We start from the raw sequence: 84961 nt of genomic DNA on the forward strand, positions 1-84961 counted from the left end.
CGTCTATAAAGATAAACTTATAAATCAATTAAAAGAATTTAATAGTTTTAACAGGAATAGAAAGGTTTCAAATGAAATTAATACGGTTTTGAAAAGAATTTTGAACTGGGAGAAACCAGAGAAATATTTAGAACATGTGATAATGCCTAGACTAAATTGGATGTTAGATTTAAACTTAATCAAATTAGACAGGAAAAATAATGTAGAAATAACTAAGATAGGCGATAAACTATTCGAAAATATATCTATATGGAACGACATAAATACTAAAAAAGTAATATCACCCGATTCTTTTCTTGATAGATTTATGGTTCATATTTTTGATGATTGTTACAATAATTCAGAAACCAATAGCCCTATTGATGCTGAATTCATTTTGGATAAAATGTACGGATACATTAAACAGAGTTTTGGATTATTTAAAACCCTTGCACCGAATAGAGTTACTTTTTCACAAGCAGCGAATTACACTAAATATATGCTATATTTGAATGATGATATAAAAGTCGGATATCAGTTTATTTTAAACAAATTGTCAGAAAAAGATCAAGATATATTTATATTTAAGTATCAAGAGCAATATAGGGATGGTTATATCCAATTAAAGAAGTAATATGGCAGATTTTAAAGACACTTATAAATTAACAACTAATCCATTCAGATTAACACCATCTATTAATCCAGATGAATTGGTATGGGCAGGATTCAACGATGTTAAGACAAAATTTGAAAAAAGAATAGAAAGAAGTATTAGAATACCTAATTCTACTCTAGTATTAAATTGGGGAGAGTATGGTAGCGGTAAAACTCATGCCGCCAGATTTTTTAACAAAAAAGAAGAACTGAAAACTATAGGAGATAAGGCAGGAAGACCTATACCTTATTCAATGGTAATTTCTCTTCCAAAAGGTAAAGATCCTATTTATAGTATATACATGTCTGTTATTGACAAATTAAATATAGAAGAGGTAAGAACTAAATTTCATGATATATCAGGTGACATTAAATCCTATATTGATTCAATAGGATCTAATATTCATATTCAGAATGTATTAAAAGCATTGTTTAATACAGAAGTAGGTCATCTAAATATAAAGAAATATCTATATGGGAATATGAATGCTACGGATTTAAAAAGCCTAAATGAGTATGGGATTTTACGATCTTTGAAAGAAGATAATGATTATTCCGCAGTACTAGCAGGATTATTTTCATGTTTAACTTACGATAAAAAGAAATACTCATGTATTATAATTTGGATAGATGAATTTGAGGATATAATGGTTCTAAATAACTCTAGTATTGATAAAATTAATAGTTTCGTTAGAGAGCTATTGGATAATACTCCAAATAACTTATTGCTTTTTTTAAATTTAACATTATCGGCATTAATGACTGAAGAGGATTTAGGTTCTTATGTTTATGAAAGTGTTAAATCGAGAATAAAGGAAAAAATAAGTTTTGATCTTCCGAGTTCTAATGATTTTAAGGAGTATTTAAAGGAATTGTTAAAGCATTTTAGAGTAGGTTCTGCTGATAATTTATATTTTCCTTTTGATGAAAGTGTTATAGATACACTAATTAGCGATCAAGGTAATGTTTCGCTTAGAAGATTTAACGAGTCTTTATCTTTGTTATTAGAGCTTTCAGATATGGACGGAAAGTGTCCAATTAATATGGAAGTCTTTGAGGAATATAAATCTGAAATTTTATGGGATAAGAATTAACGAATGAATAGTATTTGTTGCTTATTAGATGCTTGTACTGTGATTAATCTTATTCACATTGATGATAATGACTTTTTATTAAAAAAAATCAAAAAGTTAGATGTTTATATAAATGATTCAGTTTTTACCGAGATACGGAACAATGTATATGTAAAGCCATGGAGAGAATTAGGCTCTAATCATATTGACAAAGCTAAACGAGAAGAAATTAAAAAAGAAATTGAACAAAAGCTAACCTTTTATCGGGGTAAGAAGAATAATAATCAGGATTTATTAGATGATTTAGGAGATGATTATTTTGATAGAATAAAGAGTCTAACTAATTACACGAAAAGAAAAAATGGTGAATTATATTCAACAGGACAGGCATTATTCTTAAGTAGAAATAATTTTAAAAATGTATCATTTTACACAGATGACTATCCTGCAAAAAATGATTTTGCTGATTTTTTTCATGATCAACAGATAGGACAAATCAGGGATTCAGTTGATTTTTCAGTTGATTTTATAATATTACTTTATTGGTTAGATGAAAATTTTACAGATGATCAATTAAAAAATAAATTGAATGAGCTTTATTCTCAATATGCAACTGAAGTAGTTTTATTAAAAAAGAAATTACAAAAATTCAGAAGTGAAAAAATTGATGCTCAATTTTTAAAATCTAAAAAAGAAATAGCATTAAAATTAAACGAATTAATTCGCCAACTTGATATTTATGAATTTAACGAAATAATGGAGTATTATAATTTTTTTGTTGGTAAAAAATCAAAATGCAATGATATTTTAAATATCCTTCAGGAATATTTTTCTGTTTTTGAGTTAGATAATAACCAAAAAGAAGATAGTCTACTAATAAAAATAAAAAAAGTAAGTGCAGATATTGGAAAGGTTAAAATTTTAAAACTTAATGATCTTATTAACTAAAATCATAGGTGGTTCTAGGTATTTATTCTCATTTTTAAATAATTAGATAACTCAATATCTTTAAATAGCTCCAATAAAACTTGATTAATTTTGATTTGAATTACTTTAGTTATTAACTCTGTTTTACTCCTAAAATCATTGATTTCTTCATTTATATCAATTTCTAAATACCCTCTATTCACAAATGCTTTTAAAGGCATTCCTATATTATTGTTTTTAGTTTTAAAACTATTTTGATGTTCTTTCCAGGTCACATTAAAAGCATCCATTAAATCGTCTGTTTCAATTACATTAGATTTATTTTCTAAATATAACTTATGTAAAGAAAGTAATAAAATAATTTGATGTGGAGCTAGTTCTCCTCGTGCTTTATCTCTTTTTAAGTTGTCTACAAACTCATCAATGTCCATTATTGTTTCGAATTATTGGATTTATTTGAAAATAAAAAATGGACCAACCTATTTTAAGGTTAGTCCATGACTATTAATGCTAGGCTTCACTCAATATGTTTTCTGTCTCCTGTTTAGACTGCAGAATAAGATCAAGCATGCTTGTTCCTATAGTTATATCTAAGTTTTCCTCTTGTATTTTTTTCTCCAAAAGAAGTAAGCCTCCGTTTGTATAGTTTTGCATAGTAACATGTAAACGTTTCTTAATAGCTTCGACTGTTTTTTTCCCTTTGTCGAGCTCTATCAAATCATCTTCAATGCCTTCAGTTTTTGCAATTACAGCCATGAAAAGATACTCTTGTATGTTGGTAAAATCATTTCTTAGAGCGCTCTTTGTGCTTCCCCAATACTGTATAGCATGACTGAAATCTTTTAATTCTGCAGTTTCTGGTAATTCTTCATATTTATTATTATATAACCCTAAGAAAAATGCATAGATGTACAACTCGTAATTGTTACTGAATATTTTTCCTTTATCTTCTCTATCGGTTTCCGCTCCTCCTCCTTTTCTGGTTAATGACTTAAAAAGGTGCTCTAGATTTTTATCATATTTTGGCGTGGATTTTTTCCACTCGTCGAATAATTTATCCATAATTTATAATTCTATTACAACAGAGTTAGTGGTTTCAATTTGGTTTTCAATAGAGTTTTCGTCAAGCTTAACCCATAATGATTTATCTTTTACAATATCGGCTTGATAAAAACTACTGTCAATACTGATTTTTTTATTTTCATCTTCTTTAATGAAGTCTTTAACAAGTATTATACATTGATCTGTGTTTTCTTTAAAGGAATTAAAGAAAGCTGGGTATTTGTTGCTGTCAAAGGTCGAAAGTGGGGCGTCCAAAATTAGAGGGTAACTTTCGTTAGCTTCATTCTTTACCATTTTGGAAATTGCTAATAGTAAAGAAGTGTGAGCAAGTACCTCTTGAGCACCATTTAGAGCAAAAGGGTTATTAAAATTGTCTAAAACTTTAAACTCAACTTGGTTTTGATTTCCCCTTTTTGATTTGTATAATTTTATTTTCCCTGTATATGCTCCTTCATTAGTCGATTGAAAAATTTCATTAGCTTGTTTTTCTAAATCAATTACTAAGTTGTTGAATTCTTTTTCTGTAGTTTCAACAGTAATTGTTAAAACATCATTTAAAAGTTCTTGAGTTTTCATCAAGTAACCTGCAACATTTGCTATATCTAAGTTGTTTTTTTGATTTTGAAAATCGGCTAGCTTTTCTTTTTTAGAATTTATAATGTTAGTTAAACTTCTCAAGCTTGTGTTTTCGTCTTTTATATTGGTGTTTAAGCCTTTGAAATCTCTCAAAATTGTAGCAGCACTTCCTACATCTATTTTTGAACCACCAATTACTTTAGCTCTTTCAGCTTCATCTTTTTCTCTCTCCTCTATTTTTTTATTAATATCTGCTTTTCTACTTTCTACAAATTCAAAATTTTCAGATATTTTAGACTCCATTTTAATAAGATTGGAAATATTTTCATCATTGGAGTCTGATATTTTGGTTAGAGAATTAATATAATTATGTTTGAAAAGTTGCTTTTTTTCAAACATATCTTTTTCCACAGCCTCAATATATTCTTGAAGTCTATTGTTCATGAATTCATAAGCTTCTGATCCCTTAGGAGCTTCTCTATTGCATACTTTACATAGTTCAGCTTCTATCATTTCTTCCATGTGAGATCGAGTAGGTGCTCCTATCGGTAAAGGTATGATCCCGTTTTTTAGATTTTCTATAGCTTTCTTTTCACCTATTTTTTGTTGAAACTCATTTTCTAACCTTCTTTTAGTTTTAGATACATTAGCAATTTTGGTTTTGTATTCTTCAAATACAGGTTTATAATTTACTAATATCCAGTTTTTGTCAAATAAATCCTGTGTGTAGTTTTCACATTCTCGAACGCGAACTTGTAGTTTGCTTATTTCTTCCTCTTTTATTCTAATTCTTTCAGAAAGTGTTTGGTATGACTCGGCATTCTCAATTATATTCTCATATTTTAGAATTGAGGATTGTATTTTATCAATATTTATCTCATGCTGATTTCTTTCTTTTTCCTTATCAGATATTTCTCTTCTAAGATTTATAATTTCCTCACTTAGAATAGCATATTGTTTTTCTTCTCTTGCATTTTTTTTTCCTGCTGCAGTTACCGCATTCTCTGCACGCCCTACGAAATATTCAGCTTTAGGTATGTAATTCTTTAGGTAAGTAGCATCAGAAAACATTTCTATAAGCGTAGAAAGCGCATCTTTGCTTTCAAATACTTTTAAATCCGTTTCTCCTTTAAACATACTATATCTCCTAATACGCTCATCAAATATTTCACTTCTCAGCTCTTTTGGAAAATCTACTTGATATCTTTCACCTGTTTCTTCTTCTCTTATTCCAATTAAACTAGGCCTAGAGATGCTTATACTTTCATTGTTTTTATGGGCTATAAATGATTTTTCAATAGTTTTTGTCTCATTGCCTTGACTTACAGTCATTCTCACAGAAACTTGAACATTTATACCTTCTTTAATTTCGTTATGTACTGCTTTTTGACTAATAAGTCCTTCTAAGTTAGATTCATAATCATCGAAGATCCATTCAATAGCTTCAAAAAATTTCGTTTTACCATGACCATTAGCTCCATGAATGATATTTACACCTTCAACAAAGTCAAATACATTTTTTCCGTAATAACTTTGATAATTTGTTATTACAACTTGTTTAATTCTCATGACTAAATGTTTTTGTTTAAGTAAATGCTAATTTTGTTGTACAGAGTAATGTCATTAATTCCTTGGTTATTTTCCAATTCATCAACTAATATGGCTATAGTTTTTATGATAGGGATTTCTGAAACTAATGCTCTTGTTACATTGTTAGGTATATCCCTTTCTTCTAGTTGATATTTATCTTTTATAAGTTCGTGACTTACAAATTTTTTAAAAATTTTATTTTTATTCATTTTAAAATTTTTTTAATTTTCATTATTTATATCATAAAGACTAATGTTGTAATGCATGCAGATTTCAGAGAGCTTTTCATATACTTCAGCTTTATTAATTGCCAGTGAAAAAAAGTTTTCTACTCTCTTCATTTCATTTACAATAAAGGATCTTTCAATATTGAAGGTTTCATCGTTTTTGTCCATTTCAAATTTTGGTATCACAACTAAATCATGGATATAGGCAAATTGTTTTCCTTCGGATTTTCTTAATACTCTTCCTCTTCGCTGTATAAATTGTCTAGGATTTCCTGTGCTAGCGCAGAAAATAGCTAATTCAGCTCGAGGTACATCAACACCTTCATCTAGACATTTCATAGATGTTAAAACATGTAAATCACTTTCTGAAAATTGTTTTATAACACTTTTTCTGTTTTTTGTTTTTGAAGTAAATTTCCTAGCCATTATTGAAAAATCAATATCTGTGATAGCCTTAGTGTATTGGTCTATTAAAAAAATATCTTCTTCATTTTCGATATAATTATCTTCCATAATAATATCATTATTTTCAAGTACCCCTTCTGGAGTATAAATTAAAGTGTATTTAAGATTGCCTCTTTTTTTGAACTCATTATTTACAATTGTCTTAAATTTAGGGAGCTTGTTCTCTGCTTTATGAATTATTCTTTTTCTTTTTAAAAGAAGAATTTCCACCTCTTTACATTTTTTAAATGATTTTGTTACGGGATCTATAAACTGTGCAAGTTTTTTGGATATTTCCCTATACTTCTCAAACTCTTGTTCTGTAAGCGATACAATATGTGGGTAATAATAGTACTTGCATAAATATTCCTTCTCAATCGCTTCTTGCATACTAAAACTATAAGTGTAAGGATCTTGATCGTTGAAAAAGGAATCGATGGAGATATTACCTGTCTCGTCATAAATCCTATTTGGCGTAGCTGATAGTCCAATTCTTTTTTCTAAATGAATTTTAGGTAATAATTTGGAGATATTAGGAGCTCCAATATTATGGACTTCATCTGCAATAAAAAGTGTTTGCTTTGGTAAGTCTTTAAAGAAATTTTGAAATTTATCCTTTACAAATGAAGCATAAGTTGCAATAACAATAAATGAGGGATTGTTAAGTCTTGATAACATATTATAGAAAGAAAGCTTGTCTTTCCATTTTTCTTTACTACTTACAGTAATAATATTAGTGTAATTAAATTTTCCACACTCTATTTTCCATTGATCTACTAGCTCTAATGTGGGAACTAATATAATAGCTTTATAAGTACCTTCTTCTTTGTATTCATTTAAGAGACAGTTTAAAGCGGTTAATGTTTTACCTGTCCCGGTAGCCATGGCAAAAAGGCCTTTTCTATTGTTGTCAATCCATTTTAAATATGCCTCTTGTTGATATTTTCGAGGACCTTCTTTGAATGGAAATTTAGGTAAACTTTCTTGTCTTACAAATTCATCTATTTTTCCAATAGCAGAATTGATTGCTTGTTGTGTTTTAAGGTTGTTAAAGTCCTTTTGATAATTCTTCAATAATACTTTCTCTTTAACTAAAAGTTCATCTATATCTTTATCACCAAACTCACTTTTAATTGCTGACTTAACTTCAGATATACTCAAGTATTCCACGTTTTGTGATTTTTCAGAAAATATTTCTTCAAAATATTTAATCTGTTTGTTTACAGATCTTTTAGATCTTTCATCGTCCCATGACATTCTGCATTCTAATTCTTCTAAATTTTCAATAAAACCATAATATGTAAAATTACAAGATGATTTATAGCTTACCGCATTTTTACCATCACTAAAAACGCCTGATTTGTAATGAGCTATTCCTCTTCCATCTTTCGGTTTAACAATTTTTATCTCAATTTTGTCATTAGCAATTAACCAAGCGAAACATTCAAAAAAGTGCTTACCATACTCATTTAATGATTGATGTAGTTGTTTTATATCATTAAGATTATACACACTAGTTAATGATTTCTTATTTTGACCATTTTCAATAGCTGCTTTATCCTCATCGGATAAAATATTGTTTATTACAGCCCTCATTTTACCTCCAGAGTATATAAAACTAGCAAAGCCTAAGGATAATAAATTTATAGCCGAAGAACTGAAATAACCTAACAACAAATCAAAGGATTTGCTATTACAGAGGGCATCCAAATAAAACTGTAAAGGTTCATCTTCACTACCTGTTTTATAATCTCGATCTTCAGCCCAATTAACTTTTTTTAACATATCTTAACTTGAAATTGTTTTTCTTAATGCTTGAATTAGAGCATCGACATCTGCTTTTGATGAACATTTATCAATAGACACTCTTATGTTATTATAGTTATTGTAATTAGTTATATTCATTGCCTTAAGTACATGTGAACCATCCATAACTCCAGAATTACAAGCAGACCCATTACTCAATGCTATTGATTTATTCATGCCTATAAATACATTAGAATCTAAATTTTCTATAATTATATTAACAATGTTTGATGATCGTAAATTCCGTTCCGAGATGATTTTACAATTTGTAATGTTCTTTAAAGAACTTATGAAATAATCTACTATTGATTCAATTTTAGAAATACTCTCATCCATTCCATCATAAATAACTTCACACGCTTTACCCAATCCTACAATTAAAGGGGTGTTATATGTGCCTCCTCTTAATCCTCCTTCTTGTCCGCCTCCATGAATTAGAGGAGTCAATTCTATTCCTTCTCTTTTATATAGCGCACCTATTCCTTTTGGTCCATTTAGTTTATGACCTGAGAAACAAAGCATATCAATTTGGTCTTCTTCAATATCTACATTAATCTTGCCGACAGCTTGTGTAGCATCACAGAAAAAAGCAATATTATTATCATTACAGAGTTTTCCGATGTCTCTAATTGGCTGAATCACACCTGTTTCATTGTTGATGTACATAATTACAACAATTAAAGTGTTTTTCTTTACGGATTCCCGTAATTGCTCTAAAGAAATTAAACCACTTTCATCCACATCTAAATAAGTAACTTCATAGCCCTTAGTTTCTAAGTATTCACATGTAGATAAAACAGCTTTATGCTCTGTTTGTACTGTAATAATATGGTTTCCTTTATCTTGGTTGGATTCAACATAACCTTTAATTGCGAGGTTGATTGATTCTGTTGATCCTGAAGTGAATATAATTTCATCTTTATCGCAATTAATAATATTTGCAACCTGTATTCTAGACCTATCAATTGCTTGTTTAGCTATTTCTCCAAACTTATGAGAACTAGAAGCATTGCCGTAAAATTCTGTAAAATAGGGAAGCATTTCATCTAAAACTCTTTGATCAATTTTAGTAGTAGATGCTGTGTCCAAATATGACACGTATATGTTTGTATTCATTAATTTTACCAGTTTTGAATAATGGTTTTTTTTAATTAGTTTGCTATAAGTAGAGGGAGGCTTAAAAATAATGATATTAAATTTTAAAATCAATTTTTAATATAAAAATCTATAATTATATAAATGTAGAAGTATATGATTATAGATTTAAATAAAGCTCTTTTTTGGCTTTAAATGAGGTTAATTTTACTGCCTAAAACTGAATAAGTATACATTACAGTTAGGTTTATAGAAACAAGTTTAAAAATAAGAGAGAAGAATAAATTAATGTTTAATCTCGCAATATTTACTTGTATAGAATTCTCAGGAAGGATTTTGCTGTTTTCCGTTTTAAAAATCAGTTGATTTTTATTAAGTCTTAGGAGAATTTTAAATCAACTGATTTTTAAAATGCGCCTCAGCGGCAGGCGTCACGGAAGGCTTGGTAGCAAATAAAAAGGAGGGGTTGTGCTCTTGCAATATTCAATACCCCAAAACGGATTATAATGTTTTGTTTTTGTTCTTAAGATAAATAGTTGGTTTACTTTTTCTAGTATAGAATCGAAGTATGTTTGGGTCCAAGCCTTTATCTAGGTTGTACGCTTTCAGTTCTAGACTATCTTTAAAACCAGAATATTCAAATAATGACATTGATTTTAAATGGCTCGAGCTATCAAAGTAATTTTTAAGCTCAGAAAAACTCTCAGTTTTCAGTAGCTCTTTTGAGTTTTTGTACTTCTTATTTTCGAATCTATGGCTTTCAAAATTCTTTATAATTATTGATTCTAAAGAACATTTAAGATTACTATCTATGTCTGTTTTTGTATTACTAGTAGGTATTATGAATGATTTTTCAAAGTCTATTATTTTACCTTCATACAATTCTAGCTCTTTATCTGATTTTGGAAAAATATAATTATATAACCTATATTCAATTTCTCTGAATGTTTGTCCTATTTTTAAAAAATCAGAATTTTTAAAAACAAGAACGTAGAAAATTTCAGTACGATTATTCTTTTTATTTTCCCATTTTTCTTTATTAATTTGACATCTCCTTAAATATAGCCCTTTTAAACTTAGTTTTTTATGCTTCCGTAAATAAGCATTATTTGTAAATGTACCATAAGCCAAATCTCTTGAATCTTTAAAAGTGGTGGTGAAATGTGACCAATCTGCTCCATGTAGGTCGTACATATCTTTTACAAAATTATTTATGAAATCCTGTTTGTTAATAGTGTAATACCTGGGGTTTGAAGGCTCCGATTTTAAAAACAATTCACAGTCAATAAGTGAGTTGTCTTCTGTTATACAATCAAAATCTACTTTTTTTAATTCTCTTGATTTTATAGAAAATATATATTTAGTGTTTTTCATTTTTCCATAGATATTTCCTGTGTCAGAATAATAGGCCGTAAAATAATCCCAATCATTATTGAAATCCGTGTATAATTCATTTAAAAATTTTGTTAATAAAAATGCTAATGTAATTTTACGTTTAATTTTTTCTCCATTTTTAAAAAAAATGTCGCAGTGCATTTCCAAGTTAAAATACTCTTCCTTAAAACTTTCCATGTTTTTCTTTTTTATTGCTAGCTTTCTAGTCCAAATAAGTTTAGGTTTTATTGAAATGAAAGGGCTAACGATTGATTATAAAATAGTTTGATTTGAATTGAGATGAATTCAAGATTAAGTTGTTATTCTTGTGGAGCTATAGACTCAAAAAAATCCTGAATTCCTTCTTGTAGTGAAATTGGGTGATTGGATAACGAAACTTGCTTAGGAGTTGGGGCAATATCCGCTGTGGATATCATGGTTAAATATAAATCTCTACCAGTTCTTTTCCATAGTGCAAAAGTGTATTCAGTATTAGCCTCTAAAACAATCTTATTTTTAAAAGTAACTCCACCAGCGTATTCTGGACTGTCAGGGTGATTACTAATGGGATTACTAATGGGATTACTGGTTAACCTAAACTGTAATTTATTTGTATCATTAACTTGAGTTGATTCCATAGCAGGTGCAGTAGGAGAAAAATATTTAAACTCTTCTTTTAGGCGAGGTAAATATTGATAATCCTCTATTCTATCACTCCAATCATTTCTAACAAGAAAAATTAAATTCAAGGCAGCTAAATCGTATAAGCCTCGAAATAACTTTTTAAAATTTGATTGACCTAATTTAGACCAATACTCCTTTTTAAGTGCTTTAAAATCCGTAGATAAACAGTTATGTAATAATTCACTCAAGAATGGAGATAGATCCATCCATCTGTGTTCATTTATTGCATCCTCATATTTCTGAACAAGTGCTTTTTGCTCCTCCTTTTTTTTCAATGCTAGAGCTTTTATTTCTTCCTCTTCACATGCATTACATTTATAGGAAAAATAACGATGTTTATAGCGTCCGATAGATTGTTTAAAATCAGATTGACTTGTCGCTTTGTTTCCAGATAATTTGTCACAAGTGCTACATACAATGTCGTAAGTAAGAATAGAATAAGTCTGTATGATTTTGGTGAGTTCAGACTGTTCTAAATTAAATTGGTTTTTAACCTGCAAAGGCTTTTGTTGAAACTCCAATGAGTTATCTATTTTCCAATAGGTATCAACAATGTCTTTTTGAATGCTAGTACATTCATTTAAATAGGCGATTTCGATGTTTTTTATTTCCATAATTACGTTAAATAAAAAAGCGTGGAACTGTAACTTATTGGTCTTAGTGGTCTCGCCAGAAACCTTCCCTCCAAATAAGAACAGCCCACGCATAACGTGGGCGTCTTAGTTTTGATATTGGAGGGATTATAAACCTGGCGAGTTTCTAAAACCAAATCAAAAGCTAAACGCTTTATATGTTAATATTTTTTACATCTGTAAATCTTTTGCAAGATACACAGATAAATTTTTATAGTTAATAGTTTATTAGGTTTTAAGATATTGCTCTAAGGCTTTATTCATAATGTTTTTTAGGCTAGTGTCTTCTTTAATAGCCTTTAGTTTTACCTTTTTTAAAAGTTGCTTTGATAAATAGAAAGAGAATTGAATTTCTTCACCCTTTCTTGTGTTTACAGGTGTCACTTTCTGCATCGTTTTAGAATTCTCATTTGCTTTTACTTTATTTAGCAAATCACTAATATTATCTTTTTCCATAAATCCATATTTATATAATTATACAAGTCGCTGTAACATATCTTGTGTTAAACCATCTAACTGTTGTTGTGCATTTTTATCCTTCTTTACTCCACCAACCAAAACAGAACGCGTAAATGAAACGAGATCTGAAATATGAGTTCTTGCAATTGGAACATTATACTCAGATAACTCAATTTGAATGTCTAGAGTGAGCGTTGTGTTAGCCTTAATCATGTTAAACACAATAAGTGCATGATCCTTTTTATTTTCATTTTCTATCAACTCTATAGTACTTTTAATAGCTAATAAATCTAAAACTCCAGCTTTAGTCGGAATTAGAATTAAATCGGCCATATTAATTAATTTAGGTAATTGATCAGATAAATACGGTGGTGTATCTATAAATACAAAATCATATTCAAATTGAACAACCTTATCAATATTATCAATAGAGGATAAAATATCAAAACTTGAAACGATATCCTTCAACTGAGACAAACTTCCTTGCAAGTCCATATCAATTAAAGCAACCTTAGCTCTGTTAGATATATTTTTAGCGAGATTAAAGGCGAGGGTACTTTTACCGACCCCTCCTTTTTGGTGTGTTATAAGTATTATTTTGGTCATGTTCTCTAGTTTTAATGACAGATTGTTTTGTCAGTTTTTCTATCGTTTTTTCTATTTTTTTCATAAGCGCTTCTTTCTCTTTTGGAGAACCATTTTTTAAAATGTATTGATTCTTGAATTTTTCTCGCTCGGGGCGCTTGTATTTGAAAAATTCATCAAAACTTTTTTCATTCATATTAATCCAATTCATTCTATCAAAACCAACATGATATGTATTACCTCCAATGGATCGCGTTGTTGAACGTTCTTTAGTTGTAGGTGTTAATTTTAAACGTTGTGTTTTATCTTTCCGTCCTACAATGATATGAGCGTGACTTTGTAGGCCTGGCTTGTAATCTCCGTTTTTAAACAAACCTTCTACAACTTCGGGATCTGTACCTTTAAATTTTCTGAAGTGCTCTATCTTAGCATAGTAAACAAGATCCTTTCCTGTTTTAAGACCTTTGTCTTCTCTATTAAAGTTTTTTGCATAATTAGTCATAACGATTCTGGCATATGCTTTAATTTTAGAATTGAAGAACTTGTATTCCTCTTGATTTAAATCCCATATATTTTTAATTTCTTTTTTATCTGTTATTCTTGACAGTATGTGTTTTAGTTCTTGCTGACTAAAATTTAATGTTGGAGCAAAATACTTAGCATCTTTTTTTCCTAATTTTTTAATATTACTATCGATAGCTGAAATGACTTCGTTCGTGCTAATATTGTCTTTTGAGTGAGTAAAAAAGAATTGTTTCCTTTTTTCAATAGCCATTCTTTCGAGGCTACTTATTGCTTTCTGTTGTAAACGATCTAGCTCATTGTTCTCTTTTTCTAGATACAATGCTAGATCCACACAGCTAGAAGTATTTGTGGCACCTAATGTGCTATGAGGTTTACTTATTGGCATTACTCAAAAAAGTTTTTAACCCTATTAACTATTCCCGATTTGTTTTTTTTATCTATCAATTTTGACATCTCGGTTAATGCTTTTTGTTGCTTAATAAAAGCAGCATAAATTTTACTGAGTTCGTTGGTAATGCGATTTGTTCTATTTTCATCTATTCGATCTATTTTTACAGAAGTCTCTTCGCTCCATCTAATCGAACTATTAATTCTTGTATTTATAATATTACTTTGAGATTTTTGTTCTTTAGAATACTCGAAAATATCAGTTCTTAATGGTTTTAAAATATCCCGTTCTTGTACTTTTAGAAAAGAAACTATTCGCTTATCTAAAGCCTTTACCATTGCGGCAGGGTTTTCGTTTATGGCTTCAACAGGGTTAATGCCCGTTCTTTTAAAATAGAGGATCATAGATTGAACTAAATCGCCATATGGAACACCAAAAACCTTAGAAATTTTAACTAATTCGTTATGGTGAAATTCTTTAATTAAGATGCTTTTTTTCTTCATTTTATTCTTTTTTACATTGTTAATCAAGCTGTTAGTGTGCTTTTTATAAAAGTGCTATAATATGTTATATTAGTTATGCATAATGTAACCTAAACAATATCAGTCTTTTAAACCCCGTAGGGCAAGTTGAAAATAGGGGTGCAGAGCAACGAAACCCCTGTTCAACTTGCTTAATTTCTTAACACCAAGCAGTGAGCGAACCCACCTTTGGTAAAACATATTTTTTTTAATAATTTATAGATGTCCATTATGTATTAGTTTTCATTAAATAATCGTTTAAATCATTGTAGTTCTTATAATGAATTCTATTGTCTATAACTTTGTTTTGAAAGTTTTCTGTTAAAATATTTGTTGCAATATTTCCAGCTTCATCATTATCTAAAAAGAGTTTTATTATAGAATAATCATTCAACAGGTCAATTACTTTTTTAACTAAAGAAGTGGAGTTCAGAATGATGAAATTTTCTTTGGGTATATGTTTTTTTAAAGTCAAATAAGAAAGAAAATCACTCCATGATTCGAATAGAGAAACCACATTAAAATCATTGCTTATTGTGGTTATTTCTTTTTTTCCTAAGCAGTATTTTTTCGGAAAGTTCACTTCAAAGCCTCCAGAATTATTCATAAACCCAAGACTATATAATTCTTTTCCTCTATTAAAAGAATAATGTACTTGACAACAAAATCGTTTTGCGAATTCTAAATTTATTCTTCTCTCCATTATAGAATTCAATATTGTTGGACTGCTTAATTCAGTCACTTTTTTTATAGAGTAGTTTGTTTGTTTAGATTTTTTAGGAATTGGCGGGTCAAAAGAAAAAATAAAATCTTCACCCCGAAGCCAATTGATAGCTTGTACAAAATCTACAGAAAAATATTTCATAATAAAATCTATTGTGTTACCTCCACAGCCTTCTCCAAAATCATAATACAGATTACCTTCACATTTAACAGAAGCTGTGCTCTCGTTTCTCCATTTGGCTTTAAACCAATATTGTTCTTTTTTCCTTTCAATGGCTTCAATATTTAATCTTTTTAAAATTTGAAACATTGGAATATTTCTTAAATTATCTATATCGTTCACTCTAATTTGATTTTAAGTCTACCTAGTTACCTAAACAACACAACATATTGCAAATAAGCTAATTAAAACTTAGGTAGTCTTTTTTTCAAGCTACCTAAGCTACCTATTTAGGTAAGTAAAACATTATTAAAAACAAGTTACCTACCTAAGCTAAACACTAACAATCAATCACTTAAATCATACTAGGTAACTAGGTAAGTATATTTATAGTTTATTCATTATCTGTAAAACCCCAAGGAGAGTTTTTAAATTTAGGCTGGGCTAAGTAGCCATAAACTTGGCGTTTTGCATGCTTAACTCTACTAAAACCGTGTTTCTTTAATGCGGAACCGATTTTTTGGATATTTAATTTCTGTCCCATCACCTGTAACTCTGTAACAATTTCGGTTGCAGTTCGAAAATCTCCAATGTCATCACTATTAGTATAGAATTTTAAAACATATTCACTCTCGACTGTTTGTATTGTAAACCGTTCATTTCTCATTTCATTAACTCTCACTTCTTCCGAGGTCAATTCAGATTTAAAATCTTTATCGTGCTTAAAAATATGATAAGCCTGTGACCAGAAATCATCTATGTTAAATTCTTTGCTATAAGAAAAATCAAGCTTTTCAAGAACAGTAAATATTATCCATCTCACAGATCCAGAGTCATCACATAAAAATTCTGCACGATTAGTTGAAGCTAAAAATGAACAAATCCTGTAAAGCAATGTAGATTTATCGCCATAAGGCAAACGCTCATTTATAGAAACCTGACTGATAAGTGCCTTAATAGCATTAATATCATACTTCCCCATTACATCTAATTCTTCTATATTTATAAGAAATGCTTTAGCAAGTTTAATTCGGTCATCTTTTCCTACCCCTAAATTTGTATATAAATACTTTTTGAGTTCTGGTGGACACAAATAGTTTAAATAATAAGATTTACCAAAACTTTGACCACCTTCTAAAACTAGAACATGTTTATTAATTGCTTCATTAAAATAAACTGTTTTTATAGCACGGACAGCCCATTTAAGAAGCTGCTTATAAAACAATTCATTATCATCTGTATTAACATACCCTGCATATCGCTTGATGTGATTTTTGCCATCCCAAGGCGGTAGATTTTCAAAATATTTTTTAATAGGATTAATATGTTTAACAAAATGTGACCTTAAATATGTCTTAAACATTTGAGGTGTAACATTTATTTTTTCCCTATTCAGATGAATCAATATGGACGACTCATTAAATTCAAGCTTTTCATTTGAGTTTTGATCATAAATCTCAAATTCTAATGCAATTTCATTAAACTTGATTTTGAAATGTTTATTTAATTCTTCGTGAATTTTATCATACACGGAATCCTTACGTGATGATACATCATATACGCTTATTTCTTCCATAAATAAATATTGAATGAGTATAATGCATATATTTGCATATACTCTTTGAGTTACATAAAAGATTATTTAAGCGTTCAAAAGTGGAGTTTTGAACGCTTTATTTTTTTAGCTGTTTTGAGAATTTCGACAAAACTTCTTCATCGGAATATACTTTATGTTCTCTAATCCATTCGACGATTTCTTCTCTGTCAAAAAACAAAGCACCATTAGTAGGTTTATAATGCGGGATTAAATTTTTGGAACTAAGTTTATGGATTGTACTTTCTGAAAAAGAAGTGTAATCCATAAGATTTTTTTTAGTAAAAATCTGTTTTTGGAAGTGATTCCCCCTCATAATCATCATTTTGAGATCTCTTATCTCTTGCATAATGTTTACCTTATTCATAATTTTTGTTTTAGAATTATGAGGCTAAACTAGCTAGATGAAAGTAAATGAAATGAGGGTTTGTCGGTCAACCGACTTTTATTTTCTATTAAATTTACCTAACTGACTTTTTTCAGCTCATCTAATAGAATTTCATACGTTATTCTTTGATATTGAGTTGATAACTGTCTAGGTTTTTTAGATATAGAATCAGCATTAATAGGTCTATAACTATTCTTTTTTCTGTATTTAAATAATTTAGAAGCTTGATTTAAAGTGAGCTCCTTATTTGTTAACAGCTGTACATAGGGAATAAAAAAGCTACGTAAAAAAACTGCGCAATGTTTTGACTCGAGTTCTAAATTTATATGTTCAAACTCTTTTAAGTCAGAATATTTAATCGCTTGGATAAAATCGTTTAAAGTGTTGTCATCACTAATTATTTTTTTTGATAAAGCGTTGAAAGCCTTCGTTATCATATTAGATTGTGCCTCGCTAAATGAAATTTTATCCACTTCTTTTTCTTCAATATTCACTTCAATGATTTCTTCTTTCAACTTGATCTCAAAAATTTTACCTCTAAAAAAGTGAGACACATCCTCACTATTAGTTCTATGTGCAATAGTAGGTAATCTTAAAAGTTCCAAAATATTTGATATAAGAAATATATTTTGACTATTTAAAAAATAATAAGAAGCACGACCCAATATAAATGTTAGAATTAATGGAATTATTAAAACAAATACCCAGTATGAATCAAACGCATAGTTTAAGCCAACAATAAGTGAACTAACTGGAAGTAATGGAGCGATAATGTATGAAAACTTCTTAGGGAGTTTAATATTTTTTAAATCTTGAATTTGTCGATGAATAAAGAAGAAAGAAGTATCAATTGTATTTTCCATAGTCGCTGTAATATTATTAAAAGTAAAAATACTAAAAAAGTAGCTAAATGAAACAGAATGAAAAGTTTACTATATTTGTGAGGTCAGCAATTTGTTGTACATATGTTGTACTGATGAAAACAAAAAAGCCTCTCGATTTCTCGAAAGGCTTGCCATTATTGAAGTGGTCCCACCTGGGCTCGAACCAGGGACCACCTGATTATGAGTCAGGTGCTCTAACCAACTGAGCTATAGGACCTCAAAATTGGAGTGCAATATTACTATTATTTTTAAAATACTGCAAGCGTTTTTATAATTACTTTTTTTAATATTTTAATCCTAAAACACACAAACTCACTATAAGGCTCGTATTAGGCTGTATATTAAATATGTTATACCTTTACACCCACTAATAAATTTTACTCCCAAAAAGTAAGATTATCTTTAAATATCAACTATTTTTGCAGCATGGAAAGTAATAGACAAAAAAAAATAGGCTCAGTTTTACAACGCGACTTAGTAGATGTACTTCAAAAAGCCGCAACTCAAGGTGGTATGCAGGGCATCCTGATTTCAGTTTCTAAAGTAAATGTTACTGTAGATTTGTCTATAGCTAAAGTATACCTTAGTATTTTTCCTAACGACAAAGCCAAAGAATTATTAGTTGGTATCCGCTCGAACACTCCATTAATTAGACATGAGTTAGCACAACGTACCAAACACCAATTACGTAGAATGCCTAACTTAGAATTCTTTGTAGATGACTCTTTAGAGTACATAGACCAAATTGAAAAATCTTTAAAAGGTCAAGACGACCCTATTAATGATCCTGAACTTTTAGGAAAACGTAAAAAGTCTTAGATTGAATTTTCCGCTGTACATTGCCAAACGTTACTTACGCTCCAAAAGCAGCAATAATGCCATTAATTTTATTACCATAATTGCAGCTGTAGGAGTGATTCTAGGTGCGGCATCGCTCTTTATTGTCCTTTCAGGATTTTCTGGTTTAAAAGATTTTACACTGAAGTTTTCAACCATTATTGATCCGGATTTAAAAGCTGTTCCTGCGTCTGGAAAATCGTTTATGCTTAGCAGCGCTCAATTAGAGGCTTTGCACGATTTAGACGGAATTGCCTCGTATTCTAAAACTATTGAAGAACGTGTTATTTTGGCTTACGACGGCAAAAATTATCCCGCATATATTAAAGGTGTAGATGCACAATACAATCAGGTAAACGCCATAGATTCTGTTATTGTTCAAGGTAGTTGGTTACGACCAAATACAGACCAAATGGTAGCGGGTTGGGGCGTATCTAGTCATTTATCGCTTGGTGTGTTAGATTACGGAAAAGCAGTTACCATTTACGTGCCTAAACCTGGAACAGGACAAATTACCTCGACTAAAAATGCTTTTAACGCCATACAATGCGTTAATGTGGGCTTATTTGATGTGAATGAAACATTAAATGAAACGTATGTGTATACCACATTTGAAAGCTCTAGCAAACTCTTAAACTATGAACCCAATCAGGTGTCAGCCATAGAATTTAAACTGAGTCCTAATTTTGAAGAGGCTACTATAACACCTCAACTACAATCTATTTTAGGAAACACTGTAATAATAAAAAATCGCATTCAGCTTAACGATGCACTTTATAAAATGCTAAATACAGAAAATTTAGCTGTGTATTTAATTTTTACTTTAGTCTTAATTATAGCACTATTTAATGTGATTGGCTCTATAATCATGATGATTTTAGACAAGAAAAAAACCTTAAGTACTTTATATAAACTTGGTGCTTCTGTAAAAGATATTAGACGTATATTCTTTTACCAAGGCAGTTTAATGGCTGTTTTTGGTGGTGTTTTAGGCTTAGTGCTAGGACTTATTATTGTTGGATTACAACAAGCCTTTTCTTTGGTTATGATAACACCTAGTTTGCCATATCCAGTTGCCATTAATATTCTTAATGTAATTGTGGTATTACTTACAATTTCAATATTAGGCATAATCGCTTCAAAAATCGCTTCGGTAAGGATTTCTAAATCTTTAATTGAAACGATTTAAGAGTTATTACTTTGTAAACTTATAATCAGAAAAATCATTAAGTACCATATCTAACGCATCAAAAACATCTTTTGAAGCATCGCTAGTTACTATACGCTGACGGTATTCTTTAAAATGCGGAATGCCTTTAAAGTAATTGGTATAATGACGGCGCGTTTCAAAAACCCCTAAAATTTCCCCTTTCCAATCAATTGCCATTTGTAAATGACGTTTTGCCGCTTCTACACGCTCATGAATGGTAATAGGATTCAAATGTTCTCCGGTTTCAAAAAAGTGTTTTACTTGTTTAAAAAACCACGGGTTTCCAATACTAGCACGCCCAATCATACAGCCATCTAAACCATACTCATCGCGCATTTTCATTGCTTTTTCTGGAGTGTCTACATCGCCATTTCCAAAAACTGGAATATGCATTCTTGGATTGTTTTTCACATTGGCAATTGGTCCCCAATCAGCATCGCCTTTATACATTTGTGCACGTGTACGTCCGTGTATAGAAATGGCTTTACAACCAACATCTTGTAAACGCTCGGCAACTTCTAAAATACGAATAGACTCGTGGTCCCAACCCAAACGGGTTTTTACAGTAATAGGTAAATGGGTGCGTTTCACCATGGCTTCGGTTAAACTTACCATTAAATCTATATCTTTTAAAATTCCTGCACCAGCACCTTTAGAGACAACTTTTTTAACCGGACAACCAAAATTAATATCGATTATATCGGGTTTAGATTCGGTAACAATATCTACGGTTTGAAGCATACTGTCTAAATTCGCACCAAAAATTTGAATACCAACCGGACGTTCTTTTTCATAAATATCTAATTTCATGGTGCTTTTAGCTGCATCACGTATTAGGCCTTCGCTAGAAATAAATTCGGTATACACTACATCGGCGCCTTGTTCTTTACAAAGTGCACGAAACGGTGGGTCGCTAACATCTTCCATAGGTGCTAAAAGCAACGGAAAATCGGGAAGTTCTATAGTATCTATTTTAACCAAAGTCTGTTTTTTTAAGTGAGCAAAAATACTGAAAATGATAGAATAAACACTATCTCCTTACTGTTTTGTATGTTAAGACTTTAAAAACAGAACATTGAAAAAACGTAAGTCTATATTTTAGAAAATGGCAATCTAATATCGCTTTACAACCAACTTGAAGATTTGGTTTTACTCATTGGGTTCATCTACAAAAACCTCTATAACTTTTAATTCTTCTTGAGAAGCTTCTTTTAATGCTACGGGTTCTAAATACAGCACTTTATCTATAACCAATTCTGAAGTATAACTAGAATAGCCTACAAAACTAACTTCTAAATTATAAGTTCCGGCTTGAATATTTTCTATTACAAAGTACCCACTTTCATTAGTAATTGTACCTAAAATTTTACTTGAATCTTGCTTATTTATTAAAATTATATTGGCATAAGAAATAGGTAAATCATTCTGATCTTGAACCTTGCCAGAAATTTTAATTTCTTGAGGAATAGATACAAAAGAAAACAATAAATAAAAGATAGTTAGTTTTAAAGACATAAAAAGTAAAATGGTTGTTCAAAAATAACATAAATAATTTAAATTAAATTGATAGATAACCATATTATAAATCAATTACATAGAAGTTGCTTAATTATTATCATCTTCAGAACGCAAACGATTTCTTTCATTTAATTCTTTTTGCTCTTTTTCATTGGTAGAAAGCTTTGTATTACCGAAGTTGTAACGCAAGCCTAAACGGAAATACTGATTATCATATTTATTATGATAAGTATTATCTTGATTCAAATATTTATTTTTTTCTGTAAAATTTGTGGTCTTAAAAATATCATTCAATTTTAATGAAGCCACCCATTTTCCGTTATTAAAACTTTTTTTAAGACCTAAGTCTATTTGTGCTCTAGATGAAATATCTGACGATCCGCTAATCATAGGAGACATATATAAAATTGAAATTTCTCCGCTTAAACTTCGATCCTCTGTAAAAGAAAAGAAATTCATAACGTTAGTATACATGGACCAAGTTTGATTGGTTTCTGTAGAATTCCCACTCTGGATTGCATTAAAGTAGGCTTTCTGATGAAAAATAGAATTAATAACATACACCGACCAAATGTCTGTAATAGTCTGATAGGTCATAAAATCGAAACCATAATCTACTGCTTTATCTAAATTGGTTGGCAAATAAATAACCTGATTAGTTGCGTTATCCTGAAACAATAATTCTGATGTCGGATCCATTTCATACCTGTAATACGCCTCAAACGTATACGATCCGTTTAAAGTGTAAGACAAGGTTGTTAAATGTGAAATTGTTGGATTTAAATTCGGATTTCCTTGTAAATAGGTATAATCGTTAAAATAGTATTTAAACGGATTTAAGTCTGAATACGTTGGACGCTCAATGCGCTTACCATAAGATAAACCTAAACTATGATGCTCGTTAAAATCGTGAGCGATATTTACGGTAGGAAATAATTTAAAATAGTCGAATTTATTAAGTTCGTATATAGAAGACACATCGCCTTCTGCATCTGTATATTCACCACGTAAGCCTGCAGAAAAACTCCACGATTCCCATGTTTTTGATGCATTTACATAAGCCGCATAATTGGTTTCTTTATAATTAAAAATTCCGCTGTTTAAATCGTCTATTATAAAGCGGTCGACATCAAAATAAAATTGATCGACATTACTCTTAGAATCTATTTGTGAGACTTTGGTTCCGAAACTAAAAACGATATTTTCTTTTAGTGTCATATTATAATCTGCTTGTGCAGAATAGATATATGTATCTTGAAGAGATGTAGAATTAAACATATTTTCTCGGGTAAACACATCGTCTACATCGTAATATTTAGAACTCATATCCTGATCGCGCTCATAGTCGTAGTTGGTATGATGCAAATTCACAGAAAAAGTGTTTCCGTTTTCAGACGTATTTACATAATCTAAATTAAAAGCCGCATTGGTTTTAGAATCGTTAATTATATTTTTTGATGTAAACGACGAATCTATAGCTTCCGTAGTCATATTGGCTAATCTATTCCAATATGGTGTTATACTTACATTTGAAGAGAATGAAAGTATATTCGCATCATTTATCGCATAATCAATATTGGCATTTACATCGTGCGAACGAGATTCTGTATTTCTATCAATTTTATCAATCCATTGACCTACGACCTCATCATCTTCTATAAAATTTATCTCACTTGTATTTATTCTATTCTTTTTGCGCTCCCCATAAGAATAGTTGGCAAAGAGACTTAATTTATCGGTTTTATAAAACTGACTGGTTCCCACTTTTACTCGAGGATACATCCCTTGCGTATAAGTTGTATAAACGCTACCATTATAGCCCACAATTAGATTTTTACTCATGGTAATATTAATTACAGCAGCACCTTCGGCATCGTATTTTGCTGGCGGATTTGTAATAACCTCTACAGATTGTATATAAGTGGCATTGGTACCAGAAAGTAATTGTTGTAAATCTAGCCCTGTTAAGTACACACGTTTATTATTTATTAAATAGATAATATTAGAGCTGTTTTTTACGGTAATTTGGTCGTTCATGATTAAAACACCAGGTGTACTTTGTAATACATCCATAACACTGCCTTCTGTAAGCGACGTGTCTTCTATATTAAAAACAATTCGATCGGACTGTTTTTTGTAAGTGGGACGTTTTGCAAAAATATTAACAGCATCTAAAGCTTCACTAAATTCTTCCAATAGAATAGGTTCTAAAATGGTAGATGCTTTTAAATCTATTTGGGTTGAATATTGAGAATACCCGATAAAACTAATTTCTAAATTATAAGTTCCAGAGTTTAAATATCCGATCTCGAATTTGCCTAAATCGTCTGTAATCGTTCCCTTAACAATAGATTCATCTTCAGTATGTACCAAAATAACATTGGCATAAGAAATTGGCATATTGTTTTGATCTAAAACTTGTCCAGAGATTTTAATATTTTGAGACATGCACACATAAGAACATAGAAAAAACAAAAAGGTAAGCTTAAAAGACATAAATAGCGAAAATGGTTACTCAAAAATAGGGTAAAAAACTGTAATTAAAACAGAAGATTACCACTTTACAAACTAAAGTTATATCTCTCAAAAACTACAGTTTAAAAAATATTAAATTGCTAATCTAATTCTGCTATATTTGCAGATTAAAGCAAGGTATAGTTTTCTTTATGAAGAACATCAGAAATTTTTGCATCATTGCACACATAGATCACGGTAAAAGCACTTTAGCCGATCGTTTATTAGATTATACGGGTTCGGTTACCGAACGTGAAAAACAAAACCAGTTACTAGACAGCATGGATTTGGAGCGCGAGCGTGGTATTACGATCAAATCGCACGCCATCCAAATGGACTATACTTATAAAGGTGAACAGTATATTTTAAACTTAATTGATACGCCTGGCCATGTCGATTTCTCTTACGAAGTATCCCGATCTATTGCTGCCTGCGAAGGGGCTCTGCTTATTGTAGATGCTGCACAAAGCATACAAGCACAAACCATTTCTAACTTATACTTAGCTTTAGAGAATGACTTAGAAATTATTCCTGTCTTAAATAAAGTAGATTTACCTAGCGCCAATCCAGAAGAAGTTACAGACGATATCGTAGAGCTTTTAGGTTGCGATCCAGAAGATGTGATTCACGCAAGTGGAAAAACAGGTTTTGGAGTAGATAAAATTTTAGAAGCCGTTATAGAACGTATTCCTGCACCAAAAGGAAATCCAGACGAACCGCTTCAAGCTTTAATTTTCGACTCTGTTTACAACACTTTTAGAGGTATTGAAACCTATTTTAGAGTATTTAACGGTGAAATTAAAAAAGGACAAAAAATTAAATTTGTCGCTACAGATAAAGAATATTACGCAGACGAGGTTGGGACTTTAAAACTAACCCAAATTGCTAAGAAAAGCGTAAAAACTGGAGATGTTGGATACCTTATTACTGGTATTAAAACAGCCAAAGAAGTAAAAGTTGGAGATACGATTACAGATTTCGATAATCCTACTACAAATATTATTGAAGGTTTTGAAGATGTTAAACCCATGGTATTTGCAGGAATTTATCCTGTAGACACAGAAGATTACGAAGAGTTAAGAAACTCTATGGAAAAGCTTCAACTTAACGATGCGTCTTTAGTATTCGCACCAGAAAGCTCTGCCGCTTTAGGTTTTGGTTTCCGTTGTGGGTTCTTAGGTATGCTTCACATGGAAATTATCCAAGAACGCTTAGAACGTGAGTTTGATATGACTGTAATTACTACAGTACCTAACGTATCCTACCATGCATACACGAATAAAAATCCTGACGAGGCTTTTATTGTAAATAACCCATCAGATTTACCAGATCCATCTACAGTTAACCGTGTGGAAGAACCGTATATTAAAGCGACTATAATTACAAAATCTGACTTTGTAGGAAACGTTATGTCGCTATGTATAGAGAAACGCGGAATGGTTTTAAACCAAACGTATTTAACACCAGAACGTGTAGAGTTAACTTTTGATATGCCGCTTGCAGAAATTGTATTCGATTTTTACGATCGCTTAAAAACAGTGTCTAAAGGATATGCGTCTTTCGATTATCATCCAATTGGAATGAAAACATCGAAATTAGTACGATTAGATATTTTATTAAATGCACAACCAGTAGATGCACTTTCGGCATTAATTCATGCAGATAATGCCCAAAATATTGGAAAGAAAATGTGTGAAAAACTGAAGGAATTAATTCCACGTCAGCAATTCGATATTCCTATCCAAGCCGCTATTGGAGCCAAAATTATTTCTAGAGAAACAATTAAAGCTTTACGTAAAGATGTAACCGCAAAATGTTACGGAGGAGATATCTCTAGAAAGCGTAAACTTTTAGAAAAACAGAAGAAAGGTAAAAAGCGTATGCGCCAAGTTGGTAATGTAGAAATACCTCAACAAGCCTTTATGGCCGTTTTAAAATTAAACGACTAAAACATATATCATTTTTATTAAAAAGGCCGTCTGAAAAGACGGTCTTTTTTTGTGTAATATATCTATATTTCAACAATGTAGGATTGTAAAATAAGAACTTCATTTATCATTACAAAAAAACGATTGCGCTTTAAATTATAGATAATTATTACAAATAGCATTTTTTTTAATAATTGTTATAGATTCATAATAAGGAATTCAAATAATCTTTATAAGTTTATAGGGAAATGCCATTTATAAGCTATGATAATCACACATCTAAGTGCCGAATGTTATCCAATCGCCAAAGTAGGCGGTTTGGCAGATGTTTTAGGAGCGCTACCAAAATACCAAAATGAACTAGGTGCTACTAGTCAAGTTGTAATGCCTTTTTATAAAAACAAATACACACAATCTCATTGTTTTGAAGCGGTGTATAACGATACTATTTTACTAGGTGAAACAGATTATGATTTCAGGATTTTAAAGTTAAAAGATCATGAAAACGATTTGGGATTCGATATCTTTTTTGTCGATGTTCCAGAGCTTTTATACACCGATTTTGTGTATACCACAGATGATACTGAACGCTTTTTAGCGTTTCAAATTGCTGCATTAGATTGGATTGCACAAGGGGATGTTATTCCAGACGTCATACATTGCCACGATCACCATACAGGATTAGTTCCTTTCATGATGCAAGAATCGTTTAGATATTCTATGCTAAGAAAAGTACCTGTAGCATTTACCATTCACAATGCGCAATACCAAGGTTGGTTTTCTCACGATTTGGTGTATCTCATACCTGAATTTAAATTTAGCCATGTTGGTTTATTAGATTGGAACCACAGTATAAATCCACTTGCAGCTGCCATAAAGTGTTCATGGATTGTAACCACGGTATCACCTAATTACATGGACGAATTAAAATTAAGTGCCAATGGCCTTGAGTCGTTACTAAGCGATGAACATGCTAAATGTATCGGAATTTTAAATGGTATAGACACAGAGGTTTGGAACACAGAAACAGACCCATTAATTATAGAAAATTTTACACAAGATACCATAGAATCAGGTAAGCTAAAAAATAAAGAATGGCTCTGCAAAGAATTTAATTTAGATATTAACAGACCTCTTTTTGCTTTTATTGGGCGTTTAGTTGAACAAAAAGGAGCCGATTTATTTCCTAAGATTTTTTCAGAATCGTTGTTTGGAAACGACATCTCGATATTACTATTAGGTTCTGGAGAGAAACACACCGAAAACGACCTGATTAACCTTAAAGAAAAATTTCCAGATAAATACAATGCCTACATTGGTTACGATGAAAAACTCTCGCATATTATTTATGCTGGAGCAGATTTTCTCTTAATGCCATCTCGTGTAGAGCCTTGCGGATTAAACCAAATGTATGCGTTAAGATACGGTACAATTCCAATAGTTAATAACGTTGGAGGTTTAAAAGATACTGTAGAAGATCTTTACGATGGCGGATTTGGAATTTGCCACAACGGGGTTACCGTGTCAGAAGTTTGTGAAGCCATTGAGCGTGCTTCAGAATTTTATGATTCAGATATATTTAAACAAACTAGAGCAGAAGTTATGTCAATAGATCACTCTTGGCATGCTTCGGCACAATCATATTTAAACGTGTATAACTCATTAAATCCATTTTTATGATTAACAACAAAGTACTATCTATTATTCTAGGTGGAGGTCAAGGCTCAAGACTTTACCCTTTAACCGAAGACAGATCTAAACCAGCTGTTCCAATTGCAGGAAAATATCGATTAGTAGATATTCCGATCTCAAACTGTATCAATTCAGACATTAAACGCATGTTTGTATTAACTCAGTTTAATTCAGCCTCATTAAACCGTCACATTAAAGATACTTATCACTTTAGCTTTTTTAGTTCTGCTTTTGTAAATGTATTAGCGGCCGAGCAAACCATTAGCAATAGCAATTGGTTTCAGGGTACCGCAGATGCCGTTAGACAAAGTATGCACCACTTTTTAAGAAACGATTTTGAGTACGCTTTAATTCTTTCTGGAGATCAGTTATACCAAATGGATTTTAATGAATTAATAGAAAAACATATAGCTAGCGGTGCAGAAATAAGTGTAGCAACATATCCTGTAAATGCAAAAGATGGTACAGCTTTCGGTATTTTAAAAACCGATGAAAATAGTATGATTTCTTCATTTATAGAAAAACCTAACAGCGAATTAATTAAAGGTTGGGAATCTGAAGTAAGTGATGAGATGAAGGCAGAAGGACGTCACTACCTAGCGTCTATGGGGATTTATGTTTTCAATAAGCAGTTGTTAGTCGATTTAATGAACGATCCAAGCACCAACGATTTTGGTAAAGAAATTATACCACAAGCTATTGGTAAACGCCCCGTGTATAGCTACCAATACGAGGGTTATTGGACAGATATAGGTACTATAGAATCGTTTTTTGAAGCAAACTTAGGATTAACAGACGATATTCCTAAATTCAATTTATACGATAAAAACCAGCGTATTTATACACATGCTAGAATGTTACCAACCACCAAACTAGCAGGAACAACATTAAATAAAGCTGTAATTGCTGAAGGCTGTATGATTCAGGCCTCTAAAATAGAACATTCTGTTATTGGTATTCGTGCACGTATTGGAAAAGATACTGTAATTACCAACTCATATATTATGGGATCAGACTATTACGAAACCCTTGAAGAAATAGATAAAAACCACATTCAAATTCTTACTGGAGTTGGTGAACGTTGTGTAATTAACAATGCTATTATTGATAAAAATAGTAGAGTTGGAGACGACGTAACCATTAACGGAGGTAAGCATTTAGAAGATACAGAAACCGATCTTTATGTAATTAGAGATGGTATTGTAGTTATTAAAAAAGGCGCTGTTGTACCATCAGGCTTTAAACTATAACACCAAAGTATCTTATTTTTTCACTTCAAAATAATTTGAAGCGATTTACAACAAACAACTATGGCACAAGTTATACCGTTTAGCTTATTCACAGATTTTGATATTAATTTATTTAAATCTGGGAAACATTATAATTTATTCGAAAAATTTGGATCTCATATAGTCACTTGCGAAGGTGAAAAAGGAACATATTTTGCTGTTTGGGCACCAAGCGCAAAATCGGTTTCTGTAATCGGAGATTTTAATTATTGGAACGCAGAAGAACACCCTCTTAACGTCCGCTGGGATTCCAGCGGAATTTGGGAAGGTTTTATTCCTAATATTGGCAAAGGTAGTTTATACAAATATGCTATTATTAGCCATAATAACAACATAAAAACAGAGAAAGCAGATCCGTATGGAACCCGTTGCGAGCAACCTCCAAAAACAGCTTCTATAATTTGGGATAATTCAGATTATAAATGGAAGGACAAAAGTTGGATGTCTTACCGGAACGAAAAAAACGGATTAGACAAACCGTATGCCGTTTACGAAGTGCATTTAGGCTCTTGGATGAAAAACGTTGAAGAAAATCGTTTTCTAACCTATACAGAACTTTCGGAAACCTTAGTGGCTTATGTAAAAGACATGAATTTTACTCACGTAGAATTTATGCCTATCATGGAATATCCTTACGATCCGTCTTGGGGTTATCAAATTACAGGATATTTTGCGCCGACTTCTAGGTTTGGAACTCCGCAAGAATTTATGGGATTGGTAGATGCTTTTCACAAAGCAGATATTGGTGTGATATTAGATTGGGTTCCCTCCCATTTTCCTTCAGACGCTCATGGTTTAGGCCAATTTGATGGCTCTTGTTTATACGAACATCCAGATGAAAAAAAAGGATACCACCCAGACTGGAAAAGCTTAATTTTTAATTACGAACGTCCAGAAGTTCGCTCTTTTTTAATTAGTAACGCAGTCTATTGGCTTCAAAATTATCATATAGACGTCTTACGTGTAGATGCAGTTGCCTCGATGATTTATTTAGATTATTCTAGAGAAGACGGCGAATGGGAACCAAATATTTACGGTGGAAATGAAAATTTAGCAGCCGTTTCATTTTTAAAAGAATGTAACCAAGCTGTTTATAGTATGTTTGATGGCATACAAACCATTGCAGAAGAATCTACAGCCTTTACAGGTGTTACCAATAAGGTTGAATTTGGTGGCTTAGGTTTTGGTATGAAATGGATGATGGGTTGGATGCACGATACCTTAAATTATTTCAAAAAAGATCCCATTTACAGAAGTTACCATCAAAATGATATTACGTTTAGTTTAGCTTATACATTTTCAGAACACTTTATGCTTCCTATTTCTCATGATGAGGTGGTGTATGGAAAAAATTCTGTACTCGGGCGTATGCCTGGAGACGAATGGCAACGTTTTGCAAATTTAAGACTAATGTTGGGTTATATGTACACTCACCCCGGAACCAAATTATTATTTATGGGTGCAGAGTTTGGACAATATAACGAATGGAATTTTCTAACCAGTTTAGATTGGAATTTACTAGAATTTGAACCGCATATACATACAAAAGCATACGTTAAAACCTTAAATAAACTCTATCAAAACACACCTGCTTTATACGAAAAAGGATTTAGTCAAGAGGGTTTTGAATGGATTAGCTACGACGATCATCAGAACGCGGTAATGTCTTACATTAGAAAAGGACACGACCAAGAAAACGATCTTATAGTAGTGTGTAACTTTACTCCAAATAGTCATAAAAACTACGATATCGGATTACCAAGAAAAGGGAGTTTAATAGAAGTATTTAGTAGTGATAATGAAGCTTTTGGTGGTAGTGGTATTATAAATTCTAAGGCGATTAAAGTAGAAAAGAAAACATGGAATAATAAACCATTTAAAGCATCTATAACTATTCCGCCATTAGCAATAACCATTTTCAAATATAAGTAAAGGCCTTATTTTGTATTATGTTTAGTTTTAGTACGTAAAGATTATTCTTTTAATTAAAAAGTGCATTTAATTTTAATAAAAAGAACGGATGGAACCCTATAAAAAACCTTAGGTTTATATACCATTCTAATTGAGATACTATGATTATAAATACAGAATTAGAACACAAGGGAAATCAATATCCCAACCACATTGTTTTTTACGAAAAAAATATTGATACGCTACTGTTTAAAACAGAAAACGGAGTAAGCTTACAACTCACTATTGTTCGCGATAGTGTGTTACGTTTTAGATATGCATCTTTTGTTAATTTTGAAAACGACTTTTCGTATGCCATTACTAAATACGCCCGAACAGGATATAATCATTTAGAAGTACAAGAAACAGATCAGTTTTATGTAGTCACCACATCTAAACTGATCTGTAATATTAATAAAAGTAATTTAAAGATATCTATTTACGATGCAGTCGATCATACATTAATGTGTGAAGATGAGATTGGTTACCATTGGGAAGAAAATTATGAGTTTGGTGGTAACATTGTAAAAATGAGTAAAATCTCTAACGACGGAGAAAGTTACTATGGTTTAGGAGATAAACCTGATCACTTAAACTTAAAAGGAAAACGTTTAGATAATTGGGTTTCAGATTCCTTTGCTTTCGGAAAATATACAGATCCCTTATACAAAGCCATTCCGTTTTATACAGGTTTACATCATGGTAAATCGTATGGCGTATTTTTCGATAATTCGTTTCAAACTTGTTTCGATTTTGCTCAAGAACGTAAAAACGTAACCAGTTTCTGGGCTTATGGAGGAGAAATGAATTACTATTTTATTCATGGTCCAAAAATGACAGATGTTGTGGCCAGTTATACAGATTTAACTGGAAAACCGCATCAGCTTCCAGCCCTATGGTCTTTAGGATATCACCAATGTAAATGGAGCTATTATCCAGAGACTAAAGTTAAAGAAATTACCTCTACATTTAGAGAACTTAACATTCCGTGCGATGCTATTTATTTAGATATCGATTATATGGAAGGGTTCCGTTGTTTTACCTGGAACAACGACTATTTTCCAGACCCAAAACGTATGGTTAAAGAACTGGCTGATGATGGATTTAAAACCATTGTAATTATAGATCCTGGGATTAAAATAGATCCTGAATACCACGTTTTTCAAGAAGCTTTAGAAAAAGATTATTTCTGCAAACGTGCAGATGGTCCGTATATGAAAGGAAAAGTTTGGCCAGGACAATGCTATTTTCCAGATTTTACGAAAGCAGAAGTTAGAGATTGGTGGTCCGATTTATTTAAAGAACTTGTTGAAGATATTGGCGTAAGAGGCGTATGGAATGATATGAACGAACCTGCGGTAATGGAAGTTCCAAATAAAACGTTTCCAGACGATGTACGTCATGATTACGAAGGAAACCCTTGCAGTCACAGAAAAGCACATAATGTTTATGGCATGCAAATGGCTAGAGCAACCTATCATGGATTAAAGAAATTTGCATACCCAAAACGCCCATTTGTAATTACAAGAGCCGCGTATTCTGGCACACAACGTTATAGCTCATCTTGGACCGGAGATAACATTGCGTCTTGGGAACATTTATGGATTGCCAACGTACAAGCACAACGCATGTCGCTTTCTGGATTTTCATTTGTAGGTAGTGATATTGGTGGCTTTGCAGAACAACCCAATGGCGAATTATACACCCGTTGGATTCAGTTAGGCGTATTTCATCCCTTTTGTAGAACACATTCATCTGGAGATCATGGCGAACAAGAACCTTGGATGTTTGGAGACGAGGTTACAGATATAGTTCGTAGTTTTATAGAATTACGTTATCAGCTTCTCCCCTATTTATACACCGCTTTTTGGCAGTATTTAGACGAAGGTATTCCCATTTTAAAATCACTTGTACTCTACGATCAAGAAGATATACAGACTCACTATCGTACAGACGAATTTTTATACGGAAACGACATTTTAGTGTGCCCCATTTTAGAACCTAATTCCAAAGGTCGACGCATGTATATACCACGCGGAAAATGGTATAACTTTTGGACGCAAGAACTTATTAAAGGCGGACGAGAAATTTGGGTAGATACAGAATTAGATACTATGCCTATTTTTATAAAAGCAGGAAGTATTATTCCTAAATATCCGGTACAACAATATGTGGGAGAAAAGGAAATTGAGGAAGTAACCTTAGATGTACATTATAAACTAGGTAAAGCACAATCTTTATTATTTGACGATATACATGATGGGTACGATTATACTAAAGGACGTTACAGTTTAAGCAAATTTAAACTGAATGGTAAGCCTAAAGAACTAATTATACAGCAACATACTACAGGAAAGTTTATAACGCCTTATACACGCTTTAAATTAAAATTTATAGGATTACCTTTTAATATTTCTAAAATTGAAATTGATAATGTAGAAATTAGTCTGGATGTTTTAAACACCGTTATACTTACAAATACATTAATTTTAGATAAATACTTTAATGAAATACATATTATGTAATTACATACAATTTAAACTCATAAAAAACGCTCATGAATAATCTTCACGAGCGTTTATATTTTTATCTATTTTTTCAACTTTAAAACCCAAAGCTTTTACATTTTCTCCACATCAAAAGGTTTACCTAAATACACTAAAATATAACCTGGTTCAATCTCGTGTTTATCTTTATTAGAAGACGAAATAATTTCTAAAATACCTTTATGATTTTTTACAAAAATTGGAATAATATCTTCGTCGGCATCACTAATATTTAATAAGTTTAAAAAGTGTGCTTTGTTTTTAATCTCTATCTCGTTTATCGCAGGATATTTGCGCGTCACTTCGCTTAGGGAATTAAAATCGTCTGTCTGAGAAAATAAACCTTCTCGCGGAATAATATCTGCATTATTCATTTCATCGGCAGTTAATAGTCTAAACGATCCGTTTTCACCAAACTGTTTGCTAAACTTATTTATCGCGTATTTATTAACATCAGAACTCGCTGTTAAAGCCATAAGGAATCCTACATCATTCAATTCAATATTATCCATTAAAGTATCCGAATAAATGTTCGTGTTTATAGCTTCTAATCCTAATTCTTCACTCTTTTTAATATTTAGTGGGTTACTATCAATCATAACCACATGGCGTCCGTTTTGCTCTAAATAATGACCAATTAATCGCGATAATTTAGAAGCGCCAACGATTAAAATACCTTCAGATTTTTTCAGAAATACGCCAATTACTTTGGCAAATACACGTGCTGTAGTCGCATTTAAAAGTACGGTTCCAAGCACTATCATAAACACTAAAGGTGTAATATATTCTGCATCTTGTATGCCGCTTTTTGCTAACTTTAATCCAAATAACGATGCAATACCAGCTGCAACAATACCACGAGGTCCCACCCAACTTATAAATAACTTTTCTTTTAGTTTTAAAGACGATTTATAAGTACTTAAAAACACCGCTATTGGTCGGATTATAAAAACTACTATGGCAAATAAAACAGCTGTATTCCAGTTATATATGAGTAATAAATCGCTCATATTAATATTAGCCGCCAGTAAAATAAACAGTATTGAAATTAATAAAACACTTAAAGATTCTTTAAAGTAAAGTAACTCTTTTAGGTAAGGCGATTTAGAATTTCCTAGAACCATTCCCATAACTACTACTGCTAAAAGGCCAGATTCGTGAGCAAAAGAATCGGACAATACAAAAACACCTAATACAGAAGCTAAAGCAAATACATTTAATAAATAATGCGGAATCCATTTTTTATTGATGATAGTGTTTAAAGCATGTGCAAATGTAAATCCGAATGTAAACCCAAATAACACAATTTTTCCAAACTCAATAAAAGCACGTTTAGTGAATTCGCCACCAGCATCTACACTAATAAATTCGAAAACCAAAACGGCAATTAATGCGCCTATTGGATCTATTAAAATACCTTCCCATTTTAAAACGGCAGAAACGTCTTTAGGAAGCGGAATATTTCTTAGAATTGGAGTAATTACAGTTGGTCCCGTAACAATGATTAGAGAAGAGAATAAAAACGAAATTTCCCAACTTAAGTAAAATGTATAGTGAGCCGCCATTGCAGCACCAAAAAAGGTTACTGCAGAGCCTAAGGTAATAAGTTTTGTAATGGCCGGAGCAACGTTTTTAATTTCGTTTAATTTTAACGTTAAACCACCTTCAAATAAAATAACACTAATGGCTAGAGATACAAAATAAAACAAACTTTCGCCTGGAAATAAACCTTCTCTCCCATTCCAAATGGGTTCAATCCATTTCGATCCATCTTCAGAAAAAAATTGTGCCGCAATTGGCCCAACCAATAATCCGATAAGTATTAAAGGTAAAATAGCTGGAATTTTAAACTTCCAAGCGACCCATTGCGCTAATATCCCTAATATAATTATCCCCGCGAGTTCTAACATGCATCATTTATTCTATTGTGAAAGATATAAAAGTTTTGGTTTATTTAAGCGACACAATTCTTTTTTATGTTAAAAAAGACCTAATAAAAAATAACAATTACTTAAAACTGCGCCACTATTTTTAACTTTACAGTATAAAATTAATAAACATGAATTTATATCCAATTGAAACTGGTAATTTTAAGCTAGATGGTGGTGCTATGTTTGGTGTTGTACCTAAAAGTATCTGGCAAAAAACCAATCCAGCAGATTCTAATAACTTAATTGATATTGCTGCAAGATCTCTTTTAATAGAAGATGGAAACAGGCTTATTTTGATAGACACAGGCATGGGAGATAAACAGTCTGATAAGTTTTTTGGATATTATGCCCTTTGGGGAAACCATTCTATAGATGCGTCTTTAAAAAAATATGGTTTTCATAGAGACGATATTACAGATGTGTTTTTAACACATTTACATTTTGATCACGTTGGTGGAAGTATTCAATGGAATAAAGACAGAACAGGGTATGAACCTGCATTTAAAAATGCTCATTTTTGGAGTAATAAAGACCATTGGTTTTGGGCAACCCAACCTAATGTGAGAGAAAAAGCATCTTTTTTTAAAGAAAATATCATTCCCATCGAAGATAGTGGGCAGTTAAAACTTACTGCACTTCCTGAAAACGATCTTCTAAAAAATAGCGAATTGGGTTTCGATATTTTATTTGTGAACGGGCATACAGACAAACAAATGATTCCTCAAATTAAATACAAGGATAAAACTATAGTATTTATGGCCGATTTATTACCTACCGCAGGACATATACCTCTGCCTTATGTTGTTGGATACGATACTAGACCTTTAATCACGCTTAGCGAAAAAGAAAAGTTTTTAAATCTAGCTGCCAACAATAATTATTATCTATTTTTGGAGCACGATGCTCACAACGAAATAATTACTCTTAAACATACAGAAAAAGGCGTACGTCTTAAAGACACGTACAGCTGTAACGATATTTTTAATTAACATATTAAATTACACATGAATATTATTAAACCAATTTTATTTTCTGCTATAGCAGCAACTGTTTTAACTAGCTGTGGTGGTGGTGCAAAAGTACTATCTACGCCTATCGAAAACATAGATAGTATACCTTTAAAAGTATCGCCTTTAACAGATACTCAAAAACATACTTGGGGACATTTAGATCTTATTCAAGATACCATTCCAGGAATGAGTGTAGATAAAGCCTACACAGAAATTATTAAAAATAACGAAGGAAAAACGGTAATTGTTGCAGTAATTGACTCTGGAATAGATATTGAACACGAAGATTTAGACGGTGTAATCTGGACTAACGAAAAAGAAGTTCCTGGTAATGGAATTGATGACGATAAAAACGGCTTTGTTGATGATGTTCATGGATGGAACTTCTTAGGAGATACGTACAACGAACAATTAGAATTTGTAAGAATCTTAGCCACTGGAGACGAAACTAATCCGGATTATGCAAGAGCTAAAACAGAATACGACGAAGAATATTCTAAGTTTTTTAACTACAAAACTCAGTACGACCAGTTATTACAACAACTAAAAGGAGCAGACGAATTAATCTCTGCTAAATTAAATAAGTCTGATTATAACTTAGCTGATATTGAAACTATTGAAGCTGGAGACGATGAAGCCTTATCTACTGCAGTTGCTATTGGAAAATATATTTTAGGTCTTGGTTTTGAAGATGTAAATGCTGCTAAAAAAGATTTAAACAATGGTCTTGAAAGTATTTCTGAACGTTTAAACTACAATTTAAATATTAAATTTCAAGGTAGAAAAACAGGAGACAATCCAGACGATTTAACAGATATTGGATACGGTAACGGTAACGTTATGCCTGTAAAAGATTCTGAAAGCCATGGAACACACGTTGCCGGAATTATTGCTGCAGAGCGTAATAATGGTTTAGGTGTTAATGGTGTTGCAAATAATGTAAAAATTATGAGCGTTAGAGCTGTACCTAATGGCGATGAGTACGATAAAGATATCGCTTTAGCTATTCGTTATGCTGTAGATAATGGAGCACAAATTATAAACGGAAGTTTTGGTAAATATTACTCACCACACAGTGACTGGGTAAGAGATGCTATTGCTTACGCTAGTGAAAACGATGTATTATTTGTAAATGCTGCAGGTAACGAAGGTCAAGATCTAGATGTTAAAAATTGTTTCCCTAACGACCAAATAGACAATGGTCCAGAAGTAGGAGATACATTTGTTACTGTTGGAGCTTTAGAACCTAAATACGGACCAGAAATGGTTGCAGGATTCTCTAACTACGGAAAAATTAATGTCGATGTATTTTCGCCTGGTGCTAAAATATACTCTACAGTTCCTGGAAGCGATAAATACGATACTAAAGGCGGAACTTCTATGGCAGCACCTGCTGTTGCTGGTGTAGCTGCTTTAATTCGCTCTCAATATCCAAAATTATCTGCGGCACAAGTGAAACAAGTCTTAATGGATTCTGGTTTACCTGTAACTGTAGATGTTATTGTTGGTGGAGACGCTACTAATAAAGCACCTTTTGCAGATTTATCTAAATCTAAAAAAATGGTGAATGCCTATAATGCATTAATATTAGCTTCAAAGTTAAAATAAATATTTCTTAATATATTTAACCTCATCAACCTCAACTTGATGAGGTTTTTTATTTAAACCCTCTTAATTATATGAAACAAATTTTTTACTCAATTTTTGGACTTCTATTCCTTCTTACTTCTTGTAAATCTACAATGAGTACAACTAACAATAGTAGTACCACAACAAATTCAGACCCTGCATATTGGCAACAACATGTAGATTATACTATGGATATCGATATGGATGTTAAATCTTATCAATATAAAGGTGTTCAAAAATTAGTGTATACTAACAATTCTCCAGATGTGTTAACAAGTGTGTATTATCACTTATTTTTAAACGCATTCCAACCTGATAGCGAAATGGATGTGCGTTTACAAAATATTGAAGATCCAGATGGTAGAATGGTAGAGAATGGTACAAGTAGAATTTCTACTTTAACACCAGACGAAATAGGATACATTAAAGTAAAATCTCTTAAACAAGATGGTAAAACTATTCCTTACGAAACTGTAGGAACTATCCTTGAAGTAAAATTAGAACATCCTATACAACCAGGCGAACAAGTAACATTCGATATGGATTTTGATGCACAATTGCCTATTCAAATCCGTCGTTCTGGAAGAAATAACAAAGAAGGTGTTGCTTTATCTATGACGCAATGGTATCCTAAATTAGCAGAATACGATTTTGAAGGTTGGCATGCAGATCCATACATTGGAAGAGAATTTCATGGTGTTTGGGGAAATTTTGATGTGACTATAAACATTGATAAAGACTACACAGTAGGAGGAACGGGTTACCTTCAAAATCCTAACGAGATAGGTCATGGTTACACCACTGAAACTGTAAACAATACCGATAAAGATAAATTATCTTGGCATTTTATAGCACCTAATGTACACGACTTTACATGGGCTGCAGATCCTGAATATGTACATGATACTATGCAAGTACCTAACGGACCAGTATTACATTTCTTCTATAAAAACAAATCAGAAATTGCTGAAAATTGGAAAAAGCTTCAACCTAAAGCTGTAGAGTTAATGCAATATTTTAGTAACGAAATAGGGAAGTACCCATACAAACAATACTCAATTATCCAAGGTGGAGATGGTGGTATGGAATATGCTATGTGTACACTTATTACTGGAGAACGTAAATTTGGTAGTTTAGTAGGCGTTACAGCTCATGAAATGGCACACACTTGGTTTCAATTCTTATTAGCTTCAAACGAGTCAAAACACGAATGGATGGACGAAGGTTTTACAAGTTATATTAGCGACCAAGCCATGAATGTTATCATGAATGAAAATAAAGCAAACCCTTCTGAAGGCGCTTACCGTGGCTATTATTATTTAGTAAAATCTGGAAAAGAACAACCACAAACTACACATTCAGACCGTTACCATAATAATATGGCATATAGTATTGCGGCTTACAGCAAAGGAGAAGTCTTTTTATCTCAATTAGGTTATGTTATCGGAGACACAAATTTAAAAAATACCCTTAAAAAGTATTTTACAGATTTCTCTTTTAAACATCCAAGACCTATTGACATTATACGTTCTGCAGAAAAAACATCTGGTTTAGAATTAGATTGGTATTTAACAGATTGGACACAAACTACAAATACAATAGACTACGGAATTAAATCTGTAGAAGATGTAGCAAACACCACTAAAGTTACTTTAGAACGCATTGGATTAATGCCTATGCCTTTAGATATTGAAGTTACGTATACCAATGGAACAAGAGAACAATTCTACATTCCGTTAACAATGATGCGTGGAGAAAAACCAGCAACAACGCCTAGAACACAATTAGCAGATTGGGCTTGGGCTTATCCAACGTACACGTTTACCATTAAAAAACCACAAGGTGCTATAAAAAATATACAAATAGATCCTAAAGGTTTAATGGCAGATATAAACAAAGAAAACAATACACATTAAGCTTAAATACACAAGCTAATCGTAATTAATAACGCATGTTTATACATTTGTAAAAAACATGCGTTATTTTTATATAAAATTATTTTAACATGAATTTAAATTCAGCATTATATACCGATTTATATCAGCTTGCCATGGGGCAGTCTTACTTCTTGAAAGAAAAACACAAAGTAAGCGCAACGTTCGATTACTTTTTTAGGAAAACACCTTTTGAAGGTGGTTATGTGCTTTTTTCTGGTTTAGAAGAAGTTTTAGATTGGTTGGAAACTGTAGCTTTTTCTGAAGATGATATCGCGTATTTAACTGCACAAGGATTTAATTCTGATTATATAGAGTATCTTAAAAATTTCAAATTCACCGGACATATTCAAAGTATGCAAGAAGGTGAAATTATCTTTCCTTTTAGTCCTATTTTAACCGTAACAGGTTCTATTATTGAATGTCAGATAATCGAAACATTTATTTTAAATGCCCTTAATTTTCAGTCGTTAATAGCAACCAAAGCCAGTCGAATTAGATACATCTCGGGAGAGGAAAAAAGTTTAGCCGAATTTGGACTAAGACGTGCACAAGGTTATGCTGGGCTACAGGCTTCGCGTGCCTCATTTATTGGCGGATTCGATTATACATCTAACGTACTTGCTGGTAAACTTTACTGTATTCCTGTTTCTGGAACCATGGCGCATGCCTACATACAAAGTTACGACGATGAACTTACGGCCTTTAGAGATTTTGCAGAAACACGACCTGTAAATTGCGTCTTGTTGGTCGATACTTACGATACCCTAAAAAGTGGTATTCCAAACGCTATTATTGTGGCTAAAGAAATGGAAGCTCGCGGAGAACGATTACTTGGTATTCGATTAGATAGCGGAGATTTAGCATATTTATCTAAAGCCGGTAGAAAACAACTTGATGAAGCCGGATTAGAGTATGTAAAAATAGCAGCTTCTAATCAGTTAGACGAGCATGTAATTAGAAGTTTAAAAGAACAACAAGCACAAATAGATATTTATGGCGTAGGCACAAATTTGGTTGTTGGAAAAGAAAATGGCGCCTTAGATGGTGTGTATAAATTATGTAGCTTTAACGATACACCGCGAATTAAAATTTCTGAAAATTTAAAAAAGATGAATTTTCCAGGAAAAAAACAAGTGTATCGCTATATGAATGAAAACGGACTATACATTGCAGATGCCATTACCTTAGATCATTTAGAAGCACCAAAAACAATGGCACATCCTTTTGAAACTCATAAGCGAATGGCTATTGAATACGCTACGGTAAAACCATTATTACACGATGTTATGATTGATGGTAAACGTGTACATGCAAAAAAATCGACTGCAGAATTGGTACAAATTACCAAAGACAATCTTTCTAAATTACCAACAGAACACAAACGTTTCGATAATCCGCATGTGTATAAAGTAGGATTAAGTCCAGAGTTAGAAGCTTTAAGAGATCAATTAAAAAAAGAAAAATTAATGTCGTAATGAAAGCACTTATTCTTGTAGATATTCAAAATGATTTTTTACCAGGCGGAGCACTTGCCGTTGCCAAAGGCCATGAAATTATTCCGTTGGTAAATTCACTACAATCTAAATTTGATGTTGTTGTAGCCTCTCAAGATTGGCACCCAGAACATCATGCTAGTTTTGCAAGTAATCATGATAATAAAACTGTTTTTGAAGTAATTAATTTACATGGTCAAGAGCAAGTATTATGGCCAAATCATTGTGTACAAGGTACAGCTGGAGCATCATTTTTTTCAGCCTTAAATACAAATGCTGTATCTGCCATTTTTAGAAAAGGCATGCATAAAGAAGTAGATAGTTATAGCGCATTTTTCGATAATAATAAAACACAACATACCGGTTTAGAAGCCTATTTAAAAAGTATGCAAGTTACAGATGTGTATGTTTGCGGATTAGCAGCCGACTATTGTGTATATTTTACAGCTAAAGACGCACAAAATTTAGGCTTTAAAACCTATTATATTACAGATGCAACCCGTTACATTTCTGAAGACATGTACAACACTGCTGTAACAGATTTAAAACAACTTGGAGTTACCATGTTAACCAGTGACGAGATTTAATTTATGAAGTATACTTACGGTAAAACCGAAAAACTTAAAAGTAAAATTACTATTGAAAAACTCTTTACAGAAGGGAAATCAGTATCTGCTTATCCGTTGCGTTTAGTATATTTAAAAACCAGTTTTGAAGATAATGTCACTATAAAAGCTGGCGTGTCTGTAAGTAAACGAAATTTTAAATTAGCTGTAGACAGAAATCGAATAAAACGATTGTTAAGAGAAGCTTACCGACTAAATAAAAATGAGCATTTTAGTACGATTTCGTCTCAATATGCGTTTATGATTTTATATTTTGGTAAAGACGTACCGAGTTACGAATTTGTTGAAAAGAAAGTAAAGACCTTATTTGAAAAATTTTTAAAAGCAGAAGCCGAAAATATATAACCTTTTTTCAATTTATAACATTAGATTAAAAACCGTTTTATACATGAAAACATTACTTAAAAAAAAGATCCTAATTCCTGTTTTTGCGGTTGCCATATTTTTTTCTACCACAGCATTCCAAAACGATTTTTTTGAAATCGCAAAGCAAATAGAAATCTTTACAACGCTGTATAAAGAGCTAAACATGAATTATGTGGATGAAACCAATCCGGCAGATTTAATGGACACGGCTATAAAAAGTATGTTGAAAGATTTAGATCCGTATACCACTTTTATGAACGAACAGGATGTGGAAGCGGCCAGGATTAATAATACTGGCGATTATACGGGTATAGGAGCGCGTGTAAAGACACTTAAAGATAAGTTAGTAATCGTAGAACCGTATAAAGATTATCCTGCAGATAAAGCCGGTTTAAAACCTGGAGACGAAATTATTAAAATAGGAACTATAGATTTAGAAACCTTTAAAGACGATAAAGGCGACTTATTAAAAGGATCTTCTGGAACAAGTATAGATGTTACATATAAAAGACAAGGTAAAATTTATACAGCAACTATAAATAGGGCAGAAGTAGAGATAAATGCTGTACCTTATTTTTCTATGATAAACGACCAAACCGGATATATTGTATTAAGTCAGTTTAATAATAAAGCATCTTTACAAACTGCTTATGCGGTTAAAGATTTAAAAGCCCAAGGTGCAGAAAAAATAATTTTAGATTTACGCGATAATCCTGGCGGATTATTGCATGAAGCTGTTAATGTAGTAAACATTTTTGTACCTAAAGCACAGTTAGTAGTTACCACAAAATCGAAAGTTAAAAAGTTTAATAAAACGTATTATACACAGAAAGAAGCTTTAGATGTAGAAATTCCTTTAGTGGTGTTAATAAATGGCCGCAGTGCTTCTGCTAGCGAAATTGTAGCAGGTACTTTACAAGATTTAGACCGTGCCGTTATTATTGGATCTCGTAGTTTTGGTAAAGGCTTAGTACAGCGCCCAAAACAACTCACTTACGGAACCCAGTTAAAATTAACTATTTCTAGATATTACACACCTTCTGGACGTTGTATTCAGGCTTTAGATTATTGGCATCGCGACGAAAAAGGTGCAGCAGTGCGTATTGCTCAAGAAAATTATCATGAGTTTAAAACTAAAAACGGAAGACCTGTTTTTGATGGTGGTGGCGTCTTGCCAGACGAAGCTTTAGAAATTACTAAAAACTCGGCCATAACAAATGCGATCTTAAATAAGGATCTTATTTTCGATTATGCGACAACATATTATTATGCGCATCCAAACCTAAAAGATGTAAATGCTTTTAAACTGACGGATTCCGATTTTAACGACTTTAAAAAATACTTAAAAACTAACGATTTTAACTTCGAAACAGATACTGAAACCGCATTAGCAAAAGCTTTTGAAAGTGCTAAAAAAGAAGGTTTGGATGATAACATACAAAAGGATTACAATACACTTATTAACAATCTAAACACCTCAAAAATAAAGGGTATAGACGAAAACAAAGCACAATTATCGAGTTTATTAACAGACGAAATTGTGAAACGCTACGCCTACAGAGAAGGTGTTTACGATTATTATAAAACACACAATCCGGAAATAAAACGTGCTACAGAAATTTTAAGCAACACCACCACTTATAGTAAGTTTTTAAACCATTAAGGTTTTAAAAGCATACCTACATGCGGAATACCATCTTCTAAATACGGTTCAGAAACTGTTTTAAAACCTAAATTGTTATAAAAAGACTCTAAGTGTTTTTGTGCCGAAATTTTTATAATACTTTCGTTAAACTCGTCGTTTATAGCGTGTATAGACGCCTTCATTAAATCGTAACCATATTTATGTTTACGCTCGGTTTCCTTTACTATAACACGGCCAATACTGGCCTGATCAAAATAATCGCCTGATCTAAAAATTCTAGTGTAGGCTACTAATTGGTTTTGTTTAAAACCTAAAACATGAAGTGCTTTATTATCTTTACCATCAATATCTTGGTATACACAATCTTGTTCTACTACAAAAACTTCACTACGTAATTGCAATAAAGCATATAATTCGTGAATGTTAAGTTCGTTAAAATATTTTATTGTTAAGCTTATCATGTTTTAATCTTGGACTATAATTTCTTTGGGATCTTTTTTATTAAATTCTGGTTGAATATTAACATGATTTATATTGAATTTATCACGTAAAAGAGTTTCAATCTGAAATAAGATATCGTTAAATTGAGTTAATGTAATGTTTTCTTTAAAATCTAAATGCGCTTCTAAATGCAATTCATCATCGTTTAAATTCCAAATGTGTACATGGTGTAAATTATTTACTTTAGGTATAACATTCACAGCTTCAACCACATCTATAACTTTAATATTGCTGGGTGTAAATAACATAATCATTTTGGTAGAGGTTATTAACAATTCGTAACCAACCCAAATTAAATAGAGTCCTATTAAAAAGGTAAGCACACTATCTACCCAAAACATTTGAAAATATTTCATGAGTAAACCACCTATTAATACAGCTACACTTGCCATCATATCTGTAAACAAATGTAAATAAGCGCTTCGCATATTAAGGTTAGTCTTAGAATCTCCTTTTAATAACAATACACTCACACCATTTGCTAAAATACCTAAAACAGATAACCAGATAACGAGGTTAGATTCTATAGGTTCTGGATGATTGAAACGTTTATAAGCCTCTCTTATTAATAATATAGCTATAATAATTAAGGTTGAAGCATTTATAAATGCTGCTAAAATTTCTGCACGTTTATAACCAAAGGTTCGGTATTCAGATGCTTTTTGCTTAGATAATCTGTTTGCGATGTAACTTACAATTAAAGAAATAACATCTGTAAAATTATGAAGCGCATCGCTCAATAAAGCTAAACTACCTGAAACCAATCCACCTATAACCTGACTTAATGTAATAAGTATGTTTAATAAAATAGAAATTATTAAGTTTCTACCTTTTAAACTATGGTGATCGTGGTTATGGTTATGTGAACTTGACATTTAGCAACTTACTGGAATTTTATTTACTCGATTTTGGTGTCTTCCACCTTCAAAAGCAGTGTCTAAAAAGGCATCTACCATTTCTATAGCTTGTTGTACAGCAGTATAACGAGCAGGAATACTTAAAATATTAGCATCATTATGCTGTCTTGCTAAAACAGTAATTTCTTTGGTCCAGCATAAAGCAGAACGTACAGCTTGATGTTTGTTCGCAGTCATATTTGCACCATTACCACTTCCGCAGATAATAATACCAAAATCGACACTCTTATTAGTAACATCTGTAGCTACTGGATGTATAAAATCTGGATAATCTACGCTATCTGCAGTATCGGTTCCATAATTGTTAACAACGTATCCCTTTGCTTCTAAATGCTTTACGATTGCAAATTTGTATTCTGTTCCTGCGTGATCATTTCCGATTGAAATTTTCATAATGTTTCTGGCTATTTTTTATTAAATTATATTGTAAAAATGGTTCTTATTTTAAAGAGTATAAAAGTACGAAATGATGGTTAATAAACTACCTAAATGCCTAATAATTACATACCTTAACTCATTTTAATTTTATTAAATCTTACGTTAAGTATACCATTTTTAAACGTTTACATAACAATTGTTCATAAAAAGTATTTAAGTATTAATTAATTGTTAATATCTGTTCATTTCTTTTTTAAACTTTAATTTTCAAATGTCAATTATTTTTCCAACCAAAGATTAACTAATACACTCCAAAAATTTAACTCCTTTTCTTTAGAAAAGTTTTTAGACCAAAATGAACGCATATAAACATCAAAATTCAATCTTTTTATCAAAGATTTTATGTAAATTACAGTTATTAACAACTGTTAACAACCTAATAAAAACAATTAAAAATTAACACTTTAAACTTCTAATAAGATGTTCATTCAGTATCAATAGAATGTAATCTAAATAGAATCAAAATAAAACTCAAAAAAGTTATACCAGTTATTAACAGACTATAATAAACACCATTTTATTTTAAATTTTAAAAAAGAAAAAAGGATTATTATATATATTGTTTATAACTGTTTTTGAAGACTAATTTTAAATGAATCGTTAAACTTCTTAATAAAGAAACATTGATTTAGTTTTTAAAATGTAGCTTTGTTACAATACAAATGTAGATTATGACAAGAAAGCGAAAAAAGAAAGCTTCTAAAGGAATTGCTAATCTCTCCGATACGATTATAAAAATTCTAAGAAAGGAACGTAATAAAACCTTCAATTATAAACAAATAGCTGCGATTTTAAATGTAAATGATGCCAGCAGCAGAAATCAAATTATAAAAAAACTTCAATTATTACTCTCTAAAAAAGAAATTGAAGAAGTAGAACGCGGTAAATTTAAGGCCGTAGTAAACACAGAATACTATAAAGGAATTTTAGATTTAACAGCTAAAGGTTCTGGTTATGTAATTTGTGATGATTTTGAAGACGATATTTATATTGCTTCAAACAATGTTAATAAAGCTTTAAATGGTGATGAGGTAGAACTTTACGTATACAAACGTAGAAAACACGGTAAGTTAGAAGGCGAAATTACAACTATTATTAAACGTGCTAAAACAGAGTATGTTGGCGTTATTCAACTGAGTAAAAACTACGCTTTTGTAGTGGTTGATGGTAATAAAATGTATAAAGATATCTTTGTGCCTATTAATAAAACAGCTGGTGCGGAAGATGGAGATAAAGTTTTGGTAAGTCTAGAAGATTGGCCAGAAAAAGCAGATTCTCCTAACGGAAAAGTTTTAAAAGTTTTAGGAAAACCTGGAGAACATAATACAGAAATTCATGCCATTTTAGCCGATTACGGATTACCATATGAGTTTCCTCCTGAAGTTGAAGAGTTTGCAAATAATATAGATACTTCGATTACAGAAGACGAAATTAAAAAGCGTCGCGATATGCGTAAGGTATTAACTTTTACGATTGATCCGAAAGATGCTAAAGATTTTGATGATGCATTATCTTTTGAAGTGTTAGAGAATGGAAATTATGAAATCGGAATTCATATTGCCGATGTATCGCATTACGTGCAAGAAGGAACAATTTTAGATGAAGAAGCTTACGAGCGTGCTACATCTGTGTATTTAGTAGACCGTGTAGTCCCTATGCTTCCTGAAATTTTATCAAATAATGCGTGTTCTTTACGTCCGCACGAAGAAAAATTTACGTTTTCAGCAGTGTTCGAATTAAATAAAAAAGCACAAGTTGTTAACGAATGGTTTGGTAGAACTGTAACATATAGCGATGCGCGATTTGCTTATGAAGAAGCCCAAGCGATTATAGAAAGTAAAACAAATACCATTCCTGCTGAAGTCTCTCTAACCGGAGAAAGCTATTTAGCAGATCAAGCCGTTGCAGATGCCGTTTTAAAAATGGACGAATTAGCTAAAATTATGCGTGCAAAACGTATGAGTTCTGGAGCGATTTCGTTTGATAAAGTTGAAGTTAAATTTAATTTAGATCAAGAAAGTAACCCGATAGGTGTATTCTTTAAAACGTCTGCAGATGCCAATAAATTAATTGAAGAATTTATGTTGTTGGCTAACAGAAAAGTATCGGAATTTGTTGGTAAACAAAAACCAGAAAAAACGTTTGTGTATCGTGTACACGACGAACCAGACGAAAGTAAATTACAAGCCCTTCAAAATGTGGTGTCTAAGTTCGGTTATAAATTAAATTTTAAAGATCGTAAATCTATTTCGTCATCATTAAATGGTTTATTAAGTGATGTTTCTGGAAAAAAAGAACAAAATTTAGTCGATACTTTAGCGATTAGAACCATGAGTAAAGCGGAATATACCACGCACAATATTGGGCATTACGGTTTAGCTTTTGATTACTATAGTCATTTTACTTCACCAATTCGTCGTTATCCAGATGTTATGGCACACCGTTTGTTACAACAGTATTTGGATGGAGGAAAATCTGCTAACGAAGCGATTTACGAAGAGAAGTGTAAACATTCCAGTAGTATGGAATATTTAGCGACTAAAGCAGAACGCGATTCTATAAAATATATGCAAATTCGTTTTATGCAAGATCATGAAAATGAAGAGTTTGTAGGTGTAATTTCCGGAGTAACAGACTGGGGGATTTATGTAGAAATTATAGATAATAAGTGCGAAGGTATGGTAAGAACACGCGATATTAAAGACGATTATTATGAGTTTGATGAAAGTCAGTTTGCAATAATTGGACGCGAATCTAAAAAAATGTATCAGTTAGGAGACGAGGTTATTGTAAAAGTTAAGGATACAGATTTAGTTAAAAAACACCTTGATTTTAATTTAATAGGGAAGGCAAACGCTTAAAATTATTCCAAGATAGTATCAATTTTTAAATTGTTAATAAGTCTGAATATTGTAAAAAGTAAATTTTTTAATACGGTAGGTTTTTCATTAATTCTTACCGTTTTTAATTAGGATTATAGAGTTAATTTTTAATTTTATAAACTATCAAGTAGAGTAAAATATAATTATATTTCAATCAAAATGAAACAGTTAGTAATAGTATTTATAGCATGTTTATCTTTAGGATTACAGGCACAAAACGATGTAGAAAAAACAGTTGGAGATTTTAAAGAACTTAAAGTCTACGATCTTATTCACGTAAATTTAATTAAATCTGATGTTAACAAGATCACAGTTTCTGGTAACAATGCAGATAAGGTTGAAACGGTAAATAAAAACGGAACCTTAAAAGTTAGAATGAGTTTAGATAACATTTTTAACGGAGAAAATACTAAAGTGAATGTGTATTACACCGCTATAGATGTTATAGATGTTAATGAAGGTGCTTTAGTAAAATCTGATGATGCTGTAGAACAATTTGAAATTGAATTAAAAGCACAAGAAGGTGGAAAAATAGATATGCCTTTAAAAGTATCTTTTGTTGTTGTAAAATCTATCACTGGTGGTGAAATTACTACTAGTGGAACTGCTAAAAATGAACAAATTAACATTTTAACAGGCGGTATTTATAACGGACAATTATTAGAGTCTGAAACCTCTAAAGTTTCTATTCATGCTGCAGGTGAAGCTCATGTTAAAGCCTCTAAAACTGTTGATGCTACCATTCGTGCAGGTGGAGATGTTTACATTTATGGTAAACCAGAAACAGTGAACGAAAATAAAGTATTAGGAGGAAGAATTCTTAGAGTAGACTAATTCCCTTAAGTTTTTACTAAATTTGCGATAGAGATCGCGAACTATGTTAGAAGATGTTTTAAGAGCTATTCCGTTTGGAATATTATTATCCTTTACTATTGGACCCGTATTTTTTGTTTTACTAGAAACTAGTGCTACAAAGGGATTTAAAAGTGCTCTTATATTTGATTTAGGGGTTATTATTGCCGACATTTTTTTTATTGTTGTGGCTTTTTATAGCACCAGTCGTATATTAGATCATGTAAAAGACGATCCTAATTTCTTTGTGTTTGGTGGTGTTTTATTAGTGGCTTATGGTGTAATCTCATTTGTAAAAGCTCAAAAATCTTTCAGAACTATAGTTAGAGAATACCACAGTATTGAAGTTCAAAAAAATTACGGAAAACTCTTTATGAAAGGGTTTCTATTGAATTTTATTAACGTTGGTGTTTTATTAGGATGGATTAGTTTTATAGTAATTGGAAACTCTATGACAGATAATGAATATGGCGTTCATATTTTTCTCGGAACTATACTTGCTGTCTATTTTATAGTCGATTTATTTAAAATGTTGGCCGCTAAATCGTTAAGAAATAAATTGACACCACGTCTTATTTTTAAAACCAAAAAAATAGTATCTCTTGTTATTTTAGGTTTTGGTGTTTTACTGTTAGTACAAGGTTTCTTTCCAAAAGAAAAAGAACTTATTAAAGATAAGTTTGAGCAAATAAATCCGTTAGATTAAACATATAAAATCCAGAGTATTTTTATAAAATAACTCTGGATTTCTTTTTTTATTAAGCTTCAATTTTGAATTCTGCTCGTAATTTTTTAGCTGTATTTACCAAGTGTGTCAGCGCTTTTTTAGTTTCTGGCCAATCTCTTGTTTTTAGTCCGCAATCTGGATTTACCCAAATGTGTTCTATAGGCAATAAGTTGCAGGCTTTTTTTAATAACAGTTCAATTTCTTCAGAGCTTGGTATTCTTGGTGAATGAATATCATACACACCAGGACCAATTTCATTAGGATATTTATAATCTACAAAAGCATCTAACAATTCCATGTTAGAACGTGAGGTTTCAATAGTAATCACGTCGGCATCTAAGGCCGCAACGCTATCAATAATGTCATTAAATTCTGAATAACACATGTGGGTATGAATTTGTGTACTATCTGCTACGCCACAAGACGAAATTTTAAAAGATTCGATCGCCCAATTTAAGTATGCTTGCCAATCTGCTTTCCGTAATGGTAAACCTTCTCTAATGGCTGGTTCATCTATTTGAATCACTTTTACACCAGCAGATTCTAAATCTAACACTTCATCACGTATCGCTAGAGCAATTTGTTTACATGTTGTTGCCCTAGATTGATCGTTACGTACAAAAGACCACTGTAGAATAGTTACTGGACCCGTTAGCATACCTTTTACCGGAATATCTGTTAAAGATTGCGCATAAGCCGTCCAATTAACTGTCATAGGGTGTTCTCTAGATACATCTCCAAAAATAATGGGTGGTTTTACACAACGGCTTCCATAACTTTGTACCCAACCAAAATTAGTAAAAGCAAAGCCTTTTAGTTGTTCTCCAAAATATTCTACCATGTCGTTTCTTTCAAACTCGCCATGTACTAAAACATCTAATCCAATACTTTCTTGAAAACGAATGGTTTCTTCTATTTCATCCTGAATTAAATGATCGTATTCAGTTTGTGAAATTTCTCCTTTTTTAAATTTAGAACGCCAACTTCTAATTGATTTTGTTTGCGGAAAAGAACCAATTGTTGTCGTTGGAAATAAGGGTAAGTTTAAAATGCTTTTTTGCTGACTTTGTCTAAATTTAAATGCAGACTGTCTAGAACTATCTTGAGCAGTTAATTTTGATACTCTATGTTTTACAGCTTCATTATGAATTAATTCTGATGTACTCTTGTTTACAATAGACTGTTTATTTGCTTTTAATGCCGTTATATTTTCATCAGAATTCGGATCAATCACTAACGCTTTTAACCTTACTATTTCTTCAACTTTTTGTTTTGCAAAAGCTAACCATTGTTTTATATCTGTCGGTAATTTTTGTTCTAAATTTAAATCTATCGGACTATGTAATAGGGAACATGAAGATCCAATCCAGACGCTATCTTTTCCTAAAAGATTGACTGCTTTTTCAATGAGTTTTAAACTGTGTTCAAAATCATTTTTCCAAATATTTCTACCATCAATAACACCTAAGGATAAAATGGTTTTTTTGTTGCATTCATCTGCATTTAAAATATCATCTAATTGCAAAGTACATCTTACTAGATCCAGATGTAATGCGTGTACCGGAAGTTTTAAAACCGTTTTTAAATTTGTACCATAACAATCAAAATAATTAGCTAGTATAATCTTTAAATTTGGGAATGTTGATGCTAATGTGGTATAGGTTTTTGTAATGGCTTGTTGTTCTGTAATTGATAAATCTGTAACTAAACACGGTTCGTCAAATTGGATATATTCTGCTCCGGCGTTTATTAATTGTTCAACTAATTGAAAATATACAGGTAGTAATTTATCGAGTAACTCTATACGATGAAAATTATGTTCTGTTTCTTTTCCTAAGAGTAAAAACGTAACCGGTCCAATTAATACGGGTTTCGTTTTTATGCCCAACTCTAAAGCCTCTTTAAATTCGTTTACAGCTTTTAAATTTAGAAGTTCGAAAGTCTGATTTTTATGAAATTCTGGTACAATGTAATGGTAATTGGTATCGAACCATTTTGTCATTTCCATTGCTGTAACATCTAATCCGTCTTTTTGAATTCCACGAGCCATAGCGTAATATAAATCTAACGGATTTTCATTTAATTTTAAATTATTGTAGCGCTCTGGAATACACCCTAAAGTAAGCGTTAAATCTAAAACGTGATCGTATAATGAAAAGTCGTTAGACGGAATTAAATCGATACCTATTTCATCTTGAAATATCCAATTGTCTTGTCTAATTGCTTTAGCATTCTTTAAATGATTTTCTAACGTTATGTCATGTTTCCAATAGGCTTCAGAAGATTTTTTAAGTTCCCTTTTACTTCCAATTCTAGGATATCCTAAGAGGTTCGTTTTCATAATTTTTAAGTTTTTTAATTAGTTTTAAAATCTTTTCAAAATTATAAATACATTCTTATTATCTTTAATGTTTTAAAAAATAGGATTATAAACCTATTTTAAGGTAAAATAATATTTTTTTTATCTTTTTAAGTATCGATTAAATAACCTTAACAGAATAAAACACCATGCATCAATTAGACGCCACAGATATACAGCTACTAAAATTACTACAAGAGAACTCTAATGTGACCACAAAAGAGTTAGCAAAGCGTGTAAACTTATCTCCAACTCCCGTTTTTGAACGTATTAAAAAATTAGAAAATGAAGGTTATATTAAAAAATACGTTGCTGTTTTAGATGCCGATAAATTAAATAAATCTCTAATTGCTTTTTGTAGCATTCGGTTAAAGCAACACACTAATATTATAGGCAACAAATTTGTTCACGATATTAAATCTTTAAAAGAAGTGACAGAATGTTATAATACGTCTGGCGATTTCGATTTTTTATTGAAGGTTATTGTTGAAGATATGAAACATTACCAAGATTTTGTATTGAATAGTTTAGGGGCAATTAAAAATATAGGAAGTGCACATACAACCTTTGTTATGGGCGAGATTAAACACAGTTATGATATCCCAATAGATTAAAAATTAAGCATAAAAAAACCTTCAAGAAAACTTGAAGGTTTTGAAGAGGCGTCGAGCGGATTCGAACCGCTGTACAAGGTTTTGCAGACCTCTGCCTAGCCACTCGGCCACGACGCCGTAATTAACGGATTGCAAATGTATAAAAAATTACGATTGTAAGCTATATACTTTTACTTTTTTCTTTTCTCTGTCATTTTTATAGTCACCATTTCTACATCTCCACCAATAGGAGGATTTAGCTTACTAACACTTATAGTCGCCTTTTTAATGGCGTTATTTTCGTTTAATATTCTAACTAATATACGTTTAGCAACCGTTTCTAAAAGGTAAGAAGGTTTTTTCATTTCTTCTCTAACTATGCGGTTTAAAAATACATAATCAACTGTATCTACCAGATTATCTGATACTGCAGAGGTTTGTAAATTGGCTTTTATAACTAAATCTACGCGGTAATCACTTCCAATTTTAGTTTCTTCGGTTAAACAACCATGATTTGCGTAAATTCTTATGTTTTCAACTTTTATAACGCCCATAAGCTTGTAAATAAATAATATTTTAGGGATTAAAACTTTTTATAAAATTAATCATTATCTGTTATAATAATAGTAAGCCATGGTATATTTCATTAATTTTGCTGTTTATTTTTTATTTTAATAGGTATTCAAATTACGTATGTCTGAAGAAACAAAATCACTCAATTTTATTGAACATATTATAGAAAACGATTTAAAAACTGAAATCTCTAAGGAAGATCTTAGGTTTCGTTTTCCACCAGAACCTAATGGGTATTTACACATTGGTCACACTAAAGCTATCGGAATTAGTTTTGGTTTAGGTGAACGTTATAATGCGCCTGTAAACCTTCGTTTCGACGATACAAATCCAGCCAAAGAAGAGCAGGAATATGTAGACGCGATTAAAGAAGATGTCTCTTGGTTAGGCTACCAATGGGATAAGGAAGTGTATTCTTCAGATTATTTTCAGCAATTGTTCGATTGGGCTGTTCAACTTATTAAAGATGGAAAAGCATATGTCGATTCGCAATCGTCTGAAGCTATGGCCGAACAAAAAGGAACCCCAACACAACCTGGTGTAGATGGTCCGTTTAGAGATCGTACAGTTGAAGAAAACCTAGATTTATTCAACCGTATGAAAGCGGGAGAATTTGATGAAGGTGAACATATTTTACGTGCTAAAATAGACATGCAACATGTAAACATGTTAATGCGTGATCCTATTATTTACAGAATTTTAAAGAAATCGCATCACCGCACAGGCGATACTTGGTGTATTTACCCTATGTACGACTGGACGCATGGAGAAAGCGACTACATAGAACAAGTTTCACATAGTTTATGTTCGTTAGAATTTAAACCTCATAGAGAACTTTACGATTGGTTTTTAGACCAGTTGGTGGTAGAAGATAAGTTACGCCCTAAACAACGCGAATTTGCACGCTTAAACTTAAGTTATACTATTATGAGTAAACGTAAGTTGTTACAATTGGTAGAAGATGGTGTGGTTAATGGTTGGGACGATCCGCGTATGCCTACCATTTCAGGTTTACGTCGTCGTGGTTATACGCCAACAGCTATTAGAAAATTTGTTGAAACCGTAGGAGTAGCTAAACGTGAAAATATAATTGATGTTTCGCTTTTAGAATTTTGTATTCGAGAAGATTTAAACAAAACTGCTCCGCGTGTTATGGCCGTTTTAGATCCGGTAAAATTAGTGATTACTAATTATCCAGAAGATAAAGAAGAATGGTTAGAAGCAGAAAATAATCAGGAGGATGACAGCGCTGGATTTAGACAAGTGCCATTTTCTCGTGAATTATATATTGAACGCGACGATTTTAAAGAAAGCGCAAATAGTAAATATTTCCGTTTAACTTTAGGAAAAGAAGTGCGTTTAAAAAATGCTTACATCATCAAAGGTGAAAGCGTTGTAAAAGATGAACATGGTAAGATTACAGAAATTCATGTAAGTTACGATCCAGATACTTTAAGTGGAAGTGGGACAGAAGCCAGTTTACGAAAAGTAAAAGGAACCTTACATTGGGTGTCTATAAAACATGCGGTTACAGCTGTAGTTAGAGAATACGACAGATTATTTATGGATGAATCTCCAGATAGTCATGCCGATAAAAGTTTTATGGATTTTATAAATCCGGACTCTTTAAAATTAATCACAGCTTATGTAGAACCAAGTTTAACAGAAGCTAATGTAGGCGATCGTTTTCAGTTTCAACGTTTAGGGTATTTTAATGTGGATTACGATTCGACTCCAGAGAAATTAATTTTTAATAAAACAGTTGGTTTACGCGATTCTTGGGCGAAGGAAAAACCAAAACCTCAAGCGAATCAAAATCAAAATCAGAATCAGCCTAAATCTAATCAGCCTCAACGTAAAGCGATAGATGTGATACAGCAATTTGGTAAAAAATATACCAATTTACCAGACGCTAAACGTGAGAAAATTAAAGCTGATATTTTAGAATTAGCAGAAAAAGTATCTTACGACGAATTAGAGCCGTTATTTGGAACGGCGGTTAAAAAAGTAGGTACACGTATCGCTGCGATGTTAACGTTGCAGGTATTGCTTAAAAATGGTTTAGAACGTAACGATGCGGTTAACGAATTTATAGAAAAAGGATTAGCAGATGGTAACGCGCTTTTAGTTGCCGAAGCTTCCGTTTTATAATCAAAATATAACAGTATTTAAAGCCTTGAAATTGTTTTATTTCAAGGCTTTTTTGTTTCAAAAAATTAGAAATCAGTGTACCAAATTTTAAGCTATTTAATGGATTCTAAGTATTTTTGTATAACAACTTTTTTAATTTTACAGTATGGTTTTTATAGATAATGAAGGCGTTACAGATCCGCATTTAAATTTAGCATTAGAAGAATATGCTTTAAGACATTTCGATGCTAATACAGATTATTTATTGTTTTACATTAATGAACCTTCAATAATTATTGGTAGAAATCAGAACACTTTAGAAGAAATTAATCAAGAGTATATTTCAGAAAAAGGCATTCATGTGGTGCGCCGTATAAGTGGAGGAGGAGCTGTTTATCATGATTTAGGAAATCTAAATTTTAGTTTTATTACCAATCACGATAATGCGAGTATGCATAATTTTAAAAAGTTTACTGCACCAGTAATTGAAGTGTTGAAAAATTTTGGAGTTGAAGCCGAACTTATTGGTAGAAATGATATTCTAATCGATGGAAAAAAAGTATCTGGAACTGCCCAATTTACTACCGGTAAACGCATGTTTAGTCATGGAACGTTGTTGTTGAGTACCGACCTAAATGAAGTGGCTAATGCGTTACAAGTTAAGATGAGTAAAATTCAGTCTAAAGGTCATAAATCTGTGAGAAGTCGTGTGGCGAATATCAGTGATTTTTTAGGAGAACCCTTGACTATCAATGCGTTTAGAACGTTAATTATTGAAGGTTTATATGCTAATAATCCAGATTTTAAAACCTACGAATTTACTGATGAAGATCGCGAAGGTATCGCAAAATTAAAAGCAGAAAAGTATGACGATTGGAATTGGAATTACGGGCGCTCGCCTAAGTTTAATATTCAGCGCACGAAGCGTTTTCCAATTGGTGAAATAGATTTACGAATTTTTGTTGAAAAAGGGCACATTGCTGAGTTTACCGTATTTGGAGATTTCTTTGGAAAAAATGCGGTTGACGAACTCTCAGCTGTGTTAATAGGTTTGCCCTATGAAGAAACAGCGATTAAAAATGCTTTAGAAAATATTGATCTTACAGAATATTTTGGAGCTATTGATAAAAATGAATTTTTAGCCATGATTTATGGTAATGATGACATCGATTCTGAGGTTTCCGAATAATTAAAAACTCATTAAAAATTACAATTCAATTTATTTAATAAATAGCTAGTTATATATATAATAGTTTGTTTTTTTGTACCTTATAATATCTATTTTAAAGTATTATGAAAACACAAGAACAATTACTCAAAGACATTTCAGAAATCGTTTGGACTATAGAAAATGATTATCCTGAAGTCTATCAATATCTTGATGAAAATCCGATAACAATTCCAAATTTTGAACATCCAGAAGTTACAGTAATAGAACTTGAAGAATATTTGGATAGCTTGAATGTTATTATTGAAAATTATAAAAAAGAACAACGTATAAAATAACTATACAAAACAAAAAACTCCTGATTCTAATTTTAGAATCAGGAGTTTTTTTTATAATTAAAAAAATAACTTTTATTAGAATTTAACAGCGGTTCCAGAAGCAGTAACCATTAACATGCCACCATTAGGACCAACGGTTTCATAATCTAAATCTACAGCAACAATACCATGAGCTCCTAATTCTTGTGCACGTTCTGTCATTTCTTTTAAAGCACTGTCTTTAGCTTCTCTTAAAACAGATTCATAAGAACTAGAGCGTCCGCCAACAATATCACGAATTCCAGCAAAAAAGTCTTTTATAAAATTGGCACCAATTATAGTTTCTCCAGTAACAATACCTAAGTATTCAGTTATTTTTTTAGTTTCTAGAGTTGGTGTAGTTGTAACTATCATGTTTATAAATTTAAATTATTCTAATTCTTTGGGTTTATTTTTAGCTTCTTTCATAGCTTCACCTATCTGATTACTAGCTACAAAACTTGCCACCATATCATTTAACATATTACTTCCTGCTTGAGGCGAGTTTGGTAATAAAATTAAGTTACTATTCGTTTCTTCACCTAAAGATTGTAATGTATCGTAATGTTGTGTCACTACAATTAAGGCAGAGGCTTCTTGAGAATTAATACCTACACGATTTAATACTTCTACAGATTCCTCCAAACCACGAGCAATTTCTCGACGTTGGTCTGCAATACCTTGACCTTGTAAACGCTTACTTTCTGCTTCGGCTTTTGCTTTTTCAACAATTAAAATACGTTGTGCATCTCCTTCAAACTGTGCTGCTATTTTTTCACGTTCAGAAGCATTAATACGGTTCATTGCTGCTTTTACTTGAGCATCTGGATCGATATCTGTAACAAGAGTTTTTATAATATCGTAACCATAGTCAGACATTGCATCGTTAAGTTCCATTTTTACTGCGATTGCAATATCATCTTTTTTAACAAAGACATCATCTAACTTCATTTTCGGAACTTCTGCACGAACCACATCAAATACATAAGAGGTAATTTGGTCGTGAGCATAATCTAATTTATAAAAAGCATCATATACTTTTTCTTGAATGACTTTAAACTGTACAGATATTTTTAAACGAACAAATACATCATCTTTCGTTTTGGTTTCGACAATAACATCTAATTGCTGAATTTTTAAACTCATTCGGCCAGCAATACGATCTATAAATGGAATTTTCATTTGTAAACCAGAATGGCGAATACTTCTAAATTTTCCAAAGCGCTCTATAATGGCTGCTGTTTGTTGCTTTACTGTAAAAAAAGAAAGGAACAAAACCACCAGAATTAAGAATACAAATGGGATAAATAATACGGACATAGTTTTATTTTTAATAGTTAGTAAATTCTGATACTAAATTTAGTCTATTATTTTGATTCGGTTTAATAATACCAATCAAAACTAATTTAGTTTACAAATATGTATATAAAACCCTTTAAAATGTTACACAATTATTTAGGTTTTATAATTTTTTAAATATGAAATGCATATTTCTTAGACAAAATACATTCACAATTTTCATTCACCCTATAAAATTTTCAATTCAACGTTTTAAAACCTACTATCAAAAGTAATAGTTGGTAAAATAATATATTTGGTGTGCTATTACTCAAACCTACAATTATGATTCACAGATTATTACCTATTCTTGGTGTAGTAATTTTGTTCACCCAAATTACCTACTCACAAAATCAAAAAGAAGTTGTTGCCACGTCTTGGTTACATTCTAATTTTTCGACTTTAAGATCTCAAAATACTTTCGACTTAAAAAAAGATTTTGCTCAAGTTGGAACTTCTGGTGAAACATTTAGATTTGGACAATATGTAAACGATGTGCCTGTTTTAAATGCTACAGTCGCAGTGCATGTATCTCCTAATAATGAAGTGACTTATAATTCTGGCGAATTTGATACTGCTATTACTATAATAAATACCACTCCAAAAATAACTTCAGATCAGGCTGTGTATTTGGCAGCAAAATCTTTAGGTATAGATGGTACAATTACTCAAAAAGAATCTAAACTTTATATTTATAACAACAGTGGTGTTACACAATTAGTGTATCGTGTGACTACAAATTCTAAAACGCTTGACGGTTTCTGGGAAACTTTAATTAATGCTAAAACGTCTGAAATAATTAGTCAAACAGATATTGCACATTATTATCACGGTCACGATCATGGACATGAAACTATAAATGAAAAAACTGAAGAATCTACTGTAGAAGCAAAAGGAAAGATTTTTAATCCAGATCCTTTATCTGTAACAGGAGAAGTTTATGGTGGTTATTTTATGGATAACGACGATGTTACCAATGCTTATTTAAATAGTGCTAGAGCAGATGTTACTTTTAATGTGGTAAAAAGTGAGGCTGGGAAGTATCAATTGAAGAGTGAATATTTAGAAATTAAAGACATACAAGATCCTGAAACTGGTTTATTCGAACAAGATTCTCCAGTATTTAATTTTACTAGAGAAGAAGATGGTTTTGAAGCTGTAAATGCATATTATCATATAAATATGAACATGCGTTATATTAATGAAACTTTAGGTATCGCATTAAAATCTATGTATAACGACGGGGTGATTTATTATGATCCGCATGCGTTTAATGGTGCAGATAATTCTTCTTACGGTGGTGGTGTGTTAAAGTATGGTACCGGTGGTGTAGATGATGCCGAAGATGCAGATGTAATTGTACATGAATTAGGGCATGGTATTCACGAATGGTTAATACAAAGTAGTATTTCTCAGGTAGAAGGATTAAGCGAAGGTTTTGGTGATTATTGGGCACAATCCTACAGCAGAGGTTTAGAACGTTACAACAGTTCTAGATCGAGTTCTACTTATAACGATTTATTTAAATGGGACGGACATAATGAATTTTGGAGTGGCCGCGTTACAGATTATGATGTGCAATATCCGGAAGGATTAGTAAATAAAATTCATACAGACGGACAAATTTTTGCATCTACCTTAATGCAAGTTTGGGAATATTTAGGAAAAGAAACAACAGATAAAATAGTATTAGAAGGTATGTCTATGACAAGTTCTAAATCTAATCAAGCTGAAGCTATTGCAGCAATTCGTCAGGCAGCTGTAGATATGAGTTTAGGATGTGAAGATATAGCGTATATAACTACTATTTTTAATACTAGAGGTTATGGGGTAGAAGCTTATGATTGTTCTCGATTAAGTGTAGATGATACAGCTATTTCTAACATTAAAATTTATCCAAACCCAGCATCAAGTGTTATTAATTTTAAAAACATTACTAGCGATCATCAAATTACAATTTATAATATGATGGGTCAAAAAGTATTACATTCTACAATAACTCAAGCTAATAATTCTGTAAATGTTTCAGCTTTATCTAAAGGTATGTACATGATTTCGTTTAAAGATTATAAAACAAACTTTAAGTTTATTAAGCAATAGATATTTAAAATTTAGACTATAAAAAAAGCGCGTTATAAACGCGCTTTTTTTATTTGATATAATTAGTACTTCTAACCGCTTTAGAGGCATATTATATTTCAGAAGTTAGTTGTTCTATACGTTGTATAGATTCTTGTTTTCCTATCATAAACATAATTTCAAAAACATCTGGACCTTGTAAAGCACCAACTAAAGCTAATCGTAAAGGCATCATGACTTTTCCGAATCCGATTTCTTTAGAAGTAATCCAACCTTTAATATCGTTTTGAAGCGCTTCAGTAGTATAATCTTCAACATTGTTAATAAGGGTTACTAATTCACTTAAAAGCGCTTTAGTGTCGTCTTTAACTGCTTTTTTATAAGCTTTAGCATCATATGTTTTAGGCGATTGAAAAAAGAAATGACTCAAGTCCCATAAATCTGAAATAAATGTGGCACGTTCTTTAATTAAATTCACTGCCATACCAATGTAATTTACATCAATGTCTTTTAATTCGTCACGATCTGTTTTAAAAGCTTCAGCAAGTTCGTCGTTATTTTGTTCTTGCATATAATGGTGATTAAACCATTTAATTTTGTCCGGATCAAAACGTGCTCCAGCTTTATGTACGCGTTCAATATCAAAAGCTTCAACAAGAGCCTCTAAATTAAATAATTCTTGTTCAGTTCCAGGATTCCATCCTAAAAAGGCTAAGAAATTAATTACAGCTTCAGAGAAATATCCATCTTCTTTGTATCCACGTGAAACATCATTAGTTTTTGGATCAATCCATTCTAAAGGAAAAACAGGGAATCCTAATTTATCGCCATCACGTTTACTTAATTTTCCTTTACCTGTAGGTTTTAAAATTAGTGGTAAATGTGCAAATTCTGGCGCATCCCATCCAAAAGCTTTGTATAATTGATAGTGCAAGGCTAGGGAAGGTAACCATTCTTCACCACGAATAACATGTGTAATTTCCATTAAATGGTCGTCTACAATATTCGCTAGGTGATAGGTTGGCATGCCATCACTTTTAAATAACACTTTATCATCTAAAATATTCGTGTCTATTTTAATATGCCCACGAACCATGTCTTTTAAATGTAAAGTTTCATCCTGTGGCGATTTAAAACGTATAACGTAATCTTCTCCAGCTTCTATTCGTTTTTGAACGTCTTCAGGAGAAAGTGATAATGAGTTTGTAAGTTTTAAACGATTATGCCAATTGTAAATAAACGTTTTTCCGTTTTGTTCGTGCTCTGTTCTATGTGTATCTAAAGCTTCAGCTGTATCGAAAGCATAATAGGCATTATTAGTCGCTATTAATTCTTCGGCATATGCTTTATATAAATCTTTACGTTCACTTTGTCTGTACGGACCAAATTTTTCGTTTTTACCTGGACCTTCATCAAAAGGAATATTACACCAATTTAATGCATCAATTATATAATTTTCGGCACCTTCTACATATCTGTTTTGATCGGTATCTTCAATACGTAAAACAAAAGTTCCGTTATGTTTTTTAGCAAATAAATAGTTGAATAAAGCAGTACGAACACCACCTATGTGAAGCGGTCCTGTTGGGCTTGGTGCAAAACGCACACGAACATTTTTAGTCATGTTTTTTTATTTAAGAGTGCAAAGATACTGTGATATGTGTAAAGATGAAAGCTTTAACAAAAGAGATAATCATTTTATAAATTTCATTTTAACAGAATGTTACAGTATTAGGCTATTACAGCTAAAATTATTATTGTAGATTAGTAAGTTAAATACAGCATAGATTGGATAACTTTAAAATTATAATACAAAAGCTAGAAGGTTTTATAAGACGTTATTATACTAACGAACTTATAAAAGGTGGAATACTATTTTTTTCTATCGGTCTTTTATATTTTTTACTTACGCTTTTAGTAGAACATTTTCTGTGGTTAAACCAAATTGCTCGAGCTATTTTATTTTGGCTTTTTATTTTAGTCGAGGTTTTACTTTTTGTAAAGTTTATCCTGATTCCGATTTCTAAATTATTCAAACTTCAAAAAGGAATTAATTATGAAGAAGCCTCTAAACTTATCGGAAATCATTTTCCTGAAGTAAACGATAAATTACTGAATGTTCTACAACTTCATGAAGATGCTTCTCAATCCGAATTGTTATTAGCCAGTATTAATCAAAAAGCTTCAGAGTTAAGTCCGGTGCCTTTTAAACTAGCTATAAATCTTAATCAGAATGTTAAATATTTAAGGTTTGCGATTCTACCTATTTTACTCGTATTAATTTTTATTGCAATAGGTAAGGTGAATTGGTTTACGGATAGTTATAAACGTGTTGTAGATTATAAAACAGCTTACGAACCACCTGCACCATTTCAGTTTTTTGTGCTCAACGATAATTTAAATGGAATAGAAAATAAAGATTTTAAATTGATAGTAAATACTGCTGGAAGTATAATTCCTGAACACGCAGAAATTACTTTTAATAACGAAACTTACTTTTTACAAGACAAAGGTTCTGGACTGTTTGAGTATGTGTTTACCAATGTAAAAGATAATATTTCGTTTCAGTTACAAGCAAATGGTGTACAATCTAAACCTTACGAATTATCTATAATTGAAGTTCCTACTTTATTGGGTTTTGAAATGGTTTTAGAGTATCCCAAATATATAAAAAAACAGAATGAAATTTTAAAAAGTACGGGCAATGCAATTGTTCCAGAAGGTACTAATGTGACCTGGAAATTGAAAACCAAAGCTACAGATCGTGTACATCTATTTTCTACAGATACTATAAATTTTTCAAAAGATAAAGATCGTTTTCAAACTACTAAACAAATCATTTCTAATTTAAATTATAGTTTAAGTACAAGTAATACTAATCTTACAAATTATGAAAATTTAAGTTATACAATAGATGTTATAAAAGATCAATTTCCTGAGTTTAAAATTGAAATGGCTCAAGATTCAGTCGATCTCAAAACACTGTATTTTAATGGTCAAGTAAGTGACGATTATGGCTTGCGTGCTTTAAATTTGGTGTATTATGAAACAGATAATATTGAAACGCAAGTTAAGTTACCCATAACTATTTCTAAATCTAATGTCGATCAATTTGTAACTGCTTTTCCAAATCAGGTAAAGCTTAAAGAGGGGGTGTCTTATAGTTTGTATTTTGAAGTTTTTGACAATGATAATTTGCACAATTATAAACGTACAAAAAGTGAAGTTTTTACCTATCGTGAAAAAACTAAAAGTGAAGAAAAGAATGCACAATTAGCCCAACAACAAAATGCTATAAACGACTTTAATAAATCGCTAAATACATTTGATGAAAATGAGAAACTTTTAGAAGAAATTTCAGATACACAAAAGACTAAAAAGAATTTGAACTTTAATGATAAGAAACAAATTCAAGATGTTCTTAAACGACAAGAACAACAAGAAAAGTTGATGAAGAATTTTAATAAATCGTTTCAAGATAATTTAAATGAATTTGATAAAGAGAATGAAAATGATCCTTTAAAGAAAGAACTTCAAAAACGTTTAAAAGAGAACGAAGATCAACTTAAACAAGACGAACGTCTTTTAGATGAATTACAGAAATTAGAAGAAAAAATTAGTGAAGAAGAACTATCTAATAAATTCAAATATTTAAGTAAACAAAATAAAAAACAAAAGCGAAGTTTAGAACAATTAGTAGAATTAACTAAGCGCTTTTATGTTGCAAAAAAAATGGAAAAATTGCAGCAAGATTTAGAACGCTTGGCTGATGAACAATTAGAATTATCTGAAAAATCCAAAGCAGAAAACACTTCCGATAAACAAGATAAATTGAATGAAACGTTTAAAGATTTACAACAAGAGTTAGATGCTTTACAAAAAGAAAATGAAGTTTTAAAAAAGCCAATGGATCTTCCTAGAGAAGAACAGACAGAATCAGAAATTAATGAGTTACAAGAAGACGCCTCTGACCAATTAAAAAAGAGTGAATCTGATGAGAATAAGAATTCTGAAAATTCTGAAAAACAAGCCAAACAAAAACAAAAGCAGTCTGCTCAAAAAATGAAACAAATGAGCCAGTCTATGCAAGAATCCATGCAAACGGACGGCGGCGAACAAATGGAAGAAGATGCTGAAATGTTACGTCAGATTTTAGACAACCTACTTATATTTTCTTTTGATGAAGAATCACTAATGAATCAATTTAAAAGTATTGAAGTCAATCATAATAATTATGCCAAACATTTACGTAAACAACACGATTTACGTGAATACTTTGAGCATGTAGATGATAGTTTATTTTCTTTGTCATTAAGACAACCTATGTTATCTGAACAGGTAAATAATGAGATTACAAATATCTATCATTATATGGATTTATCTCTAGAAGAATATTCTGAGAATTTAATTTATCAAGGTATTTCTTCACAGCAATATGTCTTTTCATCTGCTAATGTTTTAGCAGATCTTTTAAGTAATATTTTAGATAATATGGAAGATCAACTTAATGCATCTTCCTCTTCATCTGGTCAGGGTAGTGGTAAACAATCTGGTCAATCAGAAGGACAACTTTCCGATATTATTATGAGCCAAGAAGAGCTTAATAAACAAATGCAAAATCAAATGAATGGTAAAGGTGAGAAAGAAGGAGAAGGCGATAAGCAAGATGGTGAATCTTCTAAACCTGGTGAATCTGGTTCTGATGGCAAAGAAGGTGAAGGTAATAATTCTGGAGAAGGTAATACAAGTGGTGAAGGAAAGCAACCCGGCAATGAAGAATTGAATGGCGAATTATTTGCTATTTATCAGCGTCAGCAAGAATTAAGAAATCAACTTCAAGAACGATTAGAACAAGAAGGTTTAACTCCAGATTCTAGACAACTATTAAAACAAATGGAAGATGTTGAAATGGAATTATTAAATGACGGATTTTCAAAAAAGACATTAGAAAAAATGTTGAATTTTGAACATCAATTATTAAAATTACAGGATGCCACCTTTCAACAAGAACAGGAAAATAAAAGAGAATCTAAATCTAATTCTAATTCATTTTCTAACACTAGTTCAGACAAAATAACACAAGCAAAACAATATTTTAATACTACTGAAATATTAAACAGACAAGTCCTACCTTTGCAGCAAAGTTTTAAAAATAAAGTGCAACAGTATTTTAATAAATTATAATGATATATTTTAATTACGAAACCGATTTTGAATTGGTTAATGAAGACGTGTTAGCTAATTGGATTAATGCGACTATTGTAGAAGAAGGATGTAAAGAAGGCGAGATTAATTATATCTTTTGTGATGATGAATATCTGCATAAGTTAAATGTAGAGTTCCTAGATCATGACACCTTAACAGATGTTATTAGTTTTGATTACTGTGTTGGTAAAGAAATTCATGGTGATATTTACATCTCTGTAGAGCGAGTTCGAGATAATGCATCAGACTTTAAAACGGTGTTTACAGATGAGATTCATAGAGTTATTATTCATGGTGTTTTACATTACTGTGGATTCAAAGATAAAACAGATTCTGATGCTCAATTAATGCGTTCTAAAGAAGAATATTACTTATCTAAACTTAATTAATTTCTTCTTAAATTTTTTGATTGTTCCACGTGGAACAATTTATTTATAATATTAAATTTAATAAAAACATGTTCGATAAAGTTTACGATGTCATTGTTGTTGGAGCAGGTCATGCAGGAAGTGAAGCTGCTGCATCGGCTGCAAATATGGGGAGTAGTACATTGTTAATTACAATGAATTTACAAAACATTGCACAGATGTCTTGTAACCCTGCTATGGGTGGAATTGCAAAAGGACAAATTGTTCGAGAGATTGATGCTCTTGGAGGTTATAGTGGTATTGTTAGTGATACCTCTGCGATTCAATTTAAAATGCTAAATAAGTCTAAAGGACCTGCAATGTGGAGTCCACGAGTGCAAAGTGATCGTATGCGTTTTGCGGAAGATTGGAGGCTAATGTTGGAGCAAACACCCAACTTAGATTTTTATCAAGATATGGTTTCTGGTCTTATAATTGAAGATAATAAAATAGCTGGAGTTAAAACCTCTTTAGGAATATCTGTTAGAGCTAAGTCTGTAGTCTTAACTAATGGAACTTTTTTAAATGGCTTAATTCATATTGGTGATAAGAATTTTGGTGGGGGTAGAGCCGGTGAAAGAGCTGCTACAGGAATTACAGAACAACTAGTAGATTTAGGTTTTCAATCTGGAAGAATGAAGACAGGAACACCTCCTCGTGTAGATGGGCGTTCGTTAGATTATTCTAAAATGATTGAACAACCTGGAGATATTTCTCCAGAGAAATTCTCCTATTCTGATGTTACCAAACCTTTAACAAAACAAAGGTCTTGCCATATGACCTATACTAGTAATTTAGTTCATGATTTACTTCGTGAAGGTTTTGATCGTTCACCAATGTTTAATGGTCGAATTAAAAGTTTAGGTCCGCGTTATTGTCCTTCAATAGAAGATAAAATTAACCGTTTTGCAGATAAAGATCGTCATCAATTATTCATAGAACCTGAAGGATGGAATACTTGTGAGGTGTATGTAAATGGTTTTTCTACTTCACTTCCAGAAGATGTTCAGTTTAAAGCTTTACGTTCTGTAGTTGGTTTTGAAAATGTAAAATTTTTCAGACCTGGTTATGCGATCGAATACGATTATTTTCCGCCTACACAATTAAAACATACCTTAGAAACTAAGTTGGTTGATGGGTTGTATTTTGCTGGTCAAATTAACGGAACTACCGGATATGAAGAAGCCGCATCTCAAGGATTAATGGCTGGAATAAATGCGAGTCTTAAAGTTCAGGAACGTGACGAGTTTATTCTTAAACGTAACGAAGCTTACATCGGTGTTTTAATAGATGATTTAATTACTAAAGGTACAGAAGAACCTTATAGAATGTTTACATCTCGTGCGGAGTATAGAACATTATTACGACAAGATAATGCAGATTTTAGATTAACTCCAAAAGGATTTGAAATTGGTTTAGCTTCAGAAAAACGTTTAAGACGTATGGAAGAGAAACAAAATAAAGCTGTAGAATTTGTTCAGTTTTTTAAAGATCTTAGTGTAAAACCAGATGTGATTAATCCTATTTTGGAAGCTAAGGAATCTGCAGTTGTAAATCAGTCAGGTAAATTATTTAAAGTTTTTGCGCGTCCAAATATTGAAATGGATGATGTTCGTAAAATTGAAGAAGTAGAACATTATATTTCTGAACATAATTTAGATCGTGAAATTATTGAACAAACAGAAATTCAAGTGAAGTATGCTGGATATATTGAAAAGGAAAAAAACAATGCTGACAAATTAACAAGACTAGAGGATATTAAAATTCCAGCTAATTACGATTATTCTCAAATCAAATCTATGAGTTTTGAAGCTAGAGAAAAATTGAAAAAGATTCAGCCAACAAGTATTTCTCAAGCCTCTAGAATAAGTGGTGTTTCACCTAACGATATTTCTGTATTATTAGTTTATATGGGACGGTAAAATTTATGTTCCACGTGGAACGTTTGTCTTTTTTATCATTCAAAACAACAGATAATTAACTTTAACTTGAAAAATATTGAGGTATAACCTTAGTATTTAAATTATATTTCATGAGTACCACATCACATAAAGTGTATTTAAAATGCAAAGATTACTCTGTGTCTTCAGAGCTATTTGAATTAATACACAATACAGATCTTGATATCTTAGAAACAAGTCCTCAGCCAAAAGCAGATCAACTTGGTAAATATTATAAAAGTGAAGACTATATTTCGCATACAGATGCTAAACGAAATGTGTTTGAAAAAGTATATCATGCAGTAAAAGGTATTGCTTTAAAACGTAAGTTGAATTTAATTAATAGTTTCAATACTCCTGAAAAATCACTTTTAGATGTGGGGTGTGGGACAGGAGATTTTCTTCAAATAGCAAAATCGAATTCATGGCAAGTTTGCGGGATTGAACCAGATTTAGATGCAAGAAAACTTGCAAAACATAAAGTAGGGGAGGTGGTTTACGATACAGTCAAAATTGATGAACTGAAAAATAATAGTTTTGATGTTATTACGCTATGGCATGTTTTAGAACATTTACCAAATCTAGATGTGCATTTAGCAAATTATAAAAGGCTTTTAAAAACAGATGGAGTGTTGGTAATAGCTGTTCCTAATTTTAAGAGTTACGATGCGAGTTATTATAAATCGTTTTGGGCTGCATTTGATGTGCCTAGACATTTATGGCATTTTTCTCAAATAGGAATTTCTAGATTGGTAGCTAAACATCAATTCCAAGTTGTAAAAACACTTCCAATGATTTTTGATGCTTTTTATGTGAGTTTGCTATCTGAAAAATATAAAACAGGGAAAATGAATTTTCTCAAGGCTACAAAAGTGGGCTTACAGTCCAATATTAAGGCAAAACGGTCCGGAGAGTATTCTTCTTTAATTTATGTCATTAAAAACAAGTAAATATTCATTTTAAAGCGATTTTAGAGTGTTTTGATGAGGTTAAGGTGAGTTACTATGTCTTTTTTTTAATAAACTCTTAGATGTTACTTAATAAGTTTATTTTTAATAGTTAAAAATTATACATAATTATATTTATATAATAATATTTTATAGTTAGTTAATAGCGTATTATTAGGTTAAATATCTACCTAACTTTTCTATTTTTGTTTCACAAAATAAATTTTAAGAACAATGAAAAAAATATCTTTATTAGTAGTTACATTAATTACTATGGCTTCTTGTCAGCAAACACAAAAAATTGGATTTGTTGATAATTCTAAATTGATAAATGAATATCAAGAAAAAATAGATGTAGAGGCAAAATATAAAACAATGATTGAGGCGTCTAATAAAACGACAGATAGTTTAGCTCAAGCATTTCAAGCAGAATATCAAGAATTCCAAGCGCAAGCTTCAAAAATGCCTCAAAATGAAGCGCAAGCTCGTTACCAACAATTAGGACAGAAGCAACAGATGTTGCAACAGCAAATTCAAATGGGTGAGCAACAAATTACAGTTGAAAGCCAAAAAGAAATAGATTCATTAATTTCTAAAGTAAGAAAATTCGTAAAAAATTACGGAGAAAATAATGCTTACGATTATATTCTTGGAAGCAATGATGCTGGAAGTGTAATGTATGGGAAAGATGCAGACGATTTAACAGAAACTTTAGTTAAAGCATTAAACGATTCTTATAAGAAATAGTGTAATCACTACAGTTTATATATTGAAAGTCAAACATAAATTTTATGTTTGACTTTTTTTATGTCTAACTATTACTAGACTTTGTTTATGGATTGTTAACCAAAGATTATGAATTAAATTTAAATCTCATAATCTCAGCCTTTAAGGTTATATTTAACTGTGTAATACAAAAGAATTTCTGTTGTTTTGTATTTTAATTAAACTGTATTTATATGATGAAAACAACACTTAGTGTGTGCTTTTTGTTTCTTAGTATGCTTATGTATTCTCAAGAAAATTTTTCGGTAAGCGGAACCATAAAAGATTTTTCTAATGGAGAATCTATTTTTGGTGCATCTGTTTATCTAGAAAATACCAATAATGGAACTATTACAAATGCTTACGGTTTTTACTCGATTTCTGCACCAAAAGGCATTTATAATCTTGTGGTATCTTATTTGGGTTATGTAACTATTACAAAAGAAATCCAGCTGACTAAAAATCAAAATGTATCCTTCGAGTTAGAAGAAGATACAACCACTTTAGATGAAGTGGTAATTATGGCTGAAGAATCTGAAAAAGCTAATATTCGAGATCCACAAATGAGTGTGTCGGTGATTAAGAGTGAAACCATAAAAAAAATACCTGCAGTTTTAGGGGAAGTAGATTTAGTCAAGTCTATTCAAATGCTACCAGGAGTTACAAATAACGGTGAAGGTTCTAACGGTTTTAATGTTAGAGGTGGAGCAACAGATCAGAATTTAGTGCTTTTAGATGAAGCAATAATTTATAACGAATCGCATTTGTTTGGATTTTTCTCTGTCTTTAATGCCGATGTGGTTAAAGATGTGAAACTCTACAAAGGAAATATCCCTTCTAATTACGGTGGTCGCGTATCGTCTGTGCTCGATATACGTCAGAAAGAAGGGAACAGTAAAGATTTTAATTTAACGGGCGGAATTGGGCTAATTTCAAGCCGACTTGCCGCAGAAGGACCATTATTTAAAAGTAAAGGTTCATTTATAGTTGCCGGACGTTCGTCTTATGCGCATTTATTTTTACAAGCAGCAGGACTAGATAACACTGCTTATTTTTACGATGTTAATGCAAAAGGAAACTATGAAATTAATCAAAATAACAAATTGTATTTATCAGGATATTTTGGCCGCGACATTTTAAATTTTTCAGATTCTTTCGAAAACTCGTATGGAAATAGCACCTTAAATTTACGTTGGAATCATGTGTTTAGCGATAAGTTATTTTCAAATTTGTCTGTAATTTATAGCATGTATAATTATGGTTTAACTTTAGATTTTATTGGTTTAGATTGGCAGTCTGATATTAAAAATTTCAATGTTAAATACGATTTAAAATACTACCTAAATAATAAAACAACAATCGATTTTGGAGTAAGCGGAATCAATTATAATTTCAATCCAGGAGAAGTTAGACCAACAGATGAAGACTCTTCGATTAACGAAGATATTTTAGATGAAAAACGTGCTTTTGAAAGTGGTATTTATGCAAACGTGGAACATAAATTTACAGACCGTTTAAACCTTCAATTAGGCTTGCGTTTTAGTATGTTTAATCGTTTGGGCGGACAAACACTTGCGACTTATGAAAATGATCAGCCAGTAGTTTATAACGAGACTTTTGGTATTTATGAAGAAGGTATCCAAAACGGAGAAATAGAATATGAAAAAGGGGAATCTATAAAAACCTTTTCTAATTTCGAACCGCGTCTAGGTTTAGCATATCAGTTAGACGAATCGTCTTCTGTAAAATTAGGATATTCAAGAATTGCACAATATTTACATTTACTATCTAATACAGCAAATGCAACACCTTTGGATGTGTGGGCACCAAGCGGAACATTTATAGAGCCGCAATTAGCTAATCAATATTCGGCTGGATATTTTAAAGAATTAGCTAACGGTTTATTTTCAATAGAAACCGAAGTGTATTATAAAACGGTAGATAATAGAATAGACTATATAGATGGTTCTAGTTTAATTGCTCAAAATAATATTGAAACTCAAATTCTATCTGGCGAATCTAGAGCTTATGGTTTAGAGCTTTTATTCAGAAAAAATAAAGGAAGATTTACAGGGTGGTTTGCATATACACTTTCCAAATCTGAACAAAGAACACCTGGTGGTTCTGCTGGCGGATTGGGAATAAATGATGGAGAATGGTATAATACTGCGTACGATAGAACTCACGATATTTCGGTTACAGGATCGTATGAATTATCTGAAAAATGGAGTTTTAGTAGCAATTTTGTTTTTCAAACAGGTAGACCAACAACTTATCCGGTTGGGCAGTACGAGTATGAAGGATTGTCTATTCCTGTATATGATAGTCGTAATGCAAACAGATTACCATCTTACAATAGATTAGATGTTGGAGCAACATATACACCAAATAAAAAACCAAATGCACGATGGAAAGGCGAGTGGGTGTTTAGTATTTATAACCTATATAATCGGAAAAATGCGGCATCTATTTCTTTTGGTCAAAACCTAGAAACGGGAGTTAATGAAGCGACGCGAACTGCGATTTTCGGTATAGTACCATCAGTTGCTTATAATTTCAAATTTTAATGCTCATGAAAAATACAATATATATATATTTAGTCATTCTTATTAGTACGTTATCATCGTGTACAGATGTTATAGATGTAGAGGTGCCAACTGCAGATGCAAGACTCGTAATAGAAGCATCTTTAGATTGGGAAAAAGGTACTTCTGGACAGACTCAGACCATAAAATTAAGCACTACAACACCATATTTTGATACTGATGAAACTAATAGTGTTACAGGGGCAGAAGTAACTGTAACTCGCGATAAAGATGGTGCGGTTTATGTTTTTGAAGATCAGTTAAACGGGGAGTATACAACAGATGCTTTTGGAGCTATTTTAGAAGAAAGTTACACCTTAAAGGTTATTTATAATAACGAAACATATACGGCAACAGAAACCTTATTACCAACAACAAGTATTACAAGCGTAACCCAATCTCGCGATGGCGGATTTTCTCAAGATGCATTAGAGTTAAATGTGTATTTTAATGATCCTGCAGATGAAACAAATTTTTATATTTTAAGATATCACGAAGTCGGCGATTTATATCCTACTTTATCTAGTGTTTCAGATGAGTTTTTAAACGGAAATGAAATCCATTTGTTTTTTGAAAAAGATGGCGATGATGATGGCGATGAATTTGAACCTGGAGATATTGTAGATATTAATTTATATAATGTTTCTGAGACATATTATAATTATATGGATATTCTAATTAGTCAATCTGGAAGTTCAGGAAATCCGTTTAGTCCTGCTCCTGTAGAATTAAAAGGAAATTGTATAAATATAACAGATGCAGATAACTATCCGTATGGTTATTTTAGAGTGACGCAAACAGATAGTGAAACTTATACTTTTATTGAAGACGAAGACGAGTAAATTTTATAAAAAACACATTAAAACATTAGAGCATAAAATTTTGAAATCACCATTTAAAATTTTATGCTTTTTTTGTGTCCTGTGTTCAAAATTGAAAAGGTTATAAAAGTTTGTATTACAATTAATTATGAGCTATATTATCCATATGTAATTATAAAATAACTCAGTTTTATAAACTACCAAAAAAATAAAATATCAATCTAAATTACCTTTACGTTTATTTTGAATATTTTGAAAAAATAAATAGTCTTTTTAAGCTGAAATAAATAATAAAAAGGCTTATTGAAATAGAAAAACGGCGAATACAGAAACGATAAAATATACGGTAATATTTCTGGCACCATCAAAATCTTTTGCAATACGTTGTCCTAATAAAAACACAAGTAAAATAACACAAGAAAAAACGGAACCAAGCAGTGAAAAATTACTATTTTTTTCTTCAATAATTTCAAAAATTCCAAGACTACAAAATAGTGTAGTTAGCACTTCTAAAATTAAAATAACAATTAAAGTAAATGGAATTAATGGCGGTACAAACGTATGAGCAAAATGCGATTTTAAAAACAAAATATTTCCTTTCCAATCACTCAATTTATCTATAACGCTCATTAAAAAAGTAATCACTAAAAAAATAAGAATAAGTAATTCTGCGCTATGGTTTAAAATAGTGTTCATAGCTGCTTAATTTTGTTTTGCGTGAAGTAATCGTGTGAGTTTTATAGACAAGTCTGTTAGTACAATTTTAGAGTTTCCGTTTCTTTCAATATGGTAAATTGCATCTTGTAGTGCTTCATAGATTTCCATAATATTTCCGTTATGAATAAATGGAGCAAATTTTTCTAATTTAAAAGCTGTTTTGGGCTCTAAATAAACCAGTTCATTGGCACCATAATTTAATAACATGGCTTGGCGGAAAAAATCCATACAAAAGAATAAAAATTGCTTTTGTGTTTCACGACCTGTTTTAGCAATTTCTTCACTCCAATTTATAATATCATGTATCGCAGCTTTGTTTCCTTTGGCTTTAAAAGCACTTCGTACCCAAAGCACAAACCAATCTTCAAATTGAGTGTCTTCAGAATCATGATAGACTAAATCACATGCTTTATTATAATTCCCATTAGATTGATGCGCAATTTTAGTTGCTACCGTTTCTTTTATTTCGTAAGCTTTAACTAAAGCTTCAACAATTACCTCTTCTGCAAGTGCTGGAAAATGTAACACCTGGCAACGAGAACGAATTGTATTTATAATGTTTTGCTCCTCTTCTGCAATTAAAATAAAAATGGTTTGGTTTGGTGGTTCTTCAATAAGCTTTAATAGTTTGTTAGAGGCCGCAGCATTCATTTTTTCGGCCATCCAAATAATCATTACTTTGTAACCACCTTCATAAGCTTTTAACGATAGTGCTTTCACTATATCTTGAGCTTCATCTACACCAATTTGTCCTTGTTTATTTTCTACACCCAACATTTTATACCAATCAAAAAGATTTCCGTAAGGTTGTTCTTTTAATAATTGTCGCCACTCGCTTAAAAAATGACTAGACACCGGGTGCGATTTAACACTTGGTGTTGTGGTAACAGGAAAAGCAAAATGTAAATCTGGATGCGAAATGTTATTAAATTTTAAGTTGCAAGATTCGTTTCCAGTATTGTTTTCTCCGTTAGTATTTTTACATAAAATGTATTGTGCATAAGCAATGGCTAGCGGTAAAGTTCCAGAACCTTCGGGACCTACAAATAATTGTGCATGTGGTATACGACCATTGTCTACACTTTGTGTTAAATGGTTTTTAATATGCTCCTGACCTAAAATATCTTTAAATAACATGTGGCAAAACTAAATATTTTTTAATTAAGGCAGCAGATTTTAAATGTGATACTTTTTATAAAGAAATCACGATTTATCTATAATTTAAGTATTGTAATCTTAAATTTTTAAAAATCTTTTAAAATAGAAAACGTTTTCGTAAAAAAACACGTTTTAAAGCTGTTTATTATTGTTTACATTTGTAGAATAACATCAAAACTTTTTAGGATGAAAACACTTAATGATTTTAATTTTAATAATAAAAAAGCATTAATTCGAGTAGATTTTAATGTGCCTTTAGACGAGGATTTTAACGTAACAGATAATACAAGAATAGTATCTGCAAAACCTACAATTATTAAAATTTTAGAAGATGGAGGAAGCTGTGTATTAATGTCTCACTTAGGAAGACCAAAAGGTGTTCAAGATCAATTTTCTTTAAAACATATTATAGAAGAAGTTTCTAATGTGTTAGGTGTAACAGTAAAATTTGCCTCTGATTGCGTTGGTGAAGTTGCAGAAACTGCAGTTGCCGCACTACAACCAGGAGAAGTTTTATTATTAGAAAACTTACGTTATTATTCTGAAGAGACTGCTGGTGATGAAAAATTCGCAGAGCAATTATCTAAATTAGGAGATATCTATGTAAACGATGCTTTTGGTACAGCGCATAGAGCACATGCATCTACAACTATTGTGGCTAAATTTTTCCCAGAAAAAAAATGTTTTGGTTATTTATTAGCTCAAGAAATTGAAAGTATCCAAAAAGTAATGGAAACTGGAGAGAAACCTGTTTTAGCTGTTTTAGGAGGTGCTAAAGTATCTTCTAAGATTACTATTATTGAAAATATTCTAGATAAAGTAGATCACTTAATTATTGGTGGAGGGATGACTTTTACTTTTGTTAAGGCTCAAGGCGGACAAGTTGGAGATTCTATTTGTGAAGATGATAAAATGGAATTAGCTCTAGAAATCTTAAAACTAGCTAAAGAAAAGAATGTTCAAATCCATATTCCTGTAGATGTAGTTGCAGCTAATGCTTTTAGCAACGATGCAGAAACTAAAATATTAGATGTTACAGAAATCCCAGAAGGATGGCAAGGTTTAGATGCTGGACCAAAATCTATAGAAAACTTTAACAAAGTGGTTTTAGAAAGTAAAACAATTTTATGGAACGGACCATTAGGTGTATTCGAGATGCCAACTTTTGCTAAAGGAACAATTGCTTTAGGAGATTCTATTGCAGAAGCAACTAAAAACGGAGCATTTTCTTTAGTTGGTGGTGGAGATTCTGTAGCCGCTGTTAAACAATTTGGTTTCGAAAACAAAGTAAGTTATGTAAGTACTGGTGGAGGAGCAATGTTAGAAAGTTTAGAAGGAAAAACTTTACCTGGTATTGCTGCTATTTTAGACTAGTAAGCCCCAATTTAATAATGATTGCTTAAGAGTTTTATAACTTTAACTTTCATTTTCAGTATAAAAATACGAATTTAGCCGCTTTCACGTTATACCCAACTAAAGGTTTTATTAATGAAGCAACGACTAAATTCGTATTTTTTTTATTTTGCATTTCTACAAATAACATGTTTTTATGCGCAAGATTTACAGACAGTTAAAGTAAATCCAGACTCCTTAGTTGTAAGCGAGAATAAAAACAAAACACAGCAAATAGCAGCAGAACGACTAACAGAAGACATGTTAGTTTCCGGACAGAAGTATGTTGTAGATACCATTATAAACGGTAAAACCTATTATAAGCAAGATCTTAAAATTACAGATTCTTTAAACATTAAGAATTTAAAAGATCACGCATATTCTGCTAAAGTAGACCAACTATGGTTGGACGAGTTGTATAACAATTCCCTTTACGATTCTATTTACCAATCTGTAACAGATCTTACTTTTGAAGAAGTAGATTATCCAGAATTGAATACAGATACCCTTAAAAAACGATTATTAGAACTCGATGCTAAAACGCCTTTTAATGTCGCTTACAATCCTGCTTTAGAAAGTGTAATTAAATCGTATTTAAAACGCAGACGTAATTCTCTTCAAAAATTAATGGTTTTAAGTGAGTATTATTTTCCGATGTTCGAGCGTGAATTAGATAATTACGACCTGCCTTTAGAAATTAAATATTTATCTATTGTAGAATCTGCTTTAAAACCTAGAGCAAAATCTAGAGTAGGAGCAACAGGTTTATGGCAATTTATGTACGCTACAGGCAAATATTACGGATTAGATGTAAGTAGTTATGTAGACGAGCGTAGCGATCCGTTAAAATCTACAGAAGCAGCTGCAAAATATTTATCTAAATTATATAGTATGTTTGGCGATTGGGATTTGGCCTTAGCAGCTTATAATTCAGGTCCTGGAAATGTTACTAAAGCCATTCGACGTTCTGGTGGTTATGAAAATTATTGGAATATTAGAAACTATCTACCACGTGAAACAGCTGGGTATTTGCCCGCTTTTTTAGCTACGATGTATATTTTTGAAAATGCAGAAGAATTAGGGTTTTCTAGAGCAAAACCTGAGATAGCATACATGGAAACCGATACGCTTCACGTGAAACAAATGATAACTCTAGATCAGGTTTCTGAAGTTACAGGTGTTAAGATTGAAGAACTTCAGTTTTTAAATCCAACGTATAAGTTGGATATTATTCCGTTTATTAAAAAAGAAACTTACACCTTACGTTTACCAGTTGAAGCTATTGGACCGTTTGTGGCTAACGAAGAATTAATTTACGCATTTGCGAAAGCCGAGTTTGATAAGCGAGAAAAACCATTACCTCAGTTAATAGAATCTGAAACTAAAACAAGATATACAGTTAGATCTGGAGATTATTTAGGACGAATTGCTAGAAAATTTAATGTGCGAGTTAGTCAGATAAAACAATGGAACGGTCTTAGAAGTAATAATTTAAGTATCGGGCAACGGTTAACAATTTACCCTAGAAACTCTACGGCAACAGCAACTAAAGTTACAACAAAACCTAAAACATCTACACCGCAAGTAGCCGGCGCAAACACGTATATTGTTAAGAAAGGAGACTCCTTATGGAGTATCGCTCAAAAACATTCTGGAATTTCTGTAGAAAATATTAAAGAATGGAACGATATTAGCGGTACAAGTTTAAAACCAGGAATGACTTTAAAAATGTATAAAGGCTAATCATTCTGTTAAAATGGAACATTATGTATAAAACTTTATTTTTTATATCAACATTTTTGTTGGTGCTTACAAGCTGTAAAGAAGGAAAAAAACAGCAACTTTTATCTGAATCTTCTGGAAATCTTAACAATGTCTCTGTTGTTGTAAATAACGACATGTGGCAAGGTAAAGTAGGAGAAGCTATTAGAAGCACTATGGCAGCTCCTGTAGATGGTTTACCGCAAGAAGAACCATTATTTAATTTAAGTCAGATTCCACCTCAAGTTTTTAGTGGTTTTGTAACTAAAAACAGAACAATTTTAAAAATTGAAATAGGAGCTAATTATGAGTCTGCTGTAAAGTTTGCAAAAAATGTATATGCCATACCTCAAAAAGTAGTGATTGTTTCTGGTAAAACAGAAGCTGAAGTTGTACAACTATTACAAGATAATGCAGCAAAAATCACCGAAGCTTTTAATAGTCAAGAAACAAAAGAAAAGCAACGCCGAATAAAATTATCGCTTCTTAAAATAGATACTATAGAAGAGGCTTTAGGGATTAAAATGGAATTACCTTCTGCTTATAGAATTGCAAAAAAGGAAAATAATTTTTTCTGGTTAAGAAAAGATATTACAACAGGAACACAAAACATAATGTTGTACGAATTACCATTAAACAGATTAAAACATAACGATAGTTTAGTAAACCAGATTATTAATATAAGAGATTCTATAGGTAAAGTTCATATTCCTGGACCAACAGAGGGATCGTTTATGATTACAGAAAAAGCATACGCGCCTTATTTGTTTGAGAAGACTATAGATGATAAACCAGCTATTGAAACTAAAGGTATTTGGGATGTTAAAAATGCTTTTATGTCTGGGCCATTTATTAATTATATGATTGAAGATAAGGCCAATAACAGATTGTTGGTTGTAGAAGGATTTACCTTTGCGCCATCTGTAGGAAAACGTGATTATGTGTTCGAATTAGAAGCCATTTTAAAATCTGTAAAAATAGAATAGACAATTAAAAACTGCATACAAAAAAAGCCAACATTTAAATGTTGGCTTTTTTTGTATGCTTAAATATAAAACTATTCTTTCTTATCTTTTTTGAATCCGTCTTCTTCTTCTTTAGAAGCATCTTTAAATTCTTTAATACCGCTTCCTAGTCCACGCATAAGTTCCGGTATTTTTTTACCTCCAAAAAGCAATAAAACAATAACCACGATTAAGATAATTTGTGGTGCACCAATAACTAAAAAAGTTCCTAAAGAGATCATATTATTTCCTGTTTAAAAAACAAAGGTAATAATTAAAGTTTAATATTGATGTTTTAGTAATAACTTTAGGAAAACATAAAGGTTTCATGAAATAAATTTATTTAATTTTGTTTTCAAGATGGGGCAAAAGAAAACTAAAAAGAAAAAAATAACAAAGAAGTTACTTCATAAGTACCGCCTTGTTATTTTAAATGAAGACACTTTTGAAGAGCGTCTATCATTTAAACTTACACGTTTAAATGTATTTGTAGTACTTTCATTATCTACTATTTTTCTAATAGCAGGAACTACTATTTTTATTGCATTTACACCTTTACGCGAATATATACCGGGATATTCCTCTTCCGCTTTAAAGAAATCTGCTACAGATTTACATTATAAAGTAGATTCGTTGCAACAAGTGTTACATGAAAATGAACAATTTTATGCTTCAATTAAACAAGTTTTAGAAGGCGATATTAGCACCACTAATATCAATAAAGATTCTATTATTGCAGCCACTAAGTTTGAAGCTAGTCAGGTCGATTTAAGCCCAACACGAGCAGATTCTATTTTAAGAGAAAAAGTAGATAAAGAGGATAAGTATAATTTATTCGATTCGGCAACCTCTGAAGTAAATTTTGTTCTATTCCCGCCTGCTAGCGGAGAGATAAGTGAACCTTATAATGCGAACGATAAACATTTTGCGGTAGATATTATTGTTGCTAAAAATTCGCCAATAAAAGCCACTGCAGATGGTCGTGTAATCTTTGCAGAATGGACCACACAAACCGGTTATGTTATTATTGTAGAACATAGCTACGGATTAATTTCTGTATATAAGCACAATGCATCCTTAACAAAAGATCAGGGTGATTTGGTTAAAGCAGGAGAAGTTATTGCAACGGCTGGAAATTCTGGAGAGTTTACAACAGGTCCTCATTTACATTTTGAATTGTGGAGCGATGGTTATCCTATTAATCCAATTAACTTTATCGATTTTAAACCATGATGTCTATTAAAGCACTCTTAGCAAAACCTTTTGCTAAATACATACATAACTCTGTCCAGAAATGGGCTAACAATCCAATAAAGACTCAAGATAAAGTCTTTAAACATTTAATTTCTGAAGCGGAATCGACTTTGTTCGGACAAGATCATAATTTTAAAAATATACATACTTTTGAAGATTTTGTAAATCAGGTTCCTGTACGTGATTATGAAGAGTTAAAACCTTATGTTTTAAAAGTAGTTGATGGCGAAGAAAATATTCTTTGGAAAGGTAAACCTCTGTATTTTGCTAAAACTTCTGGAACTACTTCTGGTGCTAAATATATCCCGATTACTAAAGAAAGTATGCCCACGCATATTGAGGCGGCTAGAAATGCTATTTTATTATATATAAACGAAACGGGTAACTCTAGTTTTGTTGATGGTAAAATGATTTTTCTTCAAGGAAGTCCAATCTTAGAAAAGAAAAACGGTATAAACCTTGGTCGCTTATCTGGAATAGTTGCGCATTTTGTTCCAAAATATCTTCAAAAAAACAGATTACCTAGTTGGGAAACTAATTGCATTGAAGATTGGGAAACAAAAGTAGATGCAGTTGTAGAAGAGACATTACCAGAAAATATGACTATTATTTCTGGAATTCCATCATGGGTGCAAATGTATTTTGAAAAAATTCAGGATAAAACAGGTAAAAGCGTAGGCGATGTATTTAAGAATTTTAACCTTTTTATTTTTGGAGGTGTAAATTACGAACCATATCGCGCAAAATTTGAACAATTAATAGGGAGAAAAGTAGATAGTATAGAATTGTATCCTGCAAGTGAAGGTTTTTTTGCCTATCAAGATAAGCAAAACGAACAAGGGATGTTACTTCAATTAAACTCTGGTATTTTTTATGAGTTTATTAAAGCCGATGAATTTTTTGAAGACGCTCCAAAACGTATCACAATTAAAGATGTAGAGTTGAACGTAAATTATGTTATGATTATTTCTACTACTGCTGGGTTATGGGCATACAATATTGGAGACACTGTCGCGTTTACATCTTTAAAACCATATCGTGTTATTGTTACAGGCCGTATAAAACATTTTATTTCTGCTTTTGGAGAACATGTAATTGGTAAAGAAGTTGAGCAAGCAATGAAAGAAGCTACAGCACAAACAGATATTCGTATTTCAGAATTTACCGTTGCTCCACAAATTAATCCTGAATCGGGATTGCCGTATCACGAATGGTTTGTAGAGTTTGAAAATGGACCAGATAATCTTCAAGAGTTAATTTCTAAATTAGATAAATCTCTTCAAAAACAAAATAGTTATTACTACGATTTAATAGTTGGAAAAGTACTTCAGCCATTAAAAATCACTTCAATTAAAAAAGACGGATTTCAAGATTACATGAAATCTATAGGCAAATTGGGTGGCCAAAATAAAATTCCAAGACTGGCTAACGATAGAAAAATAGCAGATAAGCTATATGCCTTGAAAGTAACTAAATAGTGTTATATTTACACGCAAAACATTTTTATGGGTAACAAAAAACATCATGAAAGAACTAGAGCCCAAGAGAGCTCAGGAGCTATAGAACGTATGTATATTACAATGCGTCATTTATTCAATCGGGGATTTTATAAGCCAATGGGAATCTCTGGAGAAACACTTAGAGAGGCTCTGTTACTTTTAAGACCAGAAATTTATGGTTCTGTTGGCGATGAAAAAGCAGAATTAGAAGGGCTTTTATATATAATTGATAGATTGCCTATTGGAATAGAAGAATGTCGTTATATCAATTTAACAAGTGATGAAGGTTATGCCGAATCTCACTTTAAACCCATTATTCCTCCAAAAAGGCGTCGTAATTGTTATCGTATTGATGACGATCAGATGAATATTGAAATCACTCGTGGAAGATCTGAAATTTACGATATACTTACACATCTTACATTTCTATTTATAGAATCTCATAAGATAAGTAAACGTGTTTTAATTGATGATGAAGGAAAGACAACTAGAGATTGGATTAAGCTTGAAAAAGTGGTTCTAGAAAACGAAGAGTTGTCTCAACCAGATCGCGAAACAGCTATTACATATACAGCCAATATTCTAGGACGAACATTTAATGAAATCACTGAAATTTACGATCAGTTTTCTACTCCAAGTCGTCCAGAACGTTTATTGCACATTGTATATTGGTTAGGAAAATTAGCGATAGAAGAAGTTATAAATAACGATAAAAGAACGGTAACCTTTAGTCCGATGTTACGCGAGCGTTTAGGACACCATATTCATGGCGAGGTTTGGGCTAATAATATAAAACACGCACTTTATAAGCACAATTTATTAAAACGCCCTATACATGTTATTAGTGCGAATATGCATAGTGTAATGAACACGCTTTTTGCACCTAATGCTTTAAAAGCTCTAGTATCTAAAAAAGATATTTTTGAAGTTTACGAAGCTATAAGTCATAAGGATAATGGTAGTTTACGTAATAAAGTGAAAAAAGAAGCTTTACAAAACGGTATGATCTTTATTGAAGATTCTTCAGGAACAAATATCGATGTACAGATTTTTGATACAGCTAAAATAGATTTCTCTAAAATAGATATAGATTCTAATGAAACGCTATTAAAAGAAGAAAAACCAGTAATCTTAGTTATGGATTATGCGTTTGGAGAACAAGCTTATGAAACTATAGACGAACTTTTAAAACCTTATAAAATTGAAGGTAAAAAAGTTCATTTAGATGTAGAGTCTTTATCTATAATGGGTAAAGCAGGTATACTTGAAGGCGGAAAAGGAGATATTATGATTCCTTCTGCTCATATTTTTGAAGGAACAGCAGATAATTATCCGTTTAAAAACGAATTAAATAAAGAAGATTTAGAAGGTCAAGGTATAGATGTCTTTGAAGGGACTATGATTACCGTTTTAGGAACTTCGCTTCAAAATAAAGATATTTTAAAATTCTTTTACAATTCATCTTGGAATGTTATCGGTTTAGAAATGGAAGGTGCGCATTATCAAAAAGCAATCCAATCGGCATCTAAAGTAAGAGGTAATATTGGTACAGATGTCAAAGTGCGTTATGCATATTATGCGAGTGATAATCCTTTAGAAACAGGGAGTACACTTGCTTCAGGAGGTTTAGGAACTACAGGAGTAAAACCTACTTATTTAATTACAAGAACCATACTACAACAAATATTTAATTAATTTAAATGAATACAAATTTACCAGAAAATTCAAATTCTAACGTTCCTCACAAGCAGCAAAATTCGACTGATGAAGTAGACTTAATCGTGTTGTTTAATTATTTAGGAAAAGGGTTTTCTAAATTATTTAAATTTATAGGGAGCATATTTGTTTACCTGTTTAAAGGAATCATTTATTTTTTAAAACCTATTGTTATCTATGCTAAGATAATTGCTTTAGTTATGATAATTTTTGCATTAATAGGCTATTTTATAGATAAAAATAAACCGGCTGTCTTTACGTCTAATATGTTAGTTAAACCCTATTACGATTCTAAATTTCAGTTAGTTAATAATGTAAATTATTATAATTCACTTTTAGATAATAATAATTTTAAAGATTTTGCAAACATCTTTCAAATAGATACTCTAACGGCACAAAGTATAGT

General features: G+C 31.5%; 69 protein-coding genes, 2 tRNA genes and 1 pseudogene. 39 read left to right on the forward strand and 33 right to left on the reverse strand.

The features are described 5' to 3' along the window. The 3 genes from AST99_RS18735 to AST99_RS09225 form a co-directional block, all read left to right on the forward strand. The coding region (locus tag AST99_RS18735; RefSeq protein WP_198151459.1) for a hypothetical protein at positions 1–613 on the forward strand (613 nt) is incomplete at its 5' end. Between the two features lies 1 nt (position 614). Beyond that, complete coding sequence (locus AST99_RS09220; protein ID WP_057781550.1) at positions 615–1727, forward strand: hypothetical protein; 1113 nt, start codon at positions 615–617, stop codon at positions 1725–1727. A 3-nt stretch (positions 1728–1730) separates the two neighbouring features. Continuing rightward, on the forward strand, positions 1731–2654 hold the full coding sequence (locus AST99_RS09225; RefSeq protein ID WP_057781551.1) for a hypothetical protein: 924 nt from the start codon (positions 1731–1733) through the stop codon (positions 2652–2654). 14 nt (positions 2655–2668) lie between these two features. Here AST99_RS09225 and AST99_RS09230 read toward each other — a convergent pair whose 3' ends face one another. The 17 genes from AST99_RS09230 to AST99_RS09310 form a co-directional block, all read right to left on the reverse strand. Beyond that, entirely contained in the window at positions 2669–3064 is a 396-nt protein-coding gene (locus AST99_RS09230) for a hypothetical protein (RefSeq protein WP_057781552.1), read from the reverse strand. A 79-nt stretch (positions 3065–3143) separates the two neighbouring features. Next, positions 3144–3695, reverse strand: coding sequence for a hypothetical protein (locus AST99_RS09235; protein WP_057781553.1), 552 nt, complete (start codon positions 3693–3695; stop codon positions 3144–3146). 3 nt (positions 3696–3698) lie between these two features. Then, on the reverse strand, positions 3699–5840 hold the full coding sequence (locus AST99_RS09240) for an AAA family ATPase (protein WP_057781554.1): 2142 nt from the start codon (positions 5838–5840) through the stop codon (positions 3699–3701). A gap of 2 nt (positions 5841–5842) precedes the next feature. After that, positions 5843–6070 carry a hypothetical protein gene (locus tag AST99_RS09245; RefSeq protein WP_057781555.1) on the reverse strand — a complete coding sequence of 76 codons (228 nt, stop codon included), beginning with the start codon at positions 6068–6070 and terminating at the stop codon, positions 5843–5845. 12 nt (positions 6071–6082) lie between these two features. Beyond that, positions 6083–8317 (reverse strand): DEAD/DEAH box helicase family protein, encoded by a 2235-nt coding sequence (locus tag AST99_RS09250; RefSeq protein ID WP_057781556.1) that lies wholly within the window; start codon positions 8315–8317, stop codon positions 6083–6085. Positions 8318–8320: 3 nt separating this feature from the next. Then, positions 8321–9436, reverse strand: a complete 1116-nt coding sequence (locus AST99_RS09255) for a cysteine desulfurase family protein (protein ID WP_232301605.1) — start codon at positions 9434–9436, stop codon at positions 8321–8323. 498 nt (positions 9437–9934) lie between these two features. After that, a complete protein-coding gene (locus tag AST99_RS09260; RefSeq protein WP_057781557.1) occupies positions 9935–11005 on the reverse strand; it encodes a hypothetical protein in 1071 nt (356 codons plus the stop codon). Between the two features lie 122 nt (positions 11006–11127). Continuing rightward, the gene (locus tag AST99_RS09265) at positions 11128–12105 is read right to left on the reverse strand and encodes a hypothetical protein (protein WP_157486346.1); all 978 of its coding nucleotides are present in this window, start codon (positions 12103–12105) and stop codon (positions 11128–11130) included. 246 nt (positions 12106–12351) lie between these two features. After that, on the reverse strand, positions 12352–12579 hold the full coding sequence (locus AST99_RS09270; protein WP_057781559.1) for a hypothetical protein: 228 nt from the start codon (positions 12577–12579) through the stop codon (positions 12352–12354). Positions 12580–12597: 18 nt separating this feature from the next. Continuing rightward, positions 12598–13188, reverse strand: coding sequence for a ParA family protein (locus AST99_RS09275; protein ID WP_057781560.1), 591 nt, complete (start codon positions 13186–13188; stop codon positions 12598–12600). Further along, positions 13142–14077, reverse strand: coding sequence for a DUF5712 family protein (locus tag AST99_RS09280; protein ID WP_057781561.1), 936 nt, complete (start codon positions 14075–14077; stop codon positions 13142–13144). Before AST99_RS09280 ends, AST99_RS09275 begins: the two co-directional genes overlap by 47 nt. Further along, positions 14077–14583: a BfmA/BtgA family mobilization protein gene (locus AST99_RS09285; protein WP_057781562.1), complete on the reverse strand. Its 507-nt coding sequence runs from the start codon at positions 14581–14583 to the stop codon at positions 14077–14079. Before AST99_RS09285 ends, AST99_RS09280 begins: the two co-directional genes overlap by 1 nt. Positions 14584–14830: 247 nt before the next feature. Then, positions 14831–15667 carry a toprim domain-containing protein gene (locus tag AST99_RS09290; protein WP_157486347.1) on the reverse strand — a complete coding sequence of 279 codons (837 nt, stop codon included), beginning with the start codon at positions 15665–15667 and terminating at the stop codon, positions 14831–14833. A 211-nt stretch (positions 15668–15878) separates the two neighbouring features. Beyond that, positions 15879–17060, reverse strand: coding sequence for a VapE domain-containing protein (locus tag AST99_RS09295; RefSeq protein ID WP_057781564.1), 1182 nt, complete (start codon positions 17058–17060; stop codon positions 15879–15881). A gap of 97 nt (positions 17061–17157) precedes the next feature. Beyond that, the gene (locus AST99_RS09300) at positions 17158–17445 is read right to left on the reverse strand and encodes a helix-turn-helix transcriptional regulator (RefSeq protein ID WP_057781565.1); all 288 of its coding nucleotides are present in this window, start codon (positions 17443–17445) and stop codon (positions 17158–17160) included. 98 nt (positions 17446–17543) lie between these two features. Then, positions 17544–18329, reverse strand: coding sequence for a hypothetical protein (locus tag AST99_RS09305; RefSeq protein WP_057781566.1), 786 nt, complete (start codon positions 18327–18329; stop codon positions 17544–17546). Positions 18330–18493: 164 nt separating this feature from the next. Then, a tRNA-Ile gene (locus AST99_RS09310) sits at positions 18494–18567 on the reverse strand. A gap of 209 nt (positions 18568–18776) precedes the next feature. On the opposite strand from AST99_RS09310, the gene rbfA reads away from it, so the two are divergent. Together rbfA and AST99_RS09320 are read left to right on the forward strand one after the other, a co-directional pair. Continuing rightward, positions 18777–19169 (forward strand): 30S ribosome-binding factor RbfA, encoded by a 393-nt coding sequence (gene rbfA / locus AST99_RS09315; protein ID WP_057781567.1) that lies wholly within the window; start codon positions 18777–18779, stop codon positions 19167–19169. Between the two features lies 1 nt (position 19170). Then, the gene (locus AST99_RS09320; protein ID WP_057781568.1) at positions 19171–20376 is read left to right on the forward strand and encodes an ABC transporter permease; all 1206 of its coding nucleotides are present in this window, start codon (positions 19171–19173) and stop codon (positions 20374–20376) included. A gap of 6 nt (positions 20377–20382) precedes the next feature. Here the strand turns inward: AST99_RS09320 and dusB are convergent, their stop codons facing one another. The 3 genes from dusB to AST99_RS09335 all read right to left on the reverse strand — a co-directional run bounded on the left by dusB (position 20383) and on the right by AST99_RS09335 (position 24411). Continuing rightward, entirely contained in the window at positions 20383–21378 is a 996-nt protein-coding gene (gene dusB / locus AST99_RS09325) for a tRNA dihydrouridine synthase DusB (protein WP_057781569.1), read from the reverse strand. Between the two features lie 168 nt (positions 21379–21546). Further along, on the reverse strand, positions 21547–21912 hold the full coding sequence (locus AST99_RS09330) for a carboxypeptidase-like regulatory domain-containing protein (protein WP_057781570.1): 366 nt from the start codon (positions 21910–21912) through the stop codon (positions 21547–21549). A gap of 90 nt (positions 21913–22002) precedes the next feature. Next, complete coding sequence (locus tag AST99_RS09335) at positions 22003–24411, reverse strand: outer membrane beta-barrel protein (protein WP_069727833.1); 2409 nt, start codon at positions 24409–24411, stop codon at positions 22003–22005. Between the two features lie 170 nt (positions 24412–24581). Between AST99_RS09335 and lepA the strand changes: the two genes are divergently transcribed. The 5 genes from lepA to AST99_RS09360 all read left to right on the forward strand — a co-directional run bounded on the left by lepA (position 24582) and on the right by AST99_RS09360 (position 33813). Then, positions 24582–26378, forward strand: a complete 1797-nt coding sequence (gene lepA / locus AST99_RS09340) for a translation elongation factor 4 (RefSeq protein ID WP_057781572.1) — start codon at positions 24582–24584, stop codon at positions 26376–26378. Between the two features lie 243 nt (positions 26379–26621). Next, entirely contained in the window at positions 26622–28037 is a 1416-nt protein-coding gene (locus AST99_RS09345) for a glycogen synthase (RefSeq protein WP_057781573.1), read from the forward strand. Beyond that, positions 28034–29299, forward strand: a complete 1266-nt coding sequence (locus tag AST99_RS09350) for a glucose-1-phosphate adenylyltransferase (protein ID WP_057781574.1) — start codon at positions 28034–28036, stop codon at positions 29297–29299. Before AST99_RS09345 ends, AST99_RS09350 begins: the two co-directional genes overlap by 4 nt. A 60-nt stretch (positions 29300–29359) precedes the next feature. Then, positions 29360–31270, forward strand: coding sequence for a 1,4-alpha-glucan branching protein GlgB (gene glgB, locus AST99_RS09355; protein ID WP_057781575.1), 1911 nt, complete (start codon positions 29360–29362; stop codon positions 31268–31270). 140 nt (positions 31271–31410) lie between these two features. Next, the gene (locus AST99_RS09360; RefSeq protein WP_057781576.1) at positions 31411–33813 is read left to right on the forward strand and encodes a glycoside hydrolase family 31 protein; all 2403 of its coding nucleotides are present in this window, start codon (positions 31411–31413) and stop codon (positions 33811–33813) included. A 95-nt stretch (positions 33814–33908) separates the two neighbouring features. On the opposite strand, the gene AST99_RS09365 is transcribed toward AST99_RS09360, so the two are convergent. Then, positions 33909–35744, reverse strand: coding sequence for a cation:proton antiporter (locus tag AST99_RS09365; RefSeq protein WP_057781577.1), 1836 nt, complete (start codon positions 35742–35744; stop codon positions 33909–33911). A gap of 149 nt (positions 35745–35893) precedes the next feature. Here AST99_RS09365 and AST99_RS09370 point away from each other — a divergent pair, with 149 nt between their 5' ends. The 7 genes from AST99_RS09370 (at position 35894) to AST99_RS09400 (ending at position 44489) form a co-directional block, all read left to right on the forward strand. Next, positions 35894–36754, forward strand: coding sequence for an MBL fold metallo-hydrolase (locus AST99_RS09370; protein ID WP_057781578.1), 861 nt, complete (start codon positions 35894–35896; stop codon positions 36752–36754). Between the two features lie 15 nt (positions 36755–36769). Then, positions 36770–38383 (forward strand): S8 family peptidase, encoded by a 1614-nt coding sequence (locus tag AST99_RS09375; RefSeq protein ID WP_057781579.1) that lies wholly within the window; start codon positions 36770–36772, stop codon positions 38381–38383. Positions 38384–38454: 71 nt separating this feature from the next. Then, positions 38455–40320, forward strand: coding sequence for a M1 family metallopeptidase (locus AST99_RS09380; RefSeq protein WP_057781580.1), 1866 nt, complete (start codon positions 38455–38457; stop codon positions 40318–40320). 89 nt (positions 40321–40409) lie between these two features. Next, positions 40410–41816, forward strand: coding sequence for a nicotinate phosphoribosyltransferase (locus AST99_RS09385; RefSeq protein ID WP_057781581.1), 1407 nt, complete (start codon positions 40410–40412; stop codon positions 41814–41816). Further along, positions 41816–42421 carry a bifunctional nicotinamidase/pyrazinamidase gene (gene pncA / locus AST99_RS09390; RefSeq protein ID WP_057781582.1) on the forward strand — a complete coding sequence of 202 codons (606 nt, stop codon included), beginning with the start codon at positions 41816–41818 and terminating at the stop codon, positions 42419–42421. The genes AST99_RS09385 and pncA overlap by 1 nt, the downstream gene beginning before the upstream one ends. A gap of 3 nt (positions 42422–42424) precedes the next feature. After that, positions 42425–42805, forward strand: coding sequence for a ribonuclease P protein component (rnpA, locus tag AST99_RS09395; RefSeq protein ID WP_057781583.1), 381 nt, complete (start codon positions 42425–42427; stop codon positions 42803–42805). Between the two features lie 43 nt (positions 42806–42848). Continuing rightward, entirely contained in the window at positions 42849–44489 is a 1641-nt protein-coding gene (locus AST99_RS09400) for a S41 family peptidase (RefSeq protein WP_057781584.1), read from the forward strand. Here the strand turns inward: AST99_RS09400 and AST99_RS09405 are convergent. Genes AST99_RS09405 through AST99_RS09415 form a run of 3 tightly spaced genes read right to left on the reverse strand, consistent with a single transcriptional unit; the run spans position 44486 to position 46282 of the window. After that, positions 44486–44932: a GNAT family N-acetyltransferase gene (locus AST99_RS09405; protein ID WP_057781585.1), complete on the reverse strand. Its 447-nt coding sequence runs from the start codon at positions 44930–44932 to the stop codon at positions 44486–44488. The two genes, AST99_RS09400 and AST99_RS09405, sit on opposite strands and share 4 nt — an antisense overlap. A 3-nt stretch (positions 44933–44935) precedes the next feature. Further along, a complete protein-coding gene (locus tag AST99_RS09410; protein ID WP_057781586.1) occupies positions 44936–45847 on the reverse strand; it encodes a cation diffusion facilitator family transporter in 912 nt (303 codons plus the stop codon). After that, entirely contained in the window at positions 45848–46282 is a 435-nt protein-coding gene (locus AST99_RS09415) for an RpiB/LacA/LacB family sugar-phosphate isomerase (protein ID WP_057781587.1), read from the reverse strand. Between the two features lie 716 nt (positions 46283–46998). On the opposite strand from AST99_RS09415, the gene rnr reads away from it, so the two are divergent. From rnr to AST99_RS09430, 3 genes are all read left to right on the forward strand, one after another. Continuing rightward, positions 46999–49188: a ribonuclease R gene (gene rnr / locus AST99_RS09420; protein ID WP_057781588.1), complete on the forward strand. Its 2190-nt coding sequence runs from the start codon at positions 46999–47001 to the stop codon at positions 49186–49188. 180 nt (positions 49189–49368) lie between these two features. Beyond that, positions 49369–50043, forward strand: a complete 675-nt coding sequence (locus AST99_RS09425; RefSeq protein ID WP_057781589.1) for a head GIN domain-containing protein — start codon at positions 49369–49371, stop codon at positions 50041–50043. A 43-nt stretch (positions 50044–50086) separates the two neighbouring features. Then, positions 50087–50767, forward strand: a complete 681-nt coding sequence (locus tag AST99_RS09430) for a LysE family translocator (protein ID WP_057781590.1) — start codon at positions 50087–50089, stop codon at positions 50765–50767. Positions 50768–50819: 52 nt separating this feature from the next. Here AST99_RS09430 and metE read toward each other — a convergent pair whose 3' ends face one another. Then, complete coding sequence (gene metE / locus AST99_RS09435; RefSeq protein WP_057781591.1) at positions 50820–53129, reverse strand: 5-methyltetrahydropteroyltriglutamate--homocysteine S-methyltransferase; 2310 nt, start codon at positions 53127–53129, stop codon at positions 50820–50822. 167 nt (positions 53130–53296) lie between these two features. Here metE and AST99_RS09440 point away from each other — a divergent pair, with 167 nt between their 5' ends. Next, on the forward strand, positions 53297–53761 hold the full coding sequence (locus AST99_RS09440) for an Lrp/AsnC family transcriptional regulator (RefSeq protein WP_057781592.1): 465 nt from the start codon (positions 53297–53299) through the stop codon (positions 53759–53761). A 46-nt stretch (positions 53762–53807) separates the two neighbouring features. On the opposite strand, the gene AST99_RS09445 is transcribed toward AST99_RS09440, so the two are convergent. Then, positions 53808–53878: transfer RNA gene (locus tag AST99_RS09445), tRNA-Cys, on the reverse strand. A 53-nt stretch (positions 53879–53931) separates the two neighbouring features. After that, positions 53932–54294, reverse strand: a complete 363-nt coding sequence (gene folB, locus AST99_RS09450; RefSeq protein WP_057781593.1) for a dihydroneopterin aldolase — start codon at positions 54292–54294, stop codon at positions 53932–53934. 139 nt (positions 54295–54433) lie between these two features. Between folB and AST99_RS09455 the strand changes: the two genes are divergently transcribed. From AST99_RS09455 to AST99_RS09465, 3 genes are all read left to right on the forward strand, one after another. After that, positions 54434–56464 (forward strand): glutamine--tRNA ligase/YqeY domain fusion protein, encoded by a 2031-nt coding sequence (locus AST99_RS09455; protein ID WP_057781594.1) that lies wholly within the window; start codon positions 54434–54436, stop codon positions 56462–56464. A gap of 145 nt (positions 56465–56609) precedes the next feature. Then, positions 56610–57632 (forward strand): lipoate--protein ligase, encoded by a 1023-nt coding sequence (locus AST99_RS09460; protein WP_057781595.1) that lies wholly within the window; start codon positions 56610–56612, stop codon positions 57630–57632. Between the two features lie 104 nt (positions 57633–57736). Beyond that, entirely contained in the window at positions 57737–57949 is a 213-nt protein-coding gene (locus AST99_RS09465; protein ID WP_057781596.1) for a hypothetical protein, read from the forward strand. 75 nt (positions 57950–58024) lie between these two features. Here AST99_RS09465 and AST99_RS09470 read toward each other — a convergent pair whose 3' ends face one another. Together AST99_RS09470 and AST99_RS09475 are read right to left on the reverse strand one after the other, a co-directional pair. Next, on the reverse strand, positions 58025–58342 hold the full coding sequence (locus AST99_RS09470; protein WP_057781597.1) for a heavy metal-binding domain-containing protein: 318 nt from the start codon (positions 58340–58342) through the stop codon (positions 58025–58027). A gap of 15 nt (positions 58343–58357) precedes the next feature. Next, entirely contained in the window at positions 58358–59287 is a 930-nt protein-coding gene (locus tag AST99_RS09475; RefSeq protein ID WP_057781598.1) for an SPFH domain-containing protein, read from the reverse strand. 303 nt (positions 59288–59590) lie between these two features. On the opposite strand from AST99_RS09475, the gene AST99_RS09480 reads away from it, so the two are divergent. Beyond that, positions 59591–61405: a T9SS type A sorting domain-containing protein gene (locus AST99_RS09480; RefSeq protein ID WP_057781599.1), complete on the forward strand. Its 1815-nt coding sequence runs from the start codon at positions 59591–59593 to the stop codon at positions 61403–61405. A gap of 91 nt (positions 61406–61496) precedes the next feature. Here the strand turns inward: AST99_RS09480 and gltX are convergent, their stop codons facing one another. Beyond that, positions 61497–63008 (reverse strand): glutamate--tRNA ligase, encoded by a 1512-nt coding sequence (gene gltX / locus AST99_RS09485; protein ID WP_057781600.1) that lies wholly within the window; start codon positions 63006–63008, stop codon positions 61497–61499. Between the two features lie 164 nt (positions 63009–63172). On the opposite strand from gltX, the gene AST99_RS09490 reads away from it, so the two are divergent. From AST99_RS09490 to AST99_RS09520, 7 genes are all read left to right on the forward strand, one after another. Then, positions 63173–66568: a hypothetical protein gene (locus AST99_RS09490; RefSeq protein ID WP_057781601.1), complete on the forward strand. Its 3396-nt coding sequence runs from the start codon at positions 63173–63175 to the stop codon at positions 66566–66568. Beyond that, positions 66568–66978 carry an rRNA maturation RNase YbeY gene (ybeY, locus tag AST99_RS09495; RefSeq protein WP_057781602.1) on the forward strand — a complete coding sequence of 137 codons (411 nt, stop codon included), beginning with the start codon at positions 66568–66570 and terminating at the stop codon, positions 66976–66978. Before AST99_RS09490 ends, ybeY begins: the two co-directional genes overlap by 1 nt. A gap of 68 nt (positions 66979–67046) precedes the next feature. Then, positions 67047–68918, forward strand: coding sequence for a tRNA uridine-5-carboxymethylaminomethyl(34) synthesis enzyme MnmG (gene mnmG / locus AST99_RS09500; protein ID WP_057781603.1), 1872 nt, complete (start codon positions 67047–67049; stop codon positions 68916–68918). Between the two features lie 110 nt (positions 68919–69028). Then, positions 69029–69886, forward strand: a complete 858-nt coding sequence (locus AST99_RS09505) for a class I SAM-dependent methyltransferase (RefSeq protein WP_057781604.1) — start codon at positions 69029–69031, stop codon at positions 69884–69886. 231 nt (positions 69887–70117) lie between these two features. Continuing rightward, the gene (locus tag AST99_RS09510; RefSeq protein ID WP_057781605.1) at positions 70118–70630 is read left to right on the forward strand and encodes an OmpH/Skp family outer membrane protein; all 513 of its coding nucleotides are present in this window, start codon (positions 70118–70120) and stop codon (positions 70628–70630) included. A gap of 212 nt (positions 70631–70842) precedes the next feature. Then, entirely contained in the window at positions 70843–73215 is a 2373-nt protein-coding gene (locus AST99_RS09515) for a TonB-dependent receptor (protein ID WP_057781606.1), read from the forward strand. A gap of 5 nt (positions 73216–73220) precedes the next feature. Continuing rightward, positions 73221–74075: a DUF4249 domain-containing protein gene (locus AST99_RS09520; protein ID WP_057781617.1), complete on the forward strand. Its 855-nt coding sequence runs from the start codon at positions 73221–73223 to the stop codon at positions 74073–74075. Between the two features lie 279 nt (positions 74076–74354). Here the strand turns inward: AST99_RS09520 and AST99_RS09525 are convergent, their stop codons facing one another. After that, positions 74355–74750, reverse strand: coding sequence for a hypothetical protein (locus AST99_RS09525; RefSeq protein WP_057781607.1), 396 nt, complete (start codon positions 74748–74750; stop codon positions 74355–74357). A gap of 6 nt (positions 74751–74756) precedes the next feature. Then, positions 74757–75908, reverse strand: a complete 1152-nt coding sequence (locus AST99_RS09530) for a DNA polymerase III subunit (protein ID WP_057781608.1) — start codon at positions 75906–75908, stop codon at positions 74757–74759. Between the two features lie 207 nt (positions 75909–76115). On the opposite strand from AST99_RS09530, the gene AST99_RS09535 reads away from it, so the two are divergent. The 3 genes from AST99_RS09535 (at position 76116) to AST99_RS09545 (ending at position 80068) form a co-directional block, all read left to right on the forward strand. Beyond that, positions 76116–77303 (forward strand): phosphoglycerate kinase, encoded by a 1188-nt coding sequence (locus AST99_RS09535; RefSeq protein ID WP_057781609.1) that lies wholly within the window; start codon positions 76116–76118, stop codon positions 77301–77303. A gap of 114 nt (positions 77304–77417) precedes the next feature. Continuing rightward, on the forward strand, positions 77418–79064 hold the full coding sequence (locus tag AST99_RS09540; RefSeq protein ID WP_057781610.1) for a LysM peptidoglycan-binding domain-containing protein: 1647 nt from the start codon (positions 77418–77420) through the stop codon (positions 79062–79064). 23 nt (positions 79065–79087) lie between these two features. Continuing rightward, positions 79088–80068, forward strand: coding sequence for a DUF4837 family protein (locus AST99_RS09545; protein ID WP_057781611.1), 981 nt, complete (start codon positions 79088–79090; stop codon positions 80066–80068). A gap of 71 nt (positions 80069–80139) precedes the next feature. On the opposite strand, the gene tatA is transcribed toward AST99_RS09545, so the two are convergent. Further along, positions 80140–80328, reverse strand: a complete 189-nt coding sequence (tatA, locus tag AST99_RS09550) for a twin-arginine translocase TatA/TatE family subunit (protein ID WP_057781612.1) — start codon at positions 80326–80328, stop codon at positions 80140–80142. 118 nt (positions 80329–80446) lie between these two features. On the opposite strand from tatA, the gene AST99_RS09555 reads away from it, so the two are divergent. The 4 genes and pseudogenes from AST99_RS09555 to AST99_RS09570 all read left to right on the forward strand — a co-directional run. Then, positions 80447–81319, forward strand: a complete 873-nt coding sequence (locus tag AST99_RS09555) for a M23 family metallopeptidase (protein WP_057781613.1) — start codon at positions 80447–80449, stop codon at positions 81317–81319. Next, a complete protein-coding gene (locus tag AST99_RS09560; protein ID WP_057781614.1) occupies positions 81316–82818 on the forward strand; it encodes a GH3 auxin-responsive promoter family protein in 1503 nt (500 codons plus the stop codon). Before AST99_RS09555 ends, AST99_RS09560 begins: the two co-directional genes overlap by 4 nt. Positions 82819–82845: 27 nt before the next feature. Then, entirely contained in the window at positions 82846–84534 is a 1689-nt protein-coding gene (locus AST99_RS09565; RefSeq protein WP_057781615.1) for a DUF6909 family protein, read from the forward strand. 5 nt (positions 84535–84539) lie between these two features. Beyond that, a pseudogene (locus AST99_RS09570) lies at positions 84540–84961 on the forward strand (hypothetical protein); the annotation flags it as partial.

Source organism: Formosa algae, from assembly GCF_001439665.1.
Lineage (GTDB): Bacteria > Bacteroidota > Bacteroidia > Flavobacteriales > Flavobacteriaceae > Formosa > Formosa algae.

Excerpts from the sequence above, each read along its gene's own strand:
- AST99_RS09515 (WP_057781606.1), top strand. The coding sequence starts at position 70,843 with ATGATGAAAACAACACTTAGTGTGTGCTTTTTGTTTCTTAGTATGCTT.
- AST99_RS09260 (WP_057781557.1), bottom strand. The coding sequence starts at position 11,005 with ATGGAAAGTTTTAAGGAAGAGTATTTTAACTTGGAAATGCACTGCGAC.
- lepA (WP_057781572.1), top strand. The coding sequence starts at position 24,582 with ATGAAGAACATCAGAAATTTTTGCATCATTGCACACATAGATCACGGT.
- AST99_RS09345 (WP_057781573.1), top strand. The coding sequence starts at position 26,622 with ATGATAATCACACATCTAAGTGCCGAATGTTATCCAATCGCCAAAGTA.
- AST99_RS09385 (WP_057781581.1), top strand. The coding sequence starts at position 40,410 with ATGAATTTAAATTCAGCATTATATACCGATTTATATCAGCTTGCCATG.
- AST99_RS09235 (WP_057781553.1), bottom strand. The coding sequence starts at position 3,695 with ATGGATAAATTATTCGACGAGTGGAAAAAATCCACGCCAAAATATGAT.
- AST99_RS09330 (WP_057781570.1), bottom strand. The coding sequence starts at position 21,912 with ATGTCTTTAAAACTAACTATCTTTTATTTATTGTTTTCTTTTGTATCT.
- AST99_RS09240 (WP_057781554.1), bottom strand. The coding sequence starts at position 5,840 with ATGAGAATTAAACAAGTTGTAATAACAAATTATCAAAGTTATTACGGA.
- AST99_RS09460 (WP_057781595.1), top strand. The coding sequence starts at position 56,610 with ATGGTTTTTATAGATAATGAAGGCGTTACAGATCCGCATTTAAATTTA.
- AST99_RS09560 (WP_057781614.1), top strand. The coding sequence starts at position 81,316 with ATGATGTCTATTAAAGCACTCTTAGCAAAACCTTTTGCTAAATACATA.
- AST99_RS09245 (WP_057781555.1), bottom strand. The coding sequence starts at position 6,070 with ATGAATAAAAATAAAATTTTTAAAAAATTTGTAAGTCACGAACTTATA.
- AST99_RS09230 (WP_057781552.1), bottom strand. The coding sequence starts at position 3,064 with ATGGACATTGATGAGTTTGTAGACAACTTAAAAAGAGATAAAGCACGA.
- AST99_RS09545 (WP_057781611.1), top strand. The coding sequence starts at position 79,088 with ATGTATAAAACTTTATTTTTTATATCAACATTTTTGTTGGTGCTTACA.
- glgB (WP_057781575.1), top strand. The coding sequence starts at position 29,360 with ATGGCACAAGTTATACCGTTTAGCTTATTCACAGATTTTGATATTAAT.
- AST99_RS09375 (WP_057781579.1), top strand. The coding sequence starts at position 36,770 with ATGAATATTATTAAACCAATTTTATTTTCTGCTATAGCAGCAACTGTT.
- tatA (WP_057781612.1), bottom strand. The coding sequence starts at position 80,328 with ATGATCTCTTTAGGAACTTTTTTAGTTATTGGTGCACCACAAATTATC.
- AST99_RS09530 (WP_057781608.1), bottom strand. The coding sequence starts at position 75,908 with ATGTTATTTAAAGATATTTTAGGTCAGGAGCATATTAAAAACCATTTA.
- AST99_RS09510 (WP_057781605.1), top strand. The coding sequence starts at position 70,118 with ATGAAAAAAATATCTTTATTAGTAGTTACATTAATTACTATGGCTTCT.
- AST99_RS09285 (WP_057781562.1), bottom strand. The coding sequence starts at position 14,583 with ATGAAGAAAAAAAGCATCTTAATTAAAGAATTTCACCATAACGAATTA.
- AST99_RS09265 (WP_157486346.1), bottom strand. The coding sequence starts at position 12,105 with ATGGAAATAAAAAACATCGAAATCGCCTATTTAAATGAATGTACTAGC.
- AST99_RS09405 (WP_057781585.1), bottom strand. The coding sequence starts at position 44,932 with ATGATAAGCTTAACAATAAAATATTTTAACGAACTTAACATTCACGAA.
- AST99_RS09555 (WP_057781613.1), top strand. The coding sequence starts at position 80,447 with ATGGGGCAAAAGAAAACTAAAAAGAAAAAAATAACAAAGAAGTTACTT.
- AST99_RS09370 (WP_057781578.1), top strand. The coding sequence starts at position 35,894 with ATGAATTTATATCCAATTGAAACTGGTAATTTTAAGCTAGATGGTGGT.
- AST99_RS09280 (WP_057781561.1), bottom strand. The coding sequence starts at position 14,077 with ATGCCAATAAGTAAACCTCATAGCACATTAGGTGCCACAAATACTTCT.
- AST99_RS09295 (WP_057781564.1), bottom strand. The coding sequence starts at position 17,060 with ATGGAAGAAATAAGCGTATATGATGTATCATCACGTAAGGATTCCGTG.
- AST99_RS09275 (WP_057781560.1), bottom strand. The coding sequence starts at position 13,188 with ATGACCAAAATAATACTTATAACACACCAAAAAGGAGGGGTCGGTAAA.
- AST99_RS09520 (WP_057781617.1), top strand. The coding sequence starts at position 73,221 with ATGAAAAATACAATATATATATATTTAGTCATTCTTATTAGTACGTTA.
- rbfA (WP_057781567.1), top strand. The coding sequence starts at position 18,777 with ATGGAAAGTAATAGACAAAAAAAAATAGGCTCAGTTTTACAACGCGAC.
- AST99_RS09220 (WP_057781550.1), top strand. The coding sequence starts at position 615 with ATGGCAGATTTTAAAGACACTTATAAATTAACAACTAATCCATTCAGA.
- AST99_RS09535 (WP_057781609.1), top strand. The coding sequence starts at position 76,116 with ATGAAAACACTTAATGATTTTAATTTTAATAATAAAAAAGCATTAATT.
- gltX (WP_057781600.1), bottom strand. The coding sequence starts at position 63,008 with ATGACTAAAAATGTTCGTGTGCGTTTTGCACCAAGCCCAACAGGACCG.
- AST99_RS09440 (WP_057781592.1), top strand. The coding sequence starts at position 53,297 with ATGCATCAATTAGACGCCACAGATATACAGCTACTAAAATTACTACAA.
- rnpA (WP_057781583.1), top strand. The coding sequence starts at position 42,425 with ATGAAGTATACTTACGGTAAAACCGAAAAACTTAAAAGTAAAATTACT.
- AST99_RS09270 (WP_057781559.1), bottom strand. The coding sequence starts at position 12,579 with ATGGAAAAAGATAATATTAGTGATTTGCTAAATAAAGTAAAAGCAAAT.
- mnmG (WP_057781603.1), top strand. The coding sequence starts at position 67,047 with ATGTTCGATAAAGTTTACGATGTCATTGTTGTTGGAGCAGGTCATGCA.
- AST99_RS09505 (WP_057781604.1), top strand. The coding sequence starts at position 69,029 with ATGAGTACCACATCACATAAAGTGTATTTAAAATGCAAAGATTACTCT.
- AST99_RS09380 (WP_057781580.1), top strand. The coding sequence starts at position 38,455 with ATGAAACAAATTTTTTACTCAATTTTTGGACTTCTATTCCTTCTTACT.
- metE (WP_057781591.1), bottom strand. The coding sequence starts at position 53,129 with ATGAAAACGAACCTCTTAGGATATCCTAGAATTGGAAGTAAAAGGGAA.
- AST99_RS09305 (WP_057781566.1), bottom strand. The coding sequence starts at position 18,329 with ATGGAAAATACAATTGATACTTCTTTCTTCTTTATTCATCGACAAATT.
- AST99_RS09415 (WP_057781587.1), bottom strand. The coding sequence starts at position 46,282 with ATGAAAATTTCAATCGGAAATGATCACGCAGGAACAGAATACAAATTT.
- AST99_RS09225 (WP_057781551.1), top strand. The coding sequence starts at position 1,731 with ATGAATAGTATTTGTTGCTTATTAGATGCTTGTACTGTGATTAATCTT.
- AST99_RS09400 (WP_057781584.1), top strand. The coding sequence starts at position 42,849 with ATGAAAACATTACTTAAAAAAAAGATCCTAATTCCTGTTTTTGCGGTT.
- AST99_RS09565 (WP_057781615.1), top strand. The coding sequence starts at position 82,846 with ATGGGTAACAAAAAACATCATGAAAGAACTAGAGCCCAAGAGAGCTCA.
- AST99_RS09365 (WP_057781577.1), bottom strand. The coding sequence starts at position 35,744 with ATGTTAGAACTCGCGGGGATAATTATATTAGGGATATTAGCGCAATGG.
- AST99_RS09465 (WP_057781596.1), top strand. The coding sequence starts at position 57,737 with ATGAAAACACAAGAACAATTACTCAAAGACATTTCAGAAATCGTTTGG.
- ybeY (WP_057781602.1), top strand. The coding sequence starts at position 66,568 with ATGATATATTTTAATTACGAAACCGATTTTGAATTGGTTAATGAAGAC.
- AST99_RS09335 (WP_069727833.1), bottom strand. The coding sequence starts at position 24,411 with ATGTCTTTTAAGCTTACCTTTTTGTTTTTTCTATGTTCTTATGTGTGC.
- AST99_RS09540 (WP_057781610.1), top strand. The coding sequence starts at position 77,418 with ATGAAGCAACGACTAAATTCGTATTTTTTTTATTTTGCATTTCTACAA.
- AST99_RS09350 (WP_057781574.1), top strand. The coding sequence starts at position 28,034 with ATGATTAACAACAAAGTACTATCTATTATTCTAGGTGGAGGTCAAGGC.
- AST99_RS09300 (WP_057781565.1), bottom strand. The coding sequence starts at position 17,445 with ATGAATAAGGTAAACATTATGCAAGAGATAAGAGATCTCAAAATGATG.
- AST99_RS09410 (WP_057781586.1), bottom strand. The coding sequence starts at position 45,847 with ATGTCAAGTTCACATAACCATAACCACGATCACCATAGTTTAAAAGGT.
- AST99_RS09360 (WP_057781576.1), top strand. The coding sequence starts at position 31,411 with ATGATTATAAATACAGAATTAGAACACAAGGGAAATCAATATCCCAAC.
- AST99_RS09525 (WP_057781607.1), bottom strand. The coding sequence starts at position 74,750 with ATGAACACTATTTTAAACCATAGCGCAGAATTACTTATTCTTATTTTT.
- rnr (WP_057781588.1), top strand. The coding sequence starts at position 46,999 with ATGACAAGAAAGCGAAAAAAGAAAGCTTCTAAAGGAATTGCTAATCTC.
- AST99_RS09470 (WP_057781597.1), bottom strand. The coding sequence starts at position 58,342 with ATGATAGTTACAACTACACCAACTCTAGAAACTAAAAAAATAACTGAA.
- AST99_RS09430 (WP_057781590.1), top strand. The coding sequence starts at position 50,087 with ATGTTAGAAGATGTTTTAAGAGCTATTCCGTTTGGAATATTATTATCC.
- AST99_RS09425 (WP_057781589.1), top strand. The coding sequence starts at position 49,369 with ATGAAACAGTTAGTAATAGTATTTATAGCATGTTTATCTTTAGGATTA.
- AST99_RS09250 (WP_057781556.1), bottom strand. The coding sequence starts at position 8,317 with ATGTTAAAAAAAGTTAATTGGGCTGAAGATCGAGATTATAAAACAGGT.
- AST99_RS09480 (WP_057781599.1), top strand. The coding sequence starts at position 59,591 with ATGATTCACAGATTATTACCTATTCTTGGTGTAGTAATTTTGTTCACC.
- folB (WP_057781593.1), bottom strand. The coding sequence starts at position 54,294 with ATGGGCGTTATAAAAGTTGAAAACATAAGAATTTACGCAAATCATGGT.
- pncA (WP_057781582.1), top strand. The coding sequence starts at position 41,816 with ATGAAAGCACTTATTCTTGTAGATATTCAAAATGATTTTTTACCAGGC.
- AST99_RS09455 (WP_057781594.1), top strand. The coding sequence starts at position 54,434 with ATGTCTGAAGAAACAAAATCACTCAATTTTATTGAACATATTATAGAA.
- AST99_RS09475 (WP_057781598.1), bottom strand. The coding sequence starts at position 59,287 with ATGTCCGTATTATTTATCCCATTTGTATTCTTAATTCTGGTGGTTTTG.